Annotated in this window: 109 protein-coding genes and 3 tRNA genes (2 of these 112 only partly in view); 68 read left to right on the top strand and 44 right to left on the bottom strand. The window is 57.8% G+C overall.

What is annotated here, in order from left to right; translation table 11 throughout:
- From FXO11_RS04855 to alr, 10 genes are all read left to right on the top strand, one after another.
- Window positions 1-1,675 carry the 3' portion of a hypothetical protein gene (locus FXO11_RS04855; RefSeq protein ID WP_148861841.1) on the top strand. 230 nt of this gene lie to the left of the window's left edge, so the window shows 1,675 of its 1,905 coding nt (coding positions 231-1,905); the start codon falls outside the window, past its left edge; its stop codon occupies window positions 1,673-1,675.
- A 177-nt stretch (window positions 1,676-1,852) separates the two neighbouring features.
- A tRNA-Leu gene (locus tag FXO11_RS04860) sits at window positions 1,853-1,939 on the top strand.
- Between the two features lie 164 nt (window positions 1,940-2,103).
- Entirely contained in the window at window positions 2,104-4,650 is a 2,547-nt protein-coding gene (rnr, locus tag FXO11_RS04865; RefSeq protein ID WP_148861842.1) for a ribonuclease R, read from the top strand.
- Complete coding sequence (gene rlmB, locus FXO11_RS04870) at window positions 4,651-5,385, top strand: 23S rRNA (guanosine(2251)-2'-O)-methyltransferase RlmB (protein ID WP_148861843.1); 735 nt, start codon at window positions 4,651-4,653, stop codon at window positions 5,383-5,385. It abuts the gene before it with no gap.
- 215 nt (window positions 5,386-5,600) lie between these two features.
- Window positions 5,601-6,017, top strand: a complete 417-nt coding sequence (gene rpsF, locus FXO11_RS04875; protein ID WP_148861844.1) for a 30S ribosomal protein S6 — start codon at window positions 5,601-5,603, stop codon at window positions 6,015-6,017.
- A gap of 29 nt (window positions 6,018-6,046) precedes the next feature.
- A complete protein-coding gene (gene rpsR, locus FXO11_RS04880; RefSeq protein WP_148861845.1) occupies window positions 6,047-6,277 on the top strand; it encodes a 30S ribosomal protein S18 in 231 nt (76 codons plus the stop codon).
- A 20-nt stretch (window positions 6,278-6,297) separates the two neighbouring features.
- The gene (locus tag FXO11_RS04885) at window positions 6,298-7,164 is read left to right on the top strand and encodes a hypothetical protein (RefSeq protein WP_148861846.1); all 867 of its coding nucleotides are present in this window, start codon (window positions 6,298-6,300) and stop codon (window positions 7,162-7,164) included.
- Window positions 7,165-7,184: 20 nt separating this feature from the next.
- A complete protein-coding gene (gene rplI, locus FXO11_RS04890; RefSeq protein ID WP_148861847.1) occupies window positions 7,185-7,631 on the top strand; it encodes a 50S ribosomal protein L9 in 447 nt (148 codons plus the stop codon).
- A 230-nt stretch (window positions 7,632-7,861) separates the two neighbouring features.
- Window positions 7,862-9,259 carry a replicative DNA helicase gene (dnaB, locus tag FXO11_RS04895; protein WP_148861848.1) on the top strand — a complete coding sequence of 466 codons (1,398 nt, stop codon included), beginning with the start codon at window positions 7,862-7,864 and terminating at the stop codon, window positions 9,257-9,259.
- The gene (gene alr, locus FXO11_RS04900) at window positions 9,259-10,341 is read left to right on the top strand and encodes an alanine racemase (protein ID WP_148861849.1); all 1,083 of its coding nucleotides are present in this window, start codon (window positions 9,259-9,261) and stop codon (window positions 10,339-10,341) included. The genes dnaB and alr overlap by 1 nt, the downstream gene beginning before the upstream one ends.
- A 51-nt stretch (window positions 10,342-10,392) precedes the next feature.
- On the opposite strand, the gene FXO11_RS04905 is transcribed toward alr, so the two are convergent.
- Window positions 10,393-10,752, bottom strand: a complete 360-nt coding sequence (locus tag FXO11_RS04905) for a hypothetical protein (protein WP_148861850.1) — start codon at window positions 10,750-10,752, stop codon at window positions 10,393-10,395.
- Window positions 10,753-11,133: 381 nt separating this feature from the next.
- Between FXO11_RS04905 and FXO11_RS04910 the strand changes: the two genes are divergently transcribed.
- Window positions 11,134-12,015, top strand: a complete 882-nt coding sequence (locus FXO11_RS04910) for a sugar nucleotide-binding protein (RefSeq protein WP_148861851.1) — start codon at window positions 11,134-11,136, stop codon at window positions 12,013-12,015.
- Between the two features lie 191 nt (window positions 12,016-12,206).
- Here the strand turns inward: FXO11_RS04910 and fabB are convergent, their stop codons facing one another.
- The gene (gene fabB, locus FXO11_RS04915; protein ID WP_148861852.1) at window positions 12,207-13,421 is read right to left on the bottom strand and encodes a beta-ketoacyl-ACP synthase I; all 1,215 of its coding nucleotides are present in this window, start codon (window positions 13,419-13,421) and stop codon (window positions 12,207-12,209) included.
- Window positions 13,422-13,667: 246 nt separating this feature from the next.
- On the opposite strand from fabB, the gene FXO11_RS04920 reads away from it, so the two are divergent.
- Complete coding sequence (locus FXO11_RS04920) at window positions 13,668-14,519, top strand: fructosamine kinase family protein (protein WP_148861853.1); 852 nt, start codon at window positions 13,668-13,670, stop codon at window positions 14,517-14,519.
- Between the two features lie 85 nt (window positions 14,520-14,604).
- Here FXO11_RS04920 and lipA read toward each other — a convergent pair whose 3' ends face one another.
- A complete protein-coding gene (lipA, locus tag FXO11_RS04925) occupies window positions 14,605-15,648 on the bottom strand; it encodes a lipoyl synthase (RefSeq protein ID WP_148861854.1) in 1,044 nt (347 codons plus the stop codon).
- 151 nt (window positions 15,649-15,799) lie between these two features.
- Window positions 15,800-16,669: a LysR family transcriptional regulator gene (locus FXO11_RS04930; protein ID WP_148861855.1), complete on the bottom strand. Its 870-nt coding sequence runs from the start codon at window positions 16,667-16,669 to the stop codon at window positions 15,800-15,802.
- Between the two features lie 204 nt (window positions 16,670-16,873).
- Between FXO11_RS04930 and FXO11_RS04935 the strand changes: the two genes are divergently transcribed.
- Complete coding sequence (locus tag FXO11_RS04935; RefSeq protein ID WP_148861856.1) at window positions 16,874-17,617, top strand: Crp/Fnr family transcriptional regulator; 744 nt, start codon at window positions 16,874-16,876, stop codon at window positions 17,615-17,617.
- A gap of 363 nt (window positions 17,618-17,980) precedes the next feature.
- Complete coding sequence (locus FXO11_RS04940) at window positions 17,981-18,838, top strand: VWA domain-containing protein (RefSeq protein WP_148861857.1); 858 nt, start codon at window positions 17,981-17,983, stop codon at window positions 18,836-18,838.
- Between the two features lie 472 nt (window positions 18,839-19,310).
- Here the strand turns inward: FXO11_RS04940 and FXO11_RS20255 are convergent, their stop codons facing one another.
- Window positions 19,311-19,484: a hypothetical protein gene (locus FXO11_RS20255; protein WP_168203127.1), complete on the bottom strand. Its 174-nt coding sequence runs from the start codon at window positions 19,482-19,484 to the stop codon at window positions 19,311-19,313.
- A 150-nt stretch (window positions 19,485-19,634) separates the two neighbouring features.
- On the opposite strand from FXO11_RS20255, the gene FXO11_RS04945 reads away from it, so the two are divergent.
- The 6 genes from FXO11_RS04945 (at window position 19,635) to FXO11_RS04970 (ending at window position 24,672) form a co-directional block, all read left to right on the top strand.
- Complete coding sequence (locus tag FXO11_RS04945) at window positions 19,635-20,363, top strand: HupE/UreJ family protein (protein ID WP_148861858.1); 729 nt, start codon at window positions 19,635-19,637, stop codon at window positions 20,361-20,363.
- A 9-nt stretch (window positions 20,364-20,372) separates the two neighbouring features.
- Entirely contained in the window at window positions 20,373-20,963 is a 591-nt protein-coding gene (locus FXO11_RS04950; RefSeq protein WP_148861859.1) for a hypothetical protein, read from the top strand.
- A 42-nt stretch (window positions 20,964-21,005) separates the two neighbouring features.
- Entirely contained in the window at window positions 21,006-21,338 is a 333-nt protein-coding gene (locus FXO11_RS04955; protein ID WP_148861860.1) for a DUF6488 family protein, read from the top strand.
- A gap of 85 nt (window positions 21,339-21,423) precedes the next feature.
- Complete coding sequence (gene dmeF, locus FXO11_RS04960; RefSeq protein WP_148861861.1) at window positions 21,424-22,398, top strand: CDF family Co(II)/Ni(II) efflux transporter DmeF; 975 nt, start codon at window positions 21,424-21,426, stop codon at window positions 22,396-22,398.
- Window positions 22,399-22,501: 103 nt separating this feature from the next.
- Complete coding sequence (locus tag FXO11_RS04965) at window positions 22,502-23,629, top strand: heparan-alpha-glucosaminide N-acetyltransferase domain-containing protein (protein ID WP_202980289.1); 1,128 nt, start codon at window positions 22,502-22,504, stop codon at window positions 23,627-23,629.
- Window positions 23,590-24,672, top strand: coding sequence for a serine hydrolase (locus FXO11_RS04970; RefSeq protein ID WP_148861862.1), 1,083 nt, complete (start codon window positions 23,590-23,592; stop codon window positions 24,670-24,672). The genes FXO11_RS04965 and FXO11_RS04970 overlap by 40 nt, the downstream gene beginning before the upstream one ends.
- Window positions 24,673-24,685: 13 nt before the next feature.
- Here FXO11_RS04970 and FXO11_RS04975 read toward each other — a convergent pair whose 3' ends face one another.
- Entirely contained in the window at window positions 24,686-26,068 is a 1,383-nt protein-coding gene (locus tag FXO11_RS04975) for an L-serine ammonia-lyase (RefSeq protein WP_148861863.1), read from the bottom strand.
- A 188-nt stretch (window positions 26,069-26,256) separates the two neighbouring features.
- Entirely contained in the window at window positions 26,257-27,201 is a 945-nt protein-coding gene (locus tag FXO11_RS04980; protein ID WP_148861864.1) for a sodium-dependent bicarbonate transport family permease, read from the bottom strand.
- Between the two features lie 108 nt (window positions 27,202-27,309).
- Here FXO11_RS04980 and FXO11_RS04985 point away from each other — a divergent pair, with 108 nt between their 5' ends.
- The 4 genes from FXO11_RS04985 to tcmP all read left to right on the top strand — a co-directional run bounded on the left by FXO11_RS04985 (window position 27,310) and on the right by tcmP (window position 30,778).
- Entirely contained in the window at window positions 27,310-28,272 is a 963-nt protein-coding gene (locus FXO11_RS04985) for a LysR substrate-binding domain-containing protein (RefSeq protein ID WP_148861865.1), read from the top strand.
- A 163-nt stretch (window positions 28,273-28,435) separates the two neighbouring features.
- Window positions 28,436-29,014, top strand: coding sequence for a hypothetical protein (locus FXO11_RS04990; RefSeq protein WP_148861866.1), 579 nt, complete (start codon window positions 28,436-28,438; stop codon window positions 29,012-29,014).
- 1 nt (window position 29,015) lies between these two features.
- Window positions 29,016-29,354 (top strand): hypothetical protein, encoded by a 339-nt coding sequence (locus tag FXO11_RS04995; RefSeq protein ID WP_148861867.1) that lies wholly within the window; start codon window positions 29,016-29,018, stop codon window positions 29,352-29,354.
- 311 nt (window positions 29,355-29,665) lie between these two features.
- The gene (gene tcmP, locus FXO11_RS05000) at window positions 29,666-30,778 is read left to right on the top strand and encodes a three-Cys-motif partner protein TcmP (protein ID WP_148861868.1); all 1,113 of its coding nucleotides are present in this window, start codon (window positions 29,666-29,668) and stop codon (window positions 30,776-30,778) included.
- Here tcmP and FXO11_RS05005 read toward each other — a convergent pair.
- The 12 genes from FXO11_RS05005 to FXO11_RS05060 form a co-directional block, all read right to left on the bottom strand.
- Window positions 30,759-31,502 carry a DUF5131 family protein gene (locus FXO11_RS05005; RefSeq protein WP_148861869.1) on the bottom strand — a complete coding sequence of 248 codons (744 nt, stop codon included), beginning with the start codon at window positions 31,500-31,502 and terminating at the stop codon, window positions 30,759-30,761. The two genes, tcmP and FXO11_RS05005, sit on opposite strands and share 20 nt — an antisense overlap.
- Before the next feature lie 298 nt (window positions 31,503-31,800).
- A complete protein-coding gene (locus FXO11_RS05010) occupies window positions 31,801-32,259 on the bottom strand; it encodes a PACE efflux transporter (protein WP_148861870.1) in 459 nt (152 codons plus the stop codon).
- A 275-nt stretch (window positions 32,260-32,534) separates the two neighbouring features.
- Window positions 32,535-32,611: transfer RNA gene (locus FXO11_RS05015), tRNA-Met, on the bottom strand.
- An 84-nt stretch (window positions 32,612-32,695) separates the two neighbouring features.
- The gene (locus tag FXO11_RS05020) at window positions 32,696-33,415 is read right to left on the bottom strand and encodes a 4'-phosphopantetheinyl transferase family protein (RefSeq protein WP_148861871.1); all 720 of its coding nucleotides are present in this window, start codon (window positions 33,413-33,415) and stop codon (window positions 32,696-32,698) included.
- Between the two features lie 18 nt (window positions 33,416-33,433).
- Window positions 33,434-34,525 carry a redox-regulated ATPase YchF gene (gene ychF / locus FXO11_RS05025; protein ID WP_148861872.1) on the bottom strand — a complete coding sequence of 364 codons (1,092 nt, stop codon included), beginning with the start codon at window positions 34,523-34,525 and terminating at the stop codon, window positions 33,434-33,436.
- 96 nt (window positions 34,526-34,621) lie between these two features.
- Complete coding sequence (pth, locus tag FXO11_RS05030; protein ID WP_148861873.1) at window positions 34,622-35,212, bottom strand: aminoacyl-tRNA hydrolase; 591 nt, start codon at window positions 35,210-35,212, stop codon at window positions 34,622-34,624.
- A gap of 24 nt (window positions 35,213-35,236) precedes the next feature.
- A complete protein-coding gene (locus tag FXO11_RS05035; protein WP_148861874.1) occupies window positions 35,237-35,878 on the bottom strand; it encodes a 50S ribosomal protein L25/general stress protein Ctc in 642 nt (213 codons plus the stop codon).
- A 169-nt stretch (window positions 35,879-36,047) separates the two neighbouring features.
- A complete protein-coding gene (locus tag FXO11_RS05040; RefSeq protein WP_148861875.1) occupies window positions 36,048-36,992 on the bottom strand; it encodes a ribose-phosphate pyrophosphokinase in 945 nt (314 codons plus the stop codon).
- Window positions 36,993-37,044: 52 nt separating this feature from the next.
- Window positions 37,045-37,119, bottom strand: a tRNA-Gln gene (locus tag FXO11_RS05045).
- Between the two features lie 19 nt (window positions 37,120-37,138).
- On the bottom strand, window positions 37,139-37,996 hold the full coding sequence (ispE, locus tag FXO11_RS05050; protein ID WP_148861876.1) for a 4-(cytidine 5'-diphospho)-2-C-methyl-D-erythritol kinase: 858 nt from the start codon (window positions 37,994-37,996) through the stop codon (window positions 37,139-37,141).
- Complete coding sequence (gene lolB, locus FXO11_RS05055) at window positions 37,993-38,601, bottom strand: lipoprotein insertase outer membrane protein LolB (RefSeq protein ID WP_406565643.1); 609 nt, start codon at window positions 38,599-38,601, stop codon at window positions 37,993-37,995. Before lolB ends, ispE begins: the two co-directional genes overlap by 4 nt.
- Window positions 38,602-38,642: 41 nt before the next feature.
- Window positions 38,643-40,403 carry a tetratricopeptide repeat protein gene (locus FXO11_RS05060; protein WP_148861877.1) on the bottom strand — a complete coding sequence of 587 codons (1,761 nt, stop codon included), beginning with the start codon at window positions 40,401-40,403 and terminating at the stop codon, window positions 38,643-38,645.
- Between the two features lie 561 nt (window positions 40,404-40,964).
- Here FXO11_RS05060 and hemA point away from each other — a divergent pair.
- The 6 genes from hemA to FXO11_RS05090 all read left to right on the top strand — a co-directional run bounded on the left by hemA (window position 40,965) and on the right by FXO11_RS05090 (window position 48,768).
- A complete protein-coding gene (gene hemA, locus FXO11_RS05065) occupies window positions 40,965-42,332 on the top strand; it encodes a glutamyl-tRNA reductase (RefSeq protein WP_148861878.1) in 1,368 nt (455 codons plus the stop codon).
- A gap of 88 nt (window positions 42,333-42,420) precedes the next feature.
- Window positions 42,421-43,506, top strand: a complete 1,086-nt coding sequence (gene prfA / locus FXO11_RS05070) for a peptide chain release factor 1 (protein WP_148861879.1) — start codon at window positions 42,421-42,423, stop codon at window positions 43,504-43,506.
- Complete coding sequence (gene prmC, locus FXO11_RS05075) at window positions 43,499-44,371, top strand: peptide chain release factor N(5)-glutamine methyltransferase (protein ID WP_148861880.1); 873 nt, start codon at window positions 43,499-43,501, stop codon at window positions 44,369-44,371. Before prfA ends, prmC begins: the two co-directional genes overlap by 8 nt.
- The gene (locus FXO11_RS05080) at window positions 44,365-45,111 is read left to right on the top strand and encodes a HesA/MoeB/ThiF family protein (RefSeq protein ID WP_148861881.1); all 747 of its coding nucleotides are present in this window, start codon (window positions 44,365-44,367) and stop codon (window positions 45,109-45,111) included. Before prmC ends, FXO11_RS05080 begins: the two co-directional genes overlap by 7 nt.
- Before the next feature lie 484 nt (window positions 45,112-45,595).
- Window positions 45,596-47,065 (top strand): MFS transporter, encoded by a 1,470-nt coding sequence (locus FXO11_RS05085; RefSeq protein ID WP_148861882.1) that lies wholly within the window; start codon window positions 45,596-45,598, stop codon window positions 47,063-47,065.
- Window positions 47,062-48,768 carry a bifunctional protein-serine/threonine kinase/phosphatase gene (locus FXO11_RS05090; RefSeq protein WP_148861883.1) on the top strand — a complete coding sequence of 569 codons (1,707 nt, stop codon included), beginning with the start codon at window positions 47,062-47,064 and terminating at the stop codon, window positions 48,766-48,768. The genes FXO11_RS05085 and FXO11_RS05090 overlap by 4 nt, the downstream gene beginning before the upstream one ends.
- Window positions 48,769-48,784: 16 nt before the next feature.
- On the opposite strand, the gene phrB is transcribed toward FXO11_RS05090, so the two are convergent.
- Complete coding sequence (phrB, locus tag FXO11_RS05095) at window positions 48,785-50,185, bottom strand: deoxyribodipyrimidine photo-lyase (protein ID WP_148861884.1); 1,401 nt, start codon at window positions 50,183-50,185, stop codon at window positions 48,785-48,787.
- A gap of 333 nt (window positions 50,186-50,518) precedes the next feature.
- On the opposite strand from phrB, the gene FXO11_RS05100 reads away from it, so the two are divergent.
- From FXO11_RS05100 to FXO11_RS05120, 5 genes are all read left to right on the top strand, one after another.
- Window positions 50,519-51,322 (top strand): hypothetical protein, encoded by an 804-nt coding sequence (locus FXO11_RS05100; RefSeq protein ID WP_148861885.1) that lies wholly within the window; start codon window positions 50,519-50,521, stop codon window positions 51,320-51,322.
- Window positions 51,323-51,343: 21 nt separating this feature from the next.
- Window positions 51,344-52,195: a mechanosensitive ion channel family protein gene (locus FXO11_RS05105; protein WP_202980290.1), complete on the top strand. Its 852-nt coding sequence runs from the start codon at window positions 51,344-51,346 to the stop codon at window positions 52,193-52,195.
- A gap of 178 nt (window positions 52,196-52,373) precedes the next feature.
- Window positions 52,374-52,853, top strand: coding sequence for an ATP-dependent zinc protease family protein (locus tag FXO11_RS05110; protein WP_148861886.1), 480 nt, complete (start codon window positions 52,374-52,376; stop codon window positions 52,851-52,853).
- Entirely contained in the window at window positions 52,850-53,755 is a 906-nt protein-coding gene (gene rimK, locus FXO11_RS05115; RefSeq protein WP_148861887.1) for a 30S ribosomal protein S6--L-glutamate ligase, read from the top strand. The genes FXO11_RS05110 and rimK overlap by 4 nt, the downstream gene beginning before the upstream one ends.
- Window position 53,756: 1 nt before the next feature.
- Window positions 53,757-54,821, top strand: a complete 1,065-nt coding sequence (locus FXO11_RS05120) for a succinylglutamate desuccinylase/aspartoacylase family protein (RefSeq protein WP_148861888.1) — start codon at window positions 53,757-53,759, stop codon at window positions 54,819-54,821.
- Between the two features lie 100 nt (window positions 54,822-54,921).
- Here the strand turns inward: FXO11_RS05120 and FXO11_RS05125 are convergent, their stop codons facing one another.
- From FXO11_RS05125 to FXO11_RS05135, 3 genes are all read right to left on the bottom strand, one after another.
- Window positions 54,922-56,277, bottom strand: coding sequence for a PhoH family protein (locus FXO11_RS05125; RefSeq protein ID WP_148861889.1), 1,356 nt, complete (start codon window positions 56,275-56,277; stop codon window positions 54,922-54,924).
- A 104-nt stretch (window positions 56,278-56,381) separates the two neighbouring features.
- Window positions 56,382-56,870: a CBS domain-containing protein gene (locus tag FXO11_RS05130; RefSeq protein WP_148861890.1), complete on the bottom strand. Its 489-nt coding sequence runs from the start codon at window positions 56,868-56,870 to the stop codon at window positions 56,382-56,384.
- A gap of 148 nt (window positions 56,871-57,018) precedes the next feature.
- Window positions 57,019-57,690, bottom strand: a complete 672-nt coding sequence (locus tag FXO11_RS05135; RefSeq protein WP_227546043.1) for an START domain-containing protein — start codon at window positions 57,688-57,690, stop codon at window positions 57,019-57,021.
- A 306-nt stretch (window positions 57,691-57,996) separates the two neighbouring features.
- Between FXO11_RS05135 and FXO11_RS05140 the strand changes: the two genes are divergently transcribed.
- Window positions 57,997-58,992: a DUF2804 domain-containing protein gene (locus FXO11_RS05140; protein ID WP_148861892.1), complete on the top strand. Its 996-nt coding sequence runs from the start codon at window positions 57,997-57,999 to the stop codon at window positions 58,990-58,992.
- Between the two features lie 105 nt (window positions 58,993-59,097).
- Here the strand turns inward: FXO11_RS05140 and minE are convergent, their stop codons facing one another.
- From minE to FXO11_RS05165, 5 genes are all read right to left on the bottom strand, one after another.
- Window positions 59,098-59,352: a cell division topological specificity factor MinE gene (gene minE / locus FXO11_RS05145; protein ID WP_148861893.1), complete on the bottom strand. Its 255-nt coding sequence runs from the start codon at window positions 59,350-59,352 to the stop codon at window positions 59,098-59,100.
- 6 nt (window positions 59,353-59,358) lie between these two features.
- Window positions 59,359-60,168: a septum site-determining protein MinD gene (gene minD / locus FXO11_RS05150; protein ID WP_148861894.1), complete on the bottom strand. Its 810-nt coding sequence runs from the start codon at window positions 60,166-60,168 to the stop codon at window positions 59,359-59,361.
- A gap of 124 nt (window positions 60,169-60,292) precedes the next feature.
- Window positions 60,293-61,066 carry a septum site-determining protein MinC gene (gene minC, locus FXO11_RS05155; protein WP_148861895.1) on the bottom strand — a complete coding sequence of 258 codons (774 nt, stop codon included), beginning with the start codon at window positions 61,064-61,066 and terminating at the stop codon, window positions 60,293-60,295.
- A complete protein-coding gene (locus FXO11_RS05160; RefSeq protein ID WP_148864798.1) occupies window positions 61,066-61,491 on the bottom strand; it encodes a HopJ type III effector protein in 426 nt (141 codons plus the stop codon). The genes minC and FXO11_RS05160 overlap by 1 nt, the downstream gene beginning before the upstream one ends.
- Window positions 61,491-61,775: a DUF1244 domain-containing protein gene (locus tag FXO11_RS05165; RefSeq protein WP_148861896.1), complete on the bottom strand. Its 285-nt coding sequence runs from the start codon at window positions 61,773-61,775 to the stop codon at window positions 61,491-61,493. Before FXO11_RS05165 ends, FXO11_RS05160 begins: the two co-directional genes overlap by 1 nt.
- Window positions 61,776-61,990: 215 nt before the next feature.
- Here FXO11_RS05165 and dinB point away from each other — a divergent pair, with 215 nt between their 5' ends.
- The gene (gene dinB, locus FXO11_RS05170; RefSeq protein ID WP_148861897.1) at window positions 61,991-63,055 is read left to right on the top strand and encodes a DNA polymerase IV; all 1,065 of its coding nucleotides are present in this window, start codon (window positions 61,991-61,993) and stop codon (window positions 63,053-63,055) included.
- An 11-nt stretch (window positions 63,056-63,066) separates the two neighbouring features.
- On the opposite strand, the gene FXO11_RS05175 is transcribed toward dinB, so the two are convergent.
- Window positions 63,067-63,627, bottom strand: coding sequence for a phosphatase PAP2 family protein (locus FXO11_RS05175; protein WP_148861898.1), 561 nt, complete (start codon window positions 63,625-63,627; stop codon window positions 63,067-63,069).
- Window positions 63,596-64,789, bottom strand: coding sequence for a glycosyltransferase family 4 protein (locus tag FXO11_RS05180; RefSeq protein ID WP_148861899.1), 1,194 nt, complete (start codon window positions 64,787-64,789; stop codon window positions 63,596-63,598). Before FXO11_RS05180 ends, FXO11_RS05175 begins: the two co-directional genes overlap by 32 nt.
- Before the next feature lie 259 nt (window positions 64,790-65,048).
- Between FXO11_RS05180 and FXO11_RS05185 the strand changes: the two genes are divergently transcribed.
- From FXO11_RS05185 to FXO11_RS05205, 5 genes are all read left to right on the top strand, one after another.
- Window positions 65,049-66,086, top strand: a complete 1,038-nt coding sequence (locus FXO11_RS05185) for an NADP(H)-dependent aldo-keto reductase (RefSeq protein ID WP_148861900.1) — start codon at window positions 65,049-65,051, stop codon at window positions 66,084-66,086.
- Window positions 66,087-66,088: 2 nt separating this feature from the next.
- The gene (locus tag FXO11_RS05190) at window positions 66,089-67,222 is read left to right on the top strand and encodes an alpha/beta fold hydrolase (RefSeq protein ID WP_148861901.1); all 1,134 of its coding nucleotides are present in this window, start codon (window positions 66,089-66,091) and stop codon (window positions 67,220-67,222) included.
- 339 nt (window positions 67,223-67,561) lie between these two features.
- Window positions 67,562-67,876, top strand: coding sequence for a hypothetical protein (locus FXO11_RS05195; protein ID WP_148861902.1), 315 nt, complete (start codon window positions 67,562-67,564; stop codon window positions 67,874-67,876).
- Window positions 67,877-68,096: 220 nt separating this feature from the next.
- Window positions 68,097-70,268: an acetyl-CoA hydrolase/transferase C-terminal domain-containing protein gene (locus FXO11_RS05200; RefSeq protein WP_148861903.1), complete on the top strand. Its 2,172-nt coding sequence runs from the start codon at window positions 68,097-68,099 to the stop codon at window positions 70,266-70,268.
- Between the two features lie 108 nt (window positions 70,269-70,376).
- On the top strand, window positions 70,377-70,838 hold the full coding sequence (locus tag FXO11_RS05205) for an FKBP-type peptidyl-prolyl cis-trans isomerase (RefSeq protein ID WP_148861904.1): 462 nt from the start codon (window positions 70,377-70,379) through the stop codon (window positions 70,836-70,838).
- 5 nt (window positions 70,839-70,843) lie between these two features.
- Here the strand turns inward: FXO11_RS05205 and FXO11_RS05210 are convergent, their stop codons facing one another.
- Both FXO11_RS05210 and FXO11_RS05215 read right to left on the bottom strand, forming a co-directional pair.
- Window positions 70,844-71,662, bottom strand: coding sequence for a lysophospholipid acyltransferase family protein (locus FXO11_RS05210; RefSeq protein ID WP_148861905.1), 819 nt, complete (start codon window positions 71,660-71,662; stop codon window positions 70,844-70,846).
- A complete protein-coding gene (locus tag FXO11_RS05215; RefSeq protein ID WP_148861906.1) occupies window positions 71,656-72,432 on the bottom strand; it encodes a GNAT family N-acetyltransferase in 777 nt (258 codons plus the stop codon). The genes FXO11_RS05210 and FXO11_RS05215 overlap by 7 nt, the downstream gene beginning before the upstream one ends.
- A 435-nt stretch (window positions 72,433-72,867) precedes the next feature.
- Between FXO11_RS05215 and FXO11_RS05220 the strand changes: the two genes are divergently transcribed.
- The gene (locus FXO11_RS05220; protein WP_148861907.1) at window positions 72,868-73,605 is read left to right on the top strand and encodes a response regulator; all 738 of its coding nucleotides are present in this window, start codon (window positions 72,868-72,870) and stop codon (window positions 73,603-73,605) included.
- A gap of 84 nt (window positions 73,606-73,689) precedes the next feature.
- Window positions 73,690-75,255: an ATP-binding protein gene (locus tag FXO11_RS05225; protein ID WP_148861908.1), complete on the top strand. Its 1,566-nt coding sequence runs from the start codon at window positions 73,690-73,692 to the stop codon at window positions 75,253-75,255.
- Between the two features lie 304 nt (window positions 75,256-75,559).
- On the opposite strand, the gene FXO11_RS05230 is transcribed toward FXO11_RS05225, so the two are convergent.
- Together FXO11_RS05230 and argF are read right to left on the bottom strand one after the other, a co-directional pair.
- Window positions 75,560-76,636 (bottom strand): ABC transporter ATP-binding protein, encoded by a 1,077-nt coding sequence (locus tag FXO11_RS05230; protein ID WP_148861909.1) that lies wholly within the window; start codon window positions 76,634-76,636, stop codon window positions 75,560-75,562.
- 1 nt (window position 76,637) lies between these two features.
- Window positions 76,638-77,546, bottom strand: coding sequence for an ornithine carbamoyltransferase (argF, locus tag FXO11_RS05235; RefSeq protein WP_148861910.1), 909 nt, complete (start codon window positions 77,544-77,546; stop codon window positions 76,638-76,640).
- 386 nt (window positions 77,547-77,932) lie between these two features.
- Here argF and grxD point away from each other — a divergent pair, with 386 nt between their 5' ends.
- Window positions 77,933-78,268, top strand: coding sequence for a Grx4 family monothiol glutaredoxin (gene grxD, locus FXO11_RS05240; protein ID WP_148861911.1), 336 nt, complete (start codon window positions 77,933-77,935; stop codon window positions 78,266-78,268).
- Between the two features lie 155 nt (window positions 78,269-78,423).
- Here the strand turns inward: grxD and FXO11_RS05245 are convergent, their stop codons facing one another.
- The 5 genes from FXO11_RS05245 to FXO11_RS05265 all read right to left on the bottom strand — a co-directional run bounded on the left by FXO11_RS05245 (window position 78,424) and on the right by FXO11_RS05265 (window position 84,796).
- The gene (locus FXO11_RS05245; RefSeq protein WP_148861912.1) at window positions 78,424-79,284 is read right to left on the bottom strand and encodes an energy transducer TonB family protein; all 861 of its coding nucleotides are present in this window, start codon (window positions 79,282-79,284) and stop codon (window positions 78,424-78,426) included.
- 37 nt (window positions 79,285-79,321) lie between these two features.
- Window positions 79,322-81,553, bottom strand: a complete 2,232-nt coding sequence (locus FXO11_RS05250; protein WP_148861913.1) for a DUF1631 domain-containing protein — start codon at window positions 81,551-81,553, stop codon at window positions 79,322-79,324.
- A 313-nt stretch (window positions 81,554-81,866) separates the two neighbouring features.
- Window positions 81,867-82,469 carry a Yip1 family protein gene (locus FXO11_RS05255; RefSeq protein ID WP_148861914.1) on the bottom strand — a complete coding sequence of 201 codons (603 nt, stop codon included), beginning with the start codon at window positions 82,467-82,469 and terminating at the stop codon, window positions 81,867-81,869.
- A 130-nt stretch (window positions 82,470-82,599) separates the two neighbouring features.
- Window positions 82,600-83,883, bottom strand: coding sequence for an HlyC/CorC family transporter (locus FXO11_RS05260; RefSeq protein ID WP_148861915.1), 1,284 nt, complete (start codon window positions 83,881-83,883; stop codon window positions 82,600-82,602).
- Between the two features lie 109 nt (window positions 83,884-83,992).
- Window positions 83,993-84,796: a cytochrome C assembly family protein gene (locus tag FXO11_RS05265; protein ID WP_148861916.1), complete on the bottom strand. Its 804-nt coding sequence runs from the start codon at window positions 84,794-84,796 to the stop codon at window positions 83,993-83,995.
- Between the two features lie 175 nt (window positions 84,797-84,971).
- Between FXO11_RS05265 and ffh the strand changes: the two genes are divergently transcribed.
- From ffh to ung, 13 genes are all read left to right on the top strand, one after another.
- A complete protein-coding gene (ffh, locus tag FXO11_RS05270; protein ID WP_148861917.1) occupies window positions 84,972-86,357 on the top strand; it encodes a signal recognition particle protein in 1,386 nt (461 codons plus the stop codon).
- Window positions 86,358-86,527: 170 nt separating this feature from the next.
- Window positions 86,528-86,773, top strand: coding sequence for a 30S ribosomal protein S16 (gene rpsP / locus FXO11_RS05275; RefSeq protein WP_148861918.1), 246 nt, complete (start codon window positions 86,528-86,530; stop codon window positions 86,771-86,773).
- A 41-nt stretch (window positions 86,774-86,814) separates the two neighbouring features.
- Window positions 86,815-87,342, top strand: coding sequence for a ribosome maturation factor RimM (rimM, locus tag FXO11_RS05280; RefSeq protein WP_148861919.1), 528 nt, complete (start codon window positions 86,815-86,817; stop codon window positions 87,340-87,342).
- A gap of 3 nt (window positions 87,343-87,345) precedes the next feature.
- On the top strand, window positions 87,346-88,104 hold the full coding sequence (gene trmD, locus FXO11_RS05285) for a tRNA (guanosine(37)-N1)-methyltransferase TrmD (protein ID WP_148861920.1): 759 nt from the start codon (window positions 87,346-87,348) through the stop codon (window positions 88,102-88,104).
- A 25-nt stretch (window positions 88,105-88,129) separates the two neighbouring features.
- The gene (gene rplS / locus FXO11_RS05290; protein ID WP_148861921.1) at window positions 88,130-88,486 is read left to right on the top strand and encodes a 50S ribosomal protein L19; all 357 of its coding nucleotides are present in this window, start codon (window positions 88,130-88,132) and stop codon (window positions 88,484-88,486) included.
- A 152-nt stretch (window positions 88,487-88,638) separates the two neighbouring features.
- Entirely contained in the window at window positions 88,639-89,520 is an 882-nt protein-coding gene (xerD, locus tag FXO11_RS05295; protein ID WP_148861922.1) for a site-specific tyrosine recombinase XerD, read from the top strand.
- Window positions 89,521-89,669: 149 nt separating this feature from the next.
- Window positions 89,670-90,416, top strand: coding sequence for a DsbC family protein (locus FXO11_RS05300; protein ID WP_148861923.1), 747 nt, complete (start codon window positions 89,670-89,672; stop codon window positions 90,414-90,416).
- A 169-nt stretch (window positions 90,417-90,585) separates the two neighbouring features.
- The gene (locus FXO11_RS05305; RefSeq protein ID WP_148861924.1) at window positions 90,586-91,887 is read left to right on the top strand and encodes a homoserine dehydrogenase; all 1,302 of its coding nucleotides are present in this window, start codon (window positions 90,586-90,588) and stop codon (window positions 91,885-91,887) included.
- Between the two features lie 94 nt (window positions 91,888-91,981).
- A complete protein-coding gene (gene thrC, locus FXO11_RS05310) occupies window positions 91,982-93,382 on the top strand; it encodes a threonine synthase (protein ID WP_148861925.1) in 1,401 nt (466 codons plus the stop codon).
- Between the two features lie 73 nt (window positions 93,383-93,455).
- A complete protein-coding gene (recJ, locus tag FXO11_RS05315; protein WP_148861926.1) occupies window positions 93,456-95,186 on the top strand; it encodes a single-stranded-DNA-specific exonuclease RecJ in 1,731 nt (576 codons plus the stop codon).
- Window positions 95,187-95,315: 129 nt separating this feature from the next.
- Window positions 95,316-96,411 (top strand): peptide chain release factor 2 gene (gene prfB, locus FXO11_RS05320; RefSeq protein ID WP_148861927.1). Its coding sequence is split into 2 segments (ribosomal slippage): window positions 95,316-95,387 and window positions 95,389-96,411, totalling 1,095 coding nucleotides; the frame shifts between segments, so codons are not numbered across the junction.
- A gap of 79 nt (window positions 96,412-96,490) precedes the next feature.
- Complete coding sequence (lysS, locus tag FXO11_RS05325; protein WP_148861928.1) at window positions 96,491-98,002, top strand: lysine--tRNA ligase; 1,512 nt, start codon at window positions 96,491-96,493, stop codon at window positions 98,000-98,002.
- Window positions 98,003-98,006: 4 nt separating this feature from the next.
- Window positions 98,007-98,747: a uracil-DNA glycosylase gene (gene ung, locus FXO11_RS05330; protein WP_148861929.1), complete on the top strand. Its 741-nt coding sequence runs from the start codon at window positions 98,007-98,009 to the stop codon at window positions 98,745-98,747.
- A gap of 51 nt (window positions 98,748-98,798) precedes the next feature.
- Here the strand turns inward: ung and FXO11_RS05335 are convergent, their stop codons facing one another.
- From FXO11_RS05335 to nadB, 5 genes are all read right to left on the bottom strand, one after another.
- Window positions 98,799-99,632, bottom strand: a complete 834-nt coding sequence (locus FXO11_RS05335) for an HDOD domain-containing protein (protein ID WP_148861930.1) — start codon at window positions 99,630-99,632, stop codon at window positions 98,799-98,801.
- A gap of 248 nt (window positions 99,633-99,880) precedes the next feature.
- On the bottom strand, window positions 99,881-100,870 hold the full coding sequence (gene ygfZ / locus FXO11_RS05340; protein ID WP_148861931.1) for a CAF17-like 4Fe-4S cluster assembly/insertion protein YgfZ: 990 nt from the start codon (window positions 100,868-100,870) through the stop codon (window positions 99,881-99,883).
- 12 nt (window positions 100,871-100,882) lie between these two features.
- A complete protein-coding gene (locus FXO11_RS05345; protein WP_148861932.1) occupies window positions 100,883-101,377 on the bottom strand; it encodes a hypothetical protein in 495 nt (164 codons plus the stop codon).
- A complete protein-coding gene (locus tag FXO11_RS05350; RefSeq protein ID WP_148861933.1) occupies window positions 101,361-101,615 on the bottom strand; it encodes an FAD assembly factor SdhE in 255 nt (84 codons plus the stop codon). Before FXO11_RS05350 ends, FXO11_RS05345 begins: the two co-directional genes overlap by 17 nt.
- Window positions 101,616-101,644: 29 nt before the next feature.
- Entirely contained in the window at window positions 101,645-103,249 is a 1,605-nt protein-coding gene (gene nadB / locus FXO11_RS05355; RefSeq protein WP_202980326.1) for an L-aspartate oxidase, read from the bottom strand.
- A 273-nt stretch (window positions 103,250-103,522) separates the two neighbouring features.
- Between nadB and rpoE the strand changes: the two genes are divergently transcribed.
- The 10 genes from rpoE to rnc form a co-directional block, all read left to right on the top strand.
- Window positions 103,523-104,134: an RNA polymerase sigma factor RpoE gene (rpoE, locus tag FXO11_RS05360; protein ID WP_148864799.1), complete on the top strand. Its 612-nt coding sequence runs from the start codon at window positions 103,523-103,525 to the stop codon at window positions 104,132-104,134.
- Between the two features lie 58 nt (window positions 104,135-104,192).
- Complete coding sequence (locus tag FXO11_RS05365) at window positions 104,193-104,768, top strand: sigma-E factor negative regulatory protein (RefSeq protein ID WP_148861935.1); 576 nt, start codon at window positions 104,193-104,195, stop codon at window positions 104,766-104,768.
- A gap of 15 nt (window positions 104,769-104,783) precedes the next feature.
- Window positions 104,784-105,821: a MucB/RseB C-terminal domain-containing protein gene (locus tag FXO11_RS05370; RefSeq protein ID WP_168203128.1), complete on the top strand. Its 1,038-nt coding sequence runs from the start codon at window positions 104,784-104,786 to the stop codon at window positions 105,819-105,821.
- A gap of 44 nt (window positions 105,822-105,865) precedes the next feature.
- A complete protein-coding gene (locus tag FXO11_RS05375) occupies window positions 105,866-106,381 on the top strand; it encodes a SoxR reducing system RseC family protein (protein ID WP_227546045.1) in 516 nt (171 codons plus the stop codon).
- Window positions 106,382-106,488: 107 nt separating this feature from the next.
- Window positions 106,489-107,910, top strand: coding sequence for a DegQ family serine endoprotease (locus FXO11_RS05380; RefSeq protein WP_148861936.1), 1,422 nt, complete (start codon window positions 106,489-106,491; stop codon window positions 107,908-107,910).
- Window positions 107,911-108,097: 187 nt separating this feature from the next.
- Window positions 108,098-110,815 carry a bifunctional diguanylate cyclase/phosphodiesterase gene (locus FXO11_RS05385; protein WP_148861937.1) on the top strand — a complete coding sequence of 906 codons (2,718 nt, stop codon included), beginning with the start codon at window positions 108,098-108,100 and terminating at the stop codon, window positions 110,813-110,815.
- A 143-nt stretch (window positions 110,816-110,958) separates the two neighbouring features.
- Complete coding sequence (lepA, locus tag FXO11_RS05390; protein ID WP_148861938.1) at window positions 110,959-112,758, top strand: translation elongation factor 4; 1,800 nt, start codon at window positions 110,959-110,961, stop codon at window positions 112,756-112,758.
- Window positions 112,759-112,833: 75 nt separating this feature from the next.
- Entirely contained in the window at window positions 112,834-113,637 is an 804-nt protein-coding gene (gene lepB, locus FXO11_RS05395) for a signal peptidase I (protein WP_148861939.1), read from the top strand.
- Between the two features lie 66 nt (window positions 113,638-113,703).
- Window positions 113,704-114,069 carry a DUF4845 domain-containing protein gene (locus FXO11_RS05400; RefSeq protein ID WP_148861940.1) on the top strand — a complete coding sequence of 122 codons (366 nt, stop codon included), beginning with the start codon at window positions 113,704-113,706 and terminating at the stop codon, window positions 114,067-114,069.
- Window positions 114,066-114,475: the 5' portion of a ribonuclease III gene (gene rnc / locus FXO11_RS05405; protein ID WP_148861941.1), read on the top strand. The gene runs 283 nt beyond the window's last position; the window shows 410 of its 693 coding nt (coding positions 1-410); its start codon is at window positions 114,066-114,068; the stop codon falls past the right edge of the window. The genes FXO11_RS05400 and rnc overlap by 4 nt, the downstream gene beginning before the upstream one ends.

A 114,475-nucleotide genomic window follows, 5' to 3' on the forward strand; every position in this document is an offset into this window, starting at 1 on the left:
CAATGTGGAAGTTGTCGTCGGCACCAACCCTGAGCGTACGTTGATTCTCGCCAGCGGTGAGCCTACGGCAATGAGTGGTGAGGGCGGTCAGTTCATCCTGGATTTGTCGTCTTTTGATATTGACCCGAGTTTGGCGAGCGATCTTGAACCTACCGACTACCCGTTGGTTGCGGTCGTCATCCCCGGCGTCACAGAAGAAGAGACCGGCAGCGGCTACGTCACGCTCGGTCAGGCCTATCAGATGTCGGCGCCTCCGGGTGAGCGATATGTCACGCCGCTAACGACCCTAATGGATGCCCGGCGGGTACTCGGTGTCGGGCCGTTGGATGTGACCTCGGGTTTGGGGGAAATGCTGGGTAACACTAATGTCCTGGGGGATTATGTTCGGGCCGGCGACCATAGAGCCCATGCCTATGCGCAGGCGCTGGCGCGATTTCTTGCGGACCAGTTTCCGGATGAATTTGAGGATGCGGTGGTTGAGAACGAGGGCCGGATCACGGTTTTTTCGAACGAGGCGAGCCGTATCCTGCGCTTGAGCTTGAACGGTAATGCCGAAGACGTGTTCGAGGCAGTGGATGCTGCACGGGGGCCGGGCGGGCATTACGAGGGCATAGATATCGGCAGCGTTCCTATCCCCAAAGTCCCGTTGGATCTCGATAATCCGATCCTGCTGAAGAACGTCGTGGTCCGGGCATCGGAAAACGGCGCGCCTCAGAATCAAAGTGCACTGGATAGCAACGCCAGAATTGTCGCCGAGCTGACTTACCGCTATAACGAGGCTGGCATTTTGCAAGCCATTGAGGCGAATGGCTGCATGAATCCGTCTTTGCTGCAGATTGCTCGCCTGGCCAATGCCAAAGGCAGAGTGCGGGAATTGGGTATGCAGGGGTTGGAGGGCTTCTACCTTAAAGAGGCGGTAAGCCGCGATCAGTATCTGCCTGAGGACGCCGAAGCTGTCGACGAAGTGTTGATGTTCGACTGGGAGAATAACCGGGCGGAATTCCGTACCACAACCAATTGTCACGGCCTGGCGCCGTCGTCGGAAATGCCGGTCGACCCTCAAGTCACCTACACCTGGATGTATGGCGCCGAAGATCTGGTGGACACCGTGGAATCCAGTCAGGGGCCCATGCTGTCGCCAGTGTATGACGCTAATGCCCGTGCCCCAATCTTTTCCTATACGACCCGTCACTTTGGCGGCCGAGCCCTTACGCTTCAGGGACAGCCCGTTGAGTGTATCGGCGATATCGACCCGGAGCAGATCGAAGCGCCCCGGGTGGTTTCCGCGCAGCAGAGCTACGCCTTTACCGGGGATGCTTCCGCGGCAAACATGGCCGATCCACCGGTTCCCGCCGATGGTCGCGTCACCGGCCTGAAGTTGGATTGGGATACGCGCGATGACCGGCAGCGACTGTTGCGGCAGGTATTTTACGATGCGGCCTTCTCCACGGATTCTCTCCTGCAATGGGACTACCGTGCGGAAACCGACGAGGCGTTCGCCGACGAGGTCCAGTCAAACCTGATCAAGCAAGCTCGCTTGGCTTTCTACGAAGCGGGCGACGCCTGGACTTGCGGTGACGTACGACCGCTTTTGACCGAATCAGACCTGTTGGCAGAACTCGGCTATGGGTACATTCGCCTATCTGACTATATCGCCGAGAATCAGCAGCCATAGCGGTTTGCAGGGCGATTGTGGGGTTCAGGAAATCCGCAAAAAATGTTTGACAGCGAAAAAGACAATGATTAAAGTACGCGCCATTGGTGAGGGGCAACCCATCGCCACAAGCAGAAAGTCAGCTAAATCATGCGTCTGCACTGACCGATTTAAGCATAAGGCTGCTGCTAATCACCTGCCGAGGTGGTGAAATTGGTAGACACGCTAGCTTCAGGTGCTAGTGGGGGCAACCCCGTGGAGGTTCAAGTCCTCTCCTCGGCACCACTTTCTTCCTCAGAAAGTGGCTATCTAAATCCCGCGTAATCTTTGTATCCTACCCGTTGTTAGGCAACTCCGGAAAAGCAGGGTTATACTTTAGCCACATTCAACCGCAGCCAGCCTGTTGTTTTTCCAATCTTCTGGTTGCCGGATCAAGGCAATTTCAATTAATGGTTTCTAAGAAAAAAACGAATAATGATCCTCACGCGAAACGTGAGGCCGAGAACTACGAAAATCCCATCCAGAGCCGCGAGTTTATTCTCGCGCATCTGCGCCAGCGCGGCGCGCCCGCCACTCACGAAACGCTCTGTACCGAGTTGAACCAGACCTCTGCTGAAGGCATCGAGGCCCTGCGTCGGCGTTTGATCGCCATGTGCCGTGACGGGCAGATGATCTGCAATCGACGAGGCGCCTATCTCCCGATCGAGGAAGCCGACCTGATTACCGGTCGTGTTATCGGTCATCGCGACGGCTTTGGTTTTCTGGTGCCGGACGATGGCAGCAGCGATCTGTTCCTCAGCGCGCGTGAAATGCGTCAGGTTATCCACGGCGACCGAGTGGCTGCCCGGGTCGACCAGGTAGACGACCGCGGGCGTCGTGAAGGGCGCGTCGTTGAAGTCATCGAACGCAAGACGTTACAGATTGTTGGCCGGTTGTTCCGCGAGAGCGGTATCTCCTTTGTGGTTCCCGAGAATCCCCGCATCAATCAGGAAGTGCTGGTCGCCGAAGAAGATTGCGGCGATGCCTGGCACGGTCAATACGTGGTCGTGGACGTTTTACGGCATCCGACGGTCCGCACCAAGCCGACCGGTCGTGTCGTCGAAGTCCTGGGCGACCACATGGCGCCGGGGATGGAAATCGCAGTCGCCATCCGCTCCTACGATATTCCGCACGCGTGGCCGCCGTCCGTTGGCGAGCAGGCGGCTGCCATTCCGGAAACGGTCGGCGAAACGGACAAGGAGCACCGGGTCGACTTGCGCGACTTGCCGCTGGTGACCATCGATGGCGAGGACGCTCGGGACTTCGACGATGCGGTGTTCTGCGAGCGGCGTCCCCGTGGGGGGTTCCGGCTGGTGGTGGCGATCGCCGACGTTTCCCATTACGTGCGTCCTGGCTCACCACTGGACGAGCATGCGCAGGAGCGCGGCAATTCCGTTTATTTTCCGGACCATGTGGTTCCGATGTTGCCGGAAAAACTGTCCAATGGCTTGTGTTCGCTGAACCCCGAGGTGGACCGTCTGTGCTTGGTCAGTGACATGACCATCAGTGCCAATGGCCGCATCAGCGGCTACACCTTTTACCAGGCGGTGATGCACTCCAAGGCACGATTGACCTACAACAAGGTCAGCGACATGCTCCAGCGTCCGGAATCCGAGGTCGGTCAAGAGTTAAGGGCGCGATACAAACCGGTAGTGCCGCACCTGGAAGATCTGTATGCCCTCTATAAGGTGCTGCGCGAAGCGCGGACCGAGCGCGGCGCCATCGATTTCGAAACCACCGAAACCCGGGTGATCTTCGATGCCTCCCGTAAGATCGAAGAGATTGTTCCGGTCACGCGTAACGATGCTCATAAGATTATCGAGGAATGTATGCTCTGCGCCAACGTGGCGACGGCTCGCTTCCTCAAGCGTCATGGCATGCCTGCTCTGTACCGGGTGCACGATGGTCCCGCGGAAGAGCGGCTTGCGGCCTTACGTTTGTTCCTGGGCGAGTTGGGTCTTCAGCTTGGCGGTGGCGACAGGCCAACCTCGGCGGATTTCCAGCATCTGCTTGAGTCCATTCGCGAACGCCCGGATGCCGAAGTTATCCAGATGGTGATGCTGCGCACTCTGAGTCAGGCGGTTTACAGTCCCGACGAGAGTGGGCACTTTGGTCTTGGCTTCGCGAGTTATACCCATTTCACCTCGCCCATCCGGCGCTACCCGGATCTGATCGTGCATCGCGCCATCAAGTCGGTGATCCATGGTAGCCAGGACACCAACACGGTCGTGCAGCCGGACAAGCGGGACCGGGCGCTGGCGGACTACCCCTACGACCATGCCCGGATGATCCAGCTCGGCGAGCACTGTTCGATGACCGAGCGGCGCGCGGATGATGCCACCCGCGATGTTATGGCGTGGCTGAAGTGTGAGTACCTGCAGGAGCACGTCGGCGAGGAATTCGATGGTGTGATTGCTTCAGTGGTACCGTTTGGTTTCTTCGTCGAGCTTAGCGGCATTTATATAGAAGGCTTGGTGCATGTTTCGACGCTGAGCGGTGACTATTTTCACCACGATGCTGCCAAGCACCGGCTCGTGGGCGAGCGCACGGCCATCAGCTTCCGGCTGGGTGATTCGGTTCGGGTCCAAGTCGTTCGCGTTGGCTTGGAGGATCGTAAGATCGACCTCGAGCTGATCAGTCAGCCGCGCCGGCGCAAGGCGGATCGCGATGCGCTGCCGGAGAAAGGCGAGCGCGGTAAACGTCGCGACGATCGCGGTCGTTCCTCGCGCTCGCGAACAGGTAAAGGCGGCCCCAGTAAAGCAGGCAAGAGCAAAGCCGGCAAGAGTAAAGCCGAGAAGAGCGGCAAGCCGTTATCCGCAAAAGACGCCTTGGCTCAGGAGGCGGCTCGCGAGGCGCGCAAAAAGTCGCCAAATAAAACCGGGGGCAAGCCCGGAAAGAGCGGGGGCGGTAAGGCGTCGTCCAGTACGGGTAAGCCGAAAGCGCGTAAGGGTCGATAAGTGTCGCAGGAATTTGTATTTGGCTGGCACGCCGTGGATGCGGTGCTCCAGAGAGAGCCGGATCGTTTGCAGCAGGTCTGGATTCAAACCGGTCGAGAGGATAAGCGGGTTCAGGCCATTGCCGAAAACCTCGATCAGCTTGGCGTCAAATGGCAGGTGGTTCACCGTAAGGAGCTGGATGCCCGCGTTTCAGGTGTCCATCAAGGTATTGTGGCCCAGGTTGCCCCCAGTCGCGAATGGCAGGAAAGCGACCTGCTGGAAGCTATCGCTGGCTGGCGCTCGCCCTTCCTGTTGATCCTTGATGGCGTGACCGACCCGCATAACCTGGGCGCTTGTCTGCGCAGTGCGGACGCGGCGGGCGTTCAGGCTGTGGTGGTACCCAAGGATAAGTCGGCATCACTGAATCCAACCGTGCGCAAAGTCGCCTGTGGTGCTGCGGAGTCCATTCCGTTAGTGCGGGTGACTAACCTGGCGCGTTTCATGCGTGCGATCAAGGATGCGGGTGTTTGGGTGATTGGCACGGCCGGCGAAGCGGATGCCACGCTTTACCAGGCCGATTTCCGTGGACCGGTGGCGCTGGTGATGGGTGCCGAAGGGAAGGGGATACGCCGGCTGACCCGGGAGCACTGCGATGCACTGATCAATATCCCCATGCGTGGCCAGGTCGATAGCCTTAACGTTTCCGTGGCGACCGGTGTCTGCCTTTACGAAGCGCTGCGCCAGCGCCTGGGATGAAGGTCTTGTACTTGCATTGATGGCCTGCCTTGCCTAGAATACGCCACCCCTTAAACTAGGGGCGGTTTTCTATTGTCTGATACCACTGCTTCTTTAGGCAGCAGCCGGCCCGTCAGGCACATGCAAAGCCAGAATTGAAAACAGGTATTTATTACCGACTCCTTGCTTCTTCCGGGATTGCCCGGTGGAGGCTGTTTAATCCGTAGGGAGAACTCATGCGTCACTACGAAATCGTATTTATGGTACACCCGGATCAGAGCGAGCAGGTGCCCGCGATGATCGAGCGTTATACCAACAGCATCACCGAGTCCGGTGGCGCTGTACATCGTCTTGAAGACTGGGGCCGCCGTCACCTGGCATACCCGATCAACAAGATCCACAAGGCTCACTACGTGCTGATGAACGTCGAATGTTCCCAGCCCGTGCTTGACGAGCTGACTCACAACTTCCGTTTCAACGATGCGATCATTCGCGACCTGGTTATCCGTCGTGATGATGCTGACACCGTGCCGTCCCCGATGAAAGCGTCAGAAAATCGCGAAGAGCGCCGCCCCAGCGGTGACGATCGCCCGCGTCGTACTTCGGACTCCAGCGAGCGTCGCGAGACCGCTGGCACCGAGGAAGAAGAGTAATTCATTAACGGTTGTTGAGGAGTTAACACATGGCTCGTTTTTTTAGACGTCGTAAGTTCTGTCGCTTCACGGCAGAAGGTGTCAAGGAGATCGATTACAAGGATCTGGACACCCTGAAAGGCTACATCACCGAAACTGGCAAGATCGTGCCCAGCCGTATCACCGGCACCAAAGCACGTTATCAGCGTCAGCTGGCTAGCGCAGTTAAGCGCGCTCGCTACCTGGCCCTGCTGCCGTATACCGATAGCCACGATAATTAAGTAACACAGGACTCGGGACCATGCGTGCATTGGCACAGTTTGCGATGCGCGGTCCCCTGCAGGCGAGTGGGGTCGCGGCGGTAGCCACCGCAGTGCCCCTTCTTTTCTGGATTGGAGCGGCCGTTGTTGGCCTGGTCATTTTGCGGCTGGGCTTGTCCCAGGGGTTGAATGTCGGGCTCTGGGCGCTGCTGCCCGCTCTGGGTTGGAGTTGGTTCGGCAACGATCCGACGGCGTTGTTTGTTTTGGTTCAGGTCGTGGTGATGGTCGCGGTATTGCGGACCACCACGTCTTGGGAAAAGACATTGCTGACGGGTAGTGGTCTGGCTCTGGCGACCGGCGTGTTGCTGCCAGTGCTGTTTCCGCAGTTGCTCAAGGATCTGGTAGATACCGGGGTTGCTTTTTATCGGCAGTACAACCCGGATGTCGCCAGCGAGCTGGGTGGACGGCTGGAAGAGGTCGTCGGCCGGGTGATGAACGCAAGCATGGCAGGCACCTACCTGCTGATAGCGGTCGTTGTCTCCCTGCTGGCGCGGAGCTGGCAAGCGAAGCTCTACAACCCGGGCGGGTTCCGGACAGAGTTTCATGCCCTAAGGCTGGGCCGTCCGGTGGCGGTCCTGTGCGTGGCTGCGATGATCATCGCGCCGGTGCTGGGTGTCAATCCCGTGCTGGTGAGCTGGTCAGCCGGGCTGCCGCTGCTGGTAGCAGGCCTGGCGATGATCCACGGTATCGTCGGTATCCGGAAGATGAGTGTCCAATGGCTGGTTCTGTTCTACATAGCCCTGGTGCTCCTGAGCCCGAGTCTCATGTTGTTGTTACTGTTATTGGCGTTTGTGGATAGCTGGCTGAACTTCAGGGGAAGAATCAAACCCTCTGGGCCGGCAGAATAAAGTACGAAGAGGTTGACGAGATGGAAGTTATTCTGCTCGAGAAAGTCGCAAACCTGGGCTCCCTGGGAGACAAGGTCAAAGTAAAAGCCGGTTACGGTCGTAATTTCCTGTTGCCATTTGGCAAGGCAGTTCCGGCGACTGAAACCAATGTCAAAGAATTCGAAGAGCGTCGCGCAGAGCTCGAGAAATCGGCCGCTGACAAGCTGGCTGCAGCTCAAGCTCGTGCCGAAGCGCTGGAAGGCGCCTCCTTCACCATCACCTCCAAAGCGGGTGACGAAGGTAAGCTGTTCGGTTCTATCGGCGTTCGTGATATCGCTGACGCGGTAAGCACGGGTGGCACTGAAGTTGAGAAGAGCGAAGTGCGTATGCCGGAAGGCCCCCTTCGCGCGGTCGGCGAGTACGAGCTCGAGCTTCAACTGCACACTGACGTTACAGCGAACGTCACGGTCACAGTCGTCGCCGAATAATTGGGTTTGGCCGGGGTCGCGTACGCTGGCTGGCGCCTGATCGTTTAAGCGGCTGTGCCGAAAGGCCCGGCGGGCATTATGCCCGCCGGGCCTTTTTTGTCTTGAGGGCGGCCGGTTCGATTCGTCTTCCCGGTGCCTTGTCGACGCTGTCGCCGACGGTTATCTTAAAGGGCCTTGATCGATCCCGGCGGGCTTCGAACTTCATCCTGTCTTTCTGAATATGCGGTCCCATGGCAAATCCCATCGTTAAGCAAGCCATTTCCGACACCGATACCTCGCGTATCAAGGTGCCCCCTCATTCGCTGGAAGCCGAGCAAGCGGTCCTGGGCGGCTTGATGCTCGACAACAGCAAATGGGATTCCGTTTCCGAAATCATCACGGCCAGTGACTTCTACCGCCAGGACCATCGCCTGATCTTTGCTGCCATCGAGCGACTCGCCGGCGAAGGCGAGCCGTTGGACGTGGTGACTCTGAGTGAATTCCTGGAGCGTGCCGGGGATATGGAAGATGCCGGCGGGCTTCAGTATCTAGCTGAAATGGCCGAGAAAACGCCTGGCGCTTCGAACATTAAGGCCTATGCCTCCATCGTGCGCGAACGCTCGGTACTGCGGAAATTGATCGAGGTGTCCGGCAACATCGCCGACTCCGCGTTCAATCCCAAAGGGCGCACCAGCGATGATCTGCTGGACGAGGCCGAGCGAAATGTTTTCCAGATCGCCGAGTCCCGCACCAAAGAAGGGTCTGGCCCGCAATCGATCAATCCGATTCTGACCAAGGCGCTGGGGCGGATCGAAGAGCTGTTTGAATCCGGTGACTCCATCACCGGGACCACGACGGGCTTCAAGGACCTGGACGATTGGACCTCGGGGATGCAGCCGTCGGATCTGATCATCATCGCCGGTCGCCCCTCGATGGGTAAGACGACGTTTGCTATGAACGTGGTGGAAAATGCCCTTATCGGCAGCGGGAAGCCGGCTCTGGTATTCAGTATGGAGATGCCTGCCGACTCCATCGTTATGCGGATGCTGTCCTCCCTGGGGCGCATCGACCAGACGCGGATGCGTAGCGGTCGGTTGGAAGAAGACGATTGGCCGCGCCTGACGTCGGCGGTCAGCCTGCTCAAGGACAAGCCGCTTTATATCGACGATACCCCTGGCTTGAGCCCCACGGAGATGCGTTCCCGTGCGCGCCGTGTGGCGCGGGAAAACAACGGCCAGATCGGCTTGATCATGGTCGATTATCTTCAGCTTATGCGGGTGCCGGGCAATACCGAGGGCCGGACCTCGGAAATCTCCGAAATTTCCCGCTCACTCAAGTCTCTGGCGAAAGAGTTGAGCTGTCCGGTAGTTGCCCTTTCCCAGCTCAACCGCAGCCTCGAGCAACGTCCCAACAAGCGGCCGGTCAACTCGGACCTGCGGGAGTCCGGTGCGATCGAGCAGGACGCCGACCTCATCATCTTCATCTACCGTGACGAGGTCTATAATGAGGATAGTCCTGACAAGGGGATTGCTGAAATCATTATAGGCAAGCAGCGGAACGGGCCTATTGGCACGGTCCGCTTGGCCTTTCTCGGCAAGTTCACCAAGTTTGAGGATCTGGCTCACGGCGATTACGGTGGTGATTATTGATGGGGCGGCAGACCCGAGCCTATGTTGACCTTGAGGCTTTGCGTTACAACTTCCGTTTGGCACAGCGCCACGCTGGAGAAGCCGCAGCGATGGCGGTGGTTAAAGCGGACGGCTACGGCCACGGTCTTGAGGCGGTGGCCCGGGCGCTCGACAGCGAAGCAACGCGTTTTGCCGTTGCCAGCCTGGAGGAGGCCGAGCGCCTGCGTAGCGCCGGTATTGAGCAGCCCATCGTGCTACTCCAGGGGTTCCACGATCCGGATGATATCCGCACGTGCGTCAGCCTGGCTCTGGAGCCGGTAGTTCATAGCGAACACCAACTCGTGGCGATTGAGCAGGCGTCGCTAGGTGGTTCGCTTGCGGTCTGGCTGAAAATCAACACTGGCATGAACCGTTTGGGCTTTCCGCCCGCGGACGCCGACGCCGTGATCGCCAGAGCGCGCCTCATCGAGGGTGTGAACCTGCTGGGGTTGATGACCCACTACGCCTGTGCCGATGATCGTGACGAAACGATGACTGCGCATCAGAACGGGCTTTTTTCAGCGCTGGCCCGGCGCTATCCGGACTTGATGTTCAGTGCTTCCAATTCTGCCGGCCACTTCCGCGAATCCTCGCCGCGTTTCGACTGGACCCGGCCGGGCATCATGCTCTACGGGGCCACGCCCATGATTGCCGAATCCGCTGCCGAGCTAGGGCTGCGGGCCGTTATGACCTTGGAAGCCCGGCTCACCGCAATCCGCACGCTCCAGCCAGGCGACGCTGTCGGCTATGGCTCAACCTGGCGTGCCGAGCAACCAACGCCGATGGGTATCGTGAGCATTGGCTATGGCGACGGCTATCCTCGCCACGCTCCCACCGGTACACCAATCTGGATCGATGGGGTACGGATAACAACTTTGGGCCGGGTATCCATGGATATGTTGGCGGTCAATCTAACGGCCGCGCCCCATGCGCGGCCCGGTGATAAGGTCGAGCTTTGGGGTGCCAATGTCCCGGTCGATGAAGTGGCCCGGCACGCGGGCACGATTGGCTACGAGCTGCTCACCGGGGTGACGGCGCGGGTGCCGCGAGTATATTCGGAATAGGGCCATGTAGGCATGATCCGCGTGGAACCCGCCGCCCCACGCGAGAGCCGATTAACGGCTGGTTTCCGGCTCGAATATAATCTCCTCAATAAAGTCGAGGATCGCCGCCAGGCTTTTGTCGTCCAGCTTCTTAAGGACTTTGTGGATCACCATCTTGCTGCCCTTGAGCATGCTGCTGATGCCGACTCTGGCCATGCCCATCAGCATGCCGCTGGCGTTTAGGCGGCGCAGCGGTTCCAGAAAGAAAAAATCGAGTCCGTTTTCGGTCAGTTCGATAATCAGCGCGTACAACTCATCGATGGCGTGCTTGTCGGCCTTTCCGCGGTTACGCAAATCTTCAACGGTAAGCAGGGCCTTATTTCTCAGGGCGTCGGGAATGGGGGCAACGATATGACTCTGTTGTTTCAGCATGTAGAATCCTGTTTCGGTTTCCGGATTGATTAGCCTGGAACGACTGTATTGTGATATAGCATAAGTCTGTTTCGATGGTGCGTATCCGGCTACTCCTTTCACTGCAAATGTCACCTTGCGGGGTACGAATTAACCGAAAGGCACACTAGAGCCCTTATTCTATTCGGGGCTGAAATCGGACCATTGGCTGTAGCCGTCTACTCTGCCTGTCAACAGAGTGAGTCGACGGTTCCTGACCGACTGAAGGGCCATTGAGTTAACGGTCAGTTCAATGGCATGCTGCCTGGGCAGCATCGCGATGTTCCCTGTAGCGTCAGATTACAGTTTTTGGCTTTCAACGACAGTTGTGGCTTCCAACGATAACGGAGCGAATGAGCCAGCGTGAATGTTCTTGTTGTACATGATTACGGTCCCTTGGGCCGCTTGGTCCTGGAGAGCCTAAGAGAGACGTCTTTGCCTATCCGTCCTTTGCTGATTAGCAAACCGGATGGCGTGGACATTTCTGCGCTGGAAGACTGGATTCCCGAAGATACCGATCTGATCGTCAATACGTTCTGGCACAACGATCCGGAACAGGCAGAGCGGGATCCGGAAGCCATCCGCCAATGGACCTTCTCTATCCCCATGGCGTTAGCCGAGTATGCCCGCGGCAGGGATATGGCTTTACTCCAACTCTCCACGTGCTATGTCTTCGATGGGCGCAAGCAGAGCGCTTACATCACCTCTAACCCCGGTCAGCCATTCAGCCAGCTTGGGAATTGGCAGTGGGAATCCGAGCAGGCGTTGCGCACGGTACTACCGCGTCACATGATTCTGCGCACCGGCTGGAGTCTGGATCGCTTTATCCGCAAGATTTCCGAGTCGACTAAGGGGGCAACGCAACTGGAGCTGTCGAGCCGCCATCGTGGCCAACCGGTGGCCATGAAGGATCTGGCCCGGGTGATTCGTGCGTTGGTGATGCAAATCGATTGCGGTGCGGAAGTGTGGGGTACCTATCAATACGCCGGCGCCGAAGAGATCAGCCAGTACGAACTCGGGCAAGCTATCGTAAATGCGCTGCCAGCCTTGGAGGATGTCCACGTCGTCGACGGCGTGCCGGCATGGGCGCGTCTGGAACCGGAGAATACCACGCTAGGCTGTATCAAGATCCGCAACACGTTCGGCGTTAAGCAGTTGCCCTGGCGTAATCGCCTAAAAGAAGAGTCCCAACTGGCGGCTCACCCTACCGAAGTCGCTTCGCCGGACCGCAAGGTTACGACCTGAATCCTGCCTCGGCCCTGTTTTGGCCAATCCTCAAGAGCTGAAGCTACACGGTGGCTACTCGCTTTGAGTTCGCACAGTGGACGTGCGTTCGCCTATAGATCGCCTTTAGATAGAATTTTGGTCCGTTCTGTCGACGTCTTTAACGGCGAAGCCCATCTTGGATCGGACTTCGCCGCTTTCAAACGGGACTGTTAGCCCTCAGCGCGCTGGAATACCAGTGACGCGTTGGTGCCTCCAAAACCGAAGCTATTGGACATTACCCGGTCCAGATGGGCTGATTTCGCCTCTGGTCCGACAATCGGCATATGTGCAATTTCCGCATCCGGGGAATGGTAATTGGCGGTTCCGCTGATGTAGCCGCCTTTCAGCATTAGCAGCGAGTATATGGCCTCATGGACGCCCGCTGCGCCCAGGGAGTGGCCAGACAGGGACTTGGTGGAAGAAATGGCCGGGATGTGCTCACCGAACACGTTGCGCACGGCCTTCATTTCCGCCACATCGCCAACCGGTGTACTGGTGCCATGGGCGTTGATGTAGTCGATCTTGCCTTCAACGGTGGACAGCGATTGATTCATGCAACGTTGAGCACCCTCGCCGGACGGGGCCACCATGTCATGACCGTCGCTGGTAGCGCCATAGCCCACCAGTTCGGCGATAATCGGCGCGCCGCGCTTGATGGCGTGTTCCATCTCTTCGACCACCAACATACCGCCACCGCCGGCAATCACGAAACCATCACGGCCGCTATCGAAGGGTCGAGACGCGGTTTCGGGCTTGTCGTTGTACTTGGTCGAGAGCGCCCCCATGGCATCGAACAGCATGGTTAGCGTCCAGTCCTCTTCCTCTCCGCCGCCGGCAAAGACGATGTCCTGCTTGCCAGCCTGGATTTGCTCCATGGCATGGCCGATGCAGTGAGCGCTGGTGGCGCACGCGGATGACATGGAATAGTTCACGCCGCGGATCTTGAAAGAGGTGGCCAGACAGGCGGACACCGTGCTGGTCATAATCCGTGGCACCATGTAGGGGCCAATACGCTTGACGCCACGCTCGCGCATAATGTCCACGGCTTCCACCTGGCTGGCGCAAGAGGCGCCGCCGGAGCCTGCAATCAGGCCGGTACGGTCATTGGATACCAGGCTGTCGTCGAGCTTGGCCGAAGTAATCGCTTCCTGCATGGCCAGGTAGCTGTACATCGCAGATTGGCCCATGAAGCGCCGCGACTTGCGATCGATGGCGGATGTATCCACGTCCACCGACCCCGAGACCTGGCTGCGAAAGCCCTTGTCCCGATAAGTTTCGTTGAAGCGAATACCTGAACGGCCCGCTTTCAGGCTGTCGTTGACTTCATCGATGTTGTTACCGAGGCAAGAAACAATACCCATACCGGTAATCACCACACGTCTCATCGCAGTCTCCATTCGTGACGTGGTATTTAGATTGACCCATTCTAGGCCTTAAAGGGGGATATAAGAAATGTGACCTTGGTCGAGGCGAGCCAGCCAGTGTGCCTCAGCATAAGTTCGTCGCCTCGTAGCGGCCCCAGGCACGCTGACAGACGGGGAGCAGTCGGTTGATGCGCAGATAAACGGGGCCTGACGGCGCCGGACCTATCCGATAGACTTTAAGGGTTTCCGCAAACAGGGAGGACATCGATGATGACGGATCGGGTGTTGCAGGACTTGTTGGCCCAGGCCGGTCTTCCGGACGTCGCCGGCGGCGAGGGTTCGGCGGGCGGGAGCGTCGGTCAGACATCGCGGATAACGCTGGCGGACGGGGGGGAGGTGTTCTTCAAACGCCAGCGCCATGCGCCGGATAATTTTTTCGGTGCCGAGGCTCAAGGCTTACAGGCTCTGGCAAGCACCGGCGCGATTCGTGTGCCCGAAGTGCTGGCTGTCAGCGATGCAGGTCTGCTTCTGGAATGGCTCTCCGGCTCACCAGCGGGCGATTACGCCGAGCGTCTCGGCGAGCAGTTGGCCACGCTTCACGCGCACACGTCGGATGCTTTCGGTTTCGATGGGGATAACTTCTGTGGCCTGACGCCCCAGCCGAATCCACGGATGGACGATGGTTTTGCCTTCTTTGCGCAAGCGCGCTTAGGACATCAGGCGCAACTTGCGCAGCGGCGTGGTCTGCTGAAATCGGCCGACATCAAACGTATTGAGGTAATCTCGGCGCGGCTGTCCGACTGGATTCCGCGCCAGCCCGCAAGCCTGATTCACGGCGATCTGTGGAGCGGCAACATCCACTGTGGCCCGGCGGGGGAGCCCGCCATCATCGATCCGGCCGCACACTACGGATGGGCGGAAGCGGACCTGGCGATGACCACGTTGTTCGGGCGGCAGTCCCCGGCCTTTTATCAGGCTTACGCAGAAGCCTCCGGGCTCGATCCGGATTGGGAGGAGAGGATCCCGCTGTACAACCTCTACCACCTGCTCAATCACCTGAATCTGTTTGGCGGCGGTTACCTGTCGTCGGTGCGGGCGGTATTGGACCGATTTGCCTGAGGCGTCTCTAAATACCAGCTGGTTCAGCTTGGCTAACCATGCGCACAGGTAACAAGGCAAGAGTGTTGACGCAGAACCGAACGCGTTAATCCACGGCCTTAAGCGGGATCAAGTTATCGTCGGACGACTCAGGTACCGCCGGCATGGCCAGGCCCAGGTTGTTCTTCTCGAACACCCGGTCGGCGCGATAACTCGAGCGCACCATAGGGCCGGAGGGCACTTCCATGAAGCCTTTCTCAAGGCCGATGTCCCGGTAGCGATTGAATTCGTCAGGGGTGACGTAACGCTCTACCGGCAAGTGGTTTGGGGTAGGGCGCAGGTACTGGCCCAGGGTCAGGATATCCACGCCGACCGCCCGCAGGTCATCCATGGTTTGCAGGATTTCCTCGTCGGTCTCGCCCAGGCCAAGCATGATGCTGGTCTTGGTCAGCACATCCGGACGGTGCTTCTTGGCGTGTTCCAGCACCTTGAGGGTTTTCTCGTAACCGGCACGCGTATCCCGTACGTAGTGAGTCAGGCGCTCGACGGTTTCCACGTTCTGAGCAAAAACGTCAAGGCCGGAATCCACGACCTTCTCGATAGACTCATGCACGCCGTCAAAATCCGGAGTCAGTGCCTCCACCGCCACTTGCGGTGTGCGGGCCTTGATCGCGCTGACGCACGCCGCGTAGTGGGCCGCGCCGCCGTCATCCAGATCGTCCCGGTCCACTGACGTCAGCACGATGTAGCGTAGGCCCATCAACTCCACTGACTTGGCGGTGTTTTCCGGTTCTTCCGTATCTAGCCAGCCTTTGGGATTGCCCGTGTCCACCGCGCAGAACTTGCAGGCCCGGGTACAGACCGAGCCCATGACCATGATGGTCGCCGTCCCATTGTTCCAGCATTCGCCAATGTTGGGGCAGTGCGACTCCTGACAGACAGTGCTCAAGCGATGTTCGCTAACGTTGCGACGCACTGCGTCGAAGCGCTCGCCACCGGGCATGCGTGCGCGAAGCCAACTCGGTTTGCGGCTGACCGGCGTGGAAGAGGCCTTTGACGAACGTTTGACACCGTCCTTGATGGCCGAGAATCCCTGCTCACTCCGGTATTTTGAGCCACTGGTAATGCGGTTGCTGGCGCCATCAGTCATGAAGAGTGCTGCTCACTGCGGTTTTGGGGAATAGATCCCATTAGGTTAATGAAGCCGACCAAGCCTTACAAGCGGTATACGCCGAATGTCCCACGGTGGACGTCGTTAAAAACCGAAAGCCAGAGCCCAGCTACACCAAGCCAGAACCCTGCTACACCGGCATGACCCAGGGCGACATACCGTCCCGAACGACCGTGCGAAGTCCCTCCATGCCGCGACCGACCGCGCCTGTTTCGTCGTTTTGGGTGGTCACCATGTAGGAGGGGTAAGGAAATGCAGGTGCATTGGGTACGCGGTAGAGGCGTTCTTCCTCTAGCAGGCTGCGGATGGCCCGTTCGCGGAAGTAACCCGCGCCACCAGCGGAGAGGATGTAGCTCAGGCCAAGGGGCCCCATGCCGACGAAGATGCCCGAGCGCTTGAGCGAGGGGAAGGTCTTATCGTGCTGGGCAGAGAATTCCGGCCCCCAATCGACATAGACATAGTGCTCGTTCTCCGCTGTGGCGCCGGAGGGGTCGGTGGTAACCATGATCAGCCGCTCCTCCTCCAGCATTTCCACGACCAGCCCCGGGTGGTACATCGGCGAGTAGACCACAGCGATATCCAGCACCCCACGCTCCACCTTGCCGATCAGACCTGTGGCGTCTCCCACTTCCGTTCGCAGGGCGATCTCCGGACAGTGCTGTCGCATCCATACCAGCCAGTTGAGCAGCAGCGGGTTCCACAGACTCAACTCGCCGCCTACCGAGAGGACATGCTGGTGCTCGGTGGAGACATTCACATCGTGCCGGGCTCGCTCCCAGACCTGCAGGATCGACATCGCCGAGGGCATAAAACGATCCCCCTGGGGCGTCAGCGAGGCGCCGTGTCGTCCACGCTCGAACAGCGCCTGGCCCAGTTGAGTTTCCAGTGAGCGGATGCGTGCGGTTACGGTGGTCTGGGAGATGTTGAGCCGATCGGCCGCTTTTACGAAGCTACCGGTTTCGGCCACCACCAGAAATGTTTTGGCGAGCTCTGTATCCATATTTTTCGTTAAAAGATCATCGTTTCAATGAAAAATTTTGCTTAATAGAAGCAATATAAATCAGTTTTTGTGAGTGATGGCAAGTGCAATAATAGCGAGCTAACGATCTCAGGGAACCTCCGATTAAGTCTTTTGGCTCACCTGAAAGCCAGAAACGCCCAGAGACTTAATCAGAGGTTTCTCAGTTAGGGTGGAGTTATGTAAATGGGCAAACGCGATGATGTTCTCGTTTCATCTGCCTCGCAGGTTCTGAACCAGCCGTCCTCATCACCTTGTTTAGCCAATGAAATTCCCGAAGCCTATGCCTGGGCCTCCCAGGAATCCGGCGAAGGACGGGTGCGGGCGGTTCGCAACAGCTTGGCTAGGGTGTTGGGTTGGGGAATGCCCGATAGGCTTTCCCGCTCCCGGCGGCAACGCCTCGATGAGATGGTTGCGCTATTCGAACATCGTTCCTACGGCGCCGAAGTCAATCTCGAGACCCGAAACCAGACCTGGCAGCGCATCTACCTGATGGAGTACGGCGTTGCACGGCTTTATCGTAAGAACGACGAAGGCCGAGTCAGCATCCACCATTTCTTCGACGAGGGCAGCGCCATCTGGCCGGTCTTTGCCCGAACGCGCTCCGAGCGCAATACCCTTTGCCTCACCACGGTTACGCCATGCACCGTCTGGGAAGCCGACTTTCGCCCCTTCCGCGAGCTGATCAAGCAGGATGGCGATGGTGCTTGGGCGCATTTTGCTCTTGCACTGATGGAAGAACTGGCCGAGCGATCAACCATGCGCGAGTTCGAACGCCAGACGCTCAGCGCGGAGGAGCGCTACCAGATCATGGTGCGCGACTATCCGGAACTGGTGGAGCGGGTGCCGGATTACCAGCTCGCCGCTTGGCTGGGTGTGGCTACCGCCACGTACTCCCGGCTCAAAAATGGTCGTAGCCGCCGCCACTAGCTTTTTGCCAGGAGACGTCGGTCCTCTTCCAAGCCATTGCTCTATAGGTCCGCTGGACGCATGGCGGACCGATTTCTTTCCCTTCTCAATCCCCTGCACGTTAGCAAATATTCCCACAGAGCAAATGGGCTGCTTGCCAAGAGCTCGTGGCGCTTGTGGCCGTGTTCATCTTGCTTCTGAGTGAGAGTACTGCGTGAGCGTACTGAGTGAGAGCGTCGATTTTATTTACATGTGGCGATGCAGCGCGGCTTGTAATGTTTCGTTAACAGATTGGTTGTAGAACTGAACTCGCTGACTGGCTTGACAATTGCTTCATCCGGCGCGAGCCAATGACGGCTCATTTTCAATTTACAGGGACGCGTTATGTCGACATTCAGAAAGATGTTCTTTTCTTTGGCAGTCACGCTGATGGCTGTTATTTCCACCCCCTCGCAAGCCGTAATTCTGACTGATATCGTCATGGTGGTTGACGAGTCAGGGTCGATGGGGAATGTCCAGGCAAACCTTCGCAGCAATATTGGCAAGTTTGCGTCGATTCTATCTGCAGGAGGTGTGAACGCGCGCTATGGTTTGGTGGGTTATGGGAGAAGCGACGTTGTTCCCAGAATGCTAACAGATCTGACCGACCCTTCGGATTTTGCAACCGCGGCCGAATCTCTTGAAACCAGCGGCGGCATCGAACCGGCATACGCAGCATCGGCATTTGCACTAAATGCTCTCGACGAGCAGGACACGCTGTTCAGCTTTCGCTCCAACGCCGTTAAGAACATCATCGTCTTCACGGATGAGCCCTCTAATGGTGACACCTACAGCTATTTCGATGTGGGCACGCTGGGTGGCGATGCCGCCAGCTACTCGGCGATTGATCGGCTGCTGACAGACGAGAGGGCATTGTTTAACGCGGTACTTTCAGGCAGCTCGACCATCGCGTCGCTGGGCGGACTTGCCGAAGATCATGGCGGACAAGTGTTTGACCTGGCTGGCCTGAACACCACGGACACGGCGGTAGTTGAAGATTTTGTCGATGTTTTTGCTAACGCAAAACTGCAGGAGACCATTGATTATTGCACCGCCAACCCAACGGCTCCGGGGTGCGAAGGCAATGGTGGAGGCGGTGGCATAGAAGTGCCTGAGCCGGGCTCCATGGCGTTGTTCGGCATTGGCATCGTCGGTTTGATACTTCGCCGACGCGCTAGCGAACGCAATACTGCCAACGGCTAGGAAGCGTCTTATACAAAGCGTTTTTAGCGGTTTTTTGGGTGAGCATGGTGTCGCGGGACTTGTATCCCGCGACTTCCCCCCCCATCACTTCAGCCTTGCACTCACGTTGGCTTTTTGCGTGGAGCGTTGGTGTCTGACGACATGCCCTGCATGACCGTGTTTCGTCTGAGCAGCCCAGCACCGGTAATAAAACGAACGTCAGCCGGAACAATTGACACCCTTCAACTACGCAAACGTAGAAACGCTAGCGTGTGGGTGACTACCAAACACCAAATTTAATTCTATCGCCAGCCCAAGTTTGGTAGCCTTTCCAGCGTTGCTCCAAATAGATTGAGGTCGCCTTTTGCTCTGCAAACTTCGACAAGCCTCGCTAAAGCGTTTTGCCGTTGTTCTTGCGTCAGCTTTGCTGTTGGTGCTTTTCCGCGGGGGTTGGGCGACCGATCAGTCTTTACACGACAGCGCGCAAAGCCTGTCAGTAAAAGAGTTTATCCAGGACCACGGACACGCTCATCAACCAACGTTGGACCATCTTCACGTGAGCGTCGCGGAACTGACCGACGGTGATCACTTGCTTCTTCATATACTCGGGTCGGTCGACAGCCAGATCGTTCCCGACTTGGTCAGTCCGCCAAACGAGCGCTTTCACGCTAGTCTCATTGCTGGTGAAGCACCGGCCACCCTTCCACCCAAGCCCTCTTTGCTCTATCGCCCACCGAAGGTTGCATAACGTTTCAGGCGGACTTTCGAGGCAGCTTCACTGCCTCCACTGAATACGTTCAATTTCGGAGATAAGCGAATGTTATCGATACCCTTCGTGCGTCGATGGGGCTCGGTTGCAGGACGATCATGCCTGTTCCTGATCCTGACGGCGTTGTCGGCTGGCCTAGCATCTAGTGCCATGGCCCACGGCGTTGAAGAGGGCGATGCTCTTTTCATTGAGCAAGCTACCGGTGCTCAGCTCTTGCCCTTTGTGTATTTGGGAGCCAAGCACATGGTAACCGGCTACGACCACCTGCTGTTTTTGGTCGGCGTTATCTTTTTTCTCTACCGCATGAAAGACGTGGGGATCTACGTCACGCTGTTTGCAGTCGGACACAGCGTCACATTGCTGTACGGCGTGCTGAGCGAAACGCACGTTAACCCCTACCTAGTAGATGCCATCATCGGCTTATCTGTGGTGTACAAGGCGCTGGATAATCTCGGTGCATTCCGGCGCTGGTTCGGTTTCCAGCCCAATACAAAGGCCGCTGTGCTGATCTTCGGTTTCTTCCATGGCTTTGGCTTGGCGACGAAGCTGCAGGATTTTACGCTCTCGGAAGAAGGTCTGGTTGCCAATATCCTGGCTTTTAACGTGGGTGTGGAAATCGGCCAGCTGATTGCGTTGGGTGCCATCCTGATAGTCATGAACTTCTGGCGCCGAAGCGATCTTTTTATCCGCCAGGCCTTTGCAGCCAACGTCGTGCTGATGACCACCGGCTTCATGCTGATGGGCTATCAGATCACCGGCCTTGCCATCGTTTCCTGAGGAACAACCATGAAAGATATTTCCACTATGGACCGCGACGGTCTGCCCTCCAATAGAAGCCTTATCAAGGCCACAGTAATCGCTTTTGTGGTCGGCTTTCTGCTTCTGCTCACTGCTATCCTGCCGGCGGAGTACGGTATCGATCCAACCGGTCTCGGCGGGGCCATGGGCCTGACGGCGCTAAGTCAGGCCGATACCTCGGAAAAGCAGGCAGTGGCTAACTCAACGAATCTGCTGGACTCCATTGCTGCCGGCCCCGTACAGAAATCACAAGACGTGATGCGTAGCGACACGCTCTCGGTGACCTTGCCGCCAAACCAAGGCGCTGAGATTAAGGCAAAGATGAGCGCGGGCGATCAGTTCGTTTTTACCTGGGAGACCGACGGCGGAGTGGTGAACTTCGACATGCATGGCGAGCGTCTGGATGCGACGGATGAGTTCACCAGCTTCTGGGTCGGACGGGACCAATCCAGCGCAAATGGCCGCTTCGAGGCGCCTTTCGAGGGCACCCATGGCTGGTATTGGCTTAACCCAACGTCGGAGCCGCTCACCGTAACCGTACGTGTCAGCGGTTTTTATGAATCGCTTTATCGTCCATGAATGTCGTACCCCGTTCACTCCTTTTTATCGAGAAATAACATCATGAAAAAATTAGTATTTATTGCCGTCCTATTCTTTGCTACCTCTTTCAGTGGGCATCTTCACGCTCATTCCAACCACGGTGCTGCCGAACCGCTCTCGAAAGGGTCGGTCACTGAACGTACCGACTCAGTTAAAAAGCAGCTGGTCGATAGCGGCAAAATTCAGACAGTGTGGTCGGAGGTCGATGCCGATAACGTGCAGAAGAAAGAGACCGAAGCAGGTGTTTTATGGGTCGTGACGTATGAAAATGCCGATGCCGATCCGAATAAACTGTTCATTTTTGTGGATGAGCTCGGCAACGTCGTGACAGCAAATCACTCCGGCGAACTATAGGTTTACTGCCGGGTACAGGCAGATAGGCCTTCCTTTGCCGGAAGCGCGTCTGTCCGTACCTGGCCCATACAAGGAAGGGTTGGCTATGCATCAGCATCACCTTGACAAATGGCAGCATGGCCATCGTTTTGGTCAGGACCAGAAGCGCTCAGGTGAAAAACGCACACTCATCGTGGTTGGCCTGACTCTGGCCATGATGGTTTGGGAGATCGTCGCCGGTATCGTCTATGGTTCCATGGCGCTGCTGGCCGACGGCCTACACATGGGATCTCATGCAGTCGCGCTAGGCATCGCGGTGTTTGCCTACGCCTATGCCCGTAAAAATGCCGGAGATGCTCGTTATTCCTTCGGTACAGGAAAGGTCAACGCGCTAGGCGGGTTCACTGGCGCCGTATTGCTCGCTGTGTTCGCGCTGTACATGGCTGTCGAGAGTGTGGGCCGATTCATCTCTCCTGTGGCCATTTCTTTTGATGGCGCTATTGTCGTGGCGATCGTAGGTCTGGTTGTAAATGGTGTGTCCGCATGGATCTTGGGTGGAGGTGACCATGGGCATCAGCACCACGGGCATGATCACGCACAAGGCCACAATCACAACCACAACCACGATCACGATCACGATCACAACCGAAGGGCAGCTTACTTTCATGTGCTGGCGGATGCATTAACGTCACTACTGGCAATCGTTGCTCTGCTAGCAGGTAAGTATGCCGGTTGGGGATGGATGGACCCTATGATGGGTATCGTCGGCGCGATACTGGTAACCCGCTGGTCTTGGCAGTTGCTCAGAGATACATCGCGGACATTGCTCGACACGCAGGCACGAGACTTAGAGGATGCTATTCACTACGCCGTCGAGAGCGGTGATACCCAGATCAGCGATCTCCATGTCTGGTCCATTGGCCCGGGTATCCATGCGGCTATTGTCGCTGTCGTCGCGCATGCCCCTGAGGCGCCAGGTCTTTACCGGGAGAGAATACAGGCCGAGTGCCCATCGGTAGTCCATATCACCGTTGAGACAAATCTATGCACACATACTGACGACTATCGTAATGCCGCATAGCACATGCGCTGTCGTTCTCAGGATCGGGTCCGAGTTTATAAGCCTGTAAGCCTGATGCCAGCACATGCCTATCAGTAAGTGGGGGATGGACAAGGAGAGTAGAGTGTCACAGCAAACAACAACAGTAGTGGGCGCGCTCCGGATGCCGCCTTCCACGAGTCCCGTAAGCGGCAGGGTGGATGCCATAGATCTGGCCCGTGGCCTCGCGGTGGCACTGATGATCCTAAGCCACGGCGTTAAGGGGTTGCTTGAATACGAGCAGTTTCCGGAGTGGGGGATCGTCCCGATCCACTTGTTGACGAAATTCTCGTCGACTCTGTTTATTCTGGTGTTCGGCATCGCACTGGGCGTTGCTTTTCTGCCCCATGTCCGTACGCCGGAATGGCCGCGCAAGCGGATGAAACTGCTGGTATCCGGCCTGCGGGTATTTGTCTGGTACAAAGTGCTGACTTTTGTCGAGATGTTCCATCTGGGCGAGCCCGAGACGATTATCGATGCCTTGCTGTACCAGACCTTTCCCTCGTTTGTCGAAATTCTCGGGTTCTACGCGATTGCCTTGATGTGGGTGCCCTTTTTCCTGTCGCTATGGGTGAGAATGCCTTTGTGGGCTCGGCTGATCAGCCCGTTGGTATTGATCCTCATTGCCCAGTGGCTGGCTGTCAACTTCGGTTTCTGGGGTATCGTGCCCTTGCAGGCCATTCTGGTGGAGCATGAAGATCTCTACACCTGGGGGCAACTCTCACGCGGACCGCTGATTTTGATGGGGCTTCTGCTGGGCGAAGCGATCCGCTATGGTCTGCCCCGGTTCCGTTTCAGGCTGAGGCTGGTGGGCGCCCTCGCAGGGGCGTCGCTGGTTCTCTTCGGTCTGTTCTTCTGGCTGGCGTGGCCCGATACATACCAAACCTTGGTGGCCGTGGCCAAGAATGCTGGCAAGCACCCGCCCGATCTGACTTTCATGGCCTTCAGTCTGGCGGGCGCTCTGTTATTGCTGGCGCTGTCGATAGCGGGTGGCCGTCGATTGGCCCTGGCGCTCTACCCGATAACCGTCATCGGTAGCGATGCCCTGAAAGCCTTTGTGTTTCACATTTCCGTCATCTTCATAGGCTTCCGTTACCTGCTAGGCTACTGGCACAGTGTTGACTATTCCTATGCGCTTACACTGACTATTTGCCTGATTTTGGGAACCGCTCTATGGATCAAAGTCACCGCCTGGGCCGAAGCCCGGCTCTGACATGCCTGTCGATCTGGCTTTTCGTTGCGATTGCTTACAGTGCTGCCGCGGCATCGGATCCGCTGTGGCCGTGGTCGATAGGCGATCAGATCAAGCAGGTGGATGAGCGCTACGACGGAGAGTTGGGTGTCTACATCCGTGATCTGGATTCCGGCGCGAGTTATAGCTATCGGGCCGAGGAAACCTGGTATCTGGCCTCCACTGTGAAAATACCGGTCGCGGTGACGGTTCTCCAGGCGATTGACGACGGCCGGCTGGCGCTGGGCAGCAAAGTCACGCTACAGCCTCAGGATTTCGTCGACGGCGCCGGGCAGACCAACTGGCACTCTCCGGGAGACCAGGTAGAGATCGCCTATCTACTGGAGCAGATGGTGGTATACAGCGACAATACGGCGACGGATGTGTTGATAAGGACCGTTGGGGTCGACGCCGTGAACGAGCTGGTAAAAAAGCATGTACTGGAGGGGGTTGGTGAAATTACAACGCTCGCGGACGTGCGCCGCCATGCTTACAGCGCCTTCCACGAGAACGCCTTCAATCTGAAATCCGGCGATTTGTTCACCATAAAGAAAAGCGGCAACGGCGATGCCAGGGTGAACGCGTTGGCGAAAGTCCTGGGCGTTTCACGGAACGAGTTCGCGGTGCAAACGCTCGACGAGGCTTTTGCCATCTACTACCACACTGGCCTCAATTCAGGGCGCCTAAGCGCCTACAGCCGCTTTCTCGAAAAACTTGTGAACGGTGACCTTCTCGAGAAAGAGAGCCAAGCGTATCTGCTGAATACCATGGAACGTATCAAGACCGGTGACAACCGGATCGTTGCCGGTCTGCCACCGGATGTCAGTTTCGCCCACAAGACCGGGACCCAGTATCGCAGGGCTTGCAATATCGGCATCGCAACGCATGGAGACGGAGCCTCATCGCAACGGGTCATCATCGCCGTCTGCGCACGCGGGACCCGGAATCTAACGGACACGGAACGGGCCATGCGCCAAGTGGGAGAGGCTATTACCCGGTCTGGGATCTTTAGCGAAAGCGGGTAGGCTGGGGGGACCTTCAGCACTCGATAATGTTGACCGCAAGCCCGCCCCGGGAGGTTTCTTTGTACTTATCCAGCATGTCTCTCCCGGTTTCACGCATCGTGCGCAGAACCTTATCCAAGGACACGTAATGTTTGCCGTCCCCGCGCATGGCGATCACCGCCGCGTTGACTGCTTTTACCGAAGCAATAGCATTGCGCTCGATACAGGGAATCTGCACCAGCCCACCGATGGGGTCGCAGGTCATGCCGAGATGGTGTTCCAGGCCAACCTCCGCCGCATTCTCTATTTGGTCCGGAGAGCCGCCGGTGGCAGCCGCCAGACCGGCCGCGGCCATGGCGCAGGCGGAGCCGACTTCCCCCTGGCAACCAACTTCCGCACCGGAGATTGAAGCGTTCTCCTTACACAGGATGCCGATGGCGCCTGCCGTCAGCATAAAGCAGATAATCCCCTCTTCGTTCGCTTGGGGGCAGAAACCTACGTAGTAGTGCAGGACCGCCGGAATAATACCCGCCGCGCCGTTGGTGGGGGCCGTCACAACACGTCCGCCCGCGGCGTTTTCTTCGTTGACTGCCAGCGCATAGAGATTAATCCAGTCCATGGCGCTTAAGGCAGGCGAGATAAGATCCACTCGTTGCTTGTCGTTCAGCGACTGATAGAGCGAGGCGGCTCTGCGCCTGACCTTGAGGCCGCCGGGCAACTCGCCATCGTTGTGAATGCCATTTTGCACGCAGGCTTGCATGACCTCCCATATGTGCAGGATTTCCGAGCGAATCTCGGATTCCGAACGTCTGACCCGCTCGTTGGCCATCATTACCTCGGCGATCGAGCGTTGGTGGTTCCGGCAGTGCTCCAGCAATGTCTTCACACTGTCGAAGGGGTAGGGCAGCGGTGTGTCGTCTTCGACAATGCGCTCGGCGCCTGTGGCGTTCTCGTCTACAACGAAACCGCCCCCGACAGAGTAGTAAGATTTTTCGCTACAAATCTGCCCTTGCGGGTCGAAGGCGGTGCAAGTCATGCCGTTAGGATGGTAGGGCAGACTATCGTGACGGTTGTATATCAGGTCGTCCCGGACATCGAAGGGAATCGTATGCTCGCCGAGCAGGTGTACGTTTGGCGACTCCTGAAGACGCTCCATACGCGAGGCCACACACTCGGGATCGACCTGGTCCGCCCGCTCGCCTTCCAGGCCTACGATGACCGCGGGCCCCGTGCCGTGGCCTTTGCCGGTGGCGCCGAGCGACCCGAAAAGCTCGACACGAACGCGCGCTACCCGGGCGAGCAGATCTTCCCGCTTCAAGCTCTCGGCAAACCGGCGCGCGGCTTCCATCGGCCCGACCGTGTGAGAACTGGACGGCCCGATGCCGACCTTGAACATATCGAACAGACTGATTGCCACGCGAGACTCTCCCTAACACCTGGGATTAGCGTACACCTGTATTTGGGGTTGGGCTAATGGTGCAGTCGTTGGCTGTGTTCGCCGTTGGCAAAAGCGGCTTTCACGGCGGCGAGGGGGGGAGGCTACTCATACAGGGTGCTGGTGAGCGGATCGAACCGCTCCGATGGTACCCTCCCCAGACCGCTCAGTCAGGATCCCGCAAGCCACTCCCACAGACGATGGTAAAGCGGAATGCCCACCAACACATTAAATGGGAACGTCAGCCCCAGCGAAGCAAGCATCGCCAACCCGATATTGGCCGAAGGAATGGCGGCCCTGACGGCGACAGGGGCTGCGATGTAGGAAGCGCTGGCTGTCAAAGTGGCGAGAATGACGGCGGAGCCCGCAGGCAAGCCAAGCCAGAGAGCCATCATCAGCCCGAAACTGGAGAGGATCGCCGGCGCCGCCAACGCAAATATAACGAGCCGGCCCTGCATGAGCCCCACATTGCGCAGCGTTTCGGCGGCTACCAGGCCCATTTCCAAAAGAAACAGCGCCAGAACACCTTGGAAAGCGCTGGTGTACAGCCCCGTGACGGACTTGCCAGCGTCGGGCCCGTAAAGCCAGCCGATCAGGACGCCCCCGACCAGCAGAATAACCCCGCGATTGGTTAGAGTTTCATGCCACAAACCGGTCGGTTGGCCGGCTTCGGCATCTCGGCTGAAGTGACGGTAGAGCATGAGGCCCAGTAGGATGGCCGGCAACTCGAGTAAGACAAGGTAAAGGGTGACTTGGCCGCCGGTGACAAGCTCGTGAGCTTCAGTATATGCCAGAGCGACGGCGAATGTCCCGGCGCTGACGGAGCCATAATGGGCCGCCAGGCTGGCGCTGTCGGCCAACGACAGCCGCACGAGAAAACGCACGGTAGGGAAGACCAGCAGCGGAATGAGAACGCCCAGCAAGGTGACGCCCAGCAGTTCGATAAGGAGTTGGCCGCTCAGCGCACCGTGTAGCGCCATACCCCCTTTGAGTCCGATGGTCAGCATCAACAGCAGGCTCAGAATATCGTAGGCTGCCTTGGGAATGGTCAGGTCAGACCGAACGACGCCGGCGACCAGACCCAGCAAAAAAAACATGACGACAATATCCGGCATAACTGACTTCCTCGCGTAATTAATAACCGCGCCACTGTAGCCCGTCGCCATAATTGATAAAAATAAATAAAATATTTAGAGAAATAGATAATTGGCTATACTGCTTTTATGAAAACACGACAGCTCACCTTTCGCCTGCTCCAGGTTTATGCCGACGTCATCCAATCCGGATCGATCACGGCAACGGCGGCGCGCCTTCACCTCACGCAACCGACGGTGTCGCAGCAGCTCAAACGCCTGCGGGAAATCGTGGGTGAGCCACTGATCAGTACCGAGGGCGGTGTCCTCGTCCCCACGGATGTGGGGAAAGCTTTGTATCAACTCAGTCAGGATCTCCTGAGCCGCGTGGATGTCTTCAGCCAGTATTTGGACGAGTATCGCAGCGGCGAGCGGGGTCACTTCAGCATCGGCCTGGTCAGTACCGCGCAATACGTGTTGCCGCGCCTACTGGGCCCCTTCAGCAAGGCGCATCCGCAGATAGACGTCACTGTGGAGGTGGGTAACCGGCAGCAGCTGCTGGATCGTTTCGAACGGCATGAGGATGATCTCTACGTCTTCAGCCACCCGCCTGCAGGAGAGGAGACGCTCGCCGTGCCGTTCCTGAGCAACCCGCTCGTCGTCATCGCGCCGCAAGATTCGCCTTGGGCTACCGGCCAGGCGTTGTCGCTACACGAGCTCAAGCGCGAACGCTTCCTGCTGCGCGAGCACGGTTCCGCCACGCGCCACCTGTTCGATGTATGGTTGCAGCGTCGGGGCATCACCCTGGAATCGACGCAGCAGATCGCCAGCAACGAGGCCATCCGAGTCGCCGTCGCCTCGGGAATGGGGCTGGCCGTGCTTTCCCGGCACGTCTTGCTGGACTCCACATCTGGCGTCGTGGAACTACCCGTCGACGGCTTCCCGCTAGAGAGCCAATGGCAGTTCGTCGTTCGCCGGCAACGGCGCCTGCCACCGGCCGCCCACCGTTTTCTCGTCTTCGCCCAAACCCAGCTCGGTGCCGAGTTTGGCGAGCAGCAGGGTGAAGCCGCGCTTGCAAGTTTACTGGCGGCGCTTGAAAGCCAGACGGCTTAAACGAGCAGGTCGGACTTAGATAGAAAAACCGCGTAAGGTGCTGGCGAGCGAAGTGAATCGCACCAATAGCTGCTTTGACACGATGCGAGGGGCAGGTTAGGCTTCGAACGCGGCCAGGGAAGAGGTCTGCTCACCCAAATCAACGTGAATGGAAGCACTCATAATGACGCATATATTCGCAGCCGGCATCCTGGCTGCAATGCTCTTCGCTCTGCCTAAAGCTGATGCCTTGGCAGCGGAGCTGAACCAATTCGAGCCTGTCGAACCCCGAGCCGAAACACCGACGATCACCATCAACGCTACCGCCCACCCAATACGCCTTCCGCTGCAATCCCTTGCCAACACACTGTTCCTCGGCGACAACGGCGAGATCATCAATTACACCCCGACCAAAGGAATTTACGCCAGCGTGGTCACTCCGGACGAATGGGGGAACCCTAGTATTCCGCTAGGCAAACTGCCGGAATACATTTTCGAAGAAGACACAGCAGCCGTCGGCGACGCTGAGCTCAAGGAAGATATTCGAGGGATCAGCCGTATCGTTCTTGAACCGAGGGACGAGAAGAAGATCGGCAAAATGGTGTTAGGCGATACCACGGTCTATATCGCGTATAGCCTATCGAAAACAAATCTGATGCTGGTCTCGCCGGACAAGCCCAATCTCTACAGTCATATCGTTGTGGACGGCTTTACCTGGGACGAAATCGTCGACGACATCCTGAAAGGAATCGGGAGCAAGTGACATGCTATCAACGGAAAAGGACAATCTGCTAACCGTTATCGAGATTTTGTTTGACGGCGAACATAGTCAGTTTGCCGCGCTCAAGGATCAGTTCACGGAAGAAACTGCAGAACTCGTTGAACAAGCGATGGAAGAGTTGATCAAGTGCAACGAGCGCATGAAATCATTGGTTACGGGCCTAGTAGGCGGCGCCAAAGTCTTCGCGCGAGGTTGGTTGAGGCAGAATCTCGACAAGGTTTCCAGGGCACTTGAGGATAGGCGCCTACAGTTTGATGGCATGGCCTGTCGAGTGCAGGTTGCTGCGAATTTTAAGCGGGCTATTTATATGTCGGCGTTTTAAGGGAGGCAATGAATCATTGGTTTCGTGACGCCTCATCAATTAACGTTTCATTAACTACCTCCCCCTTTTGTTTATCTGTCGGGTTCGGTGCTGATTACGCAGCGGTTGTCAACGTTGGTTATTCGAGCGAGACTGGGTATTCTTCGCCTTGCTAGAGTGAGCTGACATACTATCTGGTCGTCTGTTCAAGAGTACACCTATTTGAGGCAGCTTGAGCGATATAATAAGTACAGTGGATGGTCCTGAGCTCTTGTTGAGACAGTATTAGTGTACTATAGATATAAAAAGGACTTCATCAGGGAAGGTGCTTTGTGCCTAATAACAATTTTTTTGAACGTGGATTCGATGATAAGACGAGTATCAAGCTCGGCTTGTACGAAAGTTATTTAACAGAATTTTTAGGTGTTTGGGTTGCTTCTTCGTTCGGAGAAAGAGCACCGAAGGAAATTGATATATATGATTTCTTCGCAGGTCCAGGAGTGGATGGAGAAGGTGTCCCAGGCAGTCCTATGGTTGCCTATGAAGTTATCGCTAAATATGCAGATCGACTTGCTGCATCAGGGCAAAGAATCAGATTATGGCTCAGTGATATCGAAAAAGGTCGGGTTGCTTCTTTAAGATCGTTATTCTCGAACAGATCTGAGTGGCCATCAAATACTTCGATTGAAATTCACGAAATGGATTTCCGAGATGCGCTCAATGCCAACCAGGCTCGGCTAGGTAAAATTCCTGCGCTTATATTTGCTGATCAATTCGGTGTGAAATACATAACCCCAGATATCTTCCAAAAGCTGGTTGCTTTGAAGGCGACCGATTTAATATTTTTCATTAGCTCATGGACTCTTAACCGCTTTTCAGATCATGAGAATATAAAAAAATACCATCAAGGCATTGGCGATCACCTGAAGGATACTAAAGCTGAACACGTTCATCGAAAGGTTAAGGACTATTATCAGTCACTGGTACCTAATGGACGTGAGTACCATTTAGCTCCATTTTCGATGAAGAAAGGAGCGAACGTTCACGGCATTATCTTTGGTACTAGCCACATTGCGGGAATGCGGAAATTTTTGAATGTCGCCTGGAAGATTGATACTGATCGGGGAGAAGCCGACTTCGATATAGATGACGATCGGCTCATTGATGATAGCCACCAACTGGATATGCTGGGTGATGATCGGGCACCAAAAAAGGTAGAGCTGTTCCAGGAGGAGCTCCGAGACGCCATTCTTTCTGGCAGACTCGGAAGCGATAAAGCTGTTCACGAGTTCTCGATATATAGCGGCTTTCGTCCTACAGAGCATGCGAGGCCGGTTGTTGACCAGCTTCGTAAGGACGGTTTGTTGGTGGTCAATGGTGGTAGAATCAGGTTAGGGGACGCCTGCTGCAAATCTCCCCGTCGTTTTATCGTAACTGAACAGTAGGAATCATATCCCAATTGCGGCCGGACAACTCCCGGCCGTTTTTCTTCTTCGAGCGGCGAACGCCATCAGCCCCCCAGTTTCCCCACTGCTTAAAAAAGAAAGGCACTCCGGCCTTGAGGCATTGATCTCTTACGCTCAAGGCCCACTCGGCTTTCATTGGTCTTGCCTTCGCCCCGGATTCCCCCCCAACAATCACCCAGTGAATGCTATCTAGGTTGATTCTTCCCAGATCCTCGAGCAGTGGCTCGACTGAGAGAAAGCGTGTCTCTGAGGATACCTGTCTGAGCAAATCGACCCGAGGGAGGCCGTACTTTTTATCCTCGACAGAAACGCCCATCCAGGCATTCGCCGGGATGCCCCTCCCCCTTGAGTAGTCCACCATGCGCTCTGCTCGCTTGGTTAGGATTTGGAATACGTGCTGCGGGCAGCGTTCAATCACGCTCATCACTGAGTCGATGTACGAGAACGGAACTTCCTCATGAAAGAGGTCACTCATAGAGTTGACGAAATAGGTGGTCGGCTTGGATCGTTGTAACGGCTGTCCAAGTCTCTCCGGGTGTAACGACACCGCGAAACCGTTCTCATAACCGTTGGCGCCCATGGCTTGCAGCCTCTTCGCCATGGTTTCGGCATAGCAGTGTTTGCAACCAGGTGACACTTTGGTGCAGCCGGTTACCGGGTTCCATGTTTGTTCGGTCCACTCAATCCCTGTTTGCGTCGCCATGGTAGAAATCCTTTCTGTATATATATACAGTTATTTTGGTATTCGCTTGGTCAAAATTCAATGTTTGGCCGGAATTTTAGGCTGCTTACGCCGGTTTGGAAAATGTTAAAGACTGTAACTAAAGTCTTTTTGCTCTGAATCTTTGACGACTCGTTATACCGACGAAAGCATGGCCATATTGTGCTTCGTTGTCGAGTTTCCGATTCGGAAACTACCGGGCGGCATTCCATGTGCGGAAGCGCCCGCTGGCGCAGTAACATTCTGTTCCTTGCTGATCTTAAATTGGCGCATCAGGGCTTCATTTGTAGATCGAGCTCAAACTCTCCTGGCTACCCGCCTCCCGAGCATCCTCATCCGGAAACACCGAGTCATAAGCCCACGTAAACACAAACGCATAAACCAAATAGAACAGCACAAACGCCACATCCATCACCAGTGCTTCGATGAGCCCGATTCCAAGCCACCAGGCCACCACTGGCAGGAATGCCAGCGCCAAGCCCATCTCAAAACAGAGCGCATGAACCACACGCAGAGGCCAGGTTTTCTTGGTGGTGCCGCGCCAGCGCTTCAGGCCATGGTCGAACAGCAGGTTGTAGAGGTAGTTCCAGCCCGTCGCCATGGAGGCGCCGATCACGGCCAGTACGCCGGTATCTTCGGCAGGCATCTGGAAGGCGAGGGAAGCCAGCGGGATAACAAGGATAAGGCCAATAACTTCAAAGCTGACGGCCTGCCGGATTCGATCACGCTTTGTGCGCATGATGTTTCTCCGTTAGGGCGGGTCGTCCCGCGATTTACTGCCCAGGGTGGGAGAGGTCGTCCTCAATTGGTTGAAGGGGTATTTTTAGCTTACCTGAACAGAGAAGGGCATCCGTAGTTTTACCGCGAGCAAGAAGGTAACTCGAGTGTGTGAGACGGCGCGGGTTACTCGGGCCTCCGGCCCGCCGTCGTCGGTTCACTTCCGCTCTTCTTATGAGGGCTTGAGCAATAAAAAAGGACCCACGCTTGCACGAGGGTCCTTTTTTATTGCAATTCTGGTAGCAAGGGGCGGAATCGAACCGCCGACCCCAGCATTATGAGTGCTGTGCTCTAACCAGCTGAGCTACCTTGCCGTCTCGTTTTTGAGCTTAGCGCTCTCAACGAGGCGCGTATTCTCTGGATTTTCGTGAAAGTTGTCAACCCCTCTCGATATCTAGTCAGGCATTGATGGCAATCAGACTGAGAATCCGGTTATCCCGGTTCAAGAAATGGGCGGCCAGTTCCTGACCGGAACGCCAATCGTCGGAGAGGTCGGTCAGCAGGCGTAGACGGGCAGAGCCCTCCGGCTGCCATGCCACCAACTCGGCATGTTCGAAGTAGAAGCGCTTGCGGGTGAGGGGGTAGAGGGCCTTGAACAGGCTCTCTTTGAGGGAAAATGCCAGGGTGAGGAACTCGCCGGGCGCCCTGGCCATCGTTGTGGCAAAACGGTCCCGCTCGTTCAGCGTCAGGATTTGGGGGGCGAGTTTCAGGGCGCGCTCGTCCGGCATGGTCATTTCGACGTCCAGCCCCACGCCTGCGTAGTGCGTTTTGCGTCCAACCACGGCCGCCGCCCAGCCGTTACTGTGCGTGATGGAGCCTACGCAGTCCCTGGGCCACTGGGGGGCGCGGTCTTCGCCGGTGGTGGGGGCGACGGTAACGCCTATGGCCCGGAACAGAGCTTCCCTGGCGCAGAGGCGTCCGGCCAGGAATTCGGTCTTGCGTTTGGGTACGGCACGCTGAACGGACGCAGGAGCTTCGATGCCGCAGCGCAGGAAGTCGTCGTCCCTCAGCGCAGCGGCATCGTAGTTGAGTGCAATCAGCTTCAGGTCAGGCAGCGGCTGGGGCCAGGGCCACTGGTCGTCCAGTGCGCTGCAACAGGCGGGGAGCGGGGCCGTCATGGATGTCCCCGTACCGGTTTAGACGTTGAAGCGGAAGTGAATCACATCGCCATCCTGCACGATGTATTCCTTGCCTTCCAGACGCCAGCGGCCGGCATCCTTGGCGCCTTGTTCGCCGTTGTGAGCAACAAAATCCTCATAGCTAACCACTTCGGCACGAATAAAGCCTTTCTCGAAATCGGTGTGGATCACGCCCGCTGCCTGGGGCGCGGTGGCGCCGATACGTACGGTCCAGGCGCGTACTTCCTTGACCCCGGCGGTGAAGTAGGTCTGCAGGCCCAGCAGTTTGTAACCGGCTCGGATCACCCGGTCCAGACCCGCTTCTTCCATCCCCATTTCTTCCAGGAAGACGGATTTCTCGTCGTCTTCCAGTTCGGCGATCTCGGCTTCCATCTTGTTGCAGATGGGCACCACTACGGCATTTTCTTCAGCCGCTATTTCGCGGACCTTGTCCAGATGCGGGTTGTTTTCGAAACCGTCCTCGTTGACGTTGGCGATGTACATCGTCGGCTTGACGGTCAGCAGGCACAGCTCGCGAATCAGCGCCATCTTCTCCGCATCCAGGTTCATGCTGCGGACGGGCTTGCCTTCGTTCAGCACCGGCAGCAGGGTCTGGAACACGTCCAGTTGCGCCTTGGCGGTCTTGTCGCCGCTCTTGGCGATACGCTCGACTCGCTTGATGCCCTTTTCCACGGTTTCCAGGTCGGCCAGCGCCAGTTCGGTGTTAATAACCTCAATATCGGATGCGGGATCGACCTTGTTGGAGACGTGGATAACGTTATCGTCTTCAAAACAGCGCACCACCTGGGCGATGGCGTCCGTCTGGCGGATGTTGGCCAGGAACTGGTTGCCGAGGCCTTCACCCTTGGATGCGCCGGCGACCAAGCCGGCAATGTCGACGAACTCCATGGTGGTGGGAATAACTTTCTGAGGCTTTACGATCTCGGCCAGCTTGTTCAAACGCGGGTCCGGCATGCCCACGACGCCCGCGTTAGGTTCGATGGTGCAGAAGGGGAAGTTTTCGGCCCCGATCCCGGCTTTGGTCAGTGCGTTGAACAGGGTGGATTTGCCGACGTTGGGAAGGCCGACGATGCCGCAGTTGAAACCCATGTAAAGCCTCTGCTGGATGCGAAAATTTGGGAATGATCGAAAGAGCGGGAATTATACCGATGTGGCGGTACGGGTGCGAGGATAAGGAGGCGAGGATCAGACCTCAGGGCGCACACTATGCAATGCATTCATCGCCCGGGGCAGTTCGCCGTTCAGGGCGTCGGGCAGCACACGCATGATTTCCGCGCTGATGTTATCCAGATGCGCCGAGTCCGCCTTGGTCAGGCGACTGAGCACGTAGCCGGTTACCTGTCGGCTGTCGCCGGGATGGCCGATGCCGATACGTAGGCGATGGAAGTCGTTGGTGCCCAAGTGGGCGATGATGTCCCGTAGACCGTTGTGCCCGCCATGACCGCCGCCGCGTTTGAGCTTAGCGGTGCCGGGGGAGAGGTCGAGCTCGTCATGAGCGACCAGGATCTGTTCAGGGTTGATCTTGAAGAAATCCGCGAGCGCCTTGACGGATTGGCCGCTGCGGTTCATGAAGGTGGTGGGGTTCAACAGGTGCAGGTCGAAATCCTGCCATTGGATGCGGGCATAGAGCCCAAGGTATTTCTTTTCAGGTCGTAGGCTCTGACCCGCATAGCGGGCCAGAGCCTCGACAAACAGGGCGCCGGCGTTATGGCGGGTGTTCTCGTAATCCGAGCCCGGATTACCCAGTCCCACCAGCATGACGATTGACTGTGCCATGTGCCGTCGTCCTTCGAGAGAGGATTACTCCTTCTCTTCGCCTTCTTCACCTTCGGCATCCTCGGCTTCGTCAGCCTTGGTGCCTTTCGGCAGGTGAACGGATACAACGGCCTGGTCGTAGTCTTCACCCTGAATCAGAGCGGCAACCTTGACGCCTTTCGGCAGCTTCAGATCGCTCAAGTGCAGAGTCTGGTCCATCTCGATGTCCATCATGTCGACTTCAATGAACTCCGGCAGGTTCTGTGGCAGACAGATTACTTCCACTTCGTTCAACTGGTGGTTGACCGCGCCACCCTGCAGCTTGATAGCAGGTGCAGCGGCTTCGTTGAGGAAGTGCAGCGGAACGTTGACGTGGATCTCGTGATCCTTGTCGACGCGCTGGAAGTCAGCGTGGGTCAGGAGCGGCTTGTACGGATGGCGCTGCAGATCCTTCAGGATAACGCTTTCTTTCTTGCCATCGACGTTCAGGGTCAGGACGTGAGAGAAAAACGCTTCGTTTTCCAGCGCTTTCTTCAGGTCGTTGTGCCAAAGGGAGATGGATTGCGCATCCTTGGTGCCGCCATAGACGACAGCAGGCATTTTGCGCTCTTCGCGACGCAGGCGGCGGCTCGCACCTTTCCCCTGGTCATCGCGAAGGAATGCTTCGAGAACAAATTCTTGGGCCATGATCATTACCTCGATAAACACCTGCACTGCCTCGCGACCAAGTTACAGTGCGGTGGTTTCAAATGTCCCGGGAAACAGCAACCGGAGAGGCACCGTTTTTCCCGGGTGTTAAACAAACACGGAGCCCTTCGAGGCTCCGTGTTTATTATTTCTTAGCGAAATGAAAAGCTTATTCGAACATCGCGCTGATCGATTCCTCGTTACTGACACGACGGATCGATTCTGCGAGAAGTCCTTCCATTCCGAGGGGGCGAATTCTATCACAGTTGGCAGCTTTGTCACCCAGCGGAATGGTGTCACAAACCACCAGTTCATCCAGCTGCGAAGAGTTGATGTTCTCGATCGCCGGGCCGGAGAGCACCGGATGGGTGATGTAGGCGACGACGCGGGATGCACCGTGTTCTTTCAGAGCGTTGGCCGCCTTGCACAAGGTGCCTGCGGTGTCGACGATATCGTCCACCAGGATGCAGGTTTTGTCGGTGACATCACCGATGATGTGCATGACCTGGGAAACGTTGGCTTTCGGGCGACGTTTGTCGATGATGGCCAGGTCGGCGTCGTTCAGTCGCTTGGCGACGGCGCGGGCGCGGACGACACCGCCAACGTCGGGTGATACTACGATAAAGTTTTCAAAACGCTGGCGCTCGATATCGTCGAGCAGTACCGGTGTGGCGTAGATGTTATCCACCGGGATATCGAAGAAACCCTGGATCTGGTCGGCGTGAAGGTCGACGGTGAGTACGCGGTCGATGCCGATGCTGGTGATCATGTCCGCCACGACCTTGGCGCTGATGGATACCCGGGTGGAGCGAACGCGTCGATCCTGGCGGGCATAGCCGTAGTAGGGGATAACGGCGGTGATACGTGTGGCGGAGGCGCGGCGCAGGGCGTCGGCCATCACGATCAGTTCCATCAAGTTGTCGTTGGTCGGGTAGCAGGTCGGCTGGATGATGAAGACATCGTGGCCGCGGACGTTCTCGTTGATTTCTACGGTAGTTTCGCCATCGCTGAACTTACCGACGGTAGCCTCGCCTATCGGGATGTGAAGCTTCTGGGCAATTCTCTGGGCGAGTTCCGGGTGGGCGTTGCCGGCGAAAATCATTAATTTGGACACGACGGAGTCCTTCTCAGTTTCAGCAATAAGTTCAGAAGAAGCGGGAGAAAGGTGGCTGGGGTGGCAGGATTCGAACCTGCGCATGACGGGATCAAAACCCGTTGCCTTACCACTTGGCGACACCCCAGTATCGTGCTTTTTTGGCATCATTCCAGCTCTGTCAGCTTTGTGTGAAGCGGTGAGCGATTCACCCCTCTTGTGACGAACCCGTTGATGCCGGAGGGTTTGCTTGCCCAAACTTCAAGGGCTTTGGATTCTGTTGGGAAACGTCCAAATATGCAAGCCCCGGTTCCGGTTAATCTTGCAGGTCCGAATTGTGAAAGCCAGTCCAGGCTTTTTCTGACCTCTGGATACAGTGTGCAAACTATATCCTCGCAGTCGTTTCGGTACCTCGAGGCGTCTCCCTCAAAAGCGGGCGCTATTTTGATTCTCGGGGTATCCCTTGTCAACCCTTCCTGCGAAAAAATCAGTCCCGTGTTTATTTCGCAGTCAGGTTTGAGCACCACGAACCAATCTTCCGGCGGATCAACGGGCGTGAGAATCTCACCGACACCCTCGGCAAAGGCTGCAAACCCGCGTACGAATACCGGGACGTCGGCGCCGAGCTTCAGACCGAGGGCGGCCAATCGGTCGATCGAGAGGCCAAGCGCCCATAGACGATTCAGCCCGAGCAGCGCTGTGGCCGCGTCGGAACTGCCGCCACCGAGGCCGCCGCCCATGGGCAGGCGCTTGTTGAGGGTGATTCTGACGCCGGCCAGGAGACGATCTGATTCTTCCTGAAGTAGGCGTGCGGCGCGTACGATCAGATTGTTCTCGCTCGGAACGCTGGGGAGCGCCGGCTCAAGCCGGATTTCTCCAGGCTCGGTGGTGGGTTCGAACTGGAGATCGTCGCCGTAGTCCAGGAACTGGAACAGCGTCTGTAGCTCATGATAGCCATCGCTGCGACGGCCGGTAATGTGAAGGAACAGGTTGAGCTTGGCCGGCGCAGGCAGCGCAAAGGTCACGGCTGGGCTCCCACTTCCTGCCAGCGCGTGATCACCATGCGAATGCGTCGCTCGCCCTTGAGTGCGGTAAGGCGTGCAGGTAGTGCTGGATAGCCCTCGATGAAGGGTTCGCGGCGGTCGATACGGATATCCCAGCCCTGTTGCCGTATGGCGGCTAGCGCCCCGCTGTCGTCGAATAGTAGCTCGAAATTACCCTCAGGCGCAGGCAGGCCGCGTATCCACCAGGTCAGGCTGTCCAGCGGAAATTGCCAGCCGGTGGCCGCCTTGATCAAGGCCTGAGGGTCGCTCGAGCGATAGGTCTCGCCGTCGGGGAGAGTGAGGGTCAGGTAGCCGGGCATGCCCTGCAGTTCCGTTCTGCCCATGCCCAGGAACGCTGATGAGAGCAACAGGTGATACTGCTCGTCCATCTGACGCCATTGGTTGATAACGGCGGACCCGCTATCGTCCGGCTGGCGGACGGCAAGCTTGCCCTGCAGTTCCCAGTGGGTGAGTTGCGCCAAGGCTTCGGCGCGTTCGCCCCAATCGGCCGGAGGCTGGCTAGTCAGCCCCTCCGGCAATGGGTCCTGAGGCACGCTGGCGCAGGCGGCCAGGGTCAGCGTCACGATAAGCGTAAACGCGTGCCTGAGTGCTCCGCTAGGTAATGCAATCAAAGGTCCTGCTCCACGCCCAGGCGTTCCATCGTGGCGGGTATCAGCGTGTCGTCCGGGTGTTCGTCCAACGTCCGGCGCCAGATGACACGCGCCTGATCTTCCTCGCCGTTGACATAGAGTGCCTCGCCATAATGGGCTGCCACCTCCGGATCGGGGAACGCGTCGTAGGCCTGGCGCAGATAGTCCAGCGCCTGAGCCATATTGCCCAGTTTGTAGTGGACCCAGCCGACGCTATCGAGAATGGCAGGATTCTCCGGGTCAAGGCTGTGGGCCTTTTCCAGCAATGCGCTGGCTTCCTGCAGGCGGTCGGTTTTTTCCGTCAGGATATAACCGAGGGCGTTGAGCGCGACGGCGTTGTCCGGCTGGTTTTCGATAATCTGGCGCAGGTCCGCCTCGGCTTCCTGAACGCGGCCCATTTCGTCGAACAGCATGGCCCGGGTATAGCGGATACGGGCGTTATCGGGATAGTCCTGTAGGGCTTCCGTCGCTGCTCCCAAGGCATCGGCCTTCTGGTCAAGATCAAGCAGGGTGTTGACCTCGATGAGCCATAAGTTTTCTGTCAGATCGGGTATTTGCTGGCGCAGGGTCCGCAGATCCATCAAGGCCCCATCCAGATCGCCGGTGGCGCCGCGCAGATAAGTGGCCCGGGACAGCGAAGGTAGAAAGTGGCTGCCTTCGGTAACCTGGGTGTAGTGTGCAATGGCTTGCTCGGGCCGTTCCGCTTCGTCATCCAGTCGACCCAAATAATAGTGGGCCTCGTCTACGTGGTGCCCTTCTTCCACCAGCTCGGTAAGGTTCTGTTCCGCAGCGTCGGTGCTGCCGTTCTCCAGTGCGACCAGGGCGTAAGACAGCTTCAGACCGGGTACGTCGGGAAAGCGCTCCTTGAGTGACTGGAACTGGTCTTCTGCGGCCTGCATCTGCTTTTCTTCAATCAGCATACGTCCGTAGAGGGTGCCCAGCTTGCGGTTGTCCGGAAAGCGGCGGGATTGATAGCGCAAGTAGTCCAGCGCTTCCTGCTGCTGGCCGGTCTGGTAAAGCAGATCGCCGCGCAGCACGATTGCCGGCTGGAATGGGGGCTGTTCGGACTCGTCGATCAGCGGCTCGAGCTGTTCCATGGCGGCCTGCGGATCACCGCTGGCCTTGAGCAGCAGCGCGATGCCGTAACGTATTTCCCGGTTGTCGGGGTGGCGTTCGGCCAGGTCGCGGTAGAGCTTGAGTAGTTGCTGCTGGTCCTCTGCGGGAAGACGCGCCGACAGGGCGGCCAGGTCGTCGAAGTCGGCGTCCTGACCCTGGGCGAGGATTTTTTCCATGTGATATAGCGCGAGATCGAAATCCTTCTGGCGCACGTACTGGATAGCGGCAATACGATGGGCTTCCAGATTGTCGGGCTCTATCTCCAGCCATAGGTTGGCGAGCTGAAGTTGGGCGTTGTCGCCGTTCAGGGACTGAGCGATACGCATGGCCCGCTTGATCACGCCGATATCCCGCGACGACCTGGCGGCTTCGACATAGTTGACCAGAGTCACGTCGTAGCGCCCGCGCTGGGCGGCTACTTCCGCGGCCAGCAGGCTGTAGAGGGTTTCCTGATCGAAATCGGCGTAGTTGATGGGCGCTTCGGCGGGCGCAGTCTGAGGCGCCTCCTGGGCTTGGGCCGTCTGCTCGGCGGCTCCGCCCGCTTGATCCGAATCCGAGAGGTGGGCGCAGCCCGCCAGTCCCAGGCCCAATAGAACAGTAACAGCAGAAAAAACAGGTTTCATGATGCGTCCAATGGCCATTGGCTTGGGGAGGCCTGCGTCGAGTTCATCGTTCTGTGTGGCTTCCATATATACAGAGTCGCGTTCAATAGTCAGACGTGTCCAATATACAGGCGTGTTTAATACACAGAGTCGTATTCGGCCTCAAACGCAGTTTCTGGGTGAACGCCCTCGTGGCACGACGATCCAGCGCCAAAATCGAAGGTGAAAGCCCTTTTTATGCGAGCCGGGCTAGCCATAATTTGGCCCGGCTACTCAGCGAAACTCGAACAGGCTCCAACGTTCGCGAACCTATAATGGCACAAGCTCCCAGGCTTGCCCAATGACCGTTTGCTCATACCTGACAGGGGGTTGCGACAAAGGGCTGCGACAAAGGGTTGCGGCAGAAATTGTGTCGGGTCGTACTGTCCTCGCCCATAGTCGTTCTATCGCCGCCCATAGTGGGTTGTCGCCGATACAGGGTGGATTGGCATTAATACGGATCGCTCTCGGGTGGCACCCGATCTGCGCCATCGCTAGAATGGCAGTATACGTACCTCCCTCAAACAGGTTGTCTTCGGGTTCATGGCTTTATTGACGCTGGGTATCAATCATCGTACCGCGCCGCTGGAATTGCGCGAACGCGTTGCGTTCACCCCCGAGCATATGGGGGAGGCTTTCTCTGCCTTGAAGGTCGCGGCTGGCGTCAAAGAAGCCGCTATTCTCTCGACCTGTAACCGCACCGAACTCTATCTCGCCGCCGAAGACGAATGCTCTGAAACCGTGCTGCAATGGCTGGCCGGCTTCCACGGGCTGGATGTCGCCGAGCTTGCCGAAGCCTTCTATATCCACGTTAACGAAGAGGCCGTGCGTCATATCATGCGCGTGGCGGCGGGGCTGGATTCCATGGTGTTGGGAGAGCCGCAGATTTTGGGTCAGCTCAAGGAGGCCTATGCCATCTCGCGCTCGTACGGTGCCAGCGGTTCGTTGCTATCACGGTTGTTTGAGCAGAGTTTTTCGGTGGCCAAGCGGGTCCGGACTGAAACGGCTATCGGCGAGAACCCCGTATCCGTGGCTTACGCCGCGGTGAGCATGGCGCGCCACATCTTTGCTGACCTGCGTCGCAACAAGGCGCTACTGATTGGCGCCGGTCGTACCATCGAACTGGTGGCCCGTCACCTACGGGACGCCGGGGTGCCGGATATTATCGTCGCCAATCGCACCCTGGAGCGCGCCGAGAGCCTGGCCCGGGAATACAACGGTCATGGCATTTTGCTGTCGGATATTTCCGAGCATTTGGCCGGCGTGGATATCGTTATTGCTTCAACGGCCAGTCAGCTTCCGGTTTTGGGCAAGGGCGCTGTGGAGCGCGCGCTCAAAAAGCGCAAGCATCGGCCCTATTTTATGGTGGATATCGCGGTCCCCCGCGATATCGAGCCGGAGGTTGCCCAGCTTGACGATGTCTATCTCTATACCGTGGACGATTTGCGCCACGTGATCGAAGAAAATATCCGCTCCCGTGAAGGGGCTGCCCGAGAAGCCGAGCATTTAATCGAGTCAGGTGCCGAGGATTTTCTCTATCAGTTGCGCGCGTTGGATGCGGTTTCCACGCTCAAGCAGTATCGATACCGCGCCGAGCAGCTGCGCGACCAGGAAGTCGAGCGAGCGCTGAAGATGCTGCGCAATGGCGGTGATCCTGAGACACTGCTGCGCAGTCTCGGGCGTGGTCTGACCAACAAACTGTTGCACGAACCGTCGGTGCAGGTGCGCAAGGCGACTGCCGAGGGCCGGACCGAGGTAACGCACTGGCTGCGGGAGCTGCATCAGCTGGCCCCGGCCGAGACGGCAAAACCGGCGCCGGCCGACACATCGGACGCGCCAGCGAACGAGATGGAAACCGATCGCGAAGCCCCCAGCTCGCGGTATCATAAGCCTCAGTATCATGACTCTTAACAACATTACAAAGCCAACGCCTGAACACGCTGCCTAATTTCGGACCGCACGCCCGGCAATGGGGCCGGTCCGCTGACCTGGAAACTGCATGAAATCTTCGATCAAGAACAAACTCGATCGGCTCAATGACCGCTTCGAGGAAGTCAACGCGTTACTCAGCGACCAGTCGGTGATTGCCGACCAGGAGCGTTTTCGCGCGTTGTCCAAAGAATTCGCCGAGATTGAGCCGGTCGTGCATTGCTATCGGGCTTACCTGAAAGCCGGTGAGGACAGGACCGAGGCTCAGGAGCTGGTGCGCGACGGCGATGCCGATATGCGCGCTATGGCCGAGGAAGAGGTGGAGGCTGCCTCCGAACGGCAGGCGGCGTTGGACGAAGAACTGCAGCGTTTGATGATGCCGAAGGACCCGGATGACGGAAAAAACGCCTTCCTGGAAATTCGTGCGGGTACCGGTGGTGACGAGGCCGCGCTGTTTGCCGGCAATCTGTTCCGTATGTACAGCCGTTTTGCCGAGAGCCGTGGCTGGCGGGTGGAAGTGATCAGCGAGAGTCCGGGTGAACATGGCGGTTACAAGGAAATCATTTCCCGGGTGGCGGGAAACCAAGTCTATGGCGCTTTAAAATTCGAGTCCGGTGCGCACCGGGTGCAACGCGTGCCTGAAACCGAATCCCAGGGGCGTATCCATACCTCCGCCTGTACCGTCGCCGTTATGCCGGAGGCGGATGAGTCCGAAGCCATCGAGATCAGCAAGTCGGACCTGAGGGTGGACACGTTCCGCGCGTCGGGCGCTGGCGGTCAGCACGTCAACAAGACCGATTCCGCGATTCGCCTGACCCACTTGCCCACGGGCATCGTGGTGGAGTGCCAGGATGAACGCTCCCAGCACAAGAACCGCGCCAAGGCCATGAGCCTGCTGATGGCCAAGCTGCAAAGCGCCGAGACCGAGCGCCAGCAGCAATCCGAGGCGGCCCAGCGCAAGAGTCTTGTCGGTAGTGGCGACCGTTCCGAGCGCATCCGCACCTATAATTTTCCCCAGGGCCGGGTAACCGACCACCGCATCAATCTGACCCTTTACAAGCTGGATGAGGTGATCGCCGGCGACCTATCTTCGGTGATCGGTCCGCTTCAGCAGGAGCGTCAGGCCGAACTGCTGGCCAGCCAGGCGGATGAATAAAACCCGCTCGACCGTTGTCGGTGCCTTGGCCGATGCCGCGGCCAGGATTGGCGGAGACAGCCCGAGGCTGGATGCCGAGTTGCTGTTGGCGGCTGTGCTGGATCGTACGACAACGTGGTTCAGGACCTGGCCGGACCACGTTATCGATATGCGCGATATGGACGCCTTCGAACGCTTGGTCGCGCAGCGCGTTGCAGGCCGTCCGGTAGCGCATCTTCTCGAGCATCAGGGTTTTTGGCGTTTTTCGCTTCAGGTCAGTGAGCATACCCTTATTCCGCGTCCGGATACCGAGTGCTTGGTCGAGGCCGCGCTCGAACTGCCTCTCCCGGCTGCGGCAAGGGTGCTCGACCTGGGCACCGGCACTGGCGCCATTGCCCTGGCGTTGGCCAGCGAACGGCCGGATTGGGCGATTATTGCGACGGATGCCGTCGAAGACGCCGTCTTGCTGGCCCGGGGCAATGCGAAGCGTCTCGCGCTGCCTGTAACGGTCCGCAAGAGTGATTGGTTTCGGGATTTGACGCCTTCCCGCTTCGATCTCATTGTGAGTAATCCCCCCTACATCGCCGAGCATGATCGTCATTTGGGGGAAGGCGATGTGCGCTTCGAACCGGCGTCAGCGCTGGTGTCCGGTGTCGATGGTCTGGATGCTATTCGCGAGATCGCCGCCCAAGCGCCGGATTGGCTGGCTGGCGGGGGATGGTTGATGGTTGAACACGGCTATGAGCAGGGGGAGCCAGTAAGGCACTTGTTCAACAAGGCCGGATTCCACGCAGTGGAAACGCGCCAGGATTACGGGCGTAACGATCGGTTTACCCTGGGCCGAAGGCCAGCGGAAGAAAAGGCAAACGGGAGAGACGGATGCTGAATGACGACGAGTTGATGCGCTACAGCCGCCAGTTGCTCCTGCCGCAACTGGACGTGCAGGGGCAGCTTAGCCTGAAGGGCAGTCAGGTGCTGATAGTCGGTGCCGGTGGATTAGGTTGTCCGGTGGCCTTGTATTTGGGCGGCGCCGGTGTCGGCCGCTTGGTGATTGCGGATGACGACCGGGTCGAACTGCCGAACCTTCAGCGCCAGGTGGCCTTTCGCCAGTCGGATCTGGACAAGGCCAAGGCGGAGTGCCTGGCGGATCAGGTGCGTGCCATGAATCCTGACATCCATGTCGAAGCGTTGACCTGCCGGCTCGCCGGTGAAGCGCTGAGCGAGCAGGTACAGGCGGCGGATGTAGTGGTCGATTGCACGGATAACTTCAGCACCCGGTTCGCCATTAACCGGGGCTGCGTCAAGGCGGGCGTACCGCTGGTTTCCGGTGCTGCCATTCGTGGAGAGGGCCAGGTCAGCGTGTTCGATACCCGGCAAACAGAAGGCCCGTGCTACCAGTGTCTTTATCCGGAAACGGGCAATGAGGAACTGAGTTGCTCGGAGGCTGGTGTCATTGGCCCCCTCGTGGGGCTGATCGGCGCTTGTCAGGCGATGGAGACGATCAAGGTTATCACCGGTATCGGCAAATCCTTGACCGGCCGGTTGCTGCTGCTCGATGCCTGGCGGATGGACTGGCGTGAAATGAAGCTGGCTCGTGATCCGGCTTGCCCCATTTGCGGTGAGTGATCTGTCGCTGGGCCGGCAGTGTCCGTGATGCGTCTTCTGCGCCACGGCAGTTCTCTGCTCGCGCTAGATCTTCTTCTTATTCGCTAACCTTTTATTCGCTAACCTTGCCCCGAAATGCACTTCGACGACGCATGCCGGGGCATCGGTGCCTGTCCCTGGTGCGAATATGAGCTGTGCTATCCACGTAAACACCCTTCAAAACCCGCTGTTGCGCCGAAATAGGGCAGGTGGTACGTGGTTTGCTTATCCTTCCTTGTATTTCCACTCCGGGAAAGGCTGCCGGCAAAGGCGTCGCTGCTGAGGGGTGTTGCAATCATCTGTTACGACAGGCCTGCAATATTCCCTGGAATGAGCGACGTCGAGCCTGGTTCTGCCAGCCGCCCGACCCGATGCTTTCTCGCTTAAGCGATTTCGAATAGCACTCGTTCCAACCAGCAAGGCAGTCTGCCCGAGGTCATCCACGCTTCTGGTTCAAGGCAGGTGTATGTCGGATCGTTCCTTTCAGTTCTTTTCGTTCCGGGACAGGTTCCGGATTCTCCATTTCAGCTGGGTCGCCTTCTTTATCACCTTTCTGGTGTGGTTCAACCATGCGCCGTTGATGGCCGCCATTCGCGAGCAGTTCGGCCTTACTACATCCGAGGTCAATACACTGCTGCTGCTGAACGTTGCATTGACGATCCCGGCGCGCATTCTCATCGGGATGCTCGTCGACGCATTGGGCCCCAAGCGGGTCTATGCGCTGGTGCTTGTCCTGTCCGGTTTGATCTGTATCGGATTTTCACTGGCCCAGTCCTTCGAGCAGTTGGCCCTGAGCCGCTTCCTGCTCGGTTTTGTGGGCGCGGGCTTCGTCGTGGGTATCCGCCTGATCAGCGAATGGTTTCCGGCTCGGGAGTTGGGTCTGGCCGAAGGCATCTACGGCGGCTGGGGCAATTTTGGTGCGGCATTCGCCGGCCTCTCCCTGCCGGCCCTGGGGCTTTTCTTTGGCGGGGACGACGGCTGGCGATACGCCGTGGGGTCCACGGGCGTGATTGCCATCGTCTACTCGGCTGTGTTCTATCTGGGGGTGAGCGATACGCCCAAGGGATCCACCTACTTCAAGCCTAAAAAGGGCGGGGCAATGGAGGTTACCAGTAAGGGGGATTTTGTTCTCTACGTGATCATGAACCTGCCGCTGTTCCTGGCCATGGGGCTTATAGCCTGGCAATTGGGTCCGCAAAAGCTGGGACTGCTGGAGGCAGCGACCACACGCGTCATCTATGCGGTTATCGTGGTGATGTTCGCATTTCAGATATTACGCATCTGGCAGGTCAACGGTCATGTCTTCCGCGAACCCGTGCCGGCTTTCGATCGTTATTCCTTCAAGCAGGTTGCGTTGCTGAATCTGGTCTATATGGCCAGCTTCGGCTCAGAACTGGCGGTGGTGTCCATGCTGCCGCTGTACTTTCTCGATACCTTCGCTATATCGCCGGTGCTGGCGGGTATGCTCGGTGGCAGTTTTGCTTTGATGAACCTGTTTGGCCGTCCGGGTGGCGGCTACCTGGCCGACCGTTTTGGTCGCAAACTGATCACCCTGTTGATGCTCGCCGGTATTAGCATCGGGTACCTGTGCATGGGGCAGATCGATAGCAGTTGGTCGTTGCCGATGGCGGTGGCGCTGGTGTTGTTCTGCTCGGTTTTTGTGCAAGGCGGGTGCGGTGCCGTCTACGCCTCGGTACCGCTGGTCAAGCGCCGCCTGACGGGGCAGGTCGCCGGTATGGCCGGTGCATACGGTAACGTAGGCGGGGTCGTCTTCCTGGTGGTTTTGGCGATGGTGTCGCCGGAAATCTTTTTCTTCGTGCTGGGTGGCGTGGCACTAGCGATTCTGGCGTTGGTTGCGGTCTTTATGGATGAGCCCAGCCCGCAGACCAGCGAAGTGATGCCGGACGGTTCGGTGCGGATGATCGAGGTGCCATGAGCGGCCGCCTCTCCCTGCGTCTGGGCCAGTTCAGCAGTGCCGGGCGCAAGCCGGAAAACCAGGACAGCCTGGGGGCGCGTTACCCCAAGGGTGAGGCGCTGGCGCTCAAGGGCGTGGCGGTTGTTATTGCCGATGGCGTGAGCGCCTCCCAGGCCGGTCGCGAGGCGGCCGAGTCCTGCGTCAAAGGTTTTTTGCACGATTACTACAGCACGCCGGATTCCTGGAGTGTAGAAACCTCGGCCAGCCGCGTGCTCGGCGCCCTCAACCGCTGGCTGCATGGCAAAGGTCAGGCCCGCCACGGCGGCGCTCAGGGCATGGTATGCACCTTCAGCGGACTGGTCATCAAGAATAACCGGGCCTATGTCTTCCACGTGGGAGACAGCCGGGTTTATCTGCTGCGTAGTGGCAACCTGGAACGGTTGACCCAGGATCATCATGTGATGGTCGGGGCTGATCGTCAGGCCCTCGCCCGGGCCATGGGTGTAGAGATCAATGTGGAGATTGACGTGTCTCGGGCCGGACTTGAACCGGGCGACCGGCTGATACTTACCACCGACGGGGTACACGGCTATCTCAGCGTCGCGGAGATAATCGAGGGCGCGCAAATTGACGACCCCGAGATTGCGGCCGAATGGCTGGTCACTCACGCGCTGGAAAGTGGCAGCCCGGACAACCTCAGCGCTCAGGTCGTGGCCGTCGACCACCTGCCGGCGCAGGACCTGGAATCCCATTACGAGCGCCTGAGTGCACTGCCTTTCCCGCCGCCGCTGCAGCCGGGCCAGTCGCTTGACGGTTACCGGATTATCCGGGAAATTCATGCCAGCCGGCGAACCCAGGTGTATCTGGCATCGCCGGATAACGGTGAGGCGCTGGTCGTGATGAAGACGCCATCGCCCAATTTTGTAGACGATCCGGGCTATATTGATCGATTCATGACTGAGTCTTGGGTCGCGCGCCGGGTCAGTAATCCTCACGTGGTGAAATTCCTCGATCCGCCGGAAAACCGTCAGTGCCTCTATTGCCTGACCGAATTCGTCGACGGCCCGACCCTGCGCGAGTGGATGAACGACCATCCGCTACCGGAGCCGGCGGATGTGCGGCGCCTGGTACGCCAGATCGTCGCGGGCGTACGGGCGCTGCATCGGCTGGAGATGATTCATCAGGATCTGAAGCCTGAAAACGTCGTGATCGACCGGGATGGCACGGTGAAAATCATCGATTTGGGCGCCGTGCGTATTCGCGGTATCGAGCAGATCGACGTGCCCTGGGAGGATAACGGCTACCACGGAACGGCGCGCTATGCCGCACCTGAATGCCTGGAAGGGGACCGCGCGACACCGGCGTCTGACCGCTATTCCCTGGGCGTCATGACGTACGAGCTGCTTACCGGGCGTTTGCCCTATAGCCGGGAGCCCAAACCGTCCGTGCGCTCGCGACTGCGCTACCGCAGTGCCCGCGAAGTGAATCCGGATTTGCCCAAGTGGCTGGATGCCTGCCTGGAAAAAGCGGTGGCGCTCAATCCCCGGGACCGCTACGCCGCCTTGTCCGAATTCCTGCACGACCTGGAACATCCTAACCCGAAGCTGCTGCCATCCGACGCCCCGCCGTTGATGGAACGGGTGCCAACGGAAAACTGGCCAGTCATCGCCGTGGTTTCGCTGCTGCTTAACGCCGTTCTGTTGTTCTGGATATTGATGGTGTGAGCGGTTGACCTTCGGCCTATTTCTTCAGGGCCTGAAAGCGGGCGATAGCCTCCTTGCGACTTTCCTTGAGGTCGACAATAGGGTGGACATAGCCTTTGGGCACGGTGCCGCCGGCAGCCGGGTTGTGGATGCGCTTGTTGTCCAGATCGCGTAACTCGGGCACATAGCGGCGAATGAAATCCCCCTGTGGATCGAAGCGCTCACTCTGGGTCATCGGGTTGAAAACGCGGAAGTAGGGCGCCGCATCGGTCCCCGTCGAGGCGCTCCACTGCCAACCGCCGTTGTTCGAGGCGAGAAAGCCGTCCACCAGGTTTTGCATGAAGTAGGCTTCGCCCAGACGCCAGTCGAGAAACAGATTCTTCGACAGAAACATCGCTGTCACCATCCGTAGGCGATTATGCATCCACCCGGTCTGGTTGAGCTGACGCATGGCGGCGTCCAGCAACGGTACGCCCGTACGTCCGTCTTTCCAGGCTTGCAGGCTATCGCCCGGATCGTTCCAGGTCAGATCTTCCGTTTCGGGCTTGAACGCCCGGTGCATGCTCACCCGTGGATAGTGATAAAGGATATTGACGTAAAAGTCGCGCCAGCAGATTTCATTCAGCCAGGTGCGAATGCCTGTGGCTTCCGGGTTGTCGCGCAGGGCTTCCCGGCCTGCCTGCAAGCATTGCCGCCCGGACAGTATCCCGCTGGCCAGGTAAGGCGACAGCAGGCTGGTGCCGTTCACCGACGGGAAGTCCCGGTCTTCCTTATACCGGTCCGCTCGCTCGTCGAGGAAGTCACTCAGAGCATCGTGGGCCGCATCTTCGCCGGTTCTGACCCACTGCGATGGCGCTTCGGCGAAGGGCGATGGTGTCGACGCCCGCGCCGGTGCTTTGATTTTGGGTCCCTGGGGGGAGGGAATCGCCAGACTTTGCGGATTTGCTTTCTCCACCCAGTCCCACCAACTGCGCGAAAAGGGCGTGAACACCGAATAGGGCTGATCCTGCTGCGTTAGGACCGTGCCCACCGGCGCGACAGTCTGGTCCCGGTACTTGTGCAGGACTACGTTGTGTTTCTCGAGGCGCTGGTAAGCGCTTTTATCCCGCCGGCGTTCGTTGACGCCATACTCCTCATTGATATGGACGGCACTAACCTTGCGTTCCTGAGTCAGCTTCTCCAGGACGTCGAGGCTGTCACTGAATCGATCGGCTTGCAGGATATGCAAGGGCATACCCAGAGTGGCCAGTTTGCGTCCCAGGTCTTCCACGTGATTCAAGACCAGATTGACCCGGGACGGCGACCAATCGTGCGCCTGCCATTGGCCGGGCGTGAGGATAAAGCAGGCTTCCACTGTGTCGTCTTCGCTGCAGGCGGCGACCAGGGCCGGGTTGTCGGCGACACGCAGATCATTGCGGAACCAGATCAGTTGGGGCATGAGGTGTCCTCGATGGGCTGCAGGGTGATTTAGCCGGTTATTCGCTGCAACCGTCGCTTTGGATTATAGTGAAATGAAATTATTGGCTTTTTGCACCGTACCCGATGCGGATTAATGCTTACTTGTGTCTGTGCTGCTTACAGTCTAAATAGTGCTCACAGACGACGGTGCTCACAGACAACGATGCTCACAGACAACAGCGCTTGCAGTCAGCCTGTCGCTCGCACTAAACACAGTACTTACCGGCAACGTAATGCGCTGTATCTTGCAGAGGGCCGGCAGCATCCGGCACTCTTTGTTTTCCATCCCGAAAATAGGCAGTAACAGGAAGTCATGGATCAAGTCCAGGACGAATTTGGCCGTTGGCATCATGCGTATCAACTCGAGTCTGGCCAGACTCAAAAACACGAACTGAGTGAAACCCGCTTCTGGGTTACGTTGCTGGACAGCGAGTGGCAGGTTCGGTGGGAGCGTAACGCAGGAGAAACCGACAAGACTGAATGGTGCCAATCCATCAGTCATGTACTGCCTTCCAGTGAGGTCAATACTATGCGGTTCGTGCGTCCGGACGAGGGCGATACGGTCATGTTCATGCCCGCCCTGGCGGACCGGCCGACGATGATTCGGCCTTACCAGCCCCTGACGATTCCTGCTGGGCGGGAGTGCACGATTTATGTCGCCTCGCTGGTATGGATGCGTATCCTCGTTGGCCATACGCAAACCCAATTGCTGGAGATGCCGCTGGCTGAGCCGTCGTTAACCTGGGTCGGGCGGTCCACCATGGATGGCGACCTGTGTTACACGTCGCCAACGTATGCCCGGTTGGTACTCGATGCCGTACCCAGACGGCCGTGGCGAGCCATCAGTCCGGTTCGGATTTGTAACCGGCGCCCTGAACCATTGTTATTGGAGCGTTTCAGCCTGCCGACGCCGGTGCTGCCGCTGTATCGCAACAGCCGGCGTCAGCTATGGACGCCGAAAGTCACTGTGGTTTGTGAAACCGATATCGCCGAAGCGCGCCTGCGCGTCGCCAGCAAAACGCCGCCGGAAGCCGGTGAATGCGAGATGTTGGCAGCCTCAAGGACGCGCAACGATCGCGGCGTTTTGACCAAAGCACTGGACCGGATTTTCGGCTAATTTAAAAGGGAGTGGCATAGCGTGGATATCTGGCAGGCGTTGGTTGCCGAACTGACGTCGATTAATTGGGGTGCCTGGGTCAGGGTCGTCGCTCTGCTGGCGATCGGCTTTCTGTTGGCATCGTTGGCTGCTCGCAGTCTTAGCGGTTTCCTCCGCAGTCGTTCGTCTCGGCATGTGACGGCGATGTTCCGCCGTTTGGCGTTCTATGCAGTCTTCGTCATTTTCATTATTGCCGCGCTACGGGAAGCCGGATTCGATCCGACCGTGTTGCTGGGGGCGGCGGGTATACTGACCGTAGCCATCGGCTTTGCCTCCCAAACGTCGGCATCCAACATGATTAGCGGGCTGTTTCTGCTTATGGAGAAGCCCTTTGAAATTGGTAACTTCATTGAGGTGGACGGGACCATCGGTGAGGTTATCGGCATCGACATGCTGAGCGTCAAGCTGCGGACCGTCGACAATCTGTATGTACGGATACCCAACGAGACGCTGATCAAGACGCGGGTGATTAATCGCTCGCGGTTTCCGATACGGCGCCTGGATCTGACGATTGGCATTGCTTACCGGGAAGATGTCCGCCGGGTGGAGACACTGCTGCTGGAACTGGCGAAAAACAACAGTTTTTGCCTGGAGGAGCCTAGGCCTTTTGTGCAGATGACCGCATTCGGTCCGTCCTCGGTGGACTTGCAGTTTTCCTACTGGGTGCCGGCCGAGAGGGTATTGGAAGGTCGCAGTGAAATGATGGAAGCCATTAAGACAACGTTTGATCGGGAGAGTATTGAGATTCCGTTCCCACACACCAGTGTCTATGCCGGTAGCCAGTCAGCGCCATTCCAAATAGAGCTGGTTAATGGAAAGGGAACCTCTGATTAAGGTCTATGGGCGATTCTGCAAGCCTTGCCCGAAGGGGCCCGCCCTGAAAGCCGGACTCCGTGTTGCGACTTCTGGAAAGGCCACCAGCCTTCCTGCGAAGTCGCGCCTTGATTCCGGCTTTCAGGGCGGGCCAGAATCGTCAATAGACCATCAGAGGTTCCATAACAGGATGTGACTCATGAGGAAAAATGATACCGCGACTACGGCCAGTAAAAACCTGATTGCGCTGGGCTGGCGTGAATGGCTGGGCTTGCCGGAATTAGGTATTGACCGCATCAAGGCCAAGATCGATACCGGAGCACGCACCTCTTGCCTGCACACCTTTCGGATGGAACCTTACACCCAGGACGACGAGCGTCGGGTGCGCTTTTGGGTCCATCCGTACCAGAACGATATGCACACCGTGGTGGAGTGCGATGCCCCGGTACTCGATGAGCGCATGGTCTCCGACTCCGGGGGCCATCGGGAACAGCGATTGGTGATTGTCACACCGGTGGTCGTTGGCGAGACGCCCTGGAATGTCGAGATGACACTGACCAATCGCGATTCCATGCGATTTCGAATGCTGCTGGGGCGAACGGCTATGGCCGGCCGTGCCCTGGTCCAGCCCGAATATTCTTATCTGGCCGGAGAACCGGCTACAGGGAGCAACACATGAAGATTGCCGTGCTTTCGCGCAACAAGTCGCTCTACTCCACACGACGCCTGGTAGAGGAAGGCCTCAACCGAGGCCATGAAGTGCGCGTAGTGGACTGTCTGCATTGCTACATGAATATCACCTCTGCCAAGCCCGAGATTCACTACCGCCGGGAAGTTCTGGACGACTTCGATGTCGTGATTCCCCGTATCGGCGCTTCGGTCACCTTCTACGGCACCGCCGTGCTGCGTCAGTTCGAAATGATGGGCGTCTTTCCGGTGAACGAGTCCGTGGCCATTAGTCGCTCACGGGACAAGCTGCGTTCGCTGCAGCTGTTGGCACGTAAAGGGGTGGGCATGCCGGTGACCGGCTTCGCCAACAAGCCCGACGACGTGCCCGAGCTGATCCGCATGGTGGGCGGTTCGCCGGTGGTGATTAAATTGCTGCAAGGCACCCAGGGCATCGGCGTGGTGCTGGCGGAAACCCGCAAGGCGGCCGAAAGCGTGATCGAGGCCTTTATGGGTCTAAAAGCGGACATTCTGGTGCAGGAATTCATCAAGGAAGCCGGCGGCGCCGATATCCGCTGCTTTGTCATCGGCGACAAAGTGATTGCCGCCATGAAGCGCCAGGCCGGAGAAGGGGAGTTCCGCTCCAACCTGCACCGGGGCGGCACGGCCTCGTTGGTGCGGATCTCGCCGGAAGAGCGCCGTACTGCCATTGCTGCGGCCAAGGCCATGGGTTTGAATGTCGCCGGCGTGGATTTGCTCCGCTCCAGCCGTGGGCCGCTGGTGATGGAGGTGAATTCGTCGCCCGGTCTTGAAGGTATCGAGACTGCGACCGGAAAGAACATTGCCGGAATGGTCATCGACTGGACCGAGCGGAACCAGAGACCCTGGAAAACCCGTACCAAAGGGAGAGGTTAAGATGGCACGGGCGCCTTATAAAATCGCTGGCGAGGAGATTCCCGCAGGGACCCGGAAAACGGTTGAAGTGCCAGTGGCGAAACTCTACACCCATACGCCGCTGCACATCCCGGTGGAAGTGGTGCATGGCCGCCGGGACGGCCCGGTGCTCCTGGTCTGCGCCGCCATTCACGGCGACGAGATCAATGGCGTTGAAATTATCCGCCGGGTGCTGCGCTATGGCGCTTTGCGCCATCTGCGAGGCACATTGATCGCAGTGCCGATTGTCAACGTCTTCGGTTTCGTTCAGCGTACCCGCTACCTGCCGGACCGGCGTGATCTGAACCGGTGTTTTCCAGGTTCCGAAAGCGGCACTCTGGGTGGACGCATCGCCTATCTGTTCCGCACGCAGATCATGGAAAACGTGACCCACATTATCGATTTGCATACCGGGGCGATCCACCGCTTCAACCTTCCACAGATTCGGGCTGAGCTGAAGAATCCCGAGACAATTCGTATCGCCGAGGCCTTCGGAGCGCCGGTTATCCTCAATGCCAGCTTGCGGGAAGGCACTCTGCGTGAGTATGCGGATTCGCTGGATATTCCGGTCATCACCTACGAGGGCGGCGAGGCGCTACGTTTCGACGATGTGATCATTTCCAGCGGCGTGCGAGGCATTATACGGGTGATGCGGGCGTTGGAAATGCTGCCGCCGAAGGCCTCGCGGATCAAGATTAAGAAGCGGTCCGAGGTGGCGGCGACCTCGACCTGGGTGCGGGCCGATATCGACGGCATCATGCGGCCTATCGTTCGTCTGGGCCAGCGCGTGCGTAAAGGCCAGAAACTGGCGGTGATTGCCGATCCGTTTGGCGAAACCGAAACCGCGTTAACCGCCTCCGTCTCCGGTATCGTCATCGGGATGAACAACTTGCCTCTGGTGAACGAGGGCGAGGCGATCTACCACATCGCCCGTTTCGATGAAATTGCTGAGGCAGAGAAGGCGATGGATTACTTTCGCTCCAAGCTGGATCCGGACGTGACCGAGGCGGTGTTGCCGGTGCATCCGTGGGATGATCAGCAGAAGTGATTTAAGGGATAATCATCGTCCGCAAAGGATGCGCTCAACGAAGCGGGCTGAAAAATAAAGAAGCCGGTCCTCAAGACCGGCTTCTTGCGTTCCGCGACGTTTAAAGATTTGCTTCGGCAAACTCCGCCAATGCCGACCGCGGCACGCCCTGCAGATGGATATGCCCCCCATGGCGGAAGTTCTTGAAACGCTCCGTCATGTAAGTCAACCCGGAACTCAGGCCGCTCAGATAAGGCGTATCGATCTGTGCCAGGTTACCCAGGCAGATCACCTTGGAGCCATTGCCGGCCCGGGTGATGATCGTCTTGATTTGGTGCGGCGTCAGGTTTTGGGACTCGTCGATGATGATCAGGCTGTGCTGGAAGCTGCGCCCGCGAATGTAGTTCAGTGATTTGAAGTGCAGCGGCACCTTGGAGAGGATGTAGTCCACGCTGGCGGTCATGTTCTCGTCGTCTTCGTGGAGAGCCTCCAGGTTGTCGACGATCGCCCCCAGCCAGGGCTCCATCTTCTCCGCCTCAGTGCCAGGCAGGAAGCCGATGTCCTCATCCAGGCCTTGGGTGCTGCGGGTAGCGATGATCCGCTTGTAGTCCTTGCTGGCCACGGTCAGCTCGATACAGGCGGCCAGCGCCAGGATCGTCTTGCCCGAACCCGCAGAGCCGGTGAGGTTTACCAGATGTACGTCCGGGTCCATTAGTAGGTTGAGGGCGATGCCCTGATAGATATCCCGGGGGGTCAGGCCCCAGACTTCCTTGTTCATCAGGTCCTGCTGGTGAAGGTCCTGCAATACCAGTTGGTCTTCCTCGATGTCCACCACCTTGCCGACGAACCCCTGCTCGTCGATGACGAACTCGTTGATATTGAGCTTTGCCAGTTCCCCTTCGCGTTTAAGAATGTGCTCAGTCACGCCTTCGCGCTGGATGGTTTCTACCTTCGCGATGTTATCCCAGAACGAGTTGGGAAATTCCCGGTAGCCCTTGGGGAGCAGATCAATATCGTCCAGTAACTGATCGTTGTGGTAGTCCTGGGCTTCGACGCCAAAACCCCGCGCCTTCAGGCGCATGTTGATATCCTTGCTGACCAGGAGAATGTCCCGGTCGGCGTGCCGTGCCTGCAGCGCTGCTAGCGTATTAATGATCTTGTTGTCGTTCAGATGCTCCGGCAGGGAGTGGCTGCCGGTGTGCTCGGCGCTCATCAGAATCGACAGGGTGCCCAGTGGAGCCGCCTTTCGGGCCCGCACGATAGGCACGCCGCGCTCTATATCCTTCGGACTGGCGTCGCCCAACAATTTGTCGATGTTGCGAATGGCCTGGCGGCAGTCTGCAGCCACCGCCTGCTTGCCGGATTTAAGGCTATCCAATTCCTCCAGAACGGTCATGGGGATAATGACATCGTGTTCTTCGAAGTTGAGCAGGGCGTTGGGGTCGTGAATCAGGACGTTGGTGTCGAGGACGTACATCTTTTTCCGCTCTTGCGGTTCTGAGGGCATAGGGCTCGATACCTCGCAGTGGGCGTTTTGATCGATCTCCGTGCTCGGCGTTCCGTCGCGCGTGGCTGTCTCGGTCATGTCAGGCAGCGGCGGGCCAAGTCGTTGTTGGAGATCAGTTTCAGCATGTCATAGGTGGTGATGATGCCGGTTATTTCTCCTTCGTGGGTGACGAAAATTCGGTGCAGGTGTTCTTCCATCATGAGGTCGGCGATGTCCCGCACCGGGGTATCTTCGGTGACAGAAACAACAATGGGGGTCATGATGTCGCGGACTTCCACCGGCAGCTTGCTCATTTCCTCGAAGATAAACATGCGCAGGCGGCGTGCTTCTTTCTGTTCTTCGGGAGTTAACTGCCGTTCGGCATCGGAGGGCCGCGATGAAGACCAGCGGAATTCGGCAACGTCCTTTAACGTGGCGATACCGATGATGCGGCCTTCGGAGTCGCTCACAGGGCTGCCGGTGATCTCGTGATCGGTGAGGAACCGGGTGAACTGGTCCATCGTCCAGGACTGGGGTACGGCTTTAACGCTGGGTGTCATGATCTCGCGTGCGAGAACCGTCATTCTAGCTTTCCTGCTCTGACGCCAGGTTTGTTGTGTGCCGACAGGCGCTTATTTTGAAGGACCTTTTAGCCCCCGTCGTTTCGCAATTCTGCACCTGCATTCCCGACGCGTTTATCGAGAATTCTTACATCAGAGCTTATACGCTCTTTTATTCGACGTCACCCTCCGATTTAACCACATCAACCAATGCGCCGGATGGATTAAATACGAGGTTGTAGTCAGCGTAGCGGGGCTTTTGCGCGATGGATTCCAGGTTGCGTATGGACTTTAGAGGGATATCGACGACCAGCGAATTGACCAGCCAGCTTGGAATAGCCCCGTTGGGCTCGGTGTGTTGGATCCAGGTCAGACGGGTCTGGTCAGCGTTAAGGGGCTCGAAACGGTAGAGGGTATCGGATTTATCGACGCGTACGTAATCGTCCTTCTCGTCGCGGGCATTGGGGATCGCGTTCAGTGCCATAACGATAACGCCGGACGCCTTATTCCCCTGGGTCTGTATACGTATCACGTAGTCACGGTCCTGCACGGGCCATGGCATGTCATTGACCGAATACGCATAGCGATCATGGAAGTCGCCGTCGCCGAAGGCCTTGGAAATAACGCAGTTGTGTACCCACTCGGTGCAGGACTCGGGATCGATCATCACCGCCATAAGTCGCGATACGGAGACATCCAGCTCGGCAACGGCTTTGAAGGCCTCGAAATCCGAGCCTGACAGCGGCGTGGTGTAGATGCGGATACCGTCGCTTTCCTTACGCAGCTCCCAATCGGCGCCGTCGTCGGGGAGGCTGCCGGCAAAGGCGAGAGTAAGGGGGAACAACAAGGTCGCCGGAAACAACCAAAAATGTCTACAGTTCAACAGTCTCAAGGCTTTGTCCTTCTCTGACTTCTTGGCTGGCGATACGCTGCAGGGCGGCATCCGTGCAGGGCGAATGCGTTCGGCAGTCTAGCATGGGCCTGAAGACCGGAAATGATACCTGCGCGGCAGTTTTGGGGATCGTTTCGAGCGCTCTCGGTTTGGCCCGATTGGACAATTTAGCGGCCTGGAAAACCCAAAGCGGCTGGCACACGGTCAAAATGAAACGAATGGTCGCCTCCCGATAACTAGAACAAGGACAACAAATCCGTGGAACTCATCGGCGAAAACGGCCAGCCCCAATACGGCGAATTCAATCAACCCATAACTCACATCAACTACCGGGATTTCGACCTGCGCTCCGTCATGGACCGGCCCCGGCCGCGCTGGGCCAGGTATTGGGCTTTCAATCAGTTCCAATTCGTCAGCGTACAGGGGGCGGACTGGCTGATGGGGCTGGCGGTGGTAGACCTGAAACTGGTCAGCAACGCGTTTATTTACATCCATGACTTTCGCACAGGTGAGACTCGGGAGAAGCGTTGGCTCAACCCCCTGGCAATAGGCTGTCATCTCGATCCGTTTCCTGAAAAAGGCACCTGCCGCTTCAAACGCGGGGGAACGGAAATCCTGATCGAAGGCGAGGGCGATAACCGCCGGGTATCCGTTCTTGGGGAAGGAATCGATCTCGACCTGCAACTCAGCGACGATAGGCATCCGCTGCGTCTATGCAGTCGTGCGGGCTACGCCGGTTGGGTCTTTACCCGAAAATCAGCCGGTCTGCCGGTTGGTGGGCGGCTGCGCTGGGGCGAAAAAACCTACACGATCGATGGCGACCTGCGGGGCACCGTTGACTGGAGCTGCGGCTTCATGCGCCGGGAAACGGCATGGAACTGGGCTTGCTTGGCTGGGGTGACCGACAGCGGGCGTACCGTGGGGCTGAATCTTGCCGCCGGTGTCAACGAAACCGGCGTGACGGAAAATGCGCTGTGGATCGACGGAATACGGATCAAGCTTGACCTCGCCCGTTTCGCATTTGACCGGTATGAGCCGGGCTCGTCCTGGCGGGTGACGACATCCGATGGGCGCGTCGACTTGCGCTTTCAGCCCGAAGGTGTTCGGCGGGAACGGATCAATGCGGTTCTTTTGGCTTCGAACTTCAGGCAGTTCGCCGGCACTTTTAACGGCACGGTAACGGACAACGACGGGGCAACCCTGAAAATAGAGAACATGCGAGGTTTGATAGAGGATCACTTTGCCCGTTGGTAGCAAGACCCGGCAGACTTACGGCAAAGAGCACCTGCCGGGTGCGAGGGAGCCTCTGAACGCCTTATTCTCTCCGGCGCTCAGACTAGGCTCCCAAGCGTCCGGGATTCAGTGGTGTTCAGGCAGGGTTACATTGAGCTCAAGCACCGAACAATCGTCGTTCCGGTCCAGCTCGACCTGCACCATGTCATCATCGATCTGGACATATTTACGTATCACAGCGACCAGTTCCTGCTGGAGCTGTGGCAGATAATCGGGCTGGTCACGCCTGCCACGTTCATGAGCCACGATGATCTGCAGTCGCTCCTTGGCCATGTTCGCCGTGTTCTTCTTCTTACTCTTAAAGTAATCGAGAAAACTCATGCGGCGTCACCCCTTGAACATGCGTGAGAAAAATCCCTTCTTTTCCGACGTCAAGAAGCGATGTTCACGTTCCTCGCCCAGCAGTCGGCCGACGGCATCTTCATAGGCCTGGCCGGCGTCGCTGTCGTCTTCCAGGATAACCGGCAGCCCCTGGTTGGAGGCATTGAGAACGATCTGGGATTCCGGAATGACACCCAGCAGCGGAATCGCCAGGATTTCCTCGACATCGCTGACTGAGAGCATTTCGCCTCTCTCGACGCGGCCCGGATTGTACCGGGTCAGCAGCAGATGCTCTTTGACCGGATCCAGACCCATTTCCGCGCGCCGGGATTTACTTTGCAAAATGCCCAGGATGCGGTCGGAGTCCCGTACCGAGGATACTTCCGGGTTGGTGACGACCACCGCCTCGTCGGCATAATAGAGCGCCATCAACGCGCCGTGCTCGATGCCTGCAGGCGAATCGCACACGATGTAGTCGAAGGTTTCGGACAGCTTGTTCAGCACCTTCTCCACACCTTCCTGGGTCAGGGCTTCTTTTTCCCGCGTTTGTGAAGCCGGGAGGATATAGAGGGTATCGACCCGCTTGTCCTTGATGAGTGCCTGGTTCAGCGTGGCTTCGCCCTGAATTACGTTGACGAAGTCGTACACGACCCGGCGCTCGCAATTCATGATCAAGTCCAGATTGCGCAGACCCACGTCGAAGTCGATGACCACGGTCTTGTTGCCGCGACGGGCCAGGCCGGTGCTGATCGAGGCGCTGGTTGTGGTCTTGCCCACACCACCTTTACCTGAGGTAACGACAATGATTCTAGCCAAGGTTGCAGTCCTGTTTGCTGAAAATTGAAAGAGATGACTATCCCGTAAAATGTCCGCCCTGTCGTCATTGCAGGGTCTTTCGCTCAGGGCATCCACTTCTAACGTGCTGGATGCGCTGTATTTTTTATGTTTTATCGAGCGGTGTTGCCACCAGCAGGTCGCCCTTGAGCTGGAGTTGCACCGCCTTTTTCCAGCCGTGCTCCTGCAGATCTTCCGAAATTTTATAGTGTCCCGCAATCGACACAAGCTCTGCTTCGAGTGACTGGCAAAAAACCCGGGCGTCAGCCGAGCCGTGGACGCCGGCAAGGGCACGTCCGCGCAAGGGGCCATAGACATGGATGTTGCCAGCGGCCAGCACCTCGGAGCCCGCTTGGACGGGCGCAAGAATAATCAGGTCACCCTCGGGCGCATAGACCTGCTGCCCGGAGCGCACCGGTTGCGTCACGATCCGGGCCGCAGCCGGCGTTGGACTTGCCGAAGCCGGTTCCGCTTCTGCCGGCGCTGCGGATTGTTCCGGCTGGGAATCGGGCTTTGCCTCCGCCTGAGGTGCGGGTGCTTCGCGCTGAGCCGTCGCCGGTAGCAGTGCGAGGGCAGCGTTACGGGCCAGGCGGCGCTGATCCTCATCGCCGCCACGTACGGCGATTACGTGAATATTGTGGCGCCGGCAAATACCAATCAATTGGAAGAAGTCCAGCTCGGTCGTGGGGCCTTCGTACTTCTCCAGGCTGACCACCAGCGGGATATCGCGGAAAAAGCCCGGCGCCTGGCGAATCTTATCGCGTAACGTCTCCTCGAAAGCGGCAGTATCGAAGAAATGCAGTTCCAGGGCGGTTAGCGAAACATTGGCTCCCTTGAGCTGAAAGCAGTGACTGGTCTGCATCGCGTCAGCTTCCGGCATCAGCGTTGTTCTCCATGATTGGGTGATAGTCGTGTATCGGTTGCTTCTGACGCGCTATCGGAATCCGTAACAGGAAGCGACCGGCATATCAGGGGGCGGTCATCGAAGCGTACGCCGGACCAGCCGGTGCTCATGAATTGTCGGATGTTGGCATGACTTGAGCCAGCGGGGTCGTCAATTACGGTATGGTAATGACGCCCGAAGCAACTCAGTGTCTGTTGTTCGCTGAGACCGGCCAGGTGCCCCAAGGCAAAGATACGGCAGGAGGCCGTATTGGCGTCCGGCGTATTGACGAGCGGGCCGTTCTGGAAAGCTGTTGGCGAGACCTCGAAGAAACGGTCGATCAGCGCCAGCGTGTCCTCGAAATCGGAGCGCCCCGCGTCCAACGCTGCAAGGTGAATGCGCAGCGCCTCCTGGAAGCCCATCACGACGATGGCTTGTCGGCGGATTGCTTGGCACCGGTCTGGTGCTTTGCCTTCCACTCGTCGTAGGGCATACCGTAAATACGTTCCCGGGCCTCGGCGTCGGAAATGGCGTGGCCCCGCTCTTCCGCTTCAGCCCGGTACCATTTCGACAGGCAATTGCGGCAGAACCCGGCGAGGTTCATCAGATCGATGTTCTGAACCTCGGCATGTTCGCGCAAGTGATTGACGAGCCGGCGAAAAGCAGCCGCTTCTATTTCTGTGGTATCCGCTTGCGGTTCAACCATGGTGGAAAGGCCTCCTATTCCTGAATCCTGACATTCTCGGCATGTGGCTGTAAGATACAAGTCTGTATAAATGTACAGGTGAGATAACAAGCTTTTGCGAATGCACCGGTATGGTAGCGAGTCTATGTGAATGTACCGGCGGTAGTGGGATGTACAGGAACAGTAGGCGGGATGTACAGGCGTGATAGATAAAAAGGCAAGCGGGTAGCCGGGCGATGGCCGAGCGAAAAATTATTCATCTGGATTGCGACTGCTTTTACGCCGCAGTGGAAATGCGCGACGATCCATCGTTGCGTCAAGTGCCCCTAGCCGTGGGTGGCGCCGGACCGCGAGGGGTGGTGGCCACCTGCAATTATTTGGCGCGGGAATACGGCGTGCGCTCGGCCATGCCCGGTGCCGAGGCGCGGCGCCGGTGCCCGGACCTGGTGACCGTGCCCGTCGATATGCATCGCTACCGGCGCGTCTCGCGCCAGGTCATGGCAATATTCAGAGAACTCACCGATCAACTGGAACCGTTGTCCCTGGACGAGGCCTTCCTCGACGTCACCGGCGTCGAAGCCCATCAGGGCAGCGCAACGCTGATGGCGCGCTACTTGCGTCAACGGGTGCACGATGAGGTGGGTATCACGGTGTCCGCCGGTGCCGCGCCCAACAAATTTCTCGCCAAAATCGCTAGCGATTGGCAGAAGCCTGACGGCCTTTTTGTCATCCGTCCTGAGGATATCGACGATTTCGTTAAGACTTTACCGGTCGAAAAGCTATTCGGTGTCGGTAAGGTGACTGCCGGAAAGCTGCACGCTATGAGCGCAACTCAGTGCGGCGAACTGCAGCGGTTTACTCTCGATCAGCTTGTTGAGCGCTTCGGCCGCCATGGGGCTCGGCTCTATCACATGGCCCGGGGGGAGGATAACCGGCCGGTGGTTGTGACCCGCATTGCCAAATCCGTGTCCGTGGAGCGGACATTTTCACAGGATTTACCGAACCGGGACGCCTGTTATCGAGTGATGGAAGCTCTGGTCGAGGATCTGGAACGGCGCCTGGAGCGTAAGGCAGACCGCAAGCCCATTCATAAACTGTTCGTGAAGATTCGCTACAGCGACTTTTCCACCCACACCCTGGAGCGGATCAGGGACAATATCGCTGTGCCGGGGGCGGAGGATTTTCAGCCGCTGGTCGAGGCTCTTTATACCGATGCGAGTCGCCCGGTGCGGTTATTGGGGTTGGGAGTTCGCTTTCGGGAAGAGGATGCTCCAACGCAACAGCTGCGCCTGTTCGAGTGACGGGCGCCCGGTTAGACCAGCGGCATGAAGCTCGGTAGCGCATAGCTCGCCACCATACCCATGCTGCCACCTATCAGCGCACCCGCGACGACATCGCTGGGGTAATGCAGGCCCAGTACCACGCGGGAGATCGCCACGCTCACCGTGAACGGCAGCACGACCAGCGCCAGCTCCGGCGCGGTAAACGCCAATAGGCTATTGAAACACACGGCATGCAATGTGTGGCCGGAGGGAAAGCTGTATTGGTCCAGTGGCGGCGTGGCGCAATGAATGTCGGGGAAAGAGATGAAGGGCCGTTCACGAATCAGCGTTTTCTTCAGACCTTTGTAGGTGAGGGTGCATACGAGTCCGGTTGCTGCCATCAGAAGTGCCAAAGCGAGGCCCGCTTCAGGGTGCAGGATGGGCATCGCCAGGATCAACGCATACCAGAACCAGCCGTCGCCGAGCCGGCTCACGACCCGGAAATAGGGCAGCACGAAGCGGTAACGCAGATAGCCGTTGATTATCTGACACAGCAGGAATTCTCGCTGATCGGCCCGTTCAAAGAATCGAGACGCTTTGCTTGGGGGCATGACGGGTCTCCCTGTAGTGAAGGTTGAAGACGATGTTCTCGAATTGCTCGATCAGGCTCGGCCAATGGATGTCCAAGGCATCCAGGCGCGCTTGACTGCGCAAATGACTCACCAGCGAAGGCTGATCTGCCAAACGTAAGCTGGCGTCGACAAAGGCGCCGTGATCGTCCAGGGGAACCTTAATGCCGTTCGCCTCGCTGCGCACGTGCTCGCTGGCGGCACCGTCGTCAAAGGCGACCACGGCTAAGCCGCTGGCCATGGCTTCGGTTACCACGTTGCCGAAGGTTTCGGTTTTGCTGGGGAACAGGAATAGGTCCGCAGACGCATAATGCCGGGCCAGATCTTCGCCGCATTGCATGCCGCAGAACACATAGTCTCCGTGCCGCTCCTGCAGTTTTTTGCTCATCGGACCGTCCCCCACCAGAATGAAGCGGGCGCGAGGGTGAATATGGCGTAACCGTTCGAACGCGGTGACCGCCAGCTGCAGGTTTTTTTCCGCCGCCAGACGCCCGACGTAGATCACGGCCAGATCGCGCTCGCCGACACCCCAGCTTTTGCGCAGTGCGGGGTCCCGTTTGCTGGGCGTGAAGCGGTCACAGTCCACGCCGCGGCTCCACACGGAAACCGGTCGGATGCCCAGGCCATTCAGTCGGTTCTGCATCCGGCGGGTGGGCACCAGGGTCAACTGTGTCCGGTTGTGGAACCAGCGTAGATAGCTGACGATCATACGCTCAAGAAAGCCATACCCATAGTGGCGACTGTAGCTGTGAAAATTGGTGTGAAAGCCGGAGCAAACGGGAATCTGCAGCTTGCGGGCAGCGTTCAGGGCCACCAAGCCTAAAGGACCTTCGGTGGCCACGTAAACGATATCCGGCCGGTTTTTCTTCCAGGCCTTGATCAACCTGCGGGGGCGAGCCAGGCCAAACTGCAGGTCGGCGTAGCCGGGAATCGGGAAGCCCGGAACAGCGACAACCGATTCGGCGAGGTTTTGTGCCGCGTCGTTCGTCGCAACAGCCTTTCGCTGGCCTGGTCGAACCACCGATAGACGATGCCCGCGCTGGCGCAATCCCTCGCACAGCTTGCCAAGGGTGTTGGCCACTCCGTTGATTTCCGGAGGGAAGGTCTCGGTGACGATGGCAATGTGCCGTTGGCGCTGACTCAAGTGTTCTCCGTCATGGCATCGACTCGGGCAAGCTGGATGGCTCCGGCTATTGCGGTTAATCTTGGCTGCCTGCGAGTCAGGTTTAGCTCGGGGGCTCGAAGGCCCTGCGATGTCGGAAATTCGCGGGTTTTCGGCACCTACACTCGCACTATGGAAATGCCAGATGACAGATAGGCGACAGCGCCGTGACAATCCGTTGAACAATGCACCGAATTTGACCGGCCACCCGTTGTGATCGATTCCGACAAGTGAGGTAACGATGCAGAAGCAAAAATTGGGGCAAACCGACCTTGAGGTCAGCTTGATCTGCCTGGGCACCATGACCTGGGGCGAGCAAAATTCCGAGGCCGACGCGTTTGAGCAATTGGACTACGCCGTCAGCGCCGGTATTAACTTCATCGACGCTGCTGAAATGTATCCGGTGCCTCCGCGTGCCGAGACCCAGGGGGCCACCGAAACCTGTCTGGGCAACTGGCTCAAGCGCCGCGGCCGCCGGGACGACTTGGTGATTGCGTCAAAGGTAGCGGGGCCGGGCAATGGTTTGGACTACCTGCGCGGCGGACCGCGACTGACTCGCAAGCACATCCACGAGGCGGTGGACGCCAGTCTGGATCGTTTGAAAACCGATTACATCGACCTCTACCAGGTTCACTGGCCCGACCGCAGCACCAACTTTTTCGGCCAGTTGGGCTACCGGCACAATCCGGACGAGATGGCGACGCCAATCGAAGACACGCTTGAAGCGCTTTCAGAGCTGGTCGATGCCGGCAAGGTGCGCCATGTGGGGCTTTCCAACGAGACGCCCTGGGGCACGATGCGCTACCTGCAGCTGGCGAAGGAGCGCGGCTGGCCACGAGTGGCGAGCATCCAGAATCCGTATAATCTTTTGAACCGAACCTTCGAGGTCGGGTTAGGGGAAATCGCCCACCGGGAGCAGACCGGACTTTTGGCCTATTCGCCTCTGGCCTTTGGCGTGCTGAGCGGCAAGTATCTTGGGGGCAAGCGTCCGGCAGGTGCCCGTTTGACGCTATTCGAGCGTTTCCAGCGGTATAACAGCCAACAGGTGGAGGCGGCGACCCAGGCCTACGCGGACCTGGCAGCCCAGCACGGCCTGTCGTTGACGCATTTGGCCTTGGCTTATGTGAATAGCCGCAGCTTCCTGACCAGCAACATCATTGGAGCGACCACCATGGATCAACTGCGTGAGAATATCGACTCTGCCCAGGTGACCCTGACCGACGAGGTTCTGAAGGGCATCGAGGCGATTCACCAGAAGTTCACCTACCCCGCACCGTAACCATGAGCCGACGCCGTAAAAGCAGTCTTGCCGGTAAGCTCTTCTCCGCCGCGGCACACGCGGTGGAACGGCGCCTGTTCTCCGAGAACTTCAACGTATCCAATCGCACGCCGTTCGCGACCATTTATGTCGATGGCATCATGAGCGTACGGCATTATCATCCGCTGGATATGGATGAGATCTTGATCGGTAACGAGCCGATGTCGGTCGCGCCGGAGCGATACCGCGTGCCCGTGGTTTTGGTGCCGCCGCTAGCCGCCACCTCGATGATCTTCGATTTGCTGCCCCAGCGCTCGGTCGTGCGTTATCTTCTGGCCCGGGGGTTCGATGTCTACTTGATCGACTGGGGAGAGGTCACGGCGGACCACAGCAATCTATCTCTGGAAACCTACGTTCTGGACTGGATGCCCGCAGCCTTGAACAGAGTACGTCAGCATAGCGGCGTGCCGGACGTATCGATCTTTGCCTACTGCATGGGCGGCCTGCTGGCGTTGATGTATGCCGCCGCATCCCAGGATCGGCATATCCGCAATATGGTCACCGTTGCCAGCCCGGTGGACATGCATCAGATGGGGATCGCTGGCGGCGTTCTATCGGCGATTTACCGTCCGGCCCAGATCGTCTCCAGCGTGCTCAATATTTCGCTGCTGGATTTACCGGCGCGCTATTTCCATATTCCGGGCTGGATGAATTCGCTGGCCTTTAAATTGACCAATCCCGTTGGTAGCCTAGTCAACTCGCTGGAATTGCTGGTCAATCTCTGGGACCGAGAGTACGTGAAGGTACACAGCACCATGCAAAAATGGTTCGACGATATGGTCGACTATCCCGGCGAAACCATAAAGGGCATGGTGGTGCATATGGCGTTGAACAACGGTATGGCGCGTGGACGGTTGCGGCTGGGCGGTGAGAAAACCTCGTTTGACCGGGTCGGCTGCTCCATTTTAGCGTTTGCCGGCGATTCCGACCGTATCGTCAGTATCCCTTCGGCGCATAAGGTGTTGGAGATCGTGACATCCGAGGACAAGGAGTTCTGTGTGGTGCCCGGTGGACACGCTGGCGTTTTCGCTGGCGCCAATGCCCCGGAGAATACGTGGCGAATCAGTGCGGACTGGTTGTCCAGCCGCTCGGACTAAGCCGTATCCAAGGGCGCTGACGGGGGTGCTTAACTTAACGCGTCGCCGGCTTGTCGTACGGCAAATTGTCATCCTGCAAAATTACGTTACATACGCTGACTGTTTATTGACAAAATAATGAGCAATAACCGGCGAAAATCCGTCTAAATGAGTGTCTAATCACGTTTTGCAAGCTGCCAATCCGTAGACTAAGGTCTAAGCAGTTTGACTGACTTTCTGACACTTTGACCGCGAGTCAGGCCAGACATAGCCGTTACACGGTTGCGTTAGCCGATAGGTTGTTAGATAGCTTCATAAATCAAACTCTAGTTAACCCTATAAGCGTTTCGAGCGTTGCCGATGATTCTTCGAATTTTCATTATTCTCCTCGCGCTGAATTCACTCGCGTTCGTGGTTAAAGCCGATGCGGCTGAGCGTATAGATATTAGCGAAGAAGAGTTTTCCGATGTTTACGCGTTGCAACACGCGATGTCCGGCGACTTTGAGCGTGACGACGCCGATGCCGTCGCCGAGCTGGGTTCACGTATTTTGCGCTGGCGTATCTCCAGCGCCGAGGACGATGGCCAGCGTTACGCTTACGAAGGTGCCCGGGCGGATCATGGCATCGCATTGATCGAAGATGGCGCCTGTCTCAACCTCAAGTGGAATTTCTGATACTCCGCTGTTTGTTTTTCGCTGTAACCGTCCTCAATTTCCCGCTTTAGACGTTCACCGATTATCTTCTGCCGTTGTTACCTGCTGCCTACCATGTGATTATTTCCTGCCAGACTATGTTCCATTAGTGCACTGTTTGATTAATTCACAGTAAGTCAGCGAATTAACCAAACAGTGCACTAGCGAACGGACTGCTTCCGATTACAAGGAGTGTCACATCATGGCGGATGCCCCAATCGTCCATCCCCAGGTAGAAGCGTGCATCGATGCGATTATCGACCGTGTGGGTCGTGAGATAGTTCTTGGTCTTCCCCTAGGGTTGGGTAAGCCGATCCACATCGTCAATGCCCTCTATCGTCGCGCCCAGCAGGATCGCGAACTCAAGTTGCATATCGTCACGGCCATATCGCCGCTGGCACCCAAAGGGTCGTCGTCGTTGGAAAGCCGTTTTGTCGATAAGTTCGTCCAGCGCACTTACGGCAACATCCCTGAGCTTGCCTACGCTCGCGACGTGAAGGACGGTAAACTGCCGCCCAATGTCCAGGTGTCCGAGTTTTTCTTCCAGGCGGGCAGTTTCCTTAATAATCGCCACCAGCAGCAAAATTACATCTGCACCAATTACACGCATGCCGTACGCGATTTAATGGCGATGGATATCAATGTCGTGGCACAGATGGTGTCGCCCTCAGAAGGCGGTGAAGCCTACAGCTTGAGCTGTAACCCCGATCTGTCATTGGATCTGATTCCCCTGCTGCGAGAACGCGAGGCTGAAGGCCGGGCGGTAGCGATGGTTGGAGAAGCCAATCGCCAGCTGCCGTATTTGGCGAATGATGCTGAAGTACCGGACCACGTGTTTGATTTCGTATACGACGCCAAGGCGAATGACTACCCGTTGTTCCCGGTGCCGCAACAAGCGGTGAGTCCGGCGGACCACCTGATCGGCTTTTACGCCAGCACGCTGATTCGCGATGGCGGCACCCTTCAGGTGGGTATTGGCTCGCTGGGTACGGCCGTCGTGTACTCGACGATCATGCGACACAAGTACAACGAGCAATACCAGCAGGTCTACCGGCATCTGAAGGTCGACGAACGGTTTTCGGTAGCGCGGGACTGGGGCGGCGACCAGCCCTTTGTCAAAGGACTCTACGGCTGTAGCGAAATGATGGTGGACGGCTTTATCCAATTGATGAAGGCCGGCATCCTCACCCGCGAGGTCTATCCGAACGCCGAGCTGCAGACGCTGCTGAATGAAGGCCGGATTAGCGTCGATGTCACGATTGAAACCCTTGATACCCTGCGTGAAGCGGAGCTGATCGATTCACCCCTTAGGGCCCGGGACGTCCACTGGCTTCAGCAGTTGGGGATTATTCGCGATCACGTGGCATTCAAAGGCGGCCGTCTGGTGGTTGAGGACGTGAGTCTGGATCCCAACCTGGACGACGATTCAGCTCGTGAAGGCCTGGCATCGGCAGTTTTGGGCGACCGTCTCAAGGGTGGCACCGTGTTGCATGGCGGCTTCTATCTTGGCCCGGCGGATTTCTACGAGGCGCTACGCTGCCTGACGCCGGAGGAAGAGGCCCGCATTTGCATGACCAGCGTCAATTTCATCAATCACCTGTACGACCACCGCTTCGGAGACCAGAAGCTGAAAACGGTCCAGCGGCAGGAGAGCCGGTTTATCAACTCGGCGATGATGTGCACGTTAGCCGGTGCCGTGGTTTCAGATGGTTTGGACGATGGCCGGGTCGTCAGTGGCGTCGGCGGCCAATACAACTTTGTGGCCATGGCTCATGAACTGCCCCGCGCGCGCTCCATTCTCACCCTGCGTAGTACGCGCCATTCCGGTGGCGAGCTGAGATCGAATATCGTCTTTAACTATGGCCACTGCACCATTCCGCGCCATCTGCGTGACATTGTGATTACCGAGTACGGCATCGCCGATCTGCGCGGCCGCTCGGACAAGGACGTTTATCTTGACCTTATCCGTATCGCCGATTCGCGATTCCAGCCGGAATTGCTGAAACAGGCCCAAAAAGCGGGTAAGGTGCCTGCCTCTTTCAAGCTGCCAGCCTCCTGGCGCTTGAACACCGCTGAGGCCGTGCAAGAGGCGTTGCAGTCCGCAGGAAATACGGAAGCCTTTCCCAAGTTCCCCTTTGGTTGTGAGTTCACCGAGGAGGAGCTTGCCTTGCTCAAGGCCTTGAATGCGCTCAAGTCGGCCACATCATCCCGCAAGGGCAAGCTGCAAACGTTGTGGCGGGCGTTGCGGGAGGAACCGGCGGACGAGGTCTTATCGCCGTACCTCAAGCGCATGGATCTAGCGGCGCCTGACAAGTGGCGGGACCGCATCGATCAGCGGTTACTGATCCATGCGCTTCGAAAGCACAGTCTGTGACGACTGCGACAACAGCAGGTTGTGACATGAGCAGGCGGTGGAATGGATGTCGACGCTCCGGTAGCGTGCACTCGCCGTTCGGGGCATTAACAATCAGGTTGGAGTCACATGCAGCGATCATCGGTTTATACCGTTCACTACCGTCTGAAAAACAAGGTTGGCGAGATTATCGATACGTCCGAAGGGGCCGAGCCCCTGCAGTTCTTATGGGGTGCGGGCAACGTCATCAGAGGGATTGAAGAGGCGGTCAAGGACCGGGGCGTCGGAGACTGCCTGGAAGTGACCATTCCGCCGGAGATGGCCTACGGCGAGTCCAATCCCGAGCTGGTTCGCAAGGTGCCGCGGTCGGCCTTTGCCGACGTGGAAAATCTGAAGCCCGGTATGAAATTCCAGACCAACAGTGGCGAAGAGGCGCAGATCGTCCAGATCGTTGCCATCGATGGCAATCTGGTCAAAGTGGATGCCAATCACCCGCTGGCGGGATTTACGTTGTACTTTGATCTCGAGATTGTCGACAAGCGTCCGGCCACCGACGACGAGCTGGCCGCAGGAAACCCACTGGCATTGTAAACGTTTCAGGTATTGCCCAAAGGTGGATGCGAGGCTGGAAAACCGGGGGCTTTTCCGTTCTCGCCGGGGCCTTGGTGAATATCGCCCAAACCCTTCTGCACGCTCTCTCGAAGCCTCTGGGCGACGGCCTGAAGGTCGTCTTCTGCCGTCATCGCTACCGGCTCATGCAGAATGATATCCACACAGACTGCCGGCTCCCGCAGCACGCGAATCAGGTGTCGCTCGAATGGGTCGTCACCAATGAATGGCGCCAAGTGGTCGGGACGATCGTTCCGCCGGTACCCGATACTGATCGGCTGAATAGGTACCTTGGCGTCGGCCGCTGCAGCGAGTAAGCGGCTGTGGAAGGGTAGAACGGTAATGCCGAGCGTGGTGGTGCCTTCGGGAAAGACCAGCACAGACTGGCCATTGCGCAGCGTGTTGGCGATCTGCTCGCGCGTGGTTCGTGCCTGGCCGCCGCCACGCCGAATGAACAGTGTGCCCGCCTGTTGGGCCAGCCAGCCGATCACGGGCCAGGAACGAACCTCGATCTTGGACAGAAAGCGTAATGGAACCACGCTGCCGAGAATGGGGATGTCGGACCAGGAAATATGGTTGCTCACCAGCAATACCGTGCCCTTAGGTTTGGCTCCCCGGAGGTTGACCTGAAAACCCAGGCACCGACTTGCGAGCCCGAAGCAGAAGCAGGCGAAGGGTGTTCGATCCAGCTTGCGCCGGGTCAGTAGCTCGGTCGCCGAAACGCAGGCCGCCAATAGGGCGCAGCTTAACAGCACCAGGCTGAACAGGACGAGTCGGCTTGTCAGTCTCAATGGTCGGATTAGCATGAGCTGGTCTCGGTTGCCGGTGGCATAAAGTGGCGACTGTAGCGGCTGGCCAGTTTTTTAACTTCCAGCAGTACCAGCAAATCGGCGCATCGAAATTCCGGGTCCCAGCACGGTTCGCCACACACCCTGGCACCTAGCCGCATATAGGCGCGGATCAGAGGCGGAATGTCCGGGTTTTGGCCATTTTCGGTCGCGTTGGTCAGATGCGGCAGGGCTCGACGCGGGCTGACGCGTTGAGCCTTGTTGGTCATATACCGCTGCTGCAGCTGTTGGGTGATGCGCCAGGCTTTGTGACCGCCATCGGCCATGCTGATGCTGGCACAGCCAATCAGGTAATCGACGTTTTCGAGCACAAGGTATTCAGCGACTGAGGCCCACAGTAGGCTTATGGTGGCGCCGGCCCGGTAGTCCGAATGTACACAGGTACGGCCGAGTTCCGCGAGCTGGCCGGGCAACTGATAGAGGCTGCTCAGGTCGAACTCCCCCTCGGAGTAGAAGCCACCCGCCTTCTCGGCGTCGCGCTGGTGCAACACCCTTGAGGTGGCGACGAGTTGGCCTGTCTGGATGTCGGTCACGACCAAGTGGTCGCAGTGGGCATCGTAGTCGTCCTGGTCGATACCCGGGGTGGTGGCCCCCAGGTCCGAGTCGTACTCCTCGGAGAAGATGCGGTAACGCAACCGCTGCGCCGCTTCCAGGGTTGCGGGGTCGCGCGTGATGGAGGCCTTGAGTCGACGAGCGGGGCTGGCTGAACGGGCGTGTTCTGCTGACATGACAGATTTCTCTTAGTGACCGTTTCCCGTCGAGCCTATGAAGCATGGATGTCAGTTGAATGAACAAAGAATGACGTGCCTGTGACAACGAATGCCGGGGGAATCAGAAATTTGGACCGTGTCACGTCTTGTTACTGTGGCGCCTTTCCATGTATTTTTCTGAACAGCATGTATAATTGCTGTTACATGGCGTAGCCTGGGGTCGAGGTGCTATCTTGATCAGAAGTGCTATCTTGATCAGAGAGTTATGAAGAGTTTTGAAAAACTCGTCTATACGATCGGGGGTGCTGACCAAATTGGAACGCCTTAATGACTGGACCGGCGATGGTCGATCGTTGATCGGTAATCGGAAGAGAGGCCGGCAGGTCGGAAAGTATGCTTTCACCGAGGCGGGCCGCTAATTGGTTGGCTGTAAACGGAAAAACAAAATCAGAGATGGACGGCGTGGAACAATCAAACGAGAGTTGTAAGGTCCTCATTGTCGAGGACGATGAACGCCTGGCCGATTTGACACGGGAATATCTGGAGAGCAACGGGCTCACTGTTTCAGTGGAGGGGAACGGGGCGAAAGCGGTTGAGCGCATACGTAGCGAGCAGCCGGATATCGTTGTCCTCGATTTGATGCTTCCCGGCGAGGATGGGCTTTCGATCTGCCGGCGGGCCCGCCCCTTCTACTCCGGCCCAATTTTGATGCTGACGGCGCGCACCGATGACCTCGATCAGGTTTTGGGTCTGGAAATGGGCGCCGACGACTATATTTCCAAACCGGTTCGGCCCCGGGTGTTACTGGCTCGCATTCGTGCATTGCTGCGCCGGGTGAACGATAGCGGCAAGAGTGAGTCGGAACCAAAGTCCACTGAAGAGCCGGTACGTCTGGAGTTCAACGACTTGGTGGTTGATCGTTCCATGCGCGAGGCGTGGTTGAATAGCGAGAGTATCGACCTGACCAGTGCGGAATTCGATCTGCTCTGGCTGCTGGCTTCCAGCGCCGGGCGAGTCCTAAGCCGGGAAGAAATCTTCACCGCGCTTCGGGGTATCGAATACGACGGCCAGGATCGTTCCATCGATGTTCGAGTCTCCAGGATCCGCCCGAAAATTGGCGACGATCCGGTACATCCCCGGCGTATCAAGACGGTGCGCAGCAAAGGCTACCTTTTCGTCAAGGAAGCCTAATTAGGACGTGCGTCTGATATACCGTAGCGGGTCGAGCCTGTCCGGTGGACGCCGGCCCAGAGGTGCGTCTTCCGGAAAGGCCTTATGCCATTAACCCCCTTCCTGACTATGTTTGGCCGCCTTCTTCTGGTGGCCCTCGTCATCCTCGCACTGTGTGCGGGGCTGTTTTCCGGTGTCAACGCCGTACGCGAGCGTGACTGGAAAGAGCAGCAGGCCGCCCCACTCATGGACTGGCTCGCCGTCGCACCCCATCCATTGACCAGCTATCCCTGGCTAAACGGACTCTACAATCTCACCCTGCTTTCCGATGCGCCGGTAGAGCTGACCGCCGTTGAGGAAGAGCGCTTAGCCTATGGGCATGTTGTCGCCGCGAACGACGGGTTGGGGGTTCATGTCCGCCGTCTGGCGGGTTCCGGCGACATTATCGACGTGACTTTCCGTGACCTCTACCGGGATGTGGGCGAAGCGACGGCCCTGATAGCGCTGACCCATCTGAACCAACTGCTGCCACAGGACCGTCTTTCCGGTATGGAGAGTCTGGGGAATGAGCTGGGTGTCGATATTCAGCCGGTTACCGACGACGGACCAGCCCCCGAGGCTGCGACGCTTGAGCGTCTGGTAGAGCGGGGCTTGGCGTATGTTCAGCGTGAGTCATCCGAAGCAGCGCAGGTCTACCTGAGATTGAACGATGGCACAGTGGTTCAGATGCAACTGCGTGAGCCTTTCCATCCCTTAGCCTGGCCAGTGGTGTTGCTGGTGTTTTCGTTGGCTGCGGGTATCGCCGGTGTGTTCCTGTTTTTGCTGCTCAGCGGCGTGGATCGCAACCTGCGCGCCGTAGAGTCTGTGGCAGTGAGAATCTCTCGCGGCGAACTGGAAGCGCGCGTGGATACTCGGCGCGGCCCTCTGGTACGCCGGCTTGGCAAGTCATTCAATGGTATGGCGGAACACATCCAGCGCCTGGTGGAAGTGCAGCGTGAAATGATCCATGCGGTTTCTCACGAGTTGCGCACGCCAGTCGCCCGAATCCGTTTCGGCGTGCAAATGATCGAAGACTGCCCTGATGAAGCGTCCATGAGCAAGCAGCTTACCGGTATCGACGGTGATATTCAGGAGTTGGACGAACTGATCGACGAAATCCTCACCTATGCGCGGTTGGAGCAAGGGGGGCCGATCATGAACTTTCAGGAGGCCAGCGTGCCGGATATCGTTCGGCAGGTCGTTGAGGAGCAGCAGCGCCTGCGGCCCAACATGGCTTTCCAGGCAGAGTTTGTTGGCGATAGCGAATCTTGGGGGCTATCCGACATCGAGCCTCGCTATATTCATCGGGCGCTTCAGAACCTGGTGGGCAATGCCGGTCGGTATGCGGCAGGTCAGATCCGTGTACGCTGTCAGTTCGACGCCCAGACGTGCCGCGTTGATGTGGAGGACGACGGTCCGGGTATTCCAGAGAGTGACTGGGAGAAAGTGTTTACCGCATTCTCGCGGCTCGACGATAGTCGGACCCGAACCTCGGGCGGCTACGGGCTGGGCCTATCCATCGTCAGGCGTATTCTCTATTGGCACGGCGGCCAGGCTTTCGTGACCCGCAGTCCGGATCTTGGCGGCGCAGCCTTCAGTCTGGTATGGCCGAGGTGCCAAGCCGAAGACTGAGGGTCCGGACAAGCTCTCCCTTCTTGGGCTTCCTCGACTCTTGGTAAGGACGCTCGCTGTGAACCCGTTCTCACCGTCTCACGTGTTGTAACAAACGACTACACAAGCGCCACTGAAAGTCCGGGTGGGCACGCCCATAATTAAAAGCGTAAGGGATGACTATTTGAGGTTGTAGTTCTTACGAACTTTCCTTGTTTCATTCGTCATTTTTGAGGGGCCCGCAGTTTGTGGCCCCTTTTTTTATGTCTGCGGTTTTGTCTGACCTGCACTTACACCACGTTGTGCCTATACGTTCCGGATGGCGTCAGGTTCGCTCGAAGGCGATCAGGTGATCCGCTTCGACCCGGACCGGTACCGGCTCGCCCAACCTGAAATCCAGGTGGCTACGAAACAGCGCTTCGAATTCCGTCTCCGCGGAAAGCCGGAATCGATACAGTGTCGACGTGCCGGCAAAGGTTTTCTCGATGACCTTAGGCCGCAGCGTCGACTCCGGGTCGAAGACGATATCGTCCGGCCTTATCAGCACATCCACCAACGTGTCCTTCGGCCAGGGATAGGCGCGATTGCCGCGAATAATGCCCAGCTCCGATGCGATACTGTCCGGCCCCAGGGCGGTCCCTTTGACGAAGCCCCCCTGGCCGACGAAACCGGCAACGAAACGATTGGCGGGTTCGTGATACAAGTTATACGGTACGTCCCACTGCTGAACGCGGCCATCGCGAACGACGGCGACCTGATCGCACATGGCGAAAGCTTCTTGCTGATCGTGAGTCACCAGGATCGCGCTAATGCCTAAGGTTTTAAGGATATCCCGCACGTCGAGGCTGAGTCTGCGGCGCAGGTCTGCATCTAAGTTGGAGAAGGGTTCGTCGAGCAGGATGAGCGTTGGCTCTGGGGCCAAAGCGCGTGCCAGGGCTACACGTTGTTGCTGGCCACCAGACAGGGCATGGGGGTGCTGCTCGGCCAGGTCATGCAAGTGCACCAGCTCCAGCAATTGCGTTACTTTGAGCCGGCGTTCCTCGCGGTCCAGATGACGTAATCCGAAAGCGACGTTTTGAGCGACGGTCAGGTGGGGAAACAGGGCATAGTCCTGGAACACCATGCCGATACGTCGCTTCTCCGGCGGCACGGCTCGCCCCGGGACACTGATAGGCTTGCCGCCAAGACGGATCTGGCCGTTTTGCAGCGGCAGGAAACCGGCGACGGCACGTAGGATGGTGCTTTTTCCGCACCCGCTCGGGCCTAGCAGACAGCCGATATCACCCTCGCTCAAAGCCAGATGGATATCGCTGACCACGGTGGTATCGCCATAGCCACAGGTGAGATTATCGATCTCCAAGAGCCAGCTTGCGGATTCCTCCGACGCGTGTGCAGTGGTCATTTCAGCCGCCCAGGATGAGGAATTCGAGCAGCGCTTTTTGGGCGTGAAGGCGGTTTTCCGCCTCATCCCATACCACTGCGCTGGCGTGCTCCAGCATATCCTCGGATATTTCTTCGCCGCGATGGGCGGGCAGGCAGTGCATAAATAATGCTTCGGGATCTGCCAGCTTCATTAACTTGGGGGTGACCTGATAGGGCGCGAAAGCGCGCGCGCGGATGGCCTGCTCTTGTTCCTGGCCCATGGAGGCCCACACGTCCGTCGCGATCAGGTGAGCGCCGCGAACGGCTTCTTCCGGTTCGCGTATGACCTTCACCCGGTCGGCATTGGCGTCAAGCAGTTCCGCGTCCGGTTCGTAGCCCTCCGGGCAGGCAATATGCAATTTGAAACCGAATTGCTCGGCAGCGTTGATGTACGAGTCGCACATATTGTTGCCATCCCCAATCCAAGTCACGGTGGCGCCCCGAATGCTGCCCCGGTGCTCGCGGAAAGTCTGCATATCGGCCAGTAGCTGGCAGGGGTGAAACTGATCGGTCAAGGCATTGATGACCGGGACACTGGACGCTCCGGCAAACCGCTCGATCTTGTCGTGCTCGAATGTCCGGATCATCACCGCATCCACCATACTGGAAATAACCCGGGAAGAGTCCTCAATAGGTTCGCCGCGACCAAGCTGAGTATCGTTGGGCGAGAGAAAGAGTGCGCTGCCGCCCAGTTGGGTCATGCCGGCTTCGAAGGAAACCCGGGTCCGGGTGGACGCTTTCTCGAAGATCATGGCCAGTACGCGATTTCTGAGCGAGTCTCGGATTTCGCCCGAACGCCAGCCTTTCTTCAGGCTGATGGCGTTATCGATCAGTTGATCCAGCTCAGCCGGGGAAAAATCCAACAACGTAAGAAAATGTCTGGCAGCCATGCATCTGATTCCGTACTTGATCTAAATAAGGAGGGTTCAGGGGTTCTTTGTCGGGCTCAGGGAAATAGAGAACACCGGCAAGCGGCCATAATCCGCACCGGTACAATAGCGTTGTTTGCTGGTCAACGAGCCTGTCGCGAAACAGACTGGGCATAGTATCGGCAAATGCGGATATTGACAATGTGAGGGGCGCCCTCAGATAGGAGGAGAGCGTAACGGAACCGGCCGTTCTGGAGCTAGCTACAGAATGGCCGCGCGGGTTGCTCCATGGCCAGAATTCCGGCGGCTGTGTACAATGGGTATAAATTTAGTCACTTCTTAGTAACTTCCGCGACATGCGACTGGTCGGCCCGAATGGCCGGCACGACGACGAGGTAGATTTGTCTATGGATATCAATGAAACGATCAAAAGCCAGCTTCAGGACAATCCGATTATCCTGTACATGAAAGGCTCTCCCCAGCAGCCCCAGTGCGGCTTTTCCGCGCGCACGGTTCAGGCGCTGATGGCCTGCGGTGAGCGGTTTGCCTACGTGAATATCCTGGATAATCAGGAGTTGCGCGAATCACTCAAGGAGTACTCCAACTGGCCGACTTATCCGCAGCTCTATATCAATGGCGAATTGGTTGGCGGCTGCGATATCGTGCTGGAAATGTCAGAGAATGGCGAGTTGGCTGAAATGGTCAAGGCTGCTGCCCCGAAAAGTGAAAGCACCGAGAACTGATGCTCTCATTTGAGCTGACGGCTCTCCTAGTCTGAGGTCCTTGGTCTAGACTGAAGGCTTTCGCCCTGGGCTGAGGGCTCTTGTCCTGAGGTAAAGCTCTTTTCTGAGCTGGAGGCTCCTGCCGTGGGGTGCGATGCGCCTATCGTAGGGTCGAATCATTCGGCGCGCGGGGAGAATCTAAGCTCCACCTGAAAACGAAAACCTCGATCCCGAGCCGATTCCGGAGGCTCGGGATAGGGGCTGGCAGCCAGGGCGCTTTGCCGGGCTGCCAGATCAAGCGTTGCTTTTCCGGAACTTTCAACGGTGTCCACGCGCCTCAAAGCCCCGCTTTCCAATAGATGTAACTCCAACCTTACCGTGCGAACCTGCTTCAGGCTGCGTATAGAGCGTACCGGCCGGCTGTCCAATTCGTCGCTTATGTGCCGCCACAGCAAGCTGACGTAGGGATCTTGCTCGATCTCTTCTTCCGGCAATTGGGCGCGATCTTCTCTGATGTCGGGCGTCGGCGTTTCAACGGGCGAGCCTGCGCTGTTTTGCTGGCTGGGTGCCCCGGGAGGGCTAGGCATACTGGATTGACTAGATGCGCTGGAGGGATTGGAGGCTGCATCCATGCGGGGGCTGTTCCGCGGCGAGAATGAGCGATGTGACTCGCCTGCCTCAAGGGACAGTGATTCAGATTGGTTTGTTGGCGGGCGTTGTTGCTCCGCCGGAGCAGGTTCCCTTGTAGGCGCTGCCTCGGGACGAGCGTCCGCGCGGTATGGGTCGGGTGTCTTGTGCGCCGGTTCATTCTTGGCGGGCGATGAGGCTGCGCTGCTCCTGCTGGGCGCGCTTGCCTTACTGGCTTCCTGACGGTCGGCCAGGAGCGTGAAACGGACGGTCGAGGATTTGGGGGTCGGCTCGAGTGCCCAATTATGCAGGATAGCCGCAAGGATAAGCGTGTGCAGCAGGAACGCCACCGACAGCGTAAGCACCAGGCGATAGGTCGGCTGGCCATTCTGGTGACGGGGCAACGGCATGTGGCTCCTGCATCAACTCGCGACAGCGGTAGTCAGTCTATCCCGCACTCCGCCGCAAACTGCCGACAACTGCATCGAGAGCCCGGTCGATTAACGCGCCCTGTTCCAAGATGGTTAGGCGGCCTCGACGCATTTCGTGAGCCAGGTCGGTGCGGCTTTTTTCGATAACCTTAAGGCCCATCCGGTTGACGAAGACGAAGCAATCGGCTTCCTCAATGACGGCTGAAAGTTTGCAGCGAAAGCGCGCGCCGTTAACCAAATTAAACTCGACCCAGTGACCTACGGCGATTTCATCGATTTTGCTGATGTACTCGGCAGTGGCGGCGTCTTCGATTTCCTGCTGCCGCGCGATGGCCGTGGAGCCATCTTCGGATGCCAGTTCAACCTCCCCGCTGTCGACCGCTACCGCGGATCCCTGTTCGGGCGGTGAATCGGCGCGGGCCTCGGCGAGGGCATGAGCTCGGAAGGCTTCGGTCAGCTCGTGTTTGAGGTCGCTCATCATGGCATCAAGCCCGGTCGAGTTATAGGACACTTCCTCCAGTCCCGCACGCAAGCTCTTGAGCAGTCCCGGCACAACGCGAACCCATTGATCGCGCTCGTCATCTTCGAGATGCGGATGCAAGCACCAGATCAGATCGTCAACCACCCGAACGGACTGGTTCCAGCGGTGCTCAACGTCATTGCGCAGGTAGGCCAGGAACATCACCCGGCTCCAGCCGTTAACGAGAATATTGCGGATAGTATCGGGGACCTGATGGCGACGGAGTTTTTCTTGCAGGAGTTGATCGACCGTCTCTTGGGCTTTCTGTGATTTGATGCGGCCGCGTTCGGATTCGCGGGTGCGTTGTTCTACCAGGGTGGCCTTGCGGTTTTCCCGGGCCAGGAATTGGTCGAACTCCTCGTTGAGCTGTTCAAATAAGGCAATATCGCCGTCGTATTCGTCGAGAACCCTCAGCACGATATTGTGAATTTGCTCATACAGCTTGTCGCGGACCTTTTCGTCACTCTCGCTCCAGCCGATACCAGCCCGGGCCAGGGCATTGAGCAGCTTGCGCGCTGGATGCGTTGCGCGGCTGAAAAACGTTTTATCCTTGATCACAACTTTAAGGATGGGGATCTGGAGCCGGCTGATCAGCACTTGGATGGGCGCCGACAAATTGTGGTCATCGAGGATGAAGTCAAACAGCATTGACACCAGGTTAATCAGGTCTTCGTCCGCTTCGCTTAGGGCGGCGGGCTTACCGTCACTGGGCTTTTGTTGCTGCAGCAGGTGTTGAACGACCTCATGCAGGTCGACGACGATCGGCTCGCCCTTGCTCAGATTATCGGTAGCATGGGTGTTGGGGTCGTGGGGGATGTGGGCCAGCAACTGGAAAAGCTCTGCCCCGGCGACGACGTGCAGGCTGGGGTTCGACGAGCGCGGCATGCCCCCGTTATTGCGTTGTTGCGCCAGTAGTTCGCGAATTTGCTCGAAAACAGCGTCACTTCGATCGGCGCCACCCATACCCGGCACTTCGCCATCGGCGACCGGTTTTTTGACTGACTCGGGCTGAGGTTTCTGTGCTGTCTGGCCTGTTTTGCCATGAAAACGGAAGTTGGGAATGATACCGGCCTGAATCAGGATCCGGTTGGCCTCGTCCAGCAGCATACCGAGATTCGATACGACATAACGGTCGAACTGCTTGAGTACGATCAGCCGCTCGCGGATCTGGATCTCCAGAGCCTGGGCGGCTTCGACGAAAGCACTGCATAGGTGTTCCGGCGCCAGCGGATTGACTGGATCTTCTTCGCTGGCTTTGGGATAGATAGAGCTGAACCGCGCCTGAAGCTGTATCAGCGGCCCTTGGAAATAGGCGCGGGACTTGGAAATCATGGCGTTGAGCGCGACTTGTTCTTCCAGCTCATCGTTCTGGATCAGGGACAGCGTTTCCGCCGTGGTTCCGCTGTGGTCGACCACCTCTGGGGAGGTCGTGCGCGGTGGCTGAACGAAAAGCTGGCTGACGGCTGTCTGAAAATGCTTTTCGACGCCCTTACGCTTGATGCGGATTTCGCGCATCGCTTCGAAGTAGCGGTTCTGCTCGTTGTTGCTACGCGCGTTGTTGGCAAGCTCGAATAGGGAGTCATCCACGGCGTCAAAGGCGCCTTGCAGCAGATCGCCCAGGCCAGCGACAACGGTATCCCGGATCTTGCTGATTTCCTTAGGCAAGCCAGCAGCGCTCCCCGGGCTCTTGTGCTCGTGGAGATAATGTATGCCGGACTGCTTATTCATGGCCAACTCCTTCTACGCCTCAACCGGATACATGACCGAGCAAACTGCCTTATAATTATAGGGATCAAGATCTTACGCACCGCGGATTATAAAAGCTCAAATGCAAATAGGTATTAACTTCCGTTCATCATTTGAGCATAAACAGTATTAGCCTCAAAGTGTAATTGCTGGGGATGACATTAACAAAATATAACATCTATACAGTGAAAAGGCCGCCCTTATGCCAAGGACGGCCTGATTCATTAACTGTCGTACAGGGTTTGTCGAGGAAGTTCGCGACTAACCAGGCAGCGCCCTAGGGAAAGGCATGGTGTCAGCTCACGTAAACCGGGCCTATACCGACACTCCAGATGACCACGCTGATAGCGAGCAGTGCCACCAGCATCACCAAACCTACGGTCAGTACCGAGGAGGCAAACATGAAGCCCCGATCGGCCGGAATTTTCATGAGAATGGGCAAGCCCTCGTACAACAGATATACCGAATAGCCTACGGCGATCAGCCCGACCAGCATGTTCACCCAGATATTGGGGTAAGCGGCGATCACCCCCATCAGAAACACCGGGGTTGCAGTATAGGCGGCAAGAATAACGCCTTTTGGGTTATCTTCACGAACGCCGTAGGTGGCGGCGAAAAAGTCAATGAATCGTCCGATGATGTAGATGCCGGCCAGCATGGCGGCATAGAACAGTGCGCACAGCTGTAAAGCACTGCTGAAGGTTAGCCTTATGACCTGCCCGTCGCCGATCTGCCAGCCCACCTGAGTCGTGCCGTAGAGGCCGGCTAAGGCGGGTACCAGCGCCAGAAACAAGATGTGCCCAAAGTAAAGGTGAGTGACGGATTCGGAGTCCTTGCGAATGGACTCCCATTCCTGATCGGGGTCCGTCAGCAACCCCATTGTGTGACCTAGGCTCATGGATATGACTCCGCGTTATTATTGTAGATCTACGTAGTCAGTTTTGAGCCATGGCTGCGAGCGGGTCAAGAAATCGATTAAATTTTGATCTTCCTAGCCGGTCGTTCGTTATAACTGCAATGCATAGCTTTTAAAGATCTGCGCGCAGTTTCTGGCGCCTTAGCGGTGGGTGGACGTTCGCCGCTTTGACCACATTGTCCTTGATCTGCAGAACTTCGATGCGCACGCCGTTGACCTTGAGGCAAACATTATTCTCTGGGATCGTCTCCAGTGTTTCGGTAATCAGGCCATTCAGCGTTTTGGGGCCGTCGGTGGGCAGCTTCCAGCCCAGCATCTTGTTAATCGTACGAATATGGGCTGAACCATCGATGATGTAAGTGCCGTCGTCCTGGGGGATGACATCCGGGCTGGTGGCTGCGTAGTCGGTGGTGAAGTCGCCAACGATCTCCTCCAGAATGTCTTCCAGTGTTGCGATACCCAATACGTCGCCATATTCGTCCACCACGATACCGATGCGGCGCTTGGCCTTCTGGAAGTTGATCAGTTGGAGGTGTAGCGGTGTGCTTTCGGGAACGAAATAGGGTTCCCGGCACAGCTGCATGATCATGGCTTTGTTGATGTCGTCCTGCATCAGCAGCTTGGACAGGTTGCGCAGGTGGAGCATGCCCTGGATGTTGTTGATGTCTCCCTTGAAAACCGGCAGGCGCGTGTGCTGGCTGTTACGGGCCTGGCGCAGGATGGTTTCAAGGTCGTCGTCCAGGTCGATGCCCACGACCTCGTTGCGGGGCACCATAATGTCGTTCACCGTCACCTTTTCCAGGTCGAGAATGCTCACCAGCATGTCTTTGTGTTTACGTGGAATAAGCGCGCCTGCCTCGTTGACCAGCGTGCGCAACTCCTCGCGGCTGAGATGTTCGGTAGAGGCGTCTTTGGCCGATATGCGTAGCAGCTTCAGGAATGCACCCGTAAATAGATTGACCAGCCAGACGATTGGATAAAGGATCTTGAGCAGGGGCTGCAGAATATAGCTGGCCGGGAAGGCAATGCGCTCGGGAAATAGAGCGGCCAGGGTTTTGGGGGTGACTTCGGCAAAAATAAGGATAACGACCGTCAGCAGAACGGTTGCGATGGCGATGCCGGCGTCGCCCCAAAGGCGAATTGCAATAACAGTCGCAATGGACGAGGCAAAAATGTTGACGAAGTTGTTGCCTATCAGGATCACACCGATAAGCTGATCGGTGCGCTGTAGCATTCTGCTGGCCCGTTTCGCGCCGCGATGACCGGTCTTGGCGAGGTGTTTCAGTCGATAACGGTTCAGGGTCATCATGCCGGTTTCCGAGCTGGAGAAAAACGCGGACATGACGATGAGAGCGGCGAGGAGGATGAACAGCGCCGAAAGCGGTGCTTCGTTCAAGCAGGAAGATCCTTTTGTTGCTATCGATAAGAAGAGAGAAAATAGGAGTTAGCAGCCTGGGGTGTCAAGCGCTGTGATGGCGTGAAGTCCCGGCTATCCGCGCTCCCCGTCAGGTGCGCTGGAACACCAGTTCTAGCACGAACTTGCTGCCGTAATATCCAAGCATCAGCAGGACGCAGCCGGCCAAGGTCCAGCGGCTGGCGGTAATGCCGCGCCAACCCTGGGTGTAATGGCCAATCAGCAGTGCCGAAAATACCAGCCATGAAACAATCGAGAACAAACTTTTGTGCGCAAGGTCTTGGGCAAACAGATCGTTGACGAACAAGGCCCCGGTGACGATCGCCAGTGTGAGAACGATAACCCCGGCCCACAGCAGCTCAAAAAGCAGTGACTCCATTGTTTGCAGGGGCGGCAGATTGCGAATCAGCAGGCTGTTGTAATTGCGTTTGAGTTGTCGATTCTGCATGTGTACTAATAGCGCCTGGACGGCGGCCAGGGTAAACAAACTGTAGGCCGTTACCGACAGGGCGATGTGCGCCAGCATCCCCCAGTTGTTCTGAGATACATAGTGGGGCGGTGAATGGAACGCCAGGACAAAGACCACGGTTAGAGCGGCCAGCGGATAAATGGCCAGAAACAGGAATTGCATCGGCTTGCGGCTATTCAGGATCAGCAGCAGTAGCACCATAAACCAGGATATCAGCAGGGAGGCGGGGAAAAACCCCATATTCAATGCCGAGTGGCCCGCCACGATATCCCAGCTCAGAGCTCCGTGGCTCACCAGAGCTAAGGCGCCAATCAGGGACGTCAAGCTGGGGTTGGGCTTGATCCTGCCACGGAACACGAGGGTCTGCAGCGCAGTTCCCAGGCTATAAAGGAAGAGTGTGGTTACGGCAAGGATGAGGGTGCCCATTAAGCTTTCATGGTCCGTTACTGAATCGGCTGTTCGTGTCAGAGCGACAGTCTGGTTATAATGTGCTGATTGTGCAACTGGAATCAATCTTAAGGAGCCTCCGAAGGGCCGCAAACCGTTGCATTGAGGGTCCTTCGTCCTTTTTATGCACCACAGATGAGAATGCTGAGTCGCCATGTTTGAGAATCTCACCGACCGTCTTTCCGGTAGCCTGCGCAAGATTTCTGGCCAGGCAAGACTGACAGACGACAATATAAAGGACACCCTGCGCGAAGTGCGCAAGGCGCTGCTGGAGGCGGATGTTGCGCTGCCGGTCGTTAAAGACTTCATCGAGGGGGTGCGCCGTCGCGCCGTTGGCACGGAAGTAAAGCGTAGCCTGACCCCGGGGCAGGTGTTCGTAAAAGTGGTCCAGGACGAATTGGTTCGGGTCATGGGCTCGGCCAACGAGGACCTGAATCTTTCGGCCCAGCCGCCGGCGGTCGTGATGATGGCGGGTCTGCAAGGCGCGGGTAAGACCACCACGGTGGCAAAACTTGCACGTCACCTTCAGGAGCGCAGGAAAAAGTCGGTGATGGTTGTCAGCGCCGACATATACCGGCCTGCGGCCATTCGCCAGCTGGAGACCCTGGCCGAGGATGTTGGGGCAACCTTTTTCCCCAGCTCAGCCGATCAGGATCCTGTCGCTATTGCCGAGGGCGCGATTGATGCCGCTCGCAAAAAGCACATTGATGTCGTGATCCTGGATACCGCCGGCCGTCTGCACGTTGACGAGCGGATGATGGACGAGATCGGCCGTTTGCAGAAAACGGTCAAGCCGGTGGAGACCTTGTTTGTGGTCGACGCCATGACGGGGCAGGATGCGGCCAATACGGCGAAGGCATTCAACGACGCGCTGCAGCTGACCGGTGTCGTCTTGACCAAGACGGATGGCGATGCTCGCGGCGGTGCTGCATTGTCTGTACGACACATCACGGGCAAGCCGATCAAGTTCATGGGTGTCGGTGAAAAGACGGAGGCGCTTGAGTCTTTCCATCCGGATCGCGTGGCATCGCGCATTCTTGGGATGGGCGATGTGCTCTCCCTGATCGAGGAAGCTGAGCGCAATCTCGATAAAAAGAAAGCCGACCGGCTCACCAAGAAAATCAAGAAAGGCAAGAGTTTCGATCTTGAGGATTTTCGTGACCAGCTCCAGCAAATGAAGAGTATGGGTGGTATCGGTGGGCTCCTGGATAAGCTGCCGGGTATGGGGCAGATGGCCCAGATGGCCCAGCAGCAGGTCAACGATAAAAGTGTTGGTCAGCTTGAAGCCATCATCTGTTCCATGACGCCGAAGGAGCGACGCTATCCGGACGTCATCAACAACGCGCGCAAGCGGCGTATCGCGGCCGGCTCGGGAACCCAGATTCAGGATATCAATCGGCTGCTCAAGCAACATAAGCAGATGTCCAAGATGATGAAAAAATTGGGCAAAAAGGGTGGTATGGCCAATATGATGCGAGGAATGCAGGGGATGATGCCGCCGGGGGGCGGTGGGGGTAAGCCGCCGTTTGGCCGTATGTAAAACCCACGACCTGGATCTTTGTTAAAACCCCGTGTTGGCTGTTTTCATTGGCCAGGATTTAGCATAGAATAGCGCCCCTTTCGAGTATGGGTCTTCGCGCACAGGCTCTTAATGCCCAACGCCGCGCGATTAAGACAACGTTTATACAACAGAACAGGATATTGGTCGAAATGGTAACAATCCGTTTGGCTCGTGGTGGCGCCAAGAAGCGTCCTTTCTACCATCTGGCAGTCACTGACAGCCGTAAAGCCCGCGATGGTCGCTTCATCGAGCGTGTTGGCTTCTTCAATCCGGTGGCGCGTGGCCAGGAAGAGCGTCTGCGCGTTGATCAGGAGCGTGTTCAGCACTGGATCAATCAGGGTGCGCAAACGAGTGATCGCGTTGCCAAGCTTCTCAAAGAAGCCGCTGCCAAGTAAGCGCTGACTGATTAGTCGTTTGTACGAACCGGGGCGAATGTATGGCAGAAAACACGCAGGAAACTGTGGTTGGCCGCATCACCTCGGTTTTTGGGGTTAAGGGATGGGTCAAAGTCTATTCCTATACTGCTCCCATGGAAGGCATTCTGGATTACCCGCATTGGCAAGTCAGTCTAGGCGGTAAGCCGATCAGTCTTGAAGTAACAGAAGGCAAGCGTCACGGGCCGGGTCTTGTCGTTCGGCTCAAGGGTGTCGATGATCGCGAAGTAGCTCGATCATATTGTGGACTGGACATCACAGTTCCGCTTAAGAGCTTGCCTGAGCTACCCGAAGGCGAATTTTACTGGCATCAGCTAGAAGGGCTGACCGTTAAAACGCCGGAAGGCGCGGTTCTTGGTAAGGTGAAGCACCTGATGGAAACGGGGGCGAACGACGTCGTCGTGATACGTCCGACACAGAATTCCATCGATAACCGTGAGCGTTTGATTCCGTATCTTCCGGATCAGGTGATTCAGAGCATTGATCTTGTTGCCGGCATGATGGTGGCGGACTGGGATCCGGAGTTCTGATCCATGTGGATCGGCGCAGTCACGTTATTTCCCGATATGTTCGACGCTGTTCTTGAGTACGGTGTTACCAGTCGGGCGGTGCGTGACGGGCTGCTTTCGGTGCAGCGCTGGAATCCTCGCGATTTCACGCATGATCGTCACCGTACGGTTGACGATCGTCCGTACGGTGGCGGACCGGGCATGCTGATGAAGATCGAACCGTTGCGCGATGCGATTCAGGCTGCGAAAGCGTCGGCCGGTGGTCATGCGACGGTTGTGTATATGTCTCCCCAAGGAGAGCCTCTCACCCAGACTGTGGTCGAGGAGCTAGCCCAAGCCGAGCGATTGATACTCGTCGCCGGACGTTATGAAGGGGTAGACGAGCGGTTGATCGCAACAGAGATCGACCGGGAGGTATCCCTGGGGGATTTTGTCCTGTCCGGGGGTGAGCTGGCTGCAATGGCCGTGATTGATGCGGTTACCCGCCTCATTCCGGGTGCACTGGGCCATGCGCAGTCGGCAGAGCAGGACTCGTTTGCCGACGGATTGCTGGACTGTCCGCATTACACCCGTCCCGAAGTGTACGAAGGGCGTCAGGTGCCGGAGGTCCTTTTAGGTGGGCATCACGAGCAGATCCGGCGTTGGCGGTTAAAGCAATCGCTAATGCGGACCTGGGAGCGGCGCCCCGATTTGCTGGAGAAACGGCAGCTAACGGGTGAAGAGCGTGAGCTGTTGGACCAAGTTTTGAACGAACCGGGTGCCTCTGGGTCAACAGGGCATTGAAAGATTGGGTATTCAGGAGTTAACGATGAGCGGCAAGAACAACATCATCAGTCAGATCGAAGCGGAGCAGATGACCCGGGAAGTCCCGGAGTTTGGTCCCGGCGACACTGTTGTTATCCAGGTACGGGTTACTGAAGGTAATCGCGAGCGTCTACAGGCTTTCGAAGGCGTTGTCATCGGCAAGCGTAACCGTGGCATGAACTCGTCCTTCACCGTGCGCAAAGTATCCTACGGCGTGGGTGTAGAGCGTACCTTCCAGACTCACAGCAAGCTGATTGACAGCCTTACCGTCAAGCGCCGTGGTGATGTGCGTCAGGCCAAGCTGTACTATCTGCGTGATCTGTCCGGTAAGGCAGCTCGCATCAAGGAAAAGCTGGGTTAAGCCGATTGCGCTTCGGCGTAGCCGGCAGCTCAAGAAAAAGGCAGCCTCACGGGGCTGCCTTTTTGCGTCTGGGATCGGGTATGTCTCACGCTGGTTGATCGTTGGCTGGAGGGTGTTGCTTGGTCGAGGAATGTCGGTCAGAGGATCGCGCCATGTTGCGTCGGTTCAACGATGCCTTATGGCTTGAATTTGGTCTCGGTGAACGTACTCGCGAGGCCTACCAGGGGGATTTGGCGCGCTTGTCGCGTTGGCTCGAGAAGCAGCCGGATAAGCCGCTTCTGCAAGGCGTCGCTCGCCCCCATCTTCTGGCGTGGATTTCCGAGGGTATGGCGGCTGGTGCGCAAGCCTCCACGGCTGCCAGGCGCCTATCCGGGTTGCGCCGCTTCTATCGCTTTTTGCTCCGCGAGGGCTTGATCGCCGAAGATCCGACCTTGCGAATTGACAGCCCCAGTCAGCCTAAGCGCTTGCCGGATACCCTTTCGGAGCAGGATATCGAAAGCCTGTTGAGCGAGCCTGATCCCTCCGTAGCCATTGAATTGCGAGACCGTGCAATGCTCGAGATTCTCTATGGTTGCGGCCTGCGTGTGTCGGAGCTGGTGAACCTGACCGTCGATCAGGTCAATCTACGCCAGGGTGTGGTTCGCATTACAGGAAAAGGCGGTAAGGAGCGATTGGTGCCTATGGGCGAGGAAGCGCTGGATTGGCTGGTGCGCTACATGCGCGAAGCACGCGGTGATTTATTGAAGCAGCGGACGGCCGATGCGCTGTTTCCAGGCAACCGAGCACAGCCGATGACGCGGCAGACGTTCTGGTACCGTATCAGGCACTACGCCAGTCGGGCCGGCATCCAGAAAAAGCTATCGCCGCACACGCTGAGGCATGCGTTTGCCACCCACCTGCTCAATCATGGCGCGGATCTTCGTGTTGTGCAGATGCTGCTTGGGCATGCCGACCTGTCCACGACCCAGATCTATACTCATGTAGCGCGCCAGCGCCTGCAGGATTTGCATAAGGCTCATCACCCCCGCGGTTGATCGTGGGTGGTCTGACTGGCCTGCAGAACTTTGTCCCGGTATCGTTGTCCACTGGCTTATTGCGCTTTATCGTTGCAATGGTTTTATCCTGCGAAATAAACGTTTTTGCGGCGTAGACAATTGGTTTTATTGCTAAAACAAGAGGCATCATGACAAATACGTGCAAGCTCCGTTTTATGGGCATGGCTCTGGCCATTCTGAGTCTGTTTTCCTGCGCGGCTTATGCTGCCGACGATGGGACGAAAAAGGCTCTCCGCGATCGCCTGGAGGCCTCTATCCCGGGATTGAAGATCCAGAATGTGAAGGCCTCCAGCGTGGATGGCCTGTATGAGGTGACCACCAACAATCCAGAAATGATCTATGCCACCGAGAATGGCGAGTATTTCCTGGTGGGCGACCTGTATCAGGTTGGAGAACAGGGCTTGAGTAACGTGACCGAGCAGGGCCGCGCCGAAGCGCGGGCGAAGCAGATGGCCACGGTTGAGCGCGATGACATGATTAGCTACGCCCCCGATGGCGATGTGAAGGCCGAGATTTTTGTTTTCACCGATATCGACTGTCCATACTGCCGCAAGCTGCATCAGGATGTGCCGCGTCTCAACGAATTAGGTATACAGGTGCACTATCTGGGGTACCCCCGCTCTGGACCGGGCACGCCGTCTTTCAAGAAATATGTGTCTGTCTGGTGTGCTGACGATTCCAGCGCGGCTATGGACAAGGCCAAAAACGGCGAGTCTGTCGCGCCGGCAAATTGCGATAATCCGGTAGCCGACCAGTTTCGCCTGGGGGGCGAGGTCGGTGTGACCGGCACCCCCGCCATCATTCTTGAGGATGGCAATATGATTCGAGGCTATGTCCCCGCTGACCGCCTGGCGCAGGGGCTTGGGCTGCTTTAGGCAATATCCTCGGCCGACGCTTGGTCCCCAGTTCGCAGGATTGGCTCCCAGCCGTTTTTTTCGGGGGCCAATCGTTATAAACTGCCGCGCTGGAGCTGGGTTTTAGGGGACTTTGAATGACGCCTAAAGTCCTGGATCCACGCCATTCATCTGGATCAGGGGAACGAACTTGAAAGAGGTCAGAGTCGGTATCTGCGGACTGGGTACAGTGGGCGGAGGCACATATAACGTGCTGATGCGGAACGCTGAAATGATTGCCGGGCGCGCTGGAAGTCCGATTCGAATTAGCCGGATTGCCTCCCGACGCCGTCGCGATGACATCGACCTCGGTGAGATCCCTTTTTCTACGGACGTATTTGATGTCGTCAACGATCCCGATGTAGATATCGTAGTCGAATTGATTGGCGGCTATGAGGTGGCTCGCGAGCTGGTGCTTGCCGCCATCGAGAACGGCAAGCACGTGGTTACCGCCAACAAGGCACTGATCGCCGTTCACGGCAACGAGATCTTCGAAGCAGCCGCTGAGCGCGGCGTGATTGTGGCGTTCGAAGCAGGCGTTGCCGGCGGTATTCCGGTTATCAAAGCGATCCGCGAAGGCATGTCGGCTAATCGGATCGACTGGATTGCCGGTATCATCAACGGCACCGGCAATTACATCCTCACGGAAATGCGTGCCGGACGCGAGTTCGATGAAGTGCTCAAAGAAGCCCAGGCCCTGGGCTATGCCGAAGCCGATCCCACCTTTGATGTCGAAGGCATTGATGCTGCGCACAAGCTGACCATACTGGCTTCTACGGGTTTTGGCGTACCGCTGCAGTTCGAGCGCGCCTACACCGAAGGCATTTCCGAAATTACCCCCTACGACATTACTCATGCTGAGCTGCTGGGTTATCGCATCAAGCACCTCGGCATTGCCCGTCGCCGCGAAACCGGTATTGAGCTGCGCGTACATCCCACACTGGTCCCGCGGAGCCATCTGATCGCTCAGGTCGACGGGGTTCTCAATGCGGTACTGGTTGATGGCGATGCGGTCGGTCAAACCATGTATTACGGTCCCGGCGCCGGCGATGAAGCGACAGCGTCTGCGGTCATTGCCGATATCGTCGATGTCGCGCGTACCGTCGCACACCAAAGTTTGCAGCGGGTGCCTTATCTGGGCTTCGAGCCGTCGTCGCTGGATAGCCTGAAAGTGCTCGATATGGAAGATATCCAGTCCGCCTATTACCTGCGGATCGAGGCTCTGGACCGCCCGGGTGTACTGGCTAAAATCGCGTCTGTGATGAGCGAGCACGGTATCAATATCGAATCCATCATGCAGAAGGAATCCGAGCTGGAAGACGGCCGCATTCCGGTGATTATCTTGACGCACACCGTGCAGGAGCGTCAGATCAACCGGGCCATCGAGGATCTGGAAGCGCTGGCGGAGATCGAAGATAAGGTCGTTCGTATCCGGGCCGAAAACTTCAGCTAGCGAGAATTTCAACGGAGGCGGTCGCGCGGCTGTCTCTCCAGGTACTTGGGTTGTCTGGCGTGCGGCGTTAGGCAGCCCCTGACGGGAAAAGATTGTGAGATACATCAGTACACGGGGCGATGCGCCTTCACTGGGTTTTGAAGACGTTCTCCTGACCGGCCTGGCCCCCGACGGCGGCCTCTACGTGCCTGAATCCTTGCCTAAGTTCAGTCTTGAGGACATTCGCAGCTGGCGAGGGCTTTCCTACGCCGAGCTGGCCTTCAAGGTGATGCATCCGTTCGTCGAGGATGCGATCCCTGCCGACGATTTCCGCGCCATGCTGGACGAGACCTACAGCCAGTTTGCTCACAAGGCGGTGGCGCCATTGGTGCAGCTCGATAGCAACGAGTGGGTTCTCGAGCTCTTCCGCGGGCCGACCCTGGCCTTCAAGGATTTTGCCCTGCAGTTGCTGGGTCGCTTGCTGGATTACGTACTGGATAAGCGCAAGCAGCACGTGGTCATTATGGGGGCGACCTCCGGCGACACCGGCTCGGCCGCGATTGAGGGCTGCCGCCATTGTGAGCATGTGGATATTTTTATTCTGCATCCACATGAGCGGGTGTCTGAAGTGCAGCGCCGTCAGATGACGACGGTCGTCGGTGACAATGTTCACAACATCGCCGTGAAGGGCAACTTCGACGACTGCCAGCGGATGGTGAAGGCCAGCTTCGGCGATCAGTCGTTCCTGCAGGGCAAAACTCAGCTGGTGGCGGTCAACTCCATCAACTGGGCACGAATCATGGCGCAGATCGTCTACTACTTTCAGGCGTCCCTGGCCCTGGGTGGACCGGACCGCAGCATGGCGTTCTCGGTGCCGACCGGTAATTTCGGCGATATCTTTGCCGGTTATCTGGCGCGGGAGATGGGGCTGCCCATCAGCCAACTGGTGATCGCCACCAACCGCAACGACATCCTGCACCGTTTCATGAGCGGCAACCGCTACGAGCAGCAGCAGTTGGAGCACACCCTGTCGCCGAGCATGGACATCATGGTGTCCAGCAATTTCGAGCGTTTGCTGTTCGACCTGCATGGCCGGGATGGCGCCGCAGTGCGCGATCTACTGGAGCGCGCTCAGACCGAAGCGGTGAGTGTGGAGGATTATCGCTGGAAAGCGGCTCGCAAGTTGTTCGATAGCGACGCTGTCGACGATGCGACGACCTGCGAAACGATTCGCGAAATCTTCGAGCAAAACGAATACCTGCTCGATCCCCACACGGCTATCGGTGTCCGTGCGGCCCGCAACTGCCGACGCGATACCAGCGTGCCCATGATCACCCTGGGTACGGCGCATCCGGCCAAATTCCCGGATGCGGTGAAGCAGTCCGGCGTAGGCGTGAAGCCGGCGTTGCCGCACCATCTGGCCGACTTGTTCGAGCGGGATGAGCGCTATACCGTGCTTGAGGATGATTTGCAGTCCATTCAGGACTTTATCCTCGCTCACTGGAAGAACACCTAAAACTCGATCCGGGCGCAGCGCAGACATGGCTGTGCCCGGGAAATCCTGAAAGACCCGACACACCCGACACACTATGACGCCACGTAAGATTATCCGGCGTCCCTTGCCGGAGCAGCTCGCCGATTGGGGGCTTTCGCTGCCGCCCTTGCTCAAACGCCTCTATCAAGCACGGGGTGTTCGATCGGAAGCCGAGCTCGACTATACCCTCAAGCAACTGGCATCGCCGTTCGAGCTGCGAGGTATCGGCCGCGCCGTGGAGCTGATTGCGGAGGCGATCAGGCAGGATCAGCGCATCCTGATTTTGGGCGATTTTGACGCGGATGGGGCCACCAGCACCGCAGTGGCCGTGCTCGGATTGCAGATGATGGGCGCACGGCAACTGGACTTCCGGGTACCCAGTCGTTTCTCCGATGGCTATGGCTTGACGCCGGGTATTATCGACCGTCTGGAAGAACAGGGCGCGTTGCCCGACCTGATGATTACCGTCGACAATGGTATTGCGGCCGTCGAAGGCGTCGAGGCAGCCATACGCCGGGGGATGCGCGTGGTGGTCACAGACCATCACCTGCCAGGGGATAGCCTGCCGGCTGCGGATGCCATCGTAAATCCCAATCAGAATGGCTGTCCGTTCCTTAGCAAGAATGCTGCAGGCGTCGGCGTCATGTTTTACGTTTTAACGGCGTTGCGCCGGTATATGAGCGATCACGGAATGCTCAACGGCCCAACACCGAATCTGGGATGTCTGCTGGATCTGGTCGCCTTGGGAACGGTAGCCGATGTGGTACCGCTGGATCAGAACAATCGCATCTTCGTCGAGCAGGGCCTGCGTCGGATTCGTCAGGGGGAGGCCCGGCCTGGCATTCTGGCGTTGCTAGAGGTCGCCGGGCGGGATTTTAGCCAAATCAGTGCCACGGACTTGGGCTTTGTGGTGGGGCCAAGACTCAACGCCGCGGGTCGGCTGGATGATATGAGTCTCGGAATTGCATGCCTGTTGGCGGACACGCAGGAGGAAGCCCGGCGTCTGGCGACCGAACTGGATCAGATGAATCGCGAGCGCCGTACGATCGAGACCGGTATGAAGGAGCAAGCCCAGGAGCTGCTGGCTTCGCTGTCCCTCGATCGCGAAGGGCTGCCATGGGGGCTGGCGCTGTTCGATCCCGACTGGCACCAGGGCGTGATCGGCATCCTAGCGGCCCGTATTCGCGAGCAAACCCACCGGCCGGTGATCGCATTTGCGCCGGACGAGGGTGGCGAGTTGATCAAGGGCTCCGCTCGCTCCATTCCCGGCCTGCATATCCGGGACGTATTGGCCTCGGTCGATGCCCGTTTCCCCGGCTTGCTGAAGAAGTTTGGCGGCCATGCGATGGCTGCCGGAATGACCGTCGACGCGACAGCGTTCCAGCAGTTTGCCGACGCCTTCGATGCGACCGTTCGAAAAATGATTACCGAGGATGCGTTGGAGGCGACGATTACCACGGATGGCCCTTTGACTAAGGACGAACTCACCCTGGAGACCGCCTATGCGTTGAAACGCTCGGGGCCGTGGGGACAGCACTTTCCGGAACCGGTATTCGATGGCGAGTTCGAGGTCATCAGCCAGCGTATCGTAGGCGAACGCCACCTCAAGCTGGTGCTTCGTCCACAGGCGGGGGGTGATATTCTGGATGGCATTGCCTTCAATACCGGGGCCGAAGTCGCGGATTTTACCCGTACCGGCGCGCGTATCGTGTACAAGCCCGATGCCAATACGTTCCGGGGCCGGACTCAGCTTCAACTGCTGGTGGATTACATCGAGCGAGTTTGACCGCCGCGGCGCTAAGCCGGCTGATTTCCATACAGATCTCCGGTAAAATGCGTCGCCTCTACCGGGCACAACCCGTGGCTATCGATCATTTTTTGTTTTTAGAATTTTTTACCCCGAGATGGAAGCTACATGGAAATTAACCCCATTCTGAACACGATTAAAGACCTCCGGGAGCGCACCGAAGCGCTTAGGGGGTACCTTTGACTACGATCAGCGCAGCGAACGCCTGGTCGAAGTAGAGCGCGAACTGGAAGATCCCAAGGTCTGGGAAGATCCCGAACGCGCGCAGAGTCTGGGTAAGGAGAGGGCCAACCTGGAGCTGATCGTCACGACGATCGATAAGTTGTCCAGCGGCCTGTCCGACTCTGAGGACCTTATCCAGATGGCGGACGAAGAAGAGGACGAGCAGGCCGCAGATGACATTCGTAGCGAGCTGGCGGGCCTGGAACAGCATCTGGAGAAGCTCGAATTCCGCCGTATGTTCTCCGGCGAAATGGACGAGAATAACGCCTATCTGGATATCCAGGCCGGGTCGGGCGGCACCGAGGCTCAGGACTGGGCCAACATGTTGCTGCGCATGTTCCTGCGTTGGGGCGAGCGCCGCGGGTTCAAAACGGAAATCGTCGAACTGCAGGAAGGTGACGTGGCGGGTGTCAAAAGCGCCACCATTCATTTCGAGGGTGAGTACGCTTATGGCTGGCTGCGTACCGAAACCGGCGTCCATCGCCTGGTGCGCAAGTCGCCGTTCGATTCCGGCAACCGTCGCCATACCTCGTTTTCCTCGGTTTTCGTAGCGCCGGAAGTGGACGACAGTTTCGTGATCGAGATCAATCCGGCGGATCTGCGTGTTGACGTTTATCGCGCCTCCGGTGCGGGCGGTCAGCACGTTAACCGGACTGAATCGGCGGTGCGTCTGACTCACTTGCCTACCAATACCGTCGTGGCCTGTCAGGCTGGCCGTAGCCAGCATCAGAACAAAGACCAAGCCATGAAACAGCTCAAGGCCAAACTGTTCGAGCTGGAAATACAGAAGCGCAACGCTGAGAAGCAGAAGCAGGAAGACGCCAAATCCGATATCGGCTGGGGGAGTCAGATCCGCTCCTATGTTCTCGACGATAGCCGCGTCAAGGACCTGCGCACCAAAGTTGAAACCAGCAACACGCAAGCCGTGCTCGATGGCGATATCGACAAGTTCATCGAAGCCAGTCTGAAGATGGCCCTCTGACGGTAGCAGGGTCCCTCCATTATCATCGGTCCGGATGTCACAGGGTCCCATCCGGACCAGTCAACGCTAGCGAGATATCATGACCGACCAAACCCCGAACGCCACACCCCAGGACGAGAACAGGCTCATTGCCGAGCGCCGGGCCAAGCTGTCCAATCTGCGCGAGCAGGGCAATCCGTTCCCCAACGATTTTCGCCGAACGACGACTGCGGCCGAGCTGCAAAAAACCTATGGCGATAAATCCAAGGAGGAGCTTGAAGAGATGGGGCTGGACGTGGCGATCGCCGGCCGGCTTATGCTCGATCGTAAGGCGTTCAAAGTGGTGCAGGACATGTCCGGGCGTATCCAGATTTATGCCAGCAAGGATGTCCAGAAAGACACCCGGCACTGGGATCTGGGCGATGTCGTGGGCGTTCGCGGCAAGCTGAGCAAGTCCGGCAAGGGCGACCTCTACGTGACCATGGACAAGTACGTTCTACTGACCAAGTCGCTGCGTCCGTTGCCGGAGAAACACAAAGGGTTGACCGATACCGAGGCCCGCTATCGTCAGCGCTACGTGGACCTGATGGTCAACGAGGACACGCGAAGGGTATTCCACGCGCGGTCCAAGATCATCAACTGCATCCGCAATTTCTTTACCCAGCGCGATTTCATGGAAGTGGAAACGCCGATGTTGCAGGCCATACCCGGTGGCGCCACCGCACGCCCGTTCATTACCCATCATAATGCGCTTTCTATCGACATGTACCTGCGCATTGCGCCGGAACTGTATCTCAAGCGCCTGGTTGTGGGCGGCTTCGAACGGGTTTTCGAGATCAACCGCAATTTCCGGAATGAAGGGCTCTCGACCCGGCACAATCCGGAATTCACCATGCTTGAGTTCTATCAGGCCTACGCCGACTATCACGACCTGATGGACTTGACCGAGGCTATGCTGCGCGAAACTGCACAAACGGTGCTGGGTACGACCACGGTGACCAATACCCGTGGGCTATCCAACGGCGAGACCGAAACTGCGGAATACGACTTTGGCCAGTCGTTCGAGCGTCTGACCGTGTTCGATTCCATCCTCAAGTTCAATCCGGACATCAAGGCGGATCAACTGGGCAACGCGGACGCGGCGCGTAAGATTGCCGAAGGCATGGGCATTACTCTGAAAGAGGGCTGGGGTCTGGGGAAGGTGCAGGTCGAGATTTTCGAGAAGACCGTTGAGCACCGCCTGATACAGCCGACGTTTATTACAGAGTATCCCACCGAAGTGTCTCCTTTGGCCCGCCGCAAAGATGCCGATCCGTTCGTCACCGAGCGTTTCGAGTTCTTCGTCGGCGGCCGGGAGATTGCCAACGGCTTCTCTGAGCTTAACGATGCGGAAGATCAGGCCGAACGTTTCCGCGAGCAGGTCGCCGAAAAAGAAGCCGGTGATGACGAAGCCATGTTCTACGACGAAGATTACGTTACCGCGCTGGAATACGGCCTGCCACCGACGGCGGGTGAGGGTATTGGTATCGACCGGCTGGCGATGCTGCTTACGGATTCTGCATCAATCCGGGACGTGATTCTGTTCCCGGCCATGCGTCCGGAAAAAGGTTAGCGATATGCACCCGGCCACCGAAGCGCTACGTCAGCAACTCAAGCCCGGCCGGGGTTGGCTGGAACGTCTCGACGATGAGTTCGAGAAGCCCTATATGCAAGCGCTTGGCGCTTTCCTTGCCGACGAGGAGCAGGCTGGCAAAGTACTGTTTCCTGCGCGCCATCACTGCTTCAATGCGCTGAACTCGACGCCGTTCGACAAGGTCAGGGTAGTGATCCTGGGTCAGGATCCCTACCACGGCCCGGGCCAGGCCCATGGCCTATGTTTCAGTGTCCGTCCCGATGTGCGAACGCCGCCATCGCTGGTCAATATCTTTAAGGAAATCGACTCCGAACTGGGTATCCGGCCACCGGACCACGGCTGCTTGCAGCCCTGGGCCGATCAAGGCGTCTTACTGCTCAACGCGGTGCTGACGGTGGTGCAGGGGCAGGCAGGCGCCCATCAGGGCCGGGGCTGGGAACACTTCACCGATCAGGTGATCGAGTTAATCAACCAGGAGCGGGAGAACGTGGTGTTTTTGCTCTGGGGGAGCTACGCGCAGAAAAAAGGCCGCATCATCGATCGCGAGCGGCATCTGGTGCTGCAGGGCCCCCACCCGTCGCCCCTGAGTGCTCACCGAGGCTTCTTTGGCTGCGGGCATTTTCGCCAGGCCAACGACTGGCTGGCTGAAAAAGGTCGCCCGTCTATCGACTGGCAACTGCCGGCGAAGGAAGAGCTGATCGCCAAATACAAGAAAGGCCGGTAAGTACCGGCCTTTCTGCGTTTTTGACTAGTGCACTAGATGTTTTCCAGGCCCTTACTGGAGTAGTGCCATGGCCGCTTCCATTTCGGCGTTCAAGTCTTCTTCCTGACTCATATCGATGTTGGGGTCCAGCCCCAAGCGTTCGAAAGCCGGTATCGTGTTCCAGTCGACTTCGGTAAACGGATGTTCGGTGCCAGCGACCAGCTGGAGGTTGGCCACCATGACCAAATCCGCGTAGTCCGTTTTGGGCACGACGCGCGTGAAGTTAGCGAACTCCGCAGGCACTTGCTGTAGCTCGGCCGGGAAATCCCACTTTTTCAGAATCTTCACGCCAATGTCGGCATGCAGTTCGTCGATCACGTTGTCCAGCATAATACTGCTGATTTGAATTTCGTTATCTTCGACATAGCGCAGAATCGGCAATACCCCGATCAGGTGGACCAGTCCGGCCAGGGTGGCCTGATCCGGCTTCAGCTTGGTGTAATGCTGGGCGAGTACATGGCAGATGCCGGCCACTTCGGTACTGGTCTGCCATGTGGCGCGCAAGCGCTTATCGATCATATCGGAGGTGGCCTGGAACATCTGCTCCATGGCTAGGCCCATGGCCAGGTTGCTGGTATAGGCCATGCCCAGGCGGCCAACCGCCATGGTGAGGTTCTCGATCTGGCGCGCTCCGCGAAACAGCGGGCTGTTGCAGACCCGGATCAGGCGAGCCGATAACGCTGTATCGGTACTGATGACCTTGACCAGGTCCTGGATGGAGGAGTCTTCGGACTCGGCGATCTCGCGAACCTGAAGTGCGGCTTCCGGCAGGGTGGGCAGCACCAGTTTGTCGCTTTCAATAGCTGCAGTAATGTCTTGCTTTAAGGTATCCGAGATCGTGGCCATAATTAGGGTGTTCCATCCGACGATATAACTAGCAGTAAGGTAACTAGTAACTGGCAGTAAGGTAACTAGTAATAAGCAGTAACTGGCAGCGAGCGGCAACTGAAAAACCAGTAACTGACAAAAAAAGCAATCCGCTAAAACGGTAGCTGACGCAGAGCGGCCGGCGCAAATACGAGTCCGCTCGCTGCATTCCATTTATAGCAAATTTAGGCCGGTTCGCCCGTCACAAAACGTATCTGAGGTATTGTTCAGCTGCTCTTTGGTTCCTGTTCCGGCACTTTATAAGGCAAGGGAAGGCGCGCCAGCGGTTCGTCGATACCTTCGAGGCGCCAGTTTGAAACCGAAAGCGCAGAATGCTTTACCACGGCCAGCATTTCCTGGTGCCCATCATCGAACCGGATGGCGTTCAATACTTCGCCCACTGGCTTTTCGCCGGCAATAACGGCTGCACCAATCTCAATGGGTTGATCGCTCTGCAAGGAAAGCCGGAACAGACTCTTCTTGAGCTGCCCCAGGTAATGCATGCGGGCGATGACCTCTTGGCCGGTATAGCAGCCCTTCTTGAAATGGATGCCGTCGACATGCTGCAGGTTGAGCATCTGGGGGACGTACTCGGAAACGGTCTTGGGCGAGAGCTCGGCGAGTCCGGCGCTGATTTCCGCTGCGGTCCAGTCGGCTTCGGTGGCTTCCGAGCCTTCCGGAATCGGAGCGCTGTCGTCGATTTGCCAGTATTCGTAGCGGGCGACGCCTTCGGCGGTATCCTGTACACGGATCAGTTTGCCGCCCGCCAGCGTGATGGACTCGCCCGGCTGCTTTAGCTCGGCTGACTCCGGAACCAATGCCGCCGCTGTTGCCTCGCCCCAGAGACCATAAAGGTGGGCCTGCTCCACGGCCTTCATGTCCGTCCCCCGGAACAGCATCAGAAACTTGTTGAGCTGTTTGGTGACTTCGTCGGCAATGCTGATGGGCAGGCGCAAGACGATGTCGCCTTCGTAGTCAGCCAACAGGGGCAGTGCGTAGGCGCGGCCTTTGGGGTTACAGGCCGCGGCCCGGCGTGACGTATCGGGTGTGATTTCGTCCAGGCTCTGGCTTAACTGCCCGTGAAGAAACTTGTGCGGATCCTTGCCGCTGGCCCGGTAGAGCCTGGCGTGGTGAAGCGGAGCGATGGCCTCGGTCGGTCGTTCCGCGGAAGCGACGGCATCCTTGGTTGTCAGAGCGGACGTGGCGTTATCGGACATGCCTGTCTCCTATCACAGCGGGGAAATGGTCGAATCCTGATGCTGGGCCCGGGCGAAGCGAAGCCAAACGCGCAGGCGCCGGAATGCTTCTGCATCGACATTGCAGGCCAGCGATGTTGCGATCAAGACAACCGTATAAGTCTTTCTAGTGGCGTTCACCGGGTACTTAGTGGCGTTGATTGGGTGCAGTTTCAAGAGCGCCAAGTGGCCGAACAACCGACTGTTGCCGTTAACACGCACTTCACAGGCTGTCACGTTAGCGGTATCGATGAGCAGCCGGCCACGGTCAACGCGTAAGGTATGGGGCGCATGTTTGCCCGTCAAGGTGGCATGATGGGTCATCGATTGCCATCCCGCGAAGGTGAGTACCGGAAGTGCCACAAGCATCCATGGGGCGGTTTGGAGTGCGGCCAGGGTCAACGTGGCGGCAAGCAGCAGCCAAAGGCCGGCCAGTGCCACGGCGAGTGGCCGGCAGGGATAGATCCGTAGGTCAATTCGGCTGTACACGCTGGACGATCATGTCGACGATCACCTGCAAGTCTTCGTCCTGCGGACGCTCGCGCTGCATGAACCACTGATAAATCTCGGTATCCTCGCAGTCGACCAGCTTGCGGTAGCGGGCCTTGTCCTCATCCGGCAGGCCTGGATAAACCTCTTCCAGGAACGGGATCAGCAGGACGTCTAACTCGAGCATGCCGCGTCGGCTGTGCCAGTACAAGCGCTTGTATTCGACATCGTGTTGCATCGTTGAACCTCTGGACAGGGCTTGAGCGCTCAGGGCGCAATCGAGCGAAATGTGGTCGGCGTGAGTATGGTATCCCGGGCTTCGTGCTGCAGGCCGGGGAAATCCAGGGTGTAGTGAAGCCCTCGACTTTCCCGGCGCTGCAGGGCCGAACAGATAATTAGGTCGGAAATGGTGACCAGGTTGCGCAACTCCAGCAGGTCATTCGATACCCGGTAATTACTGTAGAAGTCGCCGATCTCACGGAACAGGAGATCCACCCGGTGCTTTGCCCGCTGCAGGCGTTTGGTGGTGCGCACAATGCCCACGTAATCCCACATGAAGTGCCGCAACTCGTCCCAGTTGTGGGAAATTACCACGTCTTCGTCTGAGTCCCGTACCTGGGATTCGTCCCAGGCGGGCGCTGACGGCGGGGGCGGGATATCGGCATCCTGACGCGCGATATCTTCCGCAGCGGCCCGGCCATAGACCAGGCATTCCAGCAATGAGTTGCTGGCCATGCGGTTGGCGCCGTGCAAGCCGGTGAAGGCCGCCTCGCCGACGACATACAGCTGGTTGACGTCGCTACGGGCCCGATTGTCCGTGATGACCCCGCCGCAGGTGTAATGCGCGGCAGGCACCACCGGAATCGGTTCGCGTGTCATATCCACGCCAAAATCCATGCACTTCTCGTAGATAGTGGGGAAGTGGGTCTGGATGAACGACGCAGGCTTGTGGCTGATGTCCAGGTAAAGATGGTCGGCACCCAATCGTTTCATTTCATGGTCGATCGCCCTGGCGACGATATCCCTCGGTGCCAGTTCACCTCGCGGATCGAACCGTTCCATGAAGCTGGAGCCGTCCGGTAGCAGCAGGCGTCCACCTTCACCGCGTACCGCTTCGGTAATAAGGAACGATTTGGCGTGGGGATGATAAAGGCACGTGGGGTGGAACTGGTTGAACTCCATATTGGCTACCCGGCAGCCCGCCCGCCAAGCCATGGCGATGCCGTCGCCGGACGCCCCGTCCGGGTTGCTGGTGTAGCGATAGGCCTTGCTGGCGCCGCCGGTAGCGATAACCACAAAGCGGGCGCTGAATAAGTCCACGTGGCTATCTGCCAGATTCAAAACATAGGCGCCGACACAGCGGTTGCCAGGTAGAGACAGCTTGCGGTTGGTGATGAGATCTACCGCAACGCGCCCCTCCATGACATCAACATTGGGGCAGTTGCGGACCTGATCGCTCAGGGTGTGAGACACGGCCTGGCCGGTCGCATCTGCGGCGTGGATGATCCGCCTGCGGCTATGCCCGCCTTCGCGGGTCAGGTGGTAGTTCTGTTCGGCGTCACGCGTGAACGCCACGCCTTTCTCGATCAGCCACTCGATACTTTCCCGGCTGTGCTCGACGGTAAAACGGACGGCATCTTCATGGCACAGGTCGGCACCGGCATTGAGCGTGTCCTGGATGTGCGCCTCGACGCTATCCTCGGAATCCAGCACGGCGGCAATTCCACCCTGAGCCCAGAGTGTGGATCCACTGCTCAGCTCGCCTTTACTGATAACGGCAACCTTGAGATGGGCGGGCAGGTTCAGGGCGACGGCCAAGCCGGCGGCTCCACTGCCGATGATCAGGACATCATATTGGTGAGATTGTGGCATCTGTTCGGTATCGCGGGCCATAATGTGGGCGCTATTGAACTAAACTTTACGGCTGCTGTCTATTTCGCCACATGGGTTCCGGCCCCACAAGATCGAGAGCGGACAGGGGTTGGCCCGGGCAAGAACAAGCGCAAATGGGACTGCAGCATGACGTTTTCCAGAATGCCAACACCGGCCTTTGCAGATAGTCAGACGGGTAAGGACGGACGTGTCCGCGAAAGGCCCGCTGTGGCTCCCCTGGCAGAGCGCCCAAACGCAGGCAGCCATACGGCGATGACATCGGTGACAGACAAGGCCCCGCAGGCTCCCAGCGAGAGTCAAACGGACAAACAGCTCGTCCAGCGTGTCAAAAGGGGGGATAGGTCCGCTTTCGACTTTCTGGTACTCAAATACCAGTCGCGGGTTGCCTCCATCATCAGCCGTTACACAAGCGATTCTCAGGATGTTCTCGACCTGACTCAGGAAACTTTCGTCAAGGCGTATCGCGCCATCGAGCGTTTTCGCGGGGACAGCGCGTTCTATACCTGGCTCTACCGGATCGCGGTCAATACCGCCAAGAATTTCCTGGAGTCTCGTGGCCGTCGGCCGAAAGGCAGTATGGAAGCGGAAGAGGCGGAGCGGCTGGATTCCGGCGACTGGCTGCGCGATGTGGCGACCCCCGAAAAGCTACTCCAGCGCGAACAGATGTACGAGGTGATGCAACGGGCCATCGCCGCGTTACCCGAGGAACTACGTTCGGCTCTGCTCCTGCGTGAATACGAAGGGCTGAGCTATGAAGATATTGCCCGTATCCTGGAGTGCCCGATCGGAACGGTGCGCTCCCGTATTTTCCGGGCGCGGGACGCAGTGGACCGCGAGCTCGGCCCGTTGTTGCATGAGGACTGAGCCAATCGGTCCAGGAGTATCGTTGTGATGTTGATCTTATTTTTGAGGTGCGAGCGCGATGGATGAACGTCTGAAAGAGACGCTGTCCGCCATGATGGATGACCAGGCCGATGAGCTTGCGGTGCGTCGTGTATTGTCTCAGGCGGACAAACCTGAAGTGAGAGAGCAGTGGCACCGGTGGCAGCAGCTGCGCAGCCTGATGCACGACGAGCGGCGTGATCTTGCGTCGGTTGATGTCAGTGCTGCAGTAAGCGCCGCGCTGGACGAGGCTTCGTCCCAGATGCCAGCGCCGAAGGCGCCGGTGCAAGTGTCTTCGGTGCGTCGGTCCATGCGTTGGTCCGCGGTGGCTGCCGTATCGCTGGCGCTTCTGGTCGGTTTTGGTGCGGGTGCTCAGTGGGGCGTGACCTCGGAAGAGGGAAATCTGGCTCTGGCGGCAGGCGTTGCGGCTCCAGCGGGTCAAGGCGAACCGGAAATGAATGCCGTGCCCGAGATTGCTCTGCAAGGCCTGGATGAAGAGCAGCGCGAGCAGATGAGTCGCTACTTGCTGGAGCATGCCCAGCACAACAGCGTGGGTATGGGCTATGGAACCATGGGTTATGCCCGGGTCGCCAGCGCGTCAACCGGTGTCCGTTAGTCGGGTCGAAAGCTGATGTCTATATGTTCCTACATTCGGGCGCGTGCGTTGATGCGCATGAGTCTGGGCCTGGTTGCTCTTTTGTTGGCGGTTGCTGCCCAAGCAGAGCCCACGTCGAGTAGTTCCGAGGAGGGGGTCGATGGGTGGCTTGAGCGTCTGGGAACGGCTCTGAATACCACCAGCTACAGGGGGGTCTTCGTCTATAGTCGTGGTGACCAAGTCAGCTCGATGCGCATTGTCCACCGTTATCGGGATAGCCAAGTGCAGGAGCGGCTGGTGATCCAGGATGGCGGCCAGGGGGAAATTATTCGTCACGGCGGCCGGGTGTTTTGTGTATTGCCGTCCCACGGCCGTATCCAGCTCGATGCCGTACTGCCCTCGGGCCCCTTCTCCGAAGCCTTTACGCCCAGGTTCGCTCCGTTCCGTCGCTGGTATGCCGCTAAGATGCTGAAGGATGACCGTGTGGCAGGACATGAAGCGGTTGTCATTGTTCTCAATCCCAAGGATGTTCATCGCTATCAGTATCGTCTATGGCTGGAAAAAACGTCGGGTTTGCTGGTCAAGAGCCAGGTGCTGACCAACGACGAGGAGGTGCTCGAGCGCTTTCAGTTCACCATGCTAGAACTCACGGATGAGATCCCCGATAGTGAATTCATCATCCCTGAATCGGGAAAAACGCGCGAAATTACCCTTGAGAAACCCAACAAGCCCAGACCTGAAGTTCATTCACAGGTAGGCTGGACTCTGGGCTGGCATCCAGAAGGGTTCCAGGCGACACCCTCCTCGCCCAAAGATACGCGTCGTCAGGCTGTGTCGTTTTCCGATGGTTTGGCCTCGTTCTCGGTTTTTGTTTCGCCGGTAGGGGAGATGGACATGCCCACGGGGGTTTCCCGTATCGGCGCAACCACGATTTTTTTACGTAAGCTGACAGTCGAGGATCAGCGCCATCTGGTGACGGTGGTGGGTGAGATTCCTCCGCAGACCGCCATGAAGGTTGCGGAGTCGGTCGAAGTCGAGTCTCTGGCTGGCGACGAATCGGGCGGTGCAATGTGAGGCCCCGGATTGTGATAAAACGGCCTGGAATATGATAGAGAGGCTTGGATCGTGATAGCGAGGCCTGGATTGTGATAGAAGAGAAGGGCACTGTCGTTGCCGTCAGTGACGACAAGATCTGGGTCCAGACGATTCGCCAGAGTACTTGCGGCTCCTGCAGCGCCCGCAAAGGCTGTGGTCAGGGTGTTCTGGCGCGAATGAGCGATGGACGCGCCAATCAGGTTCGAGTACACAATACCTGTGGTGCTACGGTGGGTGATCCCGTTGTGCTGGGTATTGGGGAGTCCCAGTTATTGCGAGCGTCACTGCTGGTCTACGCACTGCCACTGGGGGCGCTGTTAACGGGCTCGTTGACGGGTGCTGGCCTCTGGCCCGGCCAGGATCTCGCGGCCATCATCGGTGGCGGGCTGGGTTTGGCCGCTGGTTTTCTGGCGCTCAAATTGCTGACCGGGAAAGCCGAAGAGGCCGCCCGCTTGCAGCCTGCCTTGTTACGGATTGATGTGAACCAAGCGGTTCCGGAGCCACTAGTCGTGCATCAATCGAGTACGTTAAACCCCTGATTTTTAGGTATTCGGCTGTAGAGCCACTTAGCATGTCCTTTAATTTGCAGTGTCTGGATGTAAAAACAAAACATACACGGTTTTCTCAACCAACTTCGGAGTGAGGTATGCCCACAAAGAACCTGAGCGTCTGGTTTGCGCCCATTCTGGCCTTAATGATGGTGCTCTCGGCACGCGCCCAAGCGGCGCTTCCCGACTTCACGGATCTCGTGGAGGAGAATGCGTCCGCTGTCGTGAATATCAGCACCACACAGGCGCCCCGTGCCCAGCAGGGCAACACGCCCTTTAACCAGGATCAGTTGGATCAGATGCCGGATTTCTTCCGCCGTTTTTTTGAAGGGCCCAATTCGCCCTTCGGCGGCGGGCAGCCGGGACAGCAGCAGCCGCTGCATTCGATGGGTTCGGGCTTTATCGTTTCTAAAGATGGCTATGTCCTTACCAACAACCATGTGGTCGAGGGCGCTGACGAAATCATTGTACGCCTGAACGATCGCCGTGAATTGCCGGCCCGGGTGATCGGAACCGATCCCCGCTCGGATCTCGCGGTACTTAAGATCAAGGCCGAAGATTTGCCCGTGGTCAAGAGGGGCAAATCCAGCGAACTCGAACAGGGTGAGTGGGTGTTTGCCATCGGTTCGCCGTTTGGTTTCGATTATACGGTGACCGCTGGTATCGTCAGCGCTATCGGGCGCTCCCTGCCGTCCGAAAACTACGTGCCCTTCATTCAGACCGATGTAGCGATCAACCCGGGCAACTCCGGGGGGCCGCTGTTCAACCTCGACGGCGAAGTGGTGGGCATCAACTCTCAGATCTATACCCGTTCAGGCGGTTTCATGGGGGTGTCCTTTGCCATTCCCATGGACGTGGCGATGAACGTGTTCCAGCAGATTCGCGATCAGGGCTTTGTCTCGCGCGGCTGGCTGGGCGTGCTGATCCAGGAGGTCAGCCGTGATTTGGCCGAATCCTTCGGCCTGAACCGCCCGCGTGGCGCACTGGTTGCCGAGGTGTTGCCGGACTCGCCTGCCGAAGCAGCCGGTTTACAGCCTGGCGATATCATCCTCGAATACGAGGGTCAGTCTATCAACTTGTCCTCCGACCTGCCGCCGATGGTGGGGCGCACCAAGATCGACGAAACCGCCGAACTGCTGGTGTTGCGTAATGGCGACGAGCGCGAACTCGACGTGACAATCGGTGAATTGCCGGAAGATCGTATGGCCCGGGAAGACCGGCCTTCTGAGCCGTCGCCTACCGGCGGCCCGCTGGGTCTGTCCGTGGTCAATTTGACCGGCGAGCAGCGCGAGCAGTTGGGTATCGACAAGGGTGTGCGGGTCCGCAATGTGGGCCCTGGCCCGGCGCTCGATGCCGGTATCCGGCCTAACGATGTGATCCGCAAACTCAACAATGAAACCGTGGATTCGGTGGAAGATTTTCAACGTGTCGCTTCGGATTTGCCCAAAGGCAAGGCAGTGCCTGTGCTGGTAATGCGTGAAGGGCAATCCACGTTCCTGGTCATCAAAACCGAGAAATAGGCGCCGGGTCCCCCTCCCGGCGTTTTACATCGTCCCTTCATATCGAGCCCGTAGTGGATAGTCCCGCTACGGGTTTTGCTATATTCTGCCGCTTGATTATTGAACGATTCGCGGTCTCGAGGGGCGAATGTTCTGTTTTCGGGTCTTGTTTTCGATCGCCCGCTCTATTGATCTTTGGACTGCACTGATGGCAAAGGATATGACTCTGGGCCAGGTAGCCCGGCATCGTTCGTCGCGTATCGCGTGGCTGTTGCTTGTGATCTCCCTGGCGCTGACGGTCGGGGCCTGGCGCTTCTCGATCATGCTTGTGGAAGATCGCACCCAAGCCCGTTTCGAGACCCAGTCTCTGCAACTCAAGACCGCGATTGAGGAACGCTTGCTGAACTACGAGCAGGTGTTGGCCGGCAGTGCCGGGCTATTTGCCGTGGCGGATCTGGTCGGCCGTGACGATTGGCGCCTCTACGTCAGCAAGCTCGATATCAATCGTTACTATCCTGGCATTCAAGGCATCGGTTTCACTGCGCGGGTCGAAGGGCGCGATGTGGTCGACTTCGTCAGGCGCATTCGTGAACAGGGGTTGCCGGATTACCTGATCAATCCCGCCGGCACTCGTGCCGAATATCATCCTATCGTTTTCCTCGAACCCAGTACCCAGCGCAATCGGCGAGCCTACGGCTACGATGCGTTTGGCGATCCGGCACACCGGATTGCCATGGAGCAGGCCCGGGATAGCGGTGAGGCCACCATGACCGGCAAGGTCGTGTTGGTGCAGGAAGAGGTCGACGACGAACAGGCCGGCTTCCTGATGTATTTTCCGGTTTACGAGGGCGACAAAGTACCGAAGATCCTGGACGAGCGGCGCCTACGCCTACGCGGCTTTGTTTTTAGCGCCTTCCGTATGAACAATCTGATGGACGGTATCGTGGGGCTGATTTCGCCGTTTTTGGATGTGCGCATCTATGACAGCGATGTGGCTGTCGAAGACGCACTCATGTATGGCTCGAATCTGGGCTCGCTGGATAATGAGTATACGTTCGAGATGAGTGCCAAGGTCCAGCACGGGGGCCGCACCTGGCTGTTGCAGACGCGTACCACGCCGGCGTTCGATTACCTGGCCTCCGATCCGCGGCCACTGATCGTGGTTGTGGCGGGCCTGATTATCAGTTTCCTGCTGTTTGCGTTTTTTCTGGTGATGGTCCGTTCGCGCCTGCTGGCTCAGATTAACGCCGGGCGTTACCGGGCTATTACCGAAGGGGCGAGCAATGTGACGCTGATCCTCGATCGCAAAGGGAAGCCCAAGTACGTGAGCCCCTCCTCCGAGAAGATTCTTGGCTTCGACCCTACCAATCTGACCGAGCTTTCCCTGGAGCAGCAGGTGCACCCGGATGATTGGCCGACGTTGCAACAGTGTTTCGAGCAGGCGTTGATTGAGCCGGGTAAGGCGCTGCCGGTCGTGCATGCCCGCATTCGCGACGCCGATGGAGGATGGCGCGACATGGAGGGCACCTACACGGCAATGATCGACGTGCCCGGTGTTCATGGTGTGGTGCTCAGCCTGCGTGACCTGACAGAACTCAAGGCCGCGCAGTCCGAATTGCATCGTCTGGCGTTCTACGACCCATTGACCGGGCTGGCCAACAGGCAGCTGTTCCGGGATCGTCTGGAGCATGTGATCCGCCGCTGCAAGCGCAGTGGTCAACCGGCGGCCCTGATGTTTCTCGATCTGGACGGCTTCAAGCGGATCAACGACACGCTGGGGCATGATGTCGGCGACGAGTTGTTGAAAAACGTCGCGGGCTGGCTCCAGGATTGCGTCAGGGAAGAGGATTCGGTCGCGCGTTTGGGTGGCGATGAATTTGTGGTCTTGTTATCGGAGGTCGCCGGTTCCGACGCTGCAGCCAAGGTCGCGGAAAATATCCTGAGTCGGCTGTGTCAGCGCATCCGGCTGGGTGAGCACGAGGTTGGCGTCACTGTTAGTATCGGCTTGGCGATGATCCCCGACGATAGTGACGAGCCGACGTCGCTGATGAAATACGCCGATCTGGCGATGTACCGGGCCAAGGAATTGGGCCGTAATAACGCTCAGTTCTACACGCCTGCTATGAATATCCAGGCCGCGCGCCGCATGCTGCAACAGGAGGAGTTGAGTAATGCGGTGGAAGCGGATCACTTCATGCTGCACTACCAGCCCAAGTTCGATCTCGAGCGTGAGACCGTGCTGGGCGTTGAGGCGTTCCTGCGCTGGCAGCATCCCGAACGTGGCCTGATACCGGCCAGCCAGTTTATCCACCTGGCAGAAGAGTCAGGTCTGATAGTCCGTCTGGGCGAAATGGCGCTGCGGCAGGCCTGCATCCAGATTCAGGCGCTGGAACGCGCCGGATTTGAAGGTTTACGCATGTCGGTGAACCTGTCCTCGCGGCAGATTGCGGACCCCCGTTTCCTGGATATGTTCCGCCAGGTCGTCACCGAGACCGGTGTGGTACCGGAGCGGCTGGAACTTGAACTGCCACCCGAGCTGCTCAACGAGGATGCAGAATCCGTGCAGCGCCTGCTAGGTTCGCTGCACGATATCGGGGTCTATCTGATTCTCGACAATTTCGGGGCTCGCAATTGCTCCCTTGCCGCGATGCAGCGCCTGCCGCTGGACGCGGTCAAGATTGACCACGCGTTTATTCGCGACATTCCCTATAATGCGACGGCTACGGACGTTACCTCCGCGGTTATAGCGCTGGCTCATAAACTGCACCTGACCGTGATTGCCGAGGGCGTGGAAACACGCCAGCAACTGAACTTTCTGCGCGCCAGTGGCTGTGCGCAGGGCCAAGGTAACCTGTTCAGCTACCCGCTCGACGAGGATGCCTTGATCGGATTTCTAGTGCGTCAGCAGGAGGATGCGACTCTCTAGTACCCCCGTGCCAAGGTGTGGCAATAGTCCGGCTAGGGATCATGGCAATAGTCCGGCTTAACCGGTAAAATCAGCCTTCCTTTACCTGCCGCCGGTTCATGCCCGCGCGCCGGACACTTTTCTGACGTGAGACACCCAATTCTGTGACTGAACTGAGCCACATCCGTAACTTTTCCATCATCGCCCACATCGATCACGGAAAATCCACCCTCGCAGATCGTTTCATCCAGGTATGCGGCGGCCTGACCGACCGCGAAATGGCCGAGCAGGTCCTGGATTCCATGGATCTGGAGCGTGAACGCGGTATCACCATCAAGGCTCAGAGCGTCACCCTGCGCTACAAGGCGAAGGACGGTGTCGAGTACGAACTCAACATGATCGATACACCGGGTCACGTGGATTTCTCCTACGAAGTTTCGCGCTCGCTGTTTGCCTGCGAAGGCGCGCTGCTGGTGGTGGACGCCGGCCAGGGGGTTGAGGCTCAATCCGTTGCTAATTGCTACACAGCGATAGAGCAGGGACTAGAGGTGGTACCGGTCCTGAACAAAATGGACCTGCCCCAGGCCGAGCCCGAGCGTGTCGCCCAGGAAATCGAAGACATTATCGGTATCGAAGCCTCCAATGCCGTGCGATGCAGTGCCAAGAACGGTTTGGGTGTCGAGGAGGTGCTGGAAGAGTTGATCCGCCTGGTGCCGCCGCCCGAGGGCGACGTTGACGGTGCGCTGCAGGCGCTGATCATTGACTCCTGGTTCGATAACTATCTGGGTGTCGTGTCCCTGGTTCGTGTGCGCCAAGGCAGCCTGCGCAAGGGCGACAAGATTCTGATCAAGTCCACTGGCAAGGCTTGGATTGCGGACAAAGTGGGTATTTTCACGCCGAAGCCGACGGATACCGGTACTTTGGGCACCGGCGAAGTCGGCTTTGTGGTCGCCGGCATCAAGGATATCCATGGCGCGCCGGTGGGCGACACCATTACCCACCAGAAGACGCCGGATACCTTACCGGTGCCGGGGTTCAAGAAGGTCAAACCCCAGGTTTACGCGGGGCTCTTCCCCGTTAGCGCGGACGATTACGATGATTTCCGCGAAGCCCTGGAGAAGCTGACTCTGAACGACGCCTCGCTGTTTTTCGAGCCGGAAAGTTCCGATGCGCTTGGGTTCGGTTTCCGTTGTGGTTTTCTGGGCATGCTGCATATGGAAATCATCCAGGAGCGGCTGGAGCGGGAATACGATATCGACCTGATCACCACCGCGCCTACGGTCGTTTACGAGGTGGTTACCCGGCAGAACGAAACGGTCTACGTGGATAATCCGTCGCGTCTGCCGGATGTGGGCAGCATCGAGGAGATGCGAGAGCCGATCGTCGAAGCCAATATTCTGGTGCCCCAGGAACATCTGGGCAATGTGATCGCCCTGTGCGAAGAGAAGCGGGGCGTTCAAAAGAATATGCTGTTCCTGTCGAGCCAGGTGCAGTTGACCTATGAGTTGCCGATGGCCGAAGTGGTTCTCGATTTCTTCGATAGAATCAAGTCCGCCAGTCGCGGTTTTGCGTCGCTGGATTATCATTTCAAGCGCTTTCAGACGGCGGATCTCGTGCGTCTCGACGTACTGATCAATGCCGAGCGGGTGGATGCGCTGGCTCTCATTGTTCATCGCGTTCAGGCGCATTATCGCGGACGCGCCGTTATCGAGAAAATGAAGGAGCTGATTCCACGGCAGATGTTCGATATCGCGATCCAGGCCGCGATTGGTAACCATGTGATTGCCCGCCAGACCGTTAAGGCCTTGCGTAAAAACGTCACGGCAAAATGTTATGGCGGTGACGTGAGCCGGAAGAAGAAGCTGTTGCAGAAACAGAAAGAAGGCAAAAAGCGCATGAAGCAGCTTGGCAATGTCGAGGTGCCCCAGGAAGCGTTTCTTGCCGTACTGCGCGTCGACAATTAAGTGCTCCGGCCATTTCGGCGTGGACAGACCAACTGAAGCCGCAAATTTCACATTGACGGAGCACTAGACCCAAGCATGGACATCGATTTTCCCCTGATCCTCGTCACCCTGACGTTTGCCACTGGTTTGATCTGGCTGGGTGACAGGCTCTTCCTGCGCGCGCGTCGCGAAGCCCGTTTTTCTGAATCGTCCAGCGCCGCTGCCGGCATGCCGAGCGAAGCCGCTGAAGAGAAGGACGAACCCAAGGAACCGTACCTGGTCGACCTGAGTCGTTCGTTCTTCCCGGTACTGGCCATCGTATTGGTCCTGCGCTCATTCCTGGTCGAGCCTTTCCAGATTCCGTCCGGATCCATGCTGCCCACGCTCGAAGTGGGTGATTTCATTCTGGTGAACAAGTTCGCCTATGGTTTGCGTCTGCCTGTTGCAGGAACCAAAGTCGTCGAGATTGGCGATCCCCAGCGCGGGGACGTTATGGTGTTCAAGTATCCCAAAGATGGCCAGACCAACTATATTAAACGAGTGATCGGCTTGCCCGGGGATACAGTGACGTATCGCGATCACACCTTGTTCATCAACGGTGAGGAAGTGCCCACTGACTTCGTCGCGACACTGCCGCCGGTCCAGTTGTTCGAGGAAAACCTCGGCGACGTAACGCACCAGATCCTTAAAAATCTCGGAGGGAGCGCGCCCGGCGGTGAAGGGCAATGGACGATTCCCGAGCATAAGTACTTTGTTATGGGCGATAACCGGGACAACAGCAACGATAGCCGCTACTGGGGCACGGTGCCGGACGAACTCGTGGTCGGTAAAGCCTTTGCCATTTGGATGCATCTGGAGGACTGGATACCCAGCTTCGGTCGTGTCGGGCTTATTGAGTAAGGACCAGCTTGAAGTGCCTTGCGGGTTGTCCCGCGATATAAAAACGTCAAAGAAGAGAGCAGTAAAATGAAGAACCAACGTGGCGCTTCCACTCTGGGCATTCTAGTCGCCGTACTGTTTTTCGGCAGTCTGATAACGCTGGCGATCAAGCTGGGACCCATCTACCTTGATGACATCACGATCCAAGAGGCCATCGAGAGTCTCGAGAAAACCGAGGATCTCGGACAATTGCGTCCGGCTGACGTACGTTCGCTGATCAGCAAGCGGCTCAGCGTGAACAACGTCGATAACTTCGACGAGAAGCAGATTGAAATCAAGAAGGACGGCGAGACGGTATTGATCAACCTGGAATACGAGGTGCGTACCGATCTATTCCAGAACGTGGATGCTGTCGTTCACTTCAGCCACGCCTACGAGATGAGAGGCCAGTGAGGGTAAGCGAGATCGAACTTGGCCGGCTTCAGAAGCGGCTTGGCTACCAGTTTCGTAATCCGGAACTGTTAACCCTGGCGCTGACCCACCGAAGCCATGGCAACCAGAACAATGAGCGTCTGGAATTTTTGGGCGACTCTATCGTGAACATGGTGATCGCCGAGCATTTGTACCGCCATTTCGAGAATGCACGGGAAGGCCAGCTCAGTCGGCTGCGCGCGCGCATGGTCAAAGGCGTTACGCTGGCCGAGATCGGCCGCGAATTTCATCTTGGTGACTATCTGCGGATGGGGTCTGGCGAACTGAAAAGCGGCGGATTCCGGCGTGAGTCGATCCTGGCCGATGCGGTTGAATCAGTGATCGGCGCCATTTACCTGGACAGCGATTTTCATACCTGCCGGGTCCG

It is taken from the genome of Marinobacter fonticola, assembly GCF_008122265.1.
In the GTDB taxonomy this organism is placed as follows: domain Bacteria; phylum Pseudomonadota; class Gammaproteobacteria; order Pseudomonadales; family Oleiphilaceae; genus Marinobacter_A; species Marinobacter_A fonticola.

What these genes read in the sequence shown, in the direction of transcription:
- FXO11_RS05110 (WP_148861886.1), top strand. Translation starts at nt 52,374, where the DNA reads ATGAGGAAAAATGATACCGCGACTACGGCCAGTAAAAACCTGATTGCG.
- FXO11_RS04970 (WP_148861862.1), top strand. Translation starts at nt 23,590, where the DNA reads ATGGATCAAAGTCACCGCCTGGGCCGAAGCCCGGCTCTGACATGCCTG.
- FXO11_RS05250 (WP_148861913.1), bottom strand. Translation starts at nt 81,553, where the DNA reads ATGAATAAGCAGTCCGGCATACATTATCTCCACGAGCACAAGAGCCCG.
- FXO11_RS05210 (WP_148861905.1), bottom strand. Translation starts at nt 71,662, where the DNA reads ATGCTAATCCGACCATTGAGACTGACAAGCCGACTCGTCCTGTTCAGC.
- FXO11_RS04955 (WP_148861860.1), top strand. Translation starts at nt 21,006, where the DNA reads ATGAAAAAATTAGTATTTATTGCCGTCCTATTCTTTGCTACCTCTTTC.
- minE (WP_148861893.1), bottom strand. Translation starts at nt 59,352, where the DNA reads ATGAGTTTTCTCGATTACTTTAAGAGTAAGAAGAAGAACACGGCGAAC.
- FXO11_RS05080 (WP_148861881.1), top strand. Translation starts at nt 44,365, where the DNA reads ATGCTGAATGACGACGAGTTGATGCGCTACAGCCGCCAGTTGCTCCTG.
- trmD (WP_148861920.1), top strand. Translation starts at nt 87,346, where the DNA reads ATGTGGATCGGCGCAGTCACGTTATTTCCCGATATGTTCGACGCTGTT.
- rimM (WP_148861919.1), top strand. Translation starts at nt 86,815, where the DNA reads ATGGCAGAAAACACGCAGGAAACTGTGGTTGGCCGCATCACCTCGGTT.
- FXO11_RS05085 (WP_148861882.1), top strand. Translation starts at nt 45,596, where the DNA reads ATGTCGGATCGTTCCTTTCAGTTCTTTTCGTTCCGGGACAGGTTCCGG.
- dnaB (WP_148861848.1), top strand. Translation starts at nt 7,862, where the DNA reads ATGGCAAATCCCATCGTTAAGCAAGCCATTTCCGACACCGATACCTCG.
- FXO11_RS05090 (WP_148861883.1), top strand. Translation starts at nt 47,062, where the DNA reads ATGAGCGGCCGCCTCTCCCTGCGTCTGGGCCAGTTCAGCAGTGCCGGG.
- FXO11_RS04980 (WP_148861864.1), bottom strand. Translation starts at nt 27,201, where the DNA reads ATGCCGGATATTGTCGTCATGTTTTTTTTGCTGGGTCTGGTCGCCGGC.
- hemA (WP_148861878.1), top strand. Translation starts at nt 40,965, where the DNA reads ATGGCTTTATTGACGCTGGGTATCAATCATCGTACCGCGCCGCTGGAA.
- xerD (WP_148861922.1), top strand. Translation starts at nt 88,639, where the DNA reads ATGTTGCGTCGGTTCAACGATGCCTTATGGCTTGAATTTGGTCTCGGT.
- FXO11_RS05125 (WP_148861889.1), bottom strand. Translation starts at nt 56,277, where the DNA reads ATGTACGTCCTCGACACCAACGTCCTGATTCACGACCCCAACGCCCTG.
- FXO11_RS05400 (WP_148861940.1), top strand. Translation starts at nt 113,704, where the DNA reads ATGAAGAACCAACGTGGCGCTTCCACTCTGGGCATTCTAGTCGCCGTA.
- FXO11_RS05190 (WP_148861901.1), top strand. Translation starts at nt 66,089, where the DNA reads ATGAGCCGACGCCGTAAAAGCAGTCTTGCCGGTAAGCTCTTCTCCGCC.
- FXO11_RS05370 (WP_168203128.1), top strand. Translation starts at nt 104,784, where the DNA reads ATGTCTATATGTTCCTACATTCGGGCGCGTGCGTTGATGCGCATGAGT.
- FXO11_RS05160 (WP_148864798.1), bottom strand. Translation starts at nt 61,491, where the DNA reads ATGGGCTTCCAGGAGGCGCTGCGCATTCACCTTGCAGCGTTGGACGCG.
- dmeF (WP_148861861.1), top strand. Translation starts at nt 21,424, where the DNA reads ATGCATCAGCATCACCTTGACAAATGGCAGCATGGCCATCGTTTTGGT.
- FXO11_RS05255 (WP_148861914.1), bottom strand. Translation starts at nt 82,469, where the DNA reads ATGAGCCTAGGTCACACAATGGGGTTGCTGACGGACCCCGATCAGGAA.
- FXO11_RS05245 (WP_148861912.1), bottom strand. Translation starts at nt 79,284, where the DNA reads ATGCCGTTGCCCCGTCACCAGAATGGCCAGCCGACCTATCGCCTGGTG.
- rplS (WP_148861921.1), top strand. Translation starts at nt 88,130, where the DNA reads ATGAGCGGCAAGAACAACATCATCAGTCAGATCGAAGCGGAGCAGATG.
- FXO11_RS05195 (WP_148861902.1), top strand. Translation starts at nt 67,562, where the DNA reads ATGATTCTTCGAATTTTCATTATTCTCCTCGCGCTGAATTCACTCGCG.
- FXO11_RS04930 (WP_148861855.1), bottom strand. Translation starts at nt 16,669, where the DNA reads ATGGATACAGAGCTCGCCAAAACATTTCTGGTGGTGGCCGAAACCGGT.
- rnr (WP_148861842.1), top strand. Translation starts at nt 2,104, where the DNA reads ATGGTTTCTAAGAAAAAAACGAATAATGATCCTCACGCGAAACGTGAG.
- rpoE (WP_148864799.1), top strand. Translation starts at nt 103,523, where the DNA reads ATGACATCGGTGACAGACAAGGCCCCGCAGGCTCCCAGCGAGAGTCAA.
- FXO11_RS05335 (WP_148861930.1), bottom strand. Translation starts at nt 99,632, where the DNA reads ATGGCCACGATCTCGGATACCTTAAAGCAAGACATTACTGCAGCTATT.
- recJ (WP_148861926.1), top strand. Translation starts at nt 93,456, where the DNA reads ATGACGCCACGTAAGATTATCCGGCGTCCCTTGCCGGAGCAGCTCGCC.
- FXO11_RS04940 (WP_148861857.1), top strand. Translation starts at nt 17,981, where the DNA reads ATGTCGACATTCAGAAAGATGTTCTTTTCTTTGGCAGTCACGCTGATG.
- ung (WP_148861929.1), top strand. Translation starts at nt 98,007, where the DNA reads ATGCACCCGGCCACCGAAGCGCTACGTCAGCAACTCAAGCCCGGCCGG.
- FXO11_RS04905 (WP_148861850.1), bottom strand. Translation starts at nt 10,752, where the DNA reads ATGCTGAAACAACAGAGTCATATCGTTGCCCCCATTCCCGACGCCCTG.
- dinB (WP_148861897.1), top strand. Translation starts at nt 61,991, where the DNA reads ATGGCCGAGCGAAAAATTATTCATCTGGATTGCGACTGCTTTTACGCC.
- lysS (WP_148861928.1), top strand. Translation starts at nt 96,491, where the DNA reads ATGACCGACCAAACCCCGAACGCCACACCCCAGGACGAGAACAGGCTC.
- FXO11_RS05200 (WP_148861903.1), top strand. Translation starts at nt 68,097, where the DNA reads ATGGCGGATGCCCCAATCGTCCATCCCCAGGTAGAAGCGTGCATCGAT.
- rimK (WP_148861887.1), top strand. Translation starts at nt 52,850, where the DNA reads ATGAAGATTGCCGTGCTTTCGCGCAACAAGTCGCTCTACTCCACACGA.
- FXO11_RS05010 (WP_148861870.1), bottom strand. Translation starts at nt 32,259, where the DNA reads ATGCGCACAAAGCGTGATCGAATCCGGCAGGCCGTCAGCTTTGAAGTT.
- prfA (WP_148861879.1), top strand. Translation starts at nt 42,421, where the DNA reads ATGAAATCTTCGATCAAGAACAAACTCGATCGGCTCAATGACCGCTTC.
- grxD (WP_148861911.1), top strand. Translation starts at nt 77,933, where the DNA reads ATGGATATCAATGAAACGATCAAAAGCCAGCTTCAGGACAATCCGATT.
- pth (WP_148861873.1), bottom strand. Translation starts at nt 35,212, where the DNA reads ATGGCACAGTCAATCGTCATGCTGGTGGGACTGGGTAATCCGGGCTCG.
- FXO11_RS04985 (WP_148861865.1), top strand. Translation starts at nt 27,310, where the DNA reads ATGAAAACACGACAGCTCACCTTTCGCCTGCTCCAGGTTTATGCCGAC.
- FXO11_RS05215 (WP_148861906.1), bottom strand. Translation starts at nt 72,432, where the DNA reads ATGTCAGCAGAACACGCCCGTTCAGCCAGCCCCGCTCGTCGACTCAAG.
- FXO11_RS05185 (WP_148861900.1), top strand. Translation starts at nt 65,049, where the DNA reads ATGCAGAAGCAAAAATTGGGGCAAACCGACCTTGAGGTCAGCTTGATC.
- rpsP (WP_148861918.1), top strand. Translation starts at nt 86,528, where the DNA reads ATGGTAACAATCCGTTTGGCTCGTGGTGGCGCCAAGAAGCGTCCTTTC.
- FXO11_RS04995 (WP_148861867.1), top strand. Translation starts at nt 29,016, where the DNA reads ATGCTATCAACGGAAAAGGACAATCTGCTAACCGTTATCGAGATTTTG.
- FXO11_RS05020 (WP_148861871.1), bottom strand. Translation starts at nt 33,415, where the DNA reads ATGACGGCCCCGCTCCCCGCCTGTTGCAGCGCACTGGACGACCAGTGG.
- FXO11_RS05175 (WP_148861898.1), bottom strand. Translation starts at nt 63,627, where the DNA reads ATGCCCCCAAGCAAAGCGTCTCGATTCTTTGAACGGGCCGATCAGCGA.
- rplI (WP_148861847.1), top strand. Translation starts at nt 7,185, where the DNA reads ATGGAAGTTATTCTGCTCGAGAAAGTCGCAAACCTGGGCTCCCTGGGA.
- FXO11_RS05350 (WP_148861933.1), bottom strand. Translation starts at nt 101,615, where the DNA reads ATGCAACACGATGTCGAATACAAGCGCTTGTACTGGCACAGCCGACGC.
- prmC (WP_148861880.1), top strand. Translation starts at nt 43,499, where the DNA reads ATGAATAAAACCCGCTCGACCGTTGTCGGTGCCTTGGCCGATGCCGCG.
- fabB (WP_148861852.1), bottom strand. Translation starts at nt 13,421, where the DNA reads ATGAGACGTGTGGTGATTACCGGTATGGGTATTGTTTCTTGCCTCGGT.
- lepB (WP_148861939.1), top strand. Translation starts at nt 112,834, where the DNA reads ATGGACATCGATTTTCCCCTGATCCTCGTCACCCTGACGTTTGCCACT.
- FXO11_RS05265 (WP_148861916.1), bottom strand. Translation starts at nt 84,796, where the DNA reads ATGGGCACCCTCATCCTTGCCGTAACCACACTCTTCCTTTATAGCCTG.
- rpsF (WP_148861844.1), top strand. Translation starts at nt 5,601, where the DNA reads ATGCGTCACTACGAAATCGTATTTATGGTACACCCGGATCAGAGCGAG.
- FXO11_RS05220 (WP_148861907.1), top strand. Translation starts at nt 72,868, where the DNA reads ATGGACGGCGTGGAACAATCAAACGAGAGTTGTAAGGTCCTCATTGTC.
- FXO11_RS04950 (WP_148861859.1), top strand. Translation starts at nt 20,373, where the DNA reads ATGAAAGATATTTCCACTATGGACCGCGACGGTCTGCCCTCCAATAGA.
- FXO11_RS05130 (WP_148861890.1), bottom strand. Translation starts at nt 56,870, where the DNA reads ATGACGGTTCTCGCACGCGAGATCATGACACCCAGCGTTAAAGCCGTA.
- FXO11_RS05385 (WP_148861937.1), top strand. Translation starts at nt 108,098, where the DNA reads ATGGCAAAGGATATGACTCTGGGCCAGGTAGCCCGGCATCGTTCGTCG.
- FXO11_RS04945 (WP_148861858.1), top strand. Translation starts at nt 19,635, where the DNA reads ATGTTATCGATACCCTTCGTGCGTCGATGGGGCTCGGTTGCAGGACGA.
- lipA (WP_148861854.1), bottom strand. Translation starts at nt 15,648, where the DNA reads ATGACTGATGGCGCCAGCAACCGCATTACCAGTGGCTCAAAATACCGG.
- FXO11_RS05120 (WP_148861888.1), top strand. Translation starts at nt 53,757, where the DNA reads ATGGCACGGGCGCCTTATAAAATCGCTGGCGAGGAGATTCCCGCAGGG.
- FXO11_RS04920 (WP_148861853.1), top strand. Translation starts at nt 13,668, where the DNA reads ATGATGACGGATCGGGTGTTGCAGGACTTGTTGGCCCAGGCCGGTCTT.
- FXO11_RS05165 (WP_148861896.1), bottom strand. Translation starts at nt 61,775, where the DNA reads ATGGTTGAACCGCAAGCGGATACCACAGAAATAGAAGCGGCTGCTTTT.
- ffh (WP_148861917.1), top strand. Translation starts at nt 84,972, where the DNA reads ATGTTTGAGAATCTCACCGACCGTCTTTCCGGTAGCCTGCGCAAGATT.
- FXO11_RS05380 (WP_148861936.1), top strand. Translation starts at nt 106,489, where the DNA reads ATGCCCACAAAGAACCTGAGCGTCTGGTTTGCGCCCATTCTGGCCTTA.
- FXO11_RS05005 (WP_148861869.1), bottom strand. Translation starts at nt 31,502, where the DNA reads ATGGCGACGCAAACAGGGATTGAGTGGACCGAACAAACATGGAACCCG.
- FXO11_RS04885 (WP_148861846.1), top strand. Translation starts at nt 6,298, where the DNA reads ATGCGTGCATTGGCACAGTTTGCGATGCGCGGTCCCCTGCAGGCGAGT.
- FXO11_RS05230 (WP_148861909.1), bottom strand. Translation starts at nt 76,636, where the DNA reads ATGACCACTGCACACGCGTCGGAGGAATCCGCAAGCTGGCTCTTGGAG.
- argF (WP_148861910.1), bottom strand. Translation starts at nt 77,546, where the DNA reads ATGGCTGCCAGACATTTTCTTACGTTGTTGGATTTTTCCCCGGCTGAG.
- ychF (WP_148861872.1), bottom strand. Translation starts at nt 34,525, where the DNA reads ATGGGTTTCAACTGCGGCATCGTCGGCCTTCCCAACGTCGGCAAATCC.
- phrB (WP_148861884.1), bottom strand. Translation starts at nt 50,185, where the DNA reads ATGCCCCAACTGATCTGGTTCCGCAATGATCTGCGTGTCGCCGACAAC.
- FXO11_RS05035 (WP_148861874.1), bottom strand. Translation starts at nt 35,878, where the DNA reads ATGGCCCAAGAATTTGTTCTCGAAGCATTCCTTCGCGATGACCAGGGG.
- ygfZ (WP_148861931.1), bottom strand. Translation starts at nt 100,870, where the DNA reads ATGTCCGATAACGCCACGTCCGCTCTGACAACCAAGGATGCCGTCGCT.
- FXO11_RS05300 (WP_148861923.1), top strand. Translation starts at nt 89,670, where the DNA reads ATGACAAATACGTGCAAGCTCCGTTTTATGGGCATGGCTCTGGCCATT.
- FXO11_RS04990 (WP_148861866.1), top strand. Translation starts at nt 28,436, where the DNA reads ATGACGCATATATTCGCAGCCGGCATCCTGGCTGCAATGCTCTTCGCT.
- FXO11_RS05365 (WP_148861935.1), top strand. Translation starts at nt 104,193, where the DNA reads ATGGATGAACGTCTGAAAGAGACGCTGTCCGCCATGATGGATGACCAG.
- rpsR (WP_148861845.1), top strand. Translation starts at nt 6,047, where the DNA reads ATGGCTCGTTTTTTTAGACGTCGTAAGTTCTGTCGCTTCACGGCAGAA.
- FXO11_RS05100 (WP_148861885.1), top strand. Translation starts at nt 50,519, where the DNA reads ATGGATCAAGTCCAGGACGAATTTGGCCGTTGGCATCATGCGTATCAA.
- FXO11_RS04935 (WP_148861856.1), top strand. Translation starts at nt 16,874, where the DNA reads ATGGGCAAACGCGATGATGTTCTCGTTTCATCTGCCTCGCAGGTTCTG.
- FXO11_RS05060 (WP_148861877.1), bottom strand. Translation starts at nt 40,403, where the DNA reads ATGAAACCTGTTTTTTCTGCTGTTACTGTTCTATTGGGCCTGGGACTG.
- FXO11_RS05205 (WP_148861904.1), top strand. Translation starts at nt 70,377, where the DNA reads ATGCAGCGATCATCGGTTTATACCGTTCACTACCGTCTGAAAAACAAG.
- alr (WP_148861849.1), top strand. Translation starts at nt 9,259, where the DNA reads ATGGGGCGGCAGACCCGAGCCTATGTTGACCTTGAGGCTTTGCGTTAC.
- nadB (WP_202980326.1), bottom strand. Translation starts at nt 103,249, where the DNA reads ATGCCACAATCTCACCAATATGATGTCCTGATCATCGGCAGTGGAGCC.
- FXO11_RS05225 (WP_148861908.1), top strand. Translation starts at nt 73,690, where the DNA reads ATGCCATTAACCCCCTTCCTGACTATGTTTGGCCGCCTTCTTCTGGTG.
- minC (WP_148861895.1), bottom strand. Translation starts at nt 61,066, where the DNA reads ATGCCGGAAGCTGACGCGATGCAGACCAGTCACTGCTTTCAGCTCAAG.